93 protein-coding genes and 2 tRNA genes (1 of these 95 running past the window's edge) are annotated in these 115,343 nt (G+C 33.3%); 62 read left to right on the forward strand and 33 right to left on the reverse strand.

The window, feature by feature from the left end:
- The first annotated feature begins 355 nt into the window (after positions 1-355).
- The 23 genes from CHB81_RS15360 (at position 356) to CHB81_RS15470 (ending at position 15,979) form a co-directional block, all read left to right on the forward strand.
- Positions 356-1,261, forward strand: a complete 906-nt coding sequence (locus CHB81_RS15360; protein WP_254921120.1) for a pentapeptide repeat-containing protein — start codon at positions 356-358, stop codon at positions 1,259-1,261.
- A 385-nt stretch (positions 1,262-1,646) separates the two neighbouring features.
- Positions 1,647-2,096, forward strand: a complete 450-nt coding sequence (locus CHB81_RS15365; RefSeq protein WP_089352748.1) for a hypothetical protein — start codon at positions 1,647-1,649, stop codon at positions 2,094-2,096.
- Positions 2,097-2,120: 24 nt separating this feature from the next.
- Complete coding sequence (locus CHB81_RS15370; RefSeq protein WP_089352749.1) at positions 2,121-2,528, forward strand: hypothetical protein; 408 nt, start codon at positions 2,121-2,123, stop codon at positions 2,526-2,528.
- Between the two features lie 39 nt (positions 2,529-2,567).
- Complete coding sequence (locus tag CHB81_RS15375) at positions 2,568-3,041, forward strand: DinB family protein (protein ID WP_089352750.1); 474 nt, start codon at positions 2,568-2,570, stop codon at positions 3,039-3,041.
- Between the two features lie 44 nt (positions 3,042-3,085).
- On the forward strand, positions 3,086-4,021 hold the full coding sequence (locus CHB81_RS15380; RefSeq protein ID WP_089352751.1) for a hypothetical protein: 936 nt from the start codon (positions 3,086-3,088) through the stop codon (positions 4,019-4,021).
- A gap of 40 nt (positions 4,022-4,061) precedes the next feature.
- The gene (locus CHB81_RS15385) at positions 4,062-4,574 is read left to right on the forward strand and encodes an alpha-ketoglutarate-dependent dioxygenase AlkB (RefSeq protein WP_089352752.1); all 513 of its coding nucleotides are present in this window, start codon (positions 4,062-4,064) and stop codon (positions 4,572-4,574) included.
- A 176-nt stretch (positions 4,575-4,750) separates the two neighbouring features.
- Positions 4,751-5,851: a hypothetical protein gene (locus CHB81_RS15390; protein WP_089352753.1), complete on the forward strand. Its 1,101-nt coding sequence runs from the start codon at positions 4,751-4,753 to the stop codon at positions 5,849-5,851.
- 58 nt (positions 5,852-5,909) lie between these two features.
- Positions 5,910-6,269 carry a hypothetical protein gene (locus tag CHB81_RS15395; protein WP_089352754.1) on the forward strand — a complete coding sequence of 120 codons (360 nt, stop codon included), beginning with the start codon at positions 5,910-5,912 and terminating at the stop codon, positions 6,267-6,269.
- Positions 6,270-6,341: 72 nt separating this feature from the next.
- Positions 6,342-6,803, forward strand: a complete 462-nt coding sequence (locus CHB81_RS15400; RefSeq protein WP_141130408.1) for a hypothetical protein — start codon at positions 6,342-6,344, stop codon at positions 6,801-6,803.
- 47 nt (positions 6,804-6,850) lie between these two features.
- The gene (locus CHB81_RS15405) at positions 6,851-7,483 is read left to right on the forward strand and encodes a DUF2947 family protein (RefSeq protein WP_089352756.1); all 633 of its coding nucleotides are present in this window, start codon (positions 6,851-6,853) and stop codon (positions 7,481-7,483) included.
- A gap of 70 nt (positions 7,484-7,553) precedes the next feature.
- Positions 7,554-7,925 (forward strand): hypothetical protein, encoded by a 372-nt coding sequence (locus CHB81_RS15410; RefSeq protein ID WP_089352757.1) that lies wholly within the window; start codon positions 7,554-7,556, stop codon positions 7,923-7,925.
- Between the two features lie 10 nt (positions 7,926-7,935).
- Positions 7,936-8,424 (forward strand): YegJ family protein, encoded by a 489-nt coding sequence (locus CHB81_RS15415; protein ID WP_089352758.1) that lies wholly within the window; start codon positions 7,936-7,938, stop codon positions 8,422-8,424.
- Between the two features lie 12 nt (positions 8,425-8,436).
- Positions 8,437-8,847: a hypothetical protein gene (locus CHB81_RS15420; RefSeq protein WP_089352759.1), complete on the forward strand. Its 411-nt coding sequence runs from the start codon at positions 8,437-8,439 to the stop codon at positions 8,845-8,847.
- A gap of 56 nt (positions 8,848-8,903) precedes the next feature.
- Positions 8,904-9,806, forward strand: a complete 903-nt coding sequence (locus tag CHB81_RS15425; RefSeq protein WP_089352760.1) for a PhzF family isomerase — start codon at positions 8,904-8,906, stop codon at positions 9,804-9,806.
- Between the two features lie 153 nt (positions 9,807-9,959).
- Positions 9,960-10,355, forward strand: a complete 396-nt coding sequence (locus CHB81_RS15430; protein ID WP_089352761.1) for a VOC family protein — start codon at positions 9,960-9,962, stop codon at positions 10,353-10,355.
- Between the two features lie 195 nt (positions 10,356-10,550).
- Positions 10,551-11,738: a hypothetical protein gene (locus CHB81_RS15435; protein ID WP_089352762.1), complete on the forward strand. Its 1,188-nt coding sequence runs from the start codon at positions 10,551-10,553 to the stop codon at positions 11,736-11,738.
- A gap of 35 nt (positions 11,739-11,773) precedes the next feature.
- The gene (locus CHB81_RS15440; RefSeq protein ID WP_089352763.1) at positions 11,774-12,379 is read left to right on the forward strand and encodes a rhodanese-like domain-containing protein; all 606 of its coding nucleotides are present in this window, start codon (positions 11,774-11,776) and stop codon (positions 12,377-12,379) included.
- 174 nt (positions 12,380-12,553) lie between these two features.
- Positions 12,554-12,880 carry a helix-turn-helix transcriptional regulator gene (locus CHB81_RS15445; protein WP_089352764.1) on the forward strand — a complete coding sequence of 109 codons (327 nt, stop codon included), beginning with the start codon at positions 12,554-12,556 and terminating at the stop codon, positions 12,878-12,880.
- Positions 12,870-13,373: an SRPBCC domain-containing protein gene (locus CHB81_RS15450; RefSeq protein WP_089352765.1), complete on the forward strand. Its 504-nt coding sequence runs from the start codon at positions 12,870-12,872 to the stop codon at positions 13,371-13,373. The genes CHB81_RS15445 and CHB81_RS15450 overlap by 11 nt, the downstream gene beginning before the upstream one ends.
- Before the next feature lie 166 nt (positions 13,374-13,539).
- The gene (locus tag CHB81_RS15455; RefSeq protein ID WP_089352766.1) at positions 13,540-14,409 is read left to right on the forward strand and encodes an alpha/beta hydrolase; all 870 of its coding nucleotides are present in this window, start codon (positions 13,540-13,542) and stop codon (positions 14,407-14,409) included.
- A 46-nt stretch (positions 14,410-14,455) separates the two neighbouring features.
- A complete protein-coding gene (locus CHB81_RS15460) occupies positions 14,456-15,139 on the forward strand; it encodes a GNAT family N-acetyltransferase (protein WP_089352767.1) in 684 nt (227 codons plus the stop codon).
- Positions 15,140-15,191: 52 nt separating this feature from the next.
- Positions 15,192-15,560 (forward strand): hypothetical protein, encoded by a 369-nt coding sequence (locus tag CHB81_RS15465; RefSeq protein ID WP_089352768.1) that lies wholly within the window; start codon positions 15,192-15,194, stop codon positions 15,558-15,560.
- A 50-nt stretch (positions 15,561-15,610) separates the two neighbouring features.
- Positions 15,611-15,979: a nuclear transport factor 2 family protein gene (locus CHB81_RS15470; RefSeq protein ID WP_089352769.1), complete on the forward strand. Its 369-nt coding sequence runs from the start codon at positions 15,611-15,613 to the stop codon at positions 15,977-15,979.
- Between the two features lie 158 nt (positions 15,980-16,137).
- Here the strand turns inward: CHB81_RS15470 and CHB81_RS15475 are convergent, their stop codons facing one another.
- On the reverse strand, positions 16,138-17,673 hold the full coding sequence (locus tag CHB81_RS15475; RefSeq protein ID WP_089352770.1) for a YifB family Mg chelatase-like AAA ATPase: 1,536 nt from the start codon (positions 17,671-17,673) through the stop codon (positions 16,138-16,140).
- 297 nt (positions 17,674-17,970) lie between these two features.
- Between CHB81_RS15475 and CHB81_RS15480 the strand changes: the two genes are divergently transcribed.
- Complete coding sequence (locus CHB81_RS15480) at positions 17,971-18,405, forward strand: GNAT family N-acetyltransferase (RefSeq protein ID WP_089352771.1); 435 nt, start codon at positions 17,971-17,973, stop codon at positions 18,403-18,405.
- 410 nt (positions 18,406-18,815) lie between these two features.
- Positions 18,816-19,889 (forward strand): alanine/ornithine racemase family PLP-dependent enzyme, encoded by a 1,074-nt coding sequence (locus CHB81_RS15485; RefSeq protein ID WP_089352772.1) that lies wholly within the window; start codon positions 18,816-18,818, stop codon positions 19,887-19,889.
- 130 nt (positions 19,890-20,019) lie between these two features.
- Here the strand turns inward: CHB81_RS15485 and CHB81_RS15490 are convergent, their stop codons facing one another.
- From CHB81_RS15490 to CHB81_RS15505, 4 genes are all read right to left on the reverse strand, one after another.
- Entirely contained in the window at positions 20,020-20,421 is a 402-nt protein-coding gene (locus CHB81_RS15490; protein ID WP_089352773.1) for a hypothetical protein, read from the reverse strand.
- A 21-nt stretch (positions 20,422-20,442) separates the two neighbouring features.
- Positions 20,443-20,835 carry a hypothetical protein gene (locus CHB81_RS27060; protein WP_089352774.1) on the reverse strand — a complete coding sequence of 131 codons (393 nt, stop codon included), beginning with the start codon at positions 20,833-20,835 and terminating at the stop codon, positions 20,443-20,445.
- Positions 20,836-21,024: 189 nt separating this feature from the next.
- Positions 21,025-21,483: a hypothetical protein gene (locus tag CHB81_RS15500; protein ID WP_089352775.1), complete on the reverse strand. Its 459-nt coding sequence runs from the start codon at positions 21,481-21,483 to the stop codon at positions 21,025-21,027.
- A 65-nt stretch (positions 21,484-21,548) separates the two neighbouring features.
- Positions 21,549-22,523, reverse strand: coding sequence for a Gfo/Idh/MocA family protein (locus tag CHB81_RS15505; RefSeq protein ID WP_089352776.1), 975 nt, complete (start codon positions 22,521-22,523; stop codon positions 21,549-21,551).
- Positions 22,524-22,652: 129 nt separating this feature from the next.
- Here CHB81_RS15505 and CHB81_RS15510 point away from each other — a divergent pair, with 129 nt between their 5' ends.
- The 3 genes from CHB81_RS15510 to CHB81_RS15520 all read left to right on the forward strand — a co-directional run bounded on the left by CHB81_RS15510 (position 22,653) and on the right by CHB81_RS15520 (position 28,649).
- Positions 22,653-25,643, forward strand: a complete 2,991-nt coding sequence (locus CHB81_RS15510; protein WP_089352777.1) for an amidohydrolase family protein — start codon at positions 22,653-22,655, stop codon at positions 25,641-25,643.
- Positions 25,644-25,685: 42 nt separating this feature from the next.
- A complete protein-coding gene (locus tag CHB81_RS15515) occupies positions 25,686-26,993 on the forward strand; it encodes an amidohydrolase family protein (protein ID WP_089352778.1) in 1,308 nt (435 codons plus the stop codon).
- A 339-nt stretch (positions 26,994-27,332) separates the two neighbouring features.
- A complete protein-coding gene (locus CHB81_RS15520; protein ID WP_089352779.1) occupies positions 27,333-28,649 on the forward strand; it encodes an ammonium transporter in 1,317 nt (438 codons plus the stop codon).
- A 382-nt stretch (positions 28,650-29,031) separates the two neighbouring features.
- On the opposite strand, the gene CHB81_RS15525 is transcribed toward CHB81_RS15520, so the two are convergent.
- The 3 genes from CHB81_RS15525 to CHB81_RS15535 form a co-directional block, all read right to left on the reverse strand.
- Positions 29,032-31,131 (reverse strand): protein-disulfide reductase DsbD, encoded by a 2,100-nt coding sequence (locus CHB81_RS15525; RefSeq protein WP_089352780.1) that lies wholly within the window; start codon positions 31,129-31,131, stop codon positions 29,032-29,034.
- Positions 31,131-32,441: a tRNA lysidine(34) synthetase TilS gene (gene tilS, locus CHB81_RS15530; protein WP_089352781.1), complete on the reverse strand. Its 1,311-nt coding sequence runs from the start codon at positions 32,439-32,441 to the stop codon at positions 31,131-31,133. Before tilS ends, CHB81_RS15525 begins: the two co-directional genes overlap by 1 nt.
- A 349-nt stretch (positions 32,442-32,790) precedes the next feature.
- Positions 32,791-34,077, reverse strand: a complete 1,287-nt coding sequence (locus CHB81_RS15535) for an anthranilate synthase component I family protein (RefSeq protein ID WP_089352782.1) — start codon at positions 34,075-34,077, stop codon at positions 32,791-32,793.
- 186 nt (positions 34,078-34,263) lie between these two features.
- On the opposite strand from CHB81_RS15535, the gene CHB81_RS15540 reads away from it, so the two are divergent.
- Both CHB81_RS15540 and CHB81_RS15545 read left to right on the forward strand, forming a co-directional pair.
- The gene (locus CHB81_RS15540) at positions 34,264-35,163 is read left to right on the forward strand and encodes a DUF4349 domain-containing protein (RefSeq protein ID WP_089352783.1); all 900 of its coding nucleotides are present in this window, start codon (positions 34,264-34,266) and stop codon (positions 35,161-35,163) included.
- A gap of 206 nt (positions 35,164-35,369) precedes the next feature.
- A complete protein-coding gene (locus CHB81_RS15545) occupies positions 35,370-35,744 on the forward strand; it encodes a DoxX family membrane protein (protein WP_089352784.1) in 375 nt (124 codons plus the stop codon).
- A gap of 60 nt (positions 35,745-35,804) precedes the next feature.
- Here the strand turns inward: CHB81_RS15545 and CHB81_RS15550 are convergent, their stop codons facing one another.
- Positions 35,805-36,347: a lipocalin family protein gene (locus CHB81_RS15550; RefSeq protein ID WP_089352785.1), complete on the reverse strand. Its 543-nt coding sequence runs from the start codon at positions 36,345-36,347 to the stop codon at positions 35,805-35,807.
- 165 nt (positions 36,348-36,512) lie between these two features.
- Between CHB81_RS15550 and CHB81_RS15555 the strand changes: the two genes are divergently transcribed.
- Complete coding sequence (locus CHB81_RS15555; protein WP_132022429.1) at positions 36,513-37,169, forward strand: hypothetical protein; 657 nt, start codon at positions 36,513-36,515, stop codon at positions 37,167-37,169.
- A 53-nt stretch (positions 37,170-37,222) separates the two neighbouring features.
- Here CHB81_RS15555 and lpdA read toward each other — a convergent pair whose 3' ends face one another.
- The 3 genes from lpdA to CHB81_RS15570 all read right to left on the reverse strand — a co-directional run bounded on the left by lpdA (position 37,223) and on the right by CHB81_RS15570 (position 40,501).
- Entirely contained in the window at positions 37,223-38,626 is a 1,404-nt protein-coding gene (gene lpdA / locus CHB81_RS15560) for a dihydrolipoyl dehydrogenase (RefSeq protein WP_089352787.1), read from the reverse strand.
- A 596-nt stretch (positions 38,627-39,222) separates the two neighbouring features.
- Positions 39,223-39,594, reverse strand: a complete 372-nt coding sequence (locus tag CHB81_RS15565) for a hypothetical protein (RefSeq protein ID WP_089352788.1) — start codon at positions 39,592-39,594, stop codon at positions 39,223-39,225.
- Between the two features lie 451 nt (positions 39,595-40,045).
- Complete coding sequence (locus CHB81_RS15570; protein ID WP_089352789.1) at positions 40,046-40,501, reverse strand: Lrp/AsnC family transcriptional regulator; 456 nt, start codon at positions 40,499-40,501, stop codon at positions 40,046-40,048.
- 337 nt (positions 40,502-40,838) lie between these two features.
- Between CHB81_RS15570 and CHB81_RS15575 the strand changes: the two genes are divergently transcribed.
- Both CHB81_RS15575 and CHB81_RS15580 read left to right on the forward strand, forming a co-directional pair.
- Positions 40,839-42,041 carry an aminotransferase class I/II-fold pyridoxal phosphate-dependent enzyme gene (locus CHB81_RS15575; RefSeq protein WP_089352790.1) on the forward strand — a complete coding sequence of 401 codons (1,203 nt, stop codon included), beginning with the start codon at positions 40,839-40,841 and terminating at the stop codon, positions 42,039-42,041.
- A 554-nt stretch (positions 42,042-42,595) separates the two neighbouring features.
- Complete coding sequence (locus CHB81_RS15580) at positions 42,596-46,516, forward strand: starch-binding protein (protein WP_089352791.1); 3,921 nt, start codon at positions 42,596-42,598, stop codon at positions 46,514-46,516.
- A gap of 347 nt (positions 46,517-46,863) precedes the next feature.
- Here CHB81_RS15580 and CHB81_RS15585 read toward each other — a convergent pair whose 3' ends face one another.
- From CHB81_RS15585 to CHB81_RS15600, 4 genes are all read right to left on the reverse strand, one after another.
- Complete coding sequence (locus CHB81_RS15585; RefSeq protein WP_089352792.1) at positions 46,864-47,958, reverse strand: DUF695 domain-containing protein; 1,095 nt, start codon at positions 47,956-47,958, stop codon at positions 46,864-46,866.
- A gap of 161 nt (positions 47,959-48,119) precedes the next feature.
- Positions 48,120-50,054 (reverse strand): amino acid permease, encoded by a 1,935-nt coding sequence (locus tag CHB81_RS15590; RefSeq protein ID WP_089352793.1) that lies wholly within the window; start codon positions 50,052-50,054, stop codon positions 48,120-48,122.
- 398 nt (positions 50,055-50,452) lie between these two features.
- A complete protein-coding gene (locus CHB81_RS15595; RefSeq protein ID WP_089352794.1) occupies positions 50,453-53,359 on the reverse strand; it encodes an FAD-binding and (Fe-S)-binding domain-containing protein in 2,907 nt (968 codons plus the stop codon).
- 296 nt (positions 53,360-53,655) lie between these two features.
- Positions 53,656-54,024, reverse strand: a complete 369-nt coding sequence (locus tag CHB81_RS15600; protein ID WP_089352795.1) for a helix-turn-helix domain-containing protein — start codon at positions 54,022-54,024, stop codon at positions 53,656-53,658.
- Positions 54,025-54,147: 123 nt separating this feature from the next.
- Between CHB81_RS15600 and CHB81_RS15605 the strand changes: the two genes are divergently transcribed.
- From CHB81_RS15605 to CHB81_RS15620, 4 genes are all read left to right on the forward strand, one after another.
- Complete coding sequence (locus tag CHB81_RS15605) at positions 54,148-55,755, forward strand: hypothetical protein (protein WP_089352796.1); 1,608 nt, start codon at positions 54,148-54,150, stop codon at positions 55,753-55,755.
- On the forward strand, positions 55,703-56,299 hold the full coding sequence (locus CHB81_RS15610; RefSeq protein WP_141130409.1) for a hypothetical protein: 597 nt from the start codon (positions 55,703-55,705) through the stop codon (positions 56,297-56,299). Before CHB81_RS15605 ends, CHB81_RS15610 begins: the two co-directional genes overlap by 53 nt.
- Positions 56,300-56,310: 11 nt before the next feature.
- Positions 56,311-56,871, forward strand: coding sequence for a hypothetical protein (locus tag CHB81_RS15615; RefSeq protein WP_089352798.1), 561 nt, complete (start codon positions 56,311-56,313; stop codon positions 56,869-56,871).
- Between the two features lie 320 nt (positions 56,872-57,191).
- Positions 57,192-57,425, forward strand: coding sequence for a hypothetical protein (locus CHB81_RS15620; RefSeq protein WP_089352799.1), 234 nt, complete (start codon positions 57,192-57,194; stop codon positions 57,423-57,425).
- A gap of 86 nt (positions 57,426-57,511) precedes the next feature.
- On the opposite strand, the gene CHB81_RS15625 is transcribed toward CHB81_RS15620, so the two are convergent.
- From CHB81_RS15625 to CHB81_RS15635, 3 genes are all read right to left on the reverse strand, one after another.
- A complete protein-coding gene (locus tag CHB81_RS15625) occupies positions 57,512-58,075 on the reverse strand; it encodes a hypothetical protein (protein WP_089352800.1) in 564 nt (187 codons plus the stop codon).
- Between the two features lie 33 nt (positions 58,076-58,108).
- The gene (locus CHB81_RS15630) at positions 58,109-60,337 is read right to left on the reverse strand and encodes a P-loop NTPase fold protein (protein ID WP_089352801.1); all 2,229 of its coding nucleotides are present in this window, start codon (positions 60,335-60,337) and stop codon (positions 58,109-58,111) included.
- A 202-nt stretch (positions 60,338-60,539) separates the two neighbouring features.
- The gene (locus tag CHB81_RS15635; protein ID WP_089352802.1) at positions 60,540-61,289 is read right to left on the reverse strand and encodes a DeoR/GlpR family DNA-binding transcription regulator; all 750 of its coding nucleotides are present in this window, start codon (positions 61,287-61,289) and stop codon (positions 60,540-60,542) included.
- A gap of 221 nt (positions 61,290-61,510) precedes the next feature.
- Here CHB81_RS15635 and CHB81_RS15640 point away from each other — a divergent pair, with 221 nt between their 5' ends.
- The 23 genes from CHB81_RS15640 (at position 61,511) to CHB81_RS15755 (ending at position 86,682) form a co-directional block, all read left to right on the forward strand.
- Positions 61,511-64,573: a SusC/RagA family TonB-linked outer membrane protein gene (locus tag CHB81_RS15640; protein WP_089352803.1), complete on the forward strand. Its 3,063-nt coding sequence runs from the start codon at positions 61,511-61,513 to the stop codon at positions 64,571-64,573.
- 16 nt (positions 64,574-64,589) lie between these two features.
- Entirely contained in the window at positions 64,590-65,867 is a 1,278-nt protein-coding gene (locus CHB81_RS15645) for a RagB/SusD family nutrient uptake outer membrane protein (RefSeq protein ID WP_089352804.1), read from the forward strand.
- Between the two features lie 236 nt (positions 65,868-66,103).
- Positions 66,104-66,925, forward strand: a complete 822-nt coding sequence (gene murQ, locus CHB81_RS15650; RefSeq protein WP_089352805.1) for an N-acetylmuramic acid 6-phosphate etherase — start codon at positions 66,104-66,106, stop codon at positions 66,923-66,925.
- A gap of 273 nt (positions 66,926-67,198) precedes the next feature.
- Positions 67,199-68,704, forward strand: coding sequence for a sodium:solute symporter (locus CHB81_RS15660; RefSeq protein ID WP_089352807.1), 1,506 nt, complete (start codon positions 67,199-67,201; stop codon positions 68,702-68,704).
- Positions 68,705-68,773: 69 nt separating this feature from the next.
- Complete coding sequence (locus CHB81_RS15665) at positions 68,774-69,982, forward strand: anhydro-N-acetylmuramic acid kinase (RefSeq protein ID WP_089352808.1); 1,209 nt, start codon at positions 68,774-68,776, stop codon at positions 69,980-69,982.
- Between the two features lie 198 nt (positions 69,983-70,180).
- On the forward strand, positions 70,181-71,449 hold the full coding sequence (locus tag CHB81_RS15670) for an acyltransferase family protein (RefSeq protein ID WP_089352809.1): 1,269 nt from the start codon (positions 70,181-70,183) through the stop codon (positions 71,447-71,449).
- Between the two features lie 94 nt (positions 71,450-71,543).
- Complete coding sequence (locus CHB81_RS15675; RefSeq protein WP_089352810.1) at positions 71,544-73,115, forward strand: glycoside hydrolase family 10 protein; 1,572 nt, start codon at positions 71,544-71,546, stop codon at positions 73,113-73,115.
- Entirely contained in the window at positions 73,102-74,424 is a 1,323-nt protein-coding gene (locus tag CHB81_RS15680; RefSeq protein ID WP_089352811.1) for an MFS transporter, read from the forward strand. Before CHB81_RS15675 ends, CHB81_RS15680 begins: the two co-directional genes overlap by 14 nt.
- Before the next feature lie 21 nt (positions 74,425-74,445).
- A complete protein-coding gene (locus CHB81_RS15685) occupies positions 74,446-74,787 on the forward strand; it encodes a hypothetical protein (RefSeq protein ID WP_089352812.1) in 342 nt (113 codons plus the stop codon).
- A 193-nt stretch (positions 74,788-74,980) separates the two neighbouring features.
- The gene (locus CHB81_RS15690) at positions 74,981-75,430 is read left to right on the forward strand and encodes a GNAT family N-acetyltransferase (protein WP_089352813.1); all 450 of its coding nucleotides are present in this window, start codon (positions 74,981-74,983) and stop codon (positions 75,428-75,430) included.
- A gap of 2 nt (positions 75,431-75,432) precedes the next feature.
- Positions 75,433-77,046 carry a glycoside hydrolase family 3 protein gene (locus tag CHB81_RS15695; protein ID WP_089352814.1) on the forward strand — a complete coding sequence of 538 codons (1,614 nt, stop codon included), beginning with the start codon at positions 75,433-75,435 and terminating at the stop codon, positions 77,044-77,046.
- Between the two features lie 136 nt (positions 77,047-77,182).
- A complete protein-coding gene (locus CHB81_RS15700; RefSeq protein WP_089352815.1) occupies positions 77,183-77,821 on the forward strand; it encodes a peroxiredoxin in 639 nt (212 codons plus the stop codon).
- A 209-nt stretch (positions 77,822-78,030) separates the two neighbouring features.
- Positions 78,031-78,339, forward strand: a complete 309-nt coding sequence (locus CHB81_RS15705; protein ID WP_007805605.1) for a co-chaperone YbbN — start codon at positions 78,031-78,033, stop codon at positions 78,337-78,339.
- 105 nt (positions 78,340-78,444) lie between these two features.
- A complete protein-coding gene (locus tag CHB81_RS15710) occupies positions 78,445-78,702 on the forward strand; it encodes a hypothetical protein (protein ID WP_017495510.1) in 258 nt (85 codons plus the stop codon).
- A gap of 473 nt (positions 78,703-79,175) precedes the next feature.
- Positions 79,176-79,673, forward strand: a complete 498-nt coding sequence (gene tpx, locus CHB81_RS15715) for a thiol peroxidase (RefSeq protein WP_089352816.1) — start codon at positions 79,176-79,178, stop codon at positions 79,671-79,673.
- Between the two features lie 9 nt (positions 79,674-79,682).
- Positions 79,683-80,057: a diacylglycerol kinase gene (locus tag CHB81_RS15720; protein WP_089352817.1), complete on the forward strand. Its 375-nt coding sequence runs from the start codon at positions 79,683-79,685 to the stop codon at positions 80,055-80,057.
- A gap of 19 nt (positions 80,058-80,076) precedes the next feature.
- Positions 80,077-82,527 (forward strand): DNA translocase FtsK, encoded by a 2,451-nt coding sequence (locus CHB81_RS15725; RefSeq protein WP_089352818.1) that lies wholly within the window; start codon positions 80,077-80,079, stop codon positions 82,525-82,527.
- Between the two features lie 7 nt (positions 82,528-82,534).
- Positions 82,535-83,227, forward strand: coding sequence for an outer membrane lipoprotein carrier protein LolA (locus CHB81_RS15730; protein WP_089352862.1), 693 nt, complete (start codon positions 82,535-82,537; stop codon positions 83,225-83,227).
- Positions 83,228-83,234: 7 nt separating this feature from the next.
- Positions 83,235-84,695: an LptF/LptG family permease gene (locus CHB81_RS15735; RefSeq protein WP_089352819.1), complete on the forward strand. Its 1,461-nt coding sequence runs from the start codon at positions 83,235-83,237 to the stop codon at positions 84,693-84,695.
- Between the two features lie 2 nt (positions 84,696-84,697).
- Complete coding sequence (gene ribB, locus CHB81_RS15740; RefSeq protein WP_165902264.1) at positions 84,698-85,831, forward strand: 3,4-dihydroxy-2-butanone-4-phosphate synthase; 1,134 nt, start codon at positions 84,698-84,700, stop codon at positions 85,829-85,831.
- A 1-nt stretch (position 85,832) separates the two neighbouring features.
- Positions 85,833-86,231: an acyl-CoA thioesterase gene (locus tag CHB81_RS15745; RefSeq protein ID WP_089352821.1), complete on the forward strand. Its 399-nt coding sequence runs from the start codon at positions 85,833-85,835 to the stop codon at positions 86,229-86,231.
- A 139-nt stretch (positions 86,232-86,370) separates the two neighbouring features.
- Positions 86,371-86,455: transfer RNA gene (locus CHB81_RS15750), tRNA-Ser, on the forward strand.
- Between the two features lie 142 nt (positions 86,456-86,597).
- Positions 86,598-86,682 (forward strand) — tRNA-Ser (locus CHB81_RS15755).
- A gap of 1,452 nt (positions 86,683-88,134) precedes the next feature.
- Here the strand turns inward: CHB81_RS15755 and CHB81_RS15770 are convergent.
- The 4 genes from CHB81_RS15770 to CHB81_RS15785 all read right to left on the reverse strand — a co-directional run bounded on the left by CHB81_RS15770 (position 88,135) and on the right by CHB81_RS15785 (position 92,864).
- Positions 88,135-89,796, reverse strand: a complete 1,662-nt coding sequence (locus CHB81_RS15770) for a S41 family peptidase (RefSeq protein ID WP_089352823.1) — start codon at positions 89,794-89,796, stop codon at positions 88,135-88,137.
- Positions 89,797-90,206: 410 nt separating this feature from the next.
- Entirely contained in the window at positions 90,207-91,229 is a 1,023-nt protein-coding gene (locus CHB81_RS15775) for a serine hydrolase (protein WP_158283879.1), read from the reverse strand.
- 1 nt (position 91,230) lies between these two features.
- Complete coding sequence (locus tag CHB81_RS15780) at positions 91,231-92,070, reverse strand: alpha/beta fold hydrolase (protein ID WP_089352825.1); 840 nt, start codon at positions 92,068-92,070, stop codon at positions 91,231-91,233.
- A gap of 368 nt (positions 92,071-92,438) precedes the next feature.
- Positions 92,439-92,864, reverse strand: a complete 426-nt coding sequence (locus CHB81_RS15785) for a DDE-type integrase/transposase/recombinase (protein WP_217899731.1) — start codon at positions 92,862-92,864, stop codon at positions 92,439-92,441.
- Between the two features lie 303 nt (positions 92,865-93,167).
- Here CHB81_RS15785 and CHB81_RS15790 point away from each other — a divergent pair, with 303 nt between their 5' ends.
- Both CHB81_RS15790 and CHB81_RS15795 read left to right on the forward strand, forming a co-directional pair.
- Complete coding sequence (locus CHB81_RS15790; protein ID WP_089352826.1) at positions 93,168-94,172, forward strand: GlxA family transcriptional regulator; 1,005 nt, start codon at positions 93,168-93,170, stop codon at positions 94,170-94,172.
- A gap of 28 nt (positions 94,173-94,200) precedes the next feature.
- A complete protein-coding gene (locus CHB81_RS15795; RefSeq protein WP_089352827.1) occupies positions 94,201-94,848 on the forward strand; it encodes a DJ-1/PfpI family protein in 648 nt (215 codons plus the stop codon).
- Between the two features lie 824 nt (positions 94,849-95,672).
- Here CHB81_RS15795 and CHB81_RS15800 read toward each other — a convergent pair.
- The 10 genes from CHB81_RS15800 to CHB81_RS15845 all read right to left on the reverse strand — a co-directional run.
- A complete protein-coding gene (locus tag CHB81_RS15800; protein WP_089352828.1) occupies positions 95,673-98,021 on the reverse strand; it encodes a TIM-barrel domain-containing protein in 2,349 nt (782 codons plus the stop codon).
- An 86-nt stretch (positions 98,022-98,107) separates the two neighbouring features.
- Positions 98,108-100,696 carry a helix-turn-helix domain-containing protein gene (locus CHB81_RS15805; RefSeq protein WP_089352829.1) on the reverse strand — a complete coding sequence of 863 codons (2,589 nt, stop codon included), beginning with the start codon at positions 100,694-100,696 and terminating at the stop codon, positions 98,108-98,110.
- 348 nt (positions 100,697-101,044) lie between these two features.
- Positions 101,045-102,076, reverse strand: a complete 1,032-nt coding sequence (locus tag CHB81_RS15810; protein ID WP_089352830.1) for a LacI family DNA-binding transcriptional regulator — start codon at positions 102,074-102,076, stop codon at positions 101,045-101,047.
- 7 nt (positions 102,077-102,083) lie between these two features.
- Complete coding sequence (locus CHB81_RS15815; protein ID WP_089352831.1) at positions 102,084-103,520, reverse strand: glycoside hydrolase family 28 protein; 1,437 nt, start codon at positions 103,518-103,520, stop codon at positions 102,084-102,086.
- Positions 103,521-103,646: 126 nt separating this feature from the next.
- Positions 103,647-105,284 (reverse strand): sodium/sugar symporter, encoded by a 1,638-nt coding sequence (locus CHB81_RS15820; protein WP_089352832.1) that lies wholly within the window; start codon positions 105,282-105,284, stop codon positions 103,647-103,649.
- Between the two features lie 133 nt (positions 105,285-105,417).
- A complete protein-coding gene (locus CHB81_RS15825; RefSeq protein ID WP_089352833.1) occupies positions 105,418-106,563 on the reverse strand; it encodes an acyltransferase family protein in 1,146 nt (381 codons plus the stop codon).
- Between the two features lie 255 nt (positions 106,564-106,818).
- Positions 106,819-109,959, reverse strand: coding sequence for a glycoside hydrolase family 2 TIM barrel-domain containing protein (locus CHB81_RS15830; protein ID WP_089352834.1), 3,141 nt, complete (start codon positions 109,957-109,959; stop codon positions 106,819-106,821).
- 53 nt (positions 109,960-110,012) lie between these two features.
- Positions 110,013-110,885 carry an inositol oxygenase family protein gene (locus tag CHB81_RS15835; protein WP_089352835.1) on the reverse strand — a complete coding sequence of 291 codons (873 nt, stop codon included), beginning with the start codon at positions 110,883-110,885 and terminating at the stop codon, positions 110,013-110,015.
- 198 nt (positions 110,886-111,083) lie between these two features.
- Positions 111,084-115,121 (reverse strand): hybrid sensor histidine kinase/response regulator transcription factor, encoded by a 4,038-nt coding sequence (locus CHB81_RS15840; protein ID WP_089352836.1) that lies wholly within the window; start codon positions 115,119-115,121, stop codon positions 111,084-111,086.
- Positions 115,122-115,174: 53 nt separating this feature from the next.
- Positions 115,175-115,343, reverse strand: partial view of a metallophosphoesterase gene (locus tag CHB81_RS15845; RefSeq protein WP_089352837.1) — the end only. Its footprint extends 1,661 nt past the window's final position; 169 of the gene's 1,830 nt are visible here — the last part of the coding sequence; the start codon falls outside the window, past its right edge; its stop codon occupies positions 115,175-115,177.

Raw genomic sequence — 115,343 nt, forward strand, 5'->3', positions numbered from 1 at the left:
CACAGCATGGTTCTTAACTAGCGAAGTCTAAAGTTCACCTCTGCTTTCCTTTGAATAAAATTAAAGTTTTTTATCTAATCCAAAGTAAAGGCGAACGTCTCCCAACTTCGTAGCGACAATACTAGAACGTTGCATTAATTAAAAAAATATTGGAGCGGGTACGAAGTCGGGAGATTTCGCACAGCATAATTAAATCATAAAATGAAATCAAAGTTCAACCAAAACACCGAAAAACTACCCCAAGTTGTCAATAACAACTAAAAGTAGCGTAATAACAACTATTGGTAGCCGGATTTCTTTGTAAACAGGCTATGGAGCAATATAACTTTGCAGTATCAATTTAAAAAAAATAATTATGATGCTAAATTCAAAATCAGTAGGCGATAAAATTTCAGCTGCCAGAAAGAAAAATAATCTTTCACAAGCAGACCTTGCGCAACAAGTGTCTATTAGTTCTCAAGCAGTTGGTAAATGGGAAAGAGGCGAATCAATGCCTGATATTTCTACATTAAACCGACTTGCACAAATTCTGGGTGTGGACTTAAACTATTTTTCTGAAACATTTAAATCTAATGTTTCTGAAAACCAATTTGAAACGGACAAAAAGCAATCTGCAGAAATTTCAACAATCAAAAAACTTAAGACTAATTTGGGCTTAAACTGGAACATGTCATCAGGAAACTGGGTCGATGCAGACTTTTCAGGACTAAATAACCTTAAAGACAAATTCAGCACTTCGAATATGAAGAACTGTAAATTTATTGATTCCGATTTGTCGAATTTAATACTTCAATCCAACAATATTGTAGGTTGCGATTTTTCAAATTCAGATTTAAGAAACAGTAAAATTCGAACTTCTAACTTAGAGAATAATCAGTTTATTGAATGTTTACTCATAGACACCGAATTCACATCCAGTGAAATTAAAAACTGCAATTTTTCAAAAGCAAATTTTTCAGGAGTTGAATTAAAGACAACAGAACTTAAAAATTGCATTATAGAAAATGCGGTTTGGAATCTATCGTCATTTAAATTGTCACATATTTCTAATGCAGTTTTTAATGGTACAATAGAAGAATGTTCTTTTGAAAATTGCTCTTTTACAAAAGTGGCTTTTAAGAATGCAACATTAATAAATACTTTTTTTAAAGGCAAAAGGCTAAAAGGCATTCAGTTTATTGACTGTCAAGCGGATCGAATGACCTATGAATTTCTTAAAAACGGGAAAGCTGATTTAACGGGACTAACTTTATTAATATAGTGTCTATAAAAGATAGAAGAAATAAAAAAAGCTAGCAGGAGCGCAATGTCATTAAGTTAAACTTTTAGAAAATAAAATTATTGCAAATCAAATCCGTTTTTATCCGCGTTTTTACGAAGTAAATCTGTTTTATCCGCGTCAAAATTAGACGCTGATTTTACTGATTCGCTAAAGCGAAAACGCTGATAAAAACGGATTTTTCTAATTACTTTTTGATTAAACCGTTAAATAATTTTATAGTTTTTCCCTTAACTTAATCACATTGCGCTTGCACTAGCATGCTAATAAATATTTTTATTCTTCGATGAAAAATCAAACTCAATAAACTCAAATAAAAAAACTATTTTAGCTTAGTACAAATTCAATTACCACTAAACCCAAAACCATGAAAATTACGATTCCCCTGTCGGCATTATTCCTGTTACTTACTACAAATTTATTCAGCCAGACTATTGTCGATTTAAAACTAAAAGGCAAAGAAATTCCTAAAACCTACACTTATAGCGACGGTCACAACTGTATTACACCTCAGGCTTGTACGTTCTACAATGATATTGCGACTTACAGCAATATTGTAGGAGTTGTAAAAAGCAAAGAAATTCAGAGTTTCAAAAATAAAAAAGATAGCGGTTCTATTATGTATTTTGAATTTGAAAGCAGATTCAAAGGCGATCGTTTCCTTCAAGGATTACTTTGGGGAAAAGCCGGTGAACCAACAGACGAACATCCCGAAGAATATCTTGCAAAAGGAAAATTCCTGATCATCTGGAGTTTTCATCCTGATAGCGCAATCAAAGAAAAATCGGAAGCTAAAATAGAGGCGCTTTTGCAATAAGAATAAAAGGAATCGTAAAACTAAATGAAAAACATCTACAAAATAAGTTTCCAAATTTACAGAGCAATATTAATCTTAATTTTGCCGCTATTTCTATTTGCTAAATTTATGGTAGGTTCAGCAGGACATAATTCGCGAAGTAAAATTAGTGATTATGCTCTAATAGGATTTGTAATTCTTACTGCAGTTTTATTAACCATTTTAGATAAAAATTATCAATCAAAATCAAAGCTTAGAGATATTTTGCGTTTTACAATTATTGGTTTGGTTTTTATAAGTATCATTTTTCTGTTTTATGGATTATATGATTTTACATTACTATATCTAAACCATAATTTTGGATTTGAAGACAATATTCCTGTTGCTATTCTACTTGTATTAAACACATTAAGCATAACACTTTTAATTGGATTAGTAAAAAACAAAATATAAAACTAACAAGTTTTCTTTAACCAAACAACAATTCTAAAAATGAATAGACAAGGTGCCGTTGGAGCATTACTCTACATTTACGAGCAGGCAATTTTAGACCTTAAGAATGTCATTAAAGATATTCCAGATGATGCTTTGACCAAAATTATAGACGAAAAAACAACTAACGAAGATTGTAAATCCATACAAACAATTCTATCTCACGTTGTAAGTTCCGGTTATAGCTACGCTACGAGTATCCATAACCTAAAAGGACATAATGCTAAAAGACCAGACAAAGTTTATCATTTATCTATTGAAGAATATTTGAAAGATCTGACGAATGTTTTCATATTTAGCGAAAATGTTTTTAGCGAAATTAAAGACGACGAATTAGAACAATATGACGATTCACTTAAAATAAAAACAGGTTGGGGACAATTGTATGATATTGAACAGTTAACAGAGCATGCTATTGTACATATTTTGCGACACAAGCGACAAATAGAAAGAATAAAAAACAGTAAATTGTAGCAAAAAAACTGTCAATGATAACGCTAATTAATACGATGTAAAAAATGAATCTAAAAGTAATTTTATTTTTTCTGTTATCAACAACATTTACTTATTCTCAGGCAAATGGAATCCCCGTAAGCAATATAAATTGTTCTGATCTAAAATCTAAAGAGTATTATTATAATGATCCAAATACATTTAAAAATGGATCAATAAAATTGTTTTCAGATAAAAATGGGAAAAGTTTTGATGCACTAAATAAATTGATTTTAAAAAACAGTGAATATATTTTAGAGCTCGATCCTGAAAATACCGATCTAATGTTTCATAAGCCCGATACGGTTTTTGATCATTCTGAAGAAAATAAAAAATTTCAAAATGCAGTCGATCGCCTTGATCTCTCCAAAATTTTTACTTCAAATTCAAACTCAAAATCTTATCAAAAGCTGCGTGACGAAAGTAATGAATCCGAAAATATTACTACACACATTTATTGTTTAGATAAAATACTTGTTTACAATATTGAGCTAACTAATAATGCAGATAAAGGATCGCCTTATAATGAATTTCTGAATATCGATTTAAACAAAATGAAATTAGTCGATTTCACTTCATTAATAACAGATAATCAACTTAATGCATTTAATAAAGCTATTTTAAACTACGCCAATAATCACAAAAAAGAAATAGTAAATAATTACAAGCAAATATTGTCTAATGGATTTGGTGATTTACTAAACCAATATCAACTTGCTTTTGAACAATCGGATTATGATTATGATAAAGTAAAATGTAAAATTGATTCAAAAGACTTTAATTTTTTTAGTCCGGAAGGTGTTACTTTTAAAGTGAGAGTTTTGGATAAAAATTTAAACATGAATGAAGAAAAAGATCAAATTGGCGAATATATTTCAGAAATAATAATTCCGTACAAAGAGATTATGAATTATTTAGACACAAAAAACAGTTTATATTCCAGTATAAATAAGCATCGCTGATAAACCCAACCTGTAAACTCACAAAAACAAATATCCTAAAATGGACGGCATAACATACATTGAGAATTTTATTGATAACCCAAACGAGCTGTTTGATCTTTTAACATCAACCGTAAAATGGGATGAACGCATGACTGCGCGCAAAACTGCAAGCTTTGGTAAAGCTTATAATTATTCTCAAATAGATTATCCATTTCAGGAATTTCTGCCAGAACTCGATTCCATAATTAACCAATTAAAACCTGTAATTGGCTTTGAACCGAATAATTGCTTAATCAATTACTATTTAGACGGAAAATCTAAAATGGGTTATCACTCTGATCAAACGGATATTTTAGAAACCGATACAGGAATTGCAATTGTTTCAATTGGAGAAACAAGAACTTTGAAATTTAGAAATATCGAAAACACAGACCAGTATTTAACGTATGAATTGACGACAGGCAGTTTGGTTTACATGACACAAGAAGTGCAAGCAATCTGGCAACATTCAATTCCAAAATCTGATACAGAAAATGGCCGAATTAGTTTGACTTTTAGACAAATGTGTTAATAAAAATACTAAAAGCAATTTCGTCTCAAACTATACTATCCAAAAAATAAATACCCAAACCAGTTTGATACAATCTGGTTTGAATAGCATATTCGATAACTTATAAAATGCTAAAAGTTCTTATATTTATCATTTGAATCTATCCGTTTTCCAACATTTTAAAAGCTTTAGAATACATGCCAGAAATTACAACATTTGAAACATTAGACAATGAAATAAAGAAATTTGGCGGTAAACCCATTGTTTTAGAAGCTTTATGGGATGGAGATACAACCGGATGGTTTTTATGCTTATTTGTTTATACAAAAAGTGATTCGTTTTTTAATAAAAGTACTAACCGCTTTTCTTTGGGACATATTAGTTTGGGTGGAGATATCAGACTTTTCAAAAATGAACCTTTTACAGAAATTAGCCTAGCGAAAGAATTAGGAATATTAGCAGAAAAAAAATACAACTTAGAATTTTATTTCCCTTCACAAAACGAGCCTGATGATGATTGCCCTAAATGGTCAGACAGGCACTTGGCTATCAATTGTTCAAGCTGCAATAAACTAATAATTCCAACAACCAGCCCTCATCTGCCAAAAGATATTTGCTATAATTGTTATCTCGAAAAAGAACGAAATCAAGAACTAATCAATAATAAATTGGTTCAGGATGGTGTTGTCTTATATTTATCAAACGATGAGAAATCAGAGAAAATAGGATTTTATGGTTCTTACGACTATTTGATCCTTTCTAAATTCAATATTCCGAGTATATCAGATTTAGACAAAATCGAATCTATAAAAGTTTTTACTATTCCAATTGAAGAACTTCAAATACTGAAAAACGATATAGAAAAAGAATTAAATCTAAAATTACAAGATTATACTAAACCCGAAATTAATAAAGACCATTGGCGTTTTTCGCATTCAACTTTTGAAATTGAGTATCAAGGAATAAATTACACCTTAGAAACGCAGAGAAATCAAGATCATAGTTATATTTTAGAATGTATTAGAACTCTGGAATACTTAACAAGAGCAATTGTTGAAAAAATGAACTTGCAGATTTGCTTTGTTCGAGGACTCAAATATCAGGATGATTCGGCGTTGAGATATTTACACTATTTAAAGAATGATTTTTCAAATATTGATGAATTATTAGAACATTATAAAATACTTTTGTCAAAACAAGATATTCTACAAACAATTGAAAATTTAAGCAATTATGGTTGTTTAATTTTCGATGGTTTCAATATAAAAAGTACCGAACTTGGAAAAAACATTGTTTAAAACAATAATAAAAACATCTTTAAAACCCCATTTTAAACTTCACTAAAAAAATATCAAAATGAAACCACAAATTCGAATTCTGCTCTATTCAATACTATTCTTTTTATATCTTTCTTCGACTTCTCTTTTACTCTCGTTGGGAGAAATATTAAAAACGGACCCATATATAACTTTAGGTTTTGGTTTCGCAATCTTAAATCTCATTTATGCCTTCTTCGCACTAAAGTGGACGTTATTACTAAATATAATCTGTTCTGTTGTAATTGCGGCACTGGCATTGTTTTTAGCGGTCAATTTTGCAAATTTACACCTGCTTTCAAAGTATGATCCTTATTTGGTTAAGACAGCGATATTTACAAATGCACTTCTTTCGATTATCTTTTGGGAAATTGTTTATCAAGTGAAAAGCAGAAAATAATGAAAATAAATTGGAGAATATAATGATGTGGAAATCCCCGTAAAACATTGAATTAATTGAGAATAACTATTTATGTCAATTATTAAAAAGAACAAAATGCGGACAACATTTATAGCGTTTTTAGTATTTAGTTTATTTTCTCTTTCATTGTCTAGCATGAATAAATCGAAATCAATAAAAGACACTATTCAAAATGGAAGAAAATGTTCCGTTGAAAAACTAATAGTAAAAACAGAAAGATTTGAGAAGGATCGAAAGTTTCTATTTTGGAAGTTACCTCACAAAAAGATCACTCTCATTGATAGAATAATCAATACTGATGGAAAAGTAATTTTAAAGAAATCTTCAATACTAATTTGTTCATCCGATGCTTGTGATTACAGAAGATTTTGCAGAATAAAAATTGTTGGAAATGAAATATGGATTTTTCAATACAACAAAGACCCCGAAAAAGGAGTAATAAAACGATATGACTTTTGCAAAAAATATCTAAGTACAAAAATTTGGGACAAAGAATCCTTAATTGATGATTAAACAAGCTACCTTCCCTCCAACTTCATTTATTTTTTATAATCGACAAAATGAAAGATCCAGAAAAAATAAATTCTGTCAGAACAAAACTAAAAGTTGGTTTAAGCACCGCAAAATTTCTAATTGATAGATTTGATGATGTTGATTTGGCTATAGAATTTTGGAAAAAACAAATTGAAGAGGAACAAAAAAATCATTTAAATCAAAAATATGAAAATCTGGAAAAATTCTATTATTTCGAAAACGAATATTGCTTTCCAATTTTAAATGATTCGGATAAAACAGAAATAAAAGCATTAACCACTTATTACTGCTCGGAACTTTGGAATAAATATATTTCTGAAAGTAAAAAACACCTGATGCTCATAAATTATCCTGACGAGTGGAAAATAAAAAATGAGATTGGCAATCAATATAATTGGCAAAAAGATTGGAATGAGAATAATATTGAAGCTTTCAACAAAAATGTAAAACCTTTAATTAATTGGCAAGAAGATGACCTTGTTTTATTTTTTTGGAACAAACATACTGGAATAGAATCTAAATGGAGCGTAATTTGTAAATATTGGATTTCATTTCTGTATGATGATGAATCAAACGTTATTATAAATCCAAAAAGTACAAAAGTAATACTACTAACTACAAATGGAAATTTATCTATAGCCGAAAGAGATAAGAAGTAATAATCTCTTCTACTAAAGTTTTGCAATCTCTAATAATAAACCTAAATCTACAAGTAAATTTAAACCTGAAATGAAATTACAAAACCGCATTTTTATTTATATCATACTTCTGGTTGTCTATTATTTTTCAACTATACTTTTAATGACTATCGATGGAGCATTAAATACTAATAATCTACTCATTACTTTAGGTTGTGGATTTACTTTAATAAACATTGCATATTCTTTTTTAATTCTAAAATGGACAGCCGTTTTCAATATACTTTACGCTGTTATTATTGCCTGTATAAGTTTAGTTTTATCACTAAAATTTGGAGATTTACATTTGTTCTCCAACTACGATCCTTACGATATAGAAACGTCAGTAATAGCCAATGCCGTTTTTTCGGTTATATTTTGGGAGATCGCTTATCAAACAAAAAAAATCTACATAATTCCATAAAAACGATCAAATGAAAATAAAAGCCCTGGTTATCCTAATTATATTTTGTTGTGTGAGCTGCAAAAATTCAGATAAAGTTGAAAGAGAAAATCAACCCACAATTTATAATGTAGAAAGCGATGATAAAGAAATGTCTGAAGCAATTAAAAAAGCCAATCAAACATTAACTGATTTTAATTCAGCATTACAAAATCCAAAAATTGAAGTTAAATCATTGAAAGTTAAATTTGAAACTGCCAATGGAAACGAACATATTTGGCTAAGCAATATTGAATATAAAGATGGAAAATATTGGGGAATTTTAGACAATGAACCTGAGTATATTACCGAGTACAAAATAGGAGACAAAATAGAGATAGATAATTCAAAAATTAGTGATTGGATGTATCTTGAAAACGGAAAATTATTTGGCGGTTACACCATAAAATTGTTACGAAGCAGAATGACTGAAAACGAAAGAAATCAATTTGATGCTGAAAGCGGAATGCAAATCGATTAGAAAAATAATAAAATGAATATCTATATATTTGGAAACGGAAACATCAGTTTCACTCAATTTAAGGAACATTACGAAAGTGTAATTAATGAATATATTGACCTCAAAAACATAAACTTTTTACTTTGTGATTTTAGAGGCGTGGATGTTCTCGCTATGGAAGTCCTTAAATGCGATTCTGCAAATGTTTCAGTTTATCATATTGGCGAAAATCCAAGATATTTATCGGATAAGTTCAGGACTAAAGTAAGCAGTTGGAAACTGATTGGAGGTTTTGAAAATGATGAACATAGAGATTCTGAGGTTATAAAAAATTGCACCCATTTTATTGCGATCGATTTTAATTCTGATTCTAACCGAAAAAGTGGCACTCAGAAAAATATTGAACTCTGCGAAAAGTTAGGCAAAATCAAATTAACCAAATAATAGTGATAGTTATAACATAAGAAAGCAAAAACCTTCTGCACAGACATTTTAAAATCATGAAAAAACTTATTGTATATCAAATAGACTCTTTTACGAAAGAAAAATTTAAAGGAAACCCAGCGGGAGTTGTTGTAAATGCAGACGGATTAAAGGATTCTGAAATGCAACAAATCGCAAGAGAATTAAATAATTCCGAAACTGCTTTTCTTTTTTCGCCCGATAGTGATGATTGCGATGGCGTAATACGATATTTTTCTCCAACTATAGAAGTTCCAATTTGTGGTCATGCAACAATTGCAGCAATGTATGCTAAAGCTCTGGAAGATAATTTAGATTCTTGTGTGTTAAAGATGAAAACTAAGATTGGTATTCTTCCTTTTGAAATTATCAAAAAAGAGGACGATTATCAGATTTTAATGACACAAGGAAGTTTTGAACTTAGTACAACATTCGACCGTGATACCGAAAAAAGAATGGTTGAGGCACTAGGACTCGATTATGATGATATTGACACAAGATGTCCAATTCAAATTGCTTCTACAGGACATTCAAAAGTTATGATTGGAATTAAAAGCCGAGAAAAACTTAATGCTTTATCCCCAAAATATAATCATTTAACTGAATTAAGTGCTCAGATTAATTGCAATGGTTATTTTGTTTTTACATTCGATTCTGATAATGAAGATATCCTGACTTATGGAAGAATGTTTGCCCCTTCAATTGGTATAAATGAAGATCCTGTGACTGGTAATGCAAATGGACCATTGGGTGGTTACCTGATACAAAATAATATCGTTACGTATCAAAACAACCAGTTTGAATTCAATGGAAGACAAGGCGAAAAAATAAACCGACTTGGTACTATAACTGTTAAGGTTTTGATTGAAAATGATAAGCCGGCATTAATTCAAATAAAAGGAGAAGCTGTTGTAATTTTCAGAACCGAAATAGAAATTTAAAATTTCAATGTCTCTACAAATCTAAATCCGTAGAGACGCGTAGCAGTGCGTCTCCGTTTCAATAATTCTTTTAATTTAAAATTTCATAAATTTATAGTTCGATTATTTTTTAATAATCGGAATTTAAGTTCTAATTTTTTAAAAACGAATCTTATGAAAACGAAAAAAATATGGGCAAATTTAGGTGTCGAAGATTTAGACAGAACAACCAAGTTTTACAATGATTTAGGCTTTGAACCAAACGGCCACAATACCAATAAAGAACTGCGAAGTTTTCTTTTTGGCGATGATAATTTCATCATTCATTTTTTTGTAAAAGATCAGTTTAAGTGGGCCGTAAATGCTGAAATGGCTGACTTACAGCTAGGAAATGAAATTATATTTTCTCTGTCTGCCGAAAGCAAAGAGGAAGTTGACCAATGGCTAATTATTGTTGAAAAAGCCGGCGGAAAAATTTTTGCTGAACCACAAGAATACGGACAAGGCTATTTCTTTGGATTTTCTGATCCGGATGGTCATAAATTCAATTTTTTGTATTGGCCGAAATAAAGCTCTGATTTAGCCCCGCTAGAGCCAATATCCTCGTAATCCCGATAGCTATCGGGATGGAGAGATAAAGGCGAAAACGGGACTAAAGGTTATTGTGAAAACAAAAACTTCTGCTTCTGAAATTTAAAAATTACAATACCTGATTTCATCTAAAAACCGATATATTTACACCTTGAAAAATCAATGGTCTTTAGAATGAAAAAAATTACTTTACTGTTCTCAATATTATTTTTAACTCTTGCGTCATGCGGCGTAAAAACGACGCAATCCTTATTAAGTGACGGAAATTATGATGCCGCAATTGACCGCGCGGTTGATGCATTAAAAACCAAAAAAGATTCGAAAGGTAAACAGGATTATGTGTATTTGCTGGAAGAAGCTTTTGCAAAAGCCAAAGACAGAGATTTACGTAATCTTGATTTGATGACAAAAGAAGCAAATCCTGCAAATGCTGAACGAATTTATAATACGTATTTGCAACTGAATAACCGTCAGGAAAAAATTAGACCTTTATTGCCTTTGCAATTATTGAAACAAGGTAGAAATGCTTCTTTTCCGTTTGATAATTATTCGAATGAGATTGTGAGCAGCAAAAATGCATTATCTAAATATTTATATGAGCATGCTTCGGCTCTTTTAAAATCTAACAATAAATTGGATTTTAGAAAGGCGTATGATGATTTTTTCTACCTTGAAAGTATAAATCCGGGATACAAAAACACTAAAAAATTGATGGATGATGCGCAGTTTAAAGGAACTGATTTTGTGGATATTTATGCCACAAATGTGACCAATATGGTAATCCCAAAACAGCTTCAGGATGATTTACTGGATATTAAAACGTATGGATTAAACGATAAATGGACAGTATATCATAACGCAAGACAAAAAAATGTTACTTATGATTATAGTTTAATTGTGAATTTTGTTCAGATAAATATTTCGCCTGAACAAATTAAAGAGAAGCAATTCATTAAGGAAAGAGAAATAAAAGATGGTGTAAAAACACTTTTAGACGGTCGCGGAAGACCTGTTAAGGATAGTTTAGGCAAGGAAATAAAAGTTGATAATTATAGAATACTTCGTGCGAATATATATGAATTCAGACAATTTAAATCTTGTCAGGTAACGGCAAAAGTTGATTATATCGATTTGAAAACGAATCAATTAATGCAATCTTTTCCGCTTACGAGCGAATTTATTTTTGAGAATATTTACTCTACTTACAAAGGAGACCGAAATGCCTGTGAGGATAATTATATGAATTATTTCAATAAACGTTCAGTTCCTTTCCCAAATAATGAGCAAATGGTTTTTGATACGGGAGAAGATTTAAAAGCCCGACTTAAGGATATTATTGTTAGGAACAGATTTAGGGGATAAATTATAATTTAAATGAATAATAAAATTGATGTAAAATGAAAAATATAACAATTATAAATTTAGTATTCTTTTGTTTAACAAGTTGCATTGTTCATTCGCAAACTACTCCCAACATACTATCTACGACAGCGCAACAGCCTTATCCAAAAGCATTAGTTGATTATAGTGATTTTAAAAATCTTGTACTGGAAATCGAAAAACAAAGAGAAAATCGTTTAGTTAGTCTCGACGTTTTTCTTAAAATGAGCCAAGAAAAAAATACTGTTATTTTAGATTCCCGTTCAGATTTTCGTTATAACAGAAAACATTTAAAAGGTGCTATACATCTAGATTTTACTGACTTTACACAAGAAAATCTAAATAAATTGATTCCGGATCCCAACACCATAATATTGATTTATTGCAATAATAATTTTAATGGTGATCAAATAGATTTTACTTCTAAAGTAGTTTTACCGATAAAAACTTCTGAGACGCCGACCATAAAAAACAGTAAACCTGTTATGCTTGCATTGAATATTCCAACATATATAAATCTTTATGGATATGGCTACAAAAATGTTTATGAATTAGATGAACTAGTAAATGTAAACGATCCAAGAATAAAGTTTGAAGGAACAGAAATAAAAGTAAATCCTTAGTTGGAAACCAATACCAACTTTAAACATAATTCTTTTTAATTCGAAGAAGTACAAATTAGTACATCTTCTTCCCGCTTAATTAAAAAATTAAAAAAAAAATTAAAAAATAGCTTGCGCAACCAAAAAGTTGCTTATATTTGCAACTGATTAGTTGCGTATTTAAATAAATCCAAAATGAAACGAGATATTTTTCAAGCTATCGCCGACCCAACTCGCAGAGCAATTTTAGTATTAGTGGCTACAAATGCCTTAACACCAAATGCTATTGCAGAAAAATTTAATACGACAAGACAAGCCGTTTCTAAACACATCAAAATTCTCAATGAATGTGAATTATTGGATGAAAAGAAATCGGGACGTGAAATTTATTATCAACTCAGAATTGAGAAAATGAAAGAGGTTGACAAATGGCTGGAACAGTTTAAGGAAATCTGGGAAAACCGTTTTAGTCAATTGGATCAAGTATTAATGAATCTAAAATCTAAAGAAAATGAAATCTAATCTATTGATGAATTTTACCGTGGACAAAGAAACGAGCACGGTTAATGTAAAACGTGAATTTAATGCATCTCTTGCAAATGTATGGTCTGCCTGGACTGAGGCTGAAATATTGGACCAATGGTGGGCACCATCGCCTTGGAAAGCCAGAACAAAAAGTATGGATTTTAAAGAAGGTGGTCGCAGACTTTATGCTATGGTTGGACCTGAAGGAGAAGAACACTGGGCTATTGCCGATTTTACTTCGATAACTCCAAAATCTAATTTTAAATATCTGGATGCTTTTTGTGATAGTGAAGGTAATTTAAATACCGAATTTCCGCGATCTAATTGGAATGTCAATTTTTCTGAACAAGGCGATTTGACTATTGTTGACATTGCTATAAAACATGAAAAATTATCTGATTTGGAAATGATTATCCAAATGGGTTTCAAAGAAGGTTTTACCATTGCGATGGAAGGTTTGGACAAAATATTTGCTTCAAGAGCGAAATAAACTTTGTTTTTTATTCTTATAATCCCATTTGTTTTTTTAACGAATGGGATTTTTTTGCATTTACTACAATCAAAATTTGTATTTTAGCTTGATTAGAAACTCACTCTAAAAATCTCATAACTTATCAATACTACAATAACCTAAACAGGTTATCAAATACCACAAAATGAATAAAATTATTACCCTTACAATTTTACTTTTTACTTCAACATTAACTTTTAGCCAAGCCAAAAAAAGCAAAGAAACAGAAACCAGTAAACCTTTTGTATTGGGCGTTATTGACGAAATTCAATCGAAAGAATTAGGCGAAAAAAGAATTTTGAATATTTATCTTCCGGAAGGTTATAATGCAGACGACGCAACAAAATATCCTGTAATCTATTTACTGGATGGTTCTGCCGATGAAGATTTTATTCATATTTCGGGATTGGTTCAATTTAATAGTTTTGAATGGATTAATCAGATTCCCAAATCTATTGTTGTGGGAATTGCCACAGTCGATAGAAGAAGGGATTTTACGTTTCCGACGACTCTAGAAACCGACCAAAAAAGATTTGCGACTTCGGGACATTCTGATCAGTTTATCGCTTTTATAGAAAAGGAATTACAACCTTTTATAGATAAAAAATACAGAACCACCAATTCTAAAACTATTATTGGTCAATCGTTAGGCGGACTTTTAGAAACTGAAATCCTATTAAAGAAACCTACTCTTTTTAATAAATATATAATCGTAAGTCCAAGTATTTGGTGGAACAATGGTTCGATATTAAATCTGGACAGTCCTATTTTTCAGGAAAACTTTAATCAACAAACCGATATCTATATTGCAGTTGGCAAAGAAGGACTTACTCCAACGGAGATTCCGAGAGTTATGGAAGTTGATGCAAACTTATTAGCCGAAAAAATCAAGGCATCAAAAAGTAAAAACATAAAGGTATATTTTGATTATTTCCCACAGGAAAATCACGCTACTATTTTGCATCCGGCAGTTTCAAACTCTTTCCGTTTTTTTTATCCGATAAAACAGAACTAATAAAACGAACCGATTTTAAAAATATTAAACTTGATTTTTTAACGAAATGAAAAATAGCGACGAAAATAAATTAGACAACCCCGTTTGGAATTCACTCTCTGAAACTCATGCCGAATTTGCGATTGATTACAACGGAACTAAATTTTACAATCCGGATTATTGTCCGTTTGGAGGTTTTGTTAAACCCAATAGCGTTTTGGAGGCACAAAATCAATATAAATCCTTAACCGATAGCTTTTTTATTGTTGGTGAAAAACCTCTAATTGCAGATTCACTAGAAATTGTGAAAGAACTGGTTTGTCTTCAAATGATTGCACACAATCCAATAGAGTTTCAAACAGACATCGAAATTGTTACACTTACTGAAAAACACAATCAAGAACTTTTGCATTTGGTTAATTTAGTTCAGCCCGGATATTTTAAAACAAAAACACCATTATTAGGGAATTACTACGGAATTTTTAAAGAAAATCAATTGATTGCTGTTACAGGCGAACGAATGAAAATGAATAATTTTACCGAAGTTAGCGCTATTATCACGCATCCGGATCATACCGGAAAAGGTTACGCAAAACAGTTAATTAAACATGCTGTCAATATCATTTTAAGTCAAAACAAAACGCCTTATTTACATGTAGTTGAAAGTAATATTAGCGCCATTAAATTGTATGAAAAACTCGGTTTTGTGACAAGAAGAAAAATTAGTTTTTGGAATATTTCTAAAAAATAGTACCTTTACCATAACCCTAATCTACTATTAACAATCTTAATCTACTACGGTAATGAAAAAAGTAATTTTAATCTTCATTTGTTTAATTGGTTTATCAGTAAGCGCACAAACACAGAAAGAACTTGTTGGAAAATGGATGTTGGTAAAATGGACCAAAAACGGAAGAACTCAGAACATTAAAGAATATTTTAAAACGACTCAGGTTTTGCAGATTTTCGAAGAAAATGGAGATTTTGAAAATCGTATTGGTAGTGATAGTCAATATTCTAAATGGAAATTATCTAAAAACGATTCTGAACTTATAATTGCTGACGACAGAGTTTCAATCACATCTTCTATCGATTATTTTGATGCTAAAAAACGCGTAATCACATCAGAACTTGGAACTTTTGAATATAAAAAGATTCCTTACGCTGAATAAGACAACTATCTCATAACCAAAAATAGTAAAGCTATTTCATTCTCTTAATTATGACACCAAATAAACAAACCGTAAACGAATATATGGCGGCATTTAGAGTAAGTGATCATGCTAGAATTCTTGCTTGTCTTACTGACGATATTGTTTGGGAAATGCCCGGAATTTATCAGCATGTTGGCAAAGAAGCCTTTGATAAAGAAATTGAAAATGAGAATTTTATTGGAAGCCCAACCATTCAAATCATAAAACTGATTGAAGAGAACAACATTGTTATTGCAGAAGGCGCCGTACAGGGAAACATGAAAAATGGCAATATATTAGATGCTGTTTTCTGTGATGTTTTTGAAATGGAGAACAATAAAATAAAAAAGCTGACTTCGTATTTGATGTCAAGAAATGCAAGTTTAAAATTTGAATAATATTTAACCGCAAAGTACGCAAAGCTTTAATATATAAGTTTTATAAAACACAAAGTTCGCAAAGCTTTATCTAGATTCAGCTTTGCGAACTTTGTGTTTTCTATACATAATACAAATTAAATCTTTGCGTACTTTGCGGTCAATAATCTCCTAAAGCCCTACCCCAACCATCCATCACGATCCAAACTTCTGTATTGAATAGCTTCAGCAATATGTTGCGAAATTACGGTTGGTGATGCGTCCAGATCAGCTATAGTTCTGGAAACTTTCAGGATTCTATCATAAGCTCTTGCTGAAAGATTAAGGCGTTCCATCGCAGTTTTGAGCAATTGTTTGGATTGATCGTCTAGCGCACAATACTCGCGAATCAGTTTACTGCTCATTTGAGCATTGTAATGTATGTTTTCTATTTCTTCAAAACGTTTGGTTTGAATTTCTCGTGCTGCTGTGACACGTTTTCGGATTTCGACACTACTTTCTGCCTTTTGATCATCGGCTAGTTTTTCAAAAGGAACCGGAGTTACCTCAATATGAATATCAATTCTATCTAATAATGGCCCTGAAATTTTACTTAAATAACGCTGCATTTCGTGTGGAGACGAAGTATTGGGCTGACTTGGATCGTTAAAAAAACCACTCGGACTTGGGTTCATACTCGCCACCAACATAAATGAAGATGGATAAGTAACCGTAAATTTTGCACGAGAAATAGTGACTTCACGATCTTCCAGCGGCTGACGCATTACTTCGAGAACATCACGCTTAAATTCAGGTAATTCGTCCAGAAATAAAACACCATTATGCGCCATAGAAATCTCACCGGGTTGCGGATAACTACCTCCGCCAACAAGTGCGACATTCGAAATGGTGTGATGCGGACTTCGAAATGGACGCTGATTCATTAATCCTACTTCTTTTAATTTTCCGGCAACGCTATGAATTTTAGTTGTTTCTAATGCTTCTCTCAACGTCATTGGCGGTAAAATACTTGGTACTCTTTTGGCAAGCATAGTTTTTCCTGCTCCGGGCGGACCAATCAAAATTATATTATGTCCTCCGGCGGCAGCAATTTCCATACAGCGTTTTATACTTTCTTGTCCGCGAACATCTGAAAAATCATGTTCAGGAAAATCTAAATTTTTATAAAATTCTGCACGTGTATCAATAATTGTTGGTTCCAATGTTCCTTTTCCTGCAAAAAAGTCAATTACTTCTTGTAGTTTTTCAACTCCATAAACATTTAATCCGGTGACGATCGCCGCCTCTTTTACATTTTGAACTGGAAGAAAAAAACCTTTATAACCTTCTTCTTTTGCTTTTATCGCAATTGGCAAAGCGCCACGAATAGGCTGTAAACTTCCGTCAAGAGGAAGTTCACCCATAATAATATATTGCTCAATTTCTGGTGCTTTTATCTGATCAGAACCTACTAAAATTCCCATTGCTAAAGTCAAATCATAGGCTGAACCTTCTTTTCGCAAATCGGCAGGAGCCATATTAATAGTTATTCTTTTCCCTGGGAAATTTAATCCGTTATTTTTAAGAGCCGCCGCAATCCTGAAACTGCTTTCCTTAATGGCGCTATCAGGCAATCCAACTAAGTGTAAACCAATACCTTTATCCATATGAACTTCTACCGTAATTGTTGTTGCTTCAACTCCAAAAACAGCACTTCCGTAAACTTTTACTAACATAAATTCCTTTCATTAAATGTTTTTAAATCTAGTGAAATTAAATCTATTTAACAGTTAAAATATTACAAATAAATAACTTTTTCTTTCAAAAAACATATACTCTCAAAAGTATCAAAAAACCAGAAATCGCAATTAAATTGAAATAAAACCAGTATTTATGCTTAACTTGCGAAAATATCATCGATTATCTATCGAAAATTTCGATTTCTGATTCTGGAAATCTTTCTGCAATTAGTTTTGCATCTATACATCGGCTGAACATTTACTATCAGCTTAAATAATCTAAAAATTTAAAAGATGAACTTTAAATTAATAAATTCCATTTCGGGATACGACGAGACATGTACACCAACAATTATAGCTACATTTTTGCATACTCACTTAGAACAATATGGCGATAAAATAGAAGATATTCTTAAATGCATCAATTATGTAATGAATCCGGACAAAGGCGGCAATATTGTTATTGGCTTAGAAAATCAAAAAATTGTAGGAGCCGTAATTTTAAATAATACAGGAATGAAAGATTATATTCCTGAAAATATTCTGGTTTACATTGCGGTAGACAATTCTGAAAGAGGAAAAGGTTATGGCAAAAAATTAATAGAAAAGGCTATTTCGATTACCGAAGGAAATATTGCGCTGCATGTTGAACCTGATAATCCTGCCAAAATACTATACGAGAAACTTGGCTTTACGAATAAGTATCTGGAAATGCGTTTAATTAAATAAACGGAATTAATAAATTCAACAAATAAGTTAGCTGTAAAAAGTTTAATCCCTACGAGATATTTTAGATTGAGTTCCATTGGAACACCTCATCGGAAGAAAAAAATGCATCGTGAAAAACATCGTCCCATTGGGACGTTTGAGAAATTATATATGTAATCTGTATCTGTTTTTACCAATATTATTTATAAAATCAAACGTTCCTATGGAACGTGAAAAAACGCCACATTTATTGGCTACCGATGAAATGTTCCGATGGAACATAAAAACAAAGTGATGAGATATTCTCCAAATTGTTCCACTGGATTTTTCCTTAACATAATGACATTTCCCGTAGGGACTACACTTTATTAACCTGTAACTTGAATTAATTAAATAAACGGAATTAATAAATTCAACAAAAACAAAACTAAATGGCATTCATAAAATTATACCGAAATAAACTAAAAGAAAACTACACTTTTTTGAATTCTCTTTTCGAATCAAAAAACATTCAATGGGGAGTTGTATCTAAACTTTTATGCGGAAACAAACTGTATCTGAAAGAAATTATTTCGCTCGGAGTCAGAGAAATACACGATTCCAGGGTTAGTAATCTCAAAAAGATTAAATCGCTTGACGCTTCTATACAAACTGTTTACATAAAACCTCCCGCTAAACGAAGTATTACAAATATTGTAAAATACGCCGATGTAAGTTTTAATACTGAAATATATACCATACAAATGCTTTCGCAAGAGGCTAAAAAGCAAAATAAAATCCACAAGATTATTATTATGATCGAAATGGGGGATTTACGAGAAGGCGTTATGGGCGAAGATTTACTCGAATTTTACGGTACAATTATAAGTACGCCAAACATTGAAATTCTGGGAATTGGTACGAATTTAAATTGCCTTAGCGGAGTTATGCCAACTCAGGATAAACTGATACAATTGAGTTTGTATAAACAGCTTATTGAAGCTAAATTCAATATTAGTATTCCTTGGGTTTCCGGCGGAACATCGGTTGCGATTCCTCTTATTATCAAGAATGCCAGACCAATGGCTGTAAATCATTTTAGAATTGGTGAAGCCTTATTTTTTGGAAAAGATTTATTTACAGGCGAAACTATTAAAGGAATGCACAATGATGTCTTTAAACTTTTTGCAGAAATCATTGAAATCACCGAAAAACCAGATGTTCCAACAGGAGAACTGGGCGAAAATGTAGCAGGAAATACTTTTTCGATGCAAAGTACCGAAGATCTTGGCGGAACTTCTTTGAGAGCGATTCTGGATATTGGATTACTAGATATGCAACCTCAATATCTGGAAGCAGTCGACAAAGAAATTACAATTGTCGATGCGAGTTCTGATATGTTGGTGATTGATATTTCAAATTCAACTCAAAAATATAAAATTGGCGATCTGATCTCTTTCAATATTAAATATATGGGAGCTTTGTATCTGTTAAGTTCTAGTTACATCGAAAAAAACATCGAGTAAAAAGAATTGTTTTTAAGTATAATACAATTTGATTCTATAATTTCTTTGACAAATTAACTTAAATACAAACTATTTCTCCATTAACTCTATTATGCAAATCCTTTGTAGCAGTTGTTGATAACAGTTTTCCTTAATCCGATTTGAGTAAGATTCTGGCATTTTCTATGTTCGGCCAAATACCGTTTATCATTGATTGCCGAATTTGCTCAATCCAATACTCTTCATTTATACTATCAGCTAAATCACTAAATTCATTGAAGTTTTCAATTAAAATTTCCGTACGGATTAACGCCAAAACATTCTTTGTGATTTTTAAAGATTGTAAATCTTCAGGAAGAATATCTACCGTACAAAATAAAGAATAACATAAATTATTTAAATCCTCATAATTTATAGGTTTCTGTAATTTCAGATTCAGATAACTAGAAAGTTTCTCAAAACTATAAATTTCATATTCTGATAGATTTTTAGTTTTAAATTCTAATGAATTTTGCTCAATGATTTTCTTTTTAGCATTTTTTTTGTCTTTCACAAAAACATGTATTTGATATTTTTATTCTTTATCTAACCATTTTTCATCATCTAAATCTTCTTCATATTCAGATGTTCCTGCAAAACCATATTCCTCGAGTTTTTTTAAATATGGCGTGTAATCAAAAAAAGGTTCATTCCATCCTTCCAGATCCCAGATATTGTCAACTACTGCTGCTAACCATCTTGGCGGTGGAGTATGTTTCTTATAATAATCAATTCTTTCTTCGGCTGTTTTTAAATTTTCTTCAAACCAAATATAAAAACAGTCACCAAATTCGTCACCACTTCCTTGTCTCCAAAAAATACTATATGGATGCGAGTCTGGTTTGAAAATCCAGTGTGGAGGCACTTCTCCATATTTCTCAATAAACTCATTTATTTTATTTGCAAGAAATTCTGTTTTCTCAATCATATAATTACACTATTGTTAGGATGTGATCTCATAAGGCTTCAGCTAATTTTTTATTTAGAAATATATTATTTTCTAAAACTTTAACCCAATCTGATTCTTTATCTTCTAGATAAATAACTTAGATCAAATTATTTCTTCATTAAGGCTATTGTCTAAATCCGCAGTTAATAGCTGCTCTGCCGAATATTTTTATTGTGCTTTTATATAATTTCTAAATTTTCTAAAAAGAATTTTTTCTTGAAATCTGTAAATAGACCAAAACCATAAAATAATAAAAGGAAATAAAAAAATACTCCATGAAGGTATCTCTTTACCTCTCAAAAATGTAATAAAAATTGCTAATATTGGTATAATTCCCATAAAATAAAGTTCAATTCGTAGCTTCGTATTCAAATCAATTTGGGTTTTTCCATTTTTTAACTCGATTAACTTTCCAAAACCTTTTATTCCGTCAAAATATTCAGGATATGAACTAATAATAAATGTGCCCAAAGAGATTTTCGAATGAATAGTAAATTCATTTCCAGAAATCCATTCAAGTTTAAATTTTTTCTCCGTTGTAATTTGAATTTTTTCTTTTAATTCATTAATAGAACCATTAAATTCTATTGATTCTCTTAAAAGTGTTTTTTCAGTCAACTCTTTCATTCTTCTTTTGCGAATAGATTGTTTAAAATGTGGTTCAACTTATTTATTTTCAAATATATTATTTTCTAAAACTCTAACCCAATTTGAATCCTAACTTCCTCTACAATCTTACTCAAATCCAAACTATTCTGATGTGACCAAAGCGAACTTTCAATTTGATTGTTTCTGATGCAATTATTACATTCAGTTACTTCGTATGTATAACCTTTTCCATGATTTGGTAAACTAAAATTGGTTTCCTTTTCCTCTTTTATAACAGAATATCCATTAGCGGCAAACCACGGAGAATTAAGCTGAATATGGCCTTTTGTTCCGCTTATTGTTGCTTTCATATCAGATTCTGAAACTATAGAAGCATGCAAAATCGATTGTGCATTTTCATATTGCAAAATCATGGAAGTCTGCAAATCGATTCCGTTTGCATTATAGATTGATTTTGCAATAATTTCTTTCGGAATACCTAATAATAGATAAGACAGGAATAACGGATATACGCCAATATCAAATAAAGCTCCTCCGCCAAGATTTTTATCAAAAAGTCTACCTCCCTTTTTTTCATCTGCATAAAAAGCAAAATCGGCTTTAATGTATTTTACATCACCAATTATTCCCTGGTTTACTTTTTCTAAAGCCTCTTTAATCGACGGAATAAATCGCGTCCAGAATGCTTCCATAAAAAACTTATTGTGTTTTCTTGAAGCTTCAATCATTCGTAACGCATCTTTATAGGATAGCGCGATTGGCTTTTCGCATAAAACATGTTTTCCATGTTCTAATGCTTTGATCGCTAATTCGGCATGCGAATCGTGCGGAGTTGCGATGTAGACAATATCAACCTCAGGGTCTTTAAAAAGTGCCTCATAAGAACCATAAGATTTACTGCAATTATACCTTACTGCAAATTCCAATGCTTCATGCTTATTTCTCGAAGCAACAGCATTTAACTCGGCATCTTTTACGCGTAATAAATCGGGAACAAATTGATTTGCCATATTTCCCAAGCCAATAATTCCCCATTTTATTCTATTATTATTTTCCATAATATTCTCTAAGTACTACTTATCAGTGGGTTAATTTAAAAATCATCTAAATAAAGAAAAATCATTCAAAAAAATGGATTTTAGATAACATATATTTCATATTTTTAGCAACAAATTTGCAAATAACTTATGAAAAAAGCCCTACTCCTACTCTTTTTGAGTGTTTTTTTAACAAAAACGTACGCTCAGGAATATTTCCCTGTTAATGAAAGTGTGCAAAACAAAAACAAGAATTATACTGTTTTTACCAATGCCACGATTTATGTGACCCCAACACAAAAAATCGAAAAAGGAACATTATTGATTCAAGACGGCAAAGTTGTCGCTGTTGGAAATAATATTGCAATCCCAAAAAACAGTATAGCAATTGATCTTGCAGGAAAAACAATTTATCCTTCATTTATAGATATCTATACTAGTTTTGGGGTCGAAAAACCAAAAAACAATAATAGACCTGATCAGGATCCATCGTATGATACTAAAAGAGTTGGTTATTACTGGAACGAAAGTATTCGTCCGGAAATAAATACTTTCGAGACTTTTAAATACGATCAATCAAAGGCCGAAGAATTATTAAAAGCCGGTTTTGGAGTTGTTGGAACGCATATTCCAGACGGGGTTGCGCAAGGAACGGGAATTTTAGTTGCCTTAAACAATGCCGAAAACAACAAACGAATTATCGCCAATAAAGTTACCAATCACTTTGCTTTTACAAGAAGTGCGTTAACAAACCAAGCTTATCCAAGTTCTTTAATGGGAATGATGGCTTTGCTGCGCCAAATGTATTTAGACCTGGATTGGTACAAAAAAGGAAATTCTGATACTAAAGATTTATCACTTGAAGCTTTGGCAAATAATGAAAAACTGGTTCAGATTTTTGCTTCAGAAGACAAACTAAATAGTTTAAGAGCTTCAAAAATTGCGAAAGAATTTGGCTTAACCTATGTTTTAAAAGGAAGCGGAAATGAATTTGAAAGAATCGAAGAAATCAAAAACACGAACGCTAAATATATTATTCCGATAAGTTTTCCCGAAGCTTATGATGTTTCAAATCCATATTTGTCAAACCAAATAGAATTGGCAGATATGCGTTTCTGGAATCAGGCTCCTACAAATCTAAAAGTACTTACGGACAACGGAATTGTTTTTGCCTTAACGACTGATAAATTAAAAAAGACAGAAGATTTTAGACTTAATTTATTGAAAGCCATTAAATATGGTTTTGATAAAACAAAAGCTTTAGAAGCTTTGACTACAATTCCTGCAGCTATTCTTGGAAAAAATAACGAAGTTGGAAGTTTAAAAACAGGAAGTTACGCGAATTTCATAATTACATCTGGTGAAATTTTTGACGAGAAAACGATTTTATATGAAAACTGGGTACAAGGAACCAAATATGTTGTAAACGATGTTAATGCAAAAGATATTCGCGGAAACTACGACTTAACAGTTGGAAAAGATACTTATAAATGGAAAATTGACGGAACCGTTGACGCTCAAAAATCTGAAATTACTACGGTTGATACTAAAAAAGTAAACAGCACTTTTGCCGTTTCTAAAAATTGGATTTCGCTATTGATAAAACCTGCAGATACAATCAAAGGTAATTTTGCACGCTTAACAGGATTTATCGAAAACCCGGAAAAATTATCCGGAAAAGCGGTATTAGCAAACGGAGATGAATTAGTCTGGACGGCTCTAAAAACAAGTGCGTTTGTTGCTGTAAAAGATACTTCTAAAGTAGAAAAACCAAATCCTATTGTACCAACTACTTTCCCGAACATCGCTTTTGGTGATTCTAAAAAACTAACGGCTCAGACTTTATTATTCAAAAATGCTACAGTTTGGACAAACGAGAAAGAAGGCGTTTTGACCGAAACTGATGTTTTAATTAAAAACGGGAAAATTGCTGCTGTTGGTAAAAACCTTTCAGATGCAGCTGCAACTATTATTGATGCAAAAGGAAAACATATCACAAGCGGAATTATCGACGAACACTCGCACATTGCAATTTCTAAAGGTGTAAATGAAAGCGGACACAACTCTACTGCCGAAGTGACGATTCAGGATGTTGTAAACTCTGAAGACATTAATATATACCGAGATCTTGCCGGAGGTGTAACAATCTCGCAATTGCTTCACGGATCTGCCAACCCAATTGGTGGTCGTTCTGCAATTGTAAAATGGAAATGGGGTTCTTCGCCAGATGAAATGTTATACAAAAATCAACCTAAATTTATCAAGTTTGCCTTGGGAGAAAATGTAAAACAAGCCAATTGGGGTATTACTAATCCAACTCGTTTTCCGCAAACGAGAATGGGTGTTGAACAAGTTTTTACTGATTATTTTCAGCGTGCTAAAGAATACGACGAAAGTTGGAAAAAATTCAACTCAGGTTCTAAAAAAGGAAAAGCTCCAAGAGTAGATTTAGAACTTCAAACTCTTGCCGAAATTATCAATAAAGAACGTTTTATCACTTGCCACTCTTATGTAGAATCTGAGATTTTGATGTTGATGAATGTTACCGAGAAATTCAATTTCAAAGTCAACACTTTCACCCATATTCTTGAAGGTTATAAGGTTGCAGATAAAATGAAAGAACACGGAGTTGGAGCTTCGACTTTCTCAGATTGGTGGGCTTATAAATTTGAGGTAAACGACGCAATTCCGTTCAACGGGCCTATTATGCATAACGAAGGATTGGTTGTTGCTTATAATTCTGATGATGCCGAAATGTCAAGAAGACTAAATCAGGAAGCTGCAAAAGCGGTTAAATACGGGAATATTTCTGAAGAAGAAGCATGGAAATTTGTAACCCTGAATCCTGCTAAATTATTACATATCGATGATAAAGTAGGAAGCCTTAAAGTGGGCAAAGATGCCGATGTTGTTTTATGGAGCGATAATCCCTTGTCTATTTATGCTCAAGCCGAGAAAACAATTATTGATGGTGTTGTATATTTTGATATCGAAAAAGATGCCGAAAAACAAGTGGCGATTACTAAAGAAAGAAGCTTGTTGATTGGACAGATGTTACAAGAGAAAAACAAAGGAATGAGTACACAGCCACCAACAAAAAAGGAGAAAAAAGAATATCACTGTGATACTTTAGAGCAATAATTAAGGCATTAGAAAATCATAAAAGATAAAAAACCAGATAAAATGAAACATAAAAACATATATATAATGCTGCTCGTATTTTGTGCCTCGGTACACATAAAAGCGCAGCAAATACCAGCACCAAAACAAAGCAAATCGGTTTTGATATTGAATGCGACCGCACATTTAGGCGACGGAACTGTTATTCAAAATAGTGCTATTGGTTTTAAAGACGGAAAAATTACTTTAGTTGCAGATGCAACAACTATCAGACTTGCTGCAAATGCCTATGATACTACTATTGATGCTGCCGGAAAACATGTTTATCCCGGGTTTATTGTTCCCAACGCAACATTAGGTTTGGTAGAAATTGATGCCGTAAAATCATCTGACGATCAGGAAGAGATTGGAAGTTTTAATCCAAATGTAAGAAGTATTATTGCTTATAATTCTGAGTCAAAAGTGGTAGAAACAGTTCGTCCAAATGGTGTTTTAATCGCTCAGGTAACACCACGCGGAGGTCGAATTTCAGGAACATCATCTGTAGTACAACTAGATGCCTGGAGCTGGAAGGATGCCATTCTAAAAGAAAATGACGGAATTCATTTAAACTTTCCATCAGGTTTTAGAAGAACCGGATCATGGTATGAGCCGGGAATTATTGAAGCCAATAAAGATTATCCTAAACAAGTAGAAGAAATTACTGCTTTTCTAGGCAATGCAAAAGCGTATAACCAAGAAACTCCAAAAGAAAGAAACATTGTATTGGAAGCTACAAAAGGGCTTTTTGACGGAACTCAAACACTTTATATCCACGCAGATGAAGAAAAACAAATTGTAGATGCAATACAATTAGCGGTTGACAATCAAATTAAAAAAATTGTTATCGTTGGCGGATTTGAAGCTTATAAATCTGCTGATGTTTTACAAAAATATAATGTTGGCGTTTTTCTAAGACGTGTTCATGAATTGCCAACAAGCGATGATCAGGATGTGAACTTACCTTATAAAATGGCAAAAATATTAACAGATAAAGGCATTGTTGTAGGTCTTGAAAACAGTGGAGATCATGAACGTATGAGCGTTAGAAACCTTCCGTTTTTAGCCGGAACATGTGCTGCTTTTGGTTTAGACAAAGAAAAAGCATTACAGCTTATTACTTCAAATACAGCCAAGTTATTGGGTATAGATGCTACTTGCGGCACATTAGAAACCGGAAAAGATGCTACCCTTTTTATCTCTGATGGTGATGCTCTTGATATGAGAACAAATAAATTAACGAGCGCTTTTATACAAGGAAGAACCATTAATCTGGAAACTTTCCAAACCAAACTGAATGATAAGTTCAAAGCAAAGTACAATCAGAAATAACTAAAACTTTTTTATTAAAAAGGCATCATTTGAAAATTCATCTGATGCCTTTTTTTATTTTCAAATTATAACTATTTCAATTAATTCTTTGAATATTCACGTATATTTATTTTAAAATTAAGATTATTCTGTCGCTTTTCTGTTAACAAAGGCTCTACAAGCCTGCATTTTTTAAATTCTAGATTAATAAATTGCAAAATTTAAGTTCATTTTAACAAATACACTCAAAATATAGGGGGTTAAATTCAAAAATTAACAAAAATCAAACATTGAACTCTATTTTTTATAGGGTTGTCGAATGATTTTATACTTTTATCAAAAATTTAAAACTAAATAACTATGCGAAAAATTATTTTAAGTGTGATTCTTATCACTATTTTGGTACTAACCTTTGTATCAAACTTCATTTTATCAGACAGTCCAATTCCAGCAGAAGCTGTAAAGTTTGATACAGGAGACACCGCTTGGATGATCGTAGCAACTGCATTTGTATTGCTTATGACACCAGGTTTAGGATTTTTCTACGGAGGAATGGTTGGTAAGAAAAACGTTATCAGTACAATGCTACAAAGTTTTATGGCAATGGTAATTGTTACTATTTTATGGGTTATTGTTGCATTTGGATTAGCATTTGGTCCTACTATTGGCGGAATCATTGGAAATCCACTTCCAAATTTATTCTTTCAAGGTGTTGGTACAAGTACTGCGTGGAGTCTTGCCCCTACAATTCCTTTTATGTTATTCGCATTATTTCAAGCAAAATTTGCCATCATTACTCCTGCATTAATCACAGGTGCTTTTGCAGAACGTGTACGTTTCTGGGCTTATTTATTATTCATGGTCTTATTCATTATCTTTATATACGCACCATTATGTCACATGACTTGGCATCCTGATGGACGTTTCTTCAAAATGGGAGTTTTAGACTTCGCCGGAGGAACAGTAGTACACATGAGTGCTGGTTGGGCTGCATTGGCCGGAGCGATCTTCTTAGGAAAAAGAAAAGTTCAAAAAGTGAATCCTGCGAGAATTACTTATGTATTATTAGGAACAGGTTTATTATGGTTTGGATGGTTTGGTTTCAACGCAGGTTCTGCATTAGGATCAAACGGATTAGCCGTACAAGCTTTAGGAACTACAACTGTTGCTGCTGCTGCCGCTGCTATGGCTTGGGTTTTCCTTGACAAAATCATCGGACACAAATTATCTGCACTTGGAGCTTGTATTGGAGCTGTTGTAGGACTTGTTGCTATTACTCCTGCTGCAGGTTTCGTAAGTATTCCTCATGCAATTTTCATCGGAGCTTTTGCTGCAATTGTTAGTAATCTTGTAGTAAGCAAATTCCCTAAAGGAAAAATCGATGATGCATTAGATGTTTTTGCTTGTCACGGTGTTGGAGGTATGGTTGGTATGTTATTGACAGGAGTTTTTGCTTCAAAAGCAATCAACCCTGCAGTTGGAGATAATCAAGGTTTGATTTTCGGAACTCCAACTTTATTCATCAACCAATTAATTGCTTTAGTAGCGGTTTCAATCTTTGCTTTTGTAGGTTCATATATTTTATTCTTTGTTGTAAATAAAATTACTCCACTAAGAGTTACTGAAGAAAAAGAAGAATTAGGATTAGACATTTCTCAACACGGAGAGTTCTTATAAGAAATTAATTTCCCCCTTTTGCCTAAATAAAAAATCCCTCTGAGTTTTAGCTTAGAGGGATTTTTGTTTTTTTTTAGAGAATAGATGTTAGATTATAGAAGTTAGAAATAGATGCAAGAAGCTAGAAACAAGACTTATATGTAAGAACTTAGAGAGAAGAAAATAGATTTTAGAAAATGACTAAACAAAAAAAGCACTCTGAGTTTATCACTTAGAGTGCTTTTTACTTGAATTAATTTCAACCCCTTATTATATTTTAGATTTCAGATTGTAGATCTTATATTCTAGATTTCTATTACAGCATAAACTATTGTCTATTTTCTATACTCTATATTCTCTCCAATCTTTCCTCTTGCTTCTAACATCTTGCTTCTCAAAGAGACTATTTAAAATTTCCAATCCCTTCTTTCAGCCAATGCAAATATTCATCAGCACTAACATAACTAATAGTAGGTTTAGAACTGTTTAGATTCTTTCCTTCCAAGTCTGTTATAACGTACAAAGGCTGTGTATTTGTTTTATATTTTGAGATCATAAAGTCAGTCCATTTATCACCAACAGTAATGATCTTATCTCCGGATTTAGTCACAAATTGCTCCTCTTTTGGCAACTCACGTTTATCATCAACATAAAGAGAAATCAAAACAACCTCATTCTTTAAGATTGGCAAAATCGTAGGTTCAGACCAAACATTGTTTTCCATTTTTCTACAATTCACACAAGCATAACCAGTAAAATCAAGCATAATTGGTTTATTGATAGACTTTGCATACGCTAATCCATCTTCGTAATCATGGAAAACCATAATACCATGTGGACCTAATTCTGCACCATCCGGCAAACCTTTTATAGATTCGGCACTAACATTTGAATTTGCAGAACCTCCTACTCCAAACGGACTTTCGCTATATTGCGGCGGTGGCGGGAAAGCGCTGATTAATTTCAATGGTGCTCCCCAAAGTCCTGGAATTAAATATACCGTAAACACAAGTGTAAGCAATCCTAAGTACAATCTACCTACAGAAATATGCTGTAACGGACTATCGTGTGGCAATGTAATTTTTCCGAATAAATATAAAGTCAAAGCTGCGAAAATTGCGATCCAAATTGCGATGAAAACTTCTCTTTCTAAAAAGTGCAATTGAAGCACTAAATCTGCATTTGATAAAAATTTGAATGCTAAAGCTAATTCCAAAAATCCTAAAACAACTTTTACCGTATTCAACCATCCGCCAGATTTTGGTAATGAATTTAACCATCCCGGGAACATTGCGAACAACATAAATGGTAATGCTAATGCCAAAGAGAATCCTAGCATCCCAACAATTGGAGCAATACCTCCGTTTGAAGCTGCTTCAACTAATAGAGTTCCAACGATTGGTCCTGTACAAGAAAATGAAACAATTGCCAAAGCCAAAGCCATAAACAATATCCCAATTAATCCACCTCTGTCTGCTTGTTGATCTGCTTTATTTGCCCATGAATTTGGCAGCATAATTTCGAAAGCTCCCAAAAATGACGTGGCAAAAATGATCAATATAATAAAGAAAATCAAGTTAAACCAAACATCTGTAGACAAAGCGTTAAGCGCATCAGCACCAAATATTTTAGTTACAATCAAACCTAAAATAACATAAATTGCAATAATAGAGAAACCATAAATAATAGCATTTCGAATACCTTTTGCTCTGCTTTTGCTTTGTTTGGTAAAGAAACTTACCGTCATTGGGATCATCGGAAAAACGCATGGTGTTAGCAAAGCAGCAAATCCCGAAATAAAAGCAATAAAAAAGATCGACCATAAACTTCTTGTTGGAGCTGGTGCAGGAACTTCTTCCTGAGCCGAAATTCCTGCCGGGGCTGTATGTACCTCAGCTTTAGTAGTATCTACCGCAGCTGGTTTTACGGTATCAACCGCCAAACCTTCTACCTTTGTTTCATCTTTTTTTGATTCTGTAACACTTGCAATCGCATCCATTTTAAATGTTGATGGAATTGCTATTGAGAATTTTTTATTCGAATTGATACAAACTTCTTTACAAACCTGAAAATCAAAATCAACGTCAACCGATTTTAAATTTGGGTTTATAATCTTGATTTCCTGTTCGATATGTGCTTTACCTTCAAAGAAAGTTTCGTTTACACCAAAAACATCATTAAAAGCCGTTTTCGTTTTACCTTCTTTGGCTTTGCCTACAAGTTCATAATTTCCCTTTTGATTTTTAAAAGCAATTTCTAATGCAAGCGGTCCGCCATCTGGCGTAAACTGCGAATACATATGCCAGTCTTTTTCAATTGTTCCATCAAAAATTAAAACAGCATTGTTTCCTGATTTCTTTTCTATTTTAGAAGTCCATTTTACCGGTTCAAGAATTTGCGCATTCCCTTTTGCAAAAGCAAACATGAAAAACAGCAAAAACACGATGGTTTTATTCCAGACACTTTTATACATTATCGATTGATGGTATTGATTAAAGTTCATTATTGTAATTCTATTTTAAGTATTTTATTTGTGGTATTCTCAATTTTAAAACGTTCGTCCTGTCTGATTCCAATAACCCAGACAATCTGATTATCGGAACACAAAATCCATGTTTTTTCTTTCTCAATCAGGGATAATTTCTCGTCTTTAAAAAGCTTACTTACCTTTTTTGACTTTCCCTCCATTCCAAAAGGATGAAAAACATCACCTTCATTCCATTTACGTAAAACCAACGGAAACTGGATTTTTTCAGCGTCCACAAATATAGCTTTATTTGAATCTATTGTAATGTGACTTACGTTACAAAGCTTCAATTTTAAGGGAAAATTAACGTCTGTATCATTTTCATTAATCTCAAATTCTCCTGTTTCCAAAATATCAGAAATAGGGCTCAAAATTAAGCTATCTCTGTTTTTCAATAATCTAAATTCAGCCGAAAGTACTTGCTTTCCGGATTGACTATCTACCAAATCATAGATATCATTCCACGCCAGAAATCCAAATTCATTCAGCCATTGATACAAATATGATTTATAATTAGGTAGTTTTTTAAGTTGATTTAAATCGAAATAGATATCATCACCAATTTCTTTAGCAACTTGCTGGTAAATCATAATCGACGCATCTTCGACCATTATCTGAGATTCCTGCAAATAAGATTGTGTTTTCTGAAAAGCATTCAAAAACTGTGGATTGATCTCTTTTAAGATCGGAACCAAATCATGACGGATTTTATTCCGAAGGTATTTATTAGAAGCATTGCTGCTGTCTTCTCGCCAATCGATGTTATTTTCCTTTGCATATTTCAGAATTTCATCTCTCGAAAATGGCAAAAGCGGACGAATAATTCGGTCATTTTCTTCCGGAATTCCAATTAATCCGTCTAATCCTGTTCCTCGGGTTAAGTTGATAATAAAGGTCTCCAGATTATCATCGGCATGATGTGCCGTTAGAATATAATCGAAATTCTGAGTTTCCAAAAGTTCATAAAACCAACTGTAGCGCAGTTCGCGAGCTGCAACTTGTGTAGATAACTTATAATCTTTTGCAAAAGCTTCGGTATCAAATTGCGTAACAAAAACAGGAATTTCATTTTGGTCACAATAGTTCTGAATAAAATTCTGATCACCAAAACTTTCTAATCCTCGAAGTTGAAAATTGCAATGCAAAACTGCAATTTCATAGGGTAATTGCTGCAACAAATGCAATAAAACCATACTATCCAAACCTCCGCTTACGGCAAGAAATAGTTTCTTATCTTCCAAAAATGGAAACCTCGAAGTGATGTGATTTTGAAAATTTTTAAACATTTGATAAAAGTAGAAAATTAAATTCGATCTATTTTTAAATGAAATGTTAAGCGTGTGTTTTTTTCGCCACGAATTCACGAACTATTTTTCACGCAGATCCTGCAGATTGAGCAGATTTATTTTTTTTGCCACGAATTACGCGAATTAGCACGAATTGTTTTTCACACAGATTTAAAAAGATTTAAGCAGATTCACGCAAATTATTTTTAAATAAAAATCCTTTAAAATCTGCTTAAATCTGCGTGAAACAAAATTATTTTAATCCTTTATAATCTGTGGCTAATTTTTTTTTTTGACAAACATTAGAAACAAAAAATTCGTGAATTCGTGGCTAACTTTTTTAAACTTTTTACTGTAAAACTTCATGCATTGCCTTAGCCTTCAACAAACATTCTTCGTATTCATTTTCAGGGATCGATAAGGATGTAATGGCGCTTCCAACAGAAAAAGAAACGTATTTATTTTCCTGATTATACAATATACTTCTGATCACGACATTAAAATCAAAATCGCCTTCGGGCGTAAAATAACCAACTGATCCACTATACAAACCGCGTTTTGTTTCTTCGAGATTTTCGATAATATTCATTACCGAAATCTTTGGTGCGCCCGTCATACTTCCCATTGGGAAAGTCGTTCTCAAAACATCGATTGGCGAATATTGGGGATCTATTTTGGATGTTATGGTCGAAATCATTTGATGCACCTGCAAGAACGAATAGATTTTACAAAGCTCCTTAACTTCAACAGAACCTTTTTGTGCAGTGTGCGATAAATCATTTCTCACTAAATCTGTAATCATGATATTTTCTGCACGTTCCTTGGCATCTGTTTCCAGAAATTGCTTTGATTTTTCGTCTTCAATAGGATCTGATGATCTTTTTGAAGTTCCTTTTATAGGCTGCGAAATCAAAGTTTCTCCAACTTTTTTCAGATATCGTTCCGGAGAAGCAGAAAGTAGATATTGCTTATGATTTTTAAAGAAAACCGAAAATGGCGCTTGCGAAATGGCGTTCAGTTTCTGAAATTTCTCTAACGGATTTATAATGACATCTTCGGCAAAAAACTCCATACAAAAATTAGCTTCATACATATCTCCTTTGTGAATATGATCGAGCATTTTTGTTACTTTTTCGACATATAAATCTTTAGAGATTCGTTGCTGTACTTTAACCTTATTCAATGTAACAAAAGAATCATTCTCGCTTTGAATTATTTCTTCAAAATCATCTTCAACCTCATCATCGCACAAGAATAAATACCGCATTTCAAGCTGATTTTCTTTCAATAAAAATATTTTTTTTGGTTGAAAGAAAAATAGATCCGGAAAATCTAAACCGTCAAAATTTGATGATTTTAAATCTTCGACATCATTTTTTAAATCATACGAAAGATAACCAAAAAGCCAATCTTTAGTCGTTTGCTGATATTGTTTTAAATCGTCGAAAGCGTTGTGAAAATCCGTTTTTAAAGAAGTAAAAGCATCTACGGCCAACACACAATCAAAACTGGAATATTCTTGTGGATACGAATTACTGTCCAAAAAAACTACCTCGCGAAATTGCTGCGACCAGGTTAGAAGTTGCTGTTTAAACTGCTCTGGATTTGAAATATGTTTATGAATTGAAACTCTCAAAAATGGGTGAATTTTAGATTTCAAAATTACGACAAAAAAAATCCTTCAATAAAATAATCCTCATAAATTATTGGCACACTTTTTAGTATATCGAATTAACACATATAACTAAAACACTTTTTTTAACACAAAAACACCATTAATGAGAATCAAAACTTCATTTATCAATAAAATTTTAAAAACTTTATGAAAACAATTGCAAAATTAGGCGCATCAACCTTGGTAATCATTGTATTACTATTTTCTTGTAAAAAAGCAGACTCTACTTCTACAGCAGACATCGCAGATTACAAAACCACAGCAGACAGTACTGCAATTTCTTCATCGGCTGCGGTAGTCGATAAAAACAGTAAACAGAAATTTATTCGAACTGCTGATATTAAATTTAAGGTTAAAAATGTCGTCAAATCTACTTATGCAATTGAAAATGCCACTCAAAAATTTGGAGGTTTTGTAACTTATACCAATTTACAAAGCACTATTCACGATCAGCTTAAAACTAAAATAAGCCAGGACAGTACACTTGAAACTACTAAATATACGGTCGAAAATAACATTACAATTCGTGTTCCTAACACGCAGCTCGACACGGTAATAAAAACGATTGCCAAACAAATTGACTTTCTGGATTTTAGAGTTATCAAAGCTGATGATGTTTCGTTGAAGTTATTAGCCAATCAGCTTTCGCAAAAAAGAAGCGCTTCAACCGAAAAAAGAGTCGAAAAAGCAATTGATGCTAAAGGCAAGAAAATAAATGATATTATAGAGGCCGAAAACACTTTGGCAAACCAGAAAGAATCCAATGACAATAATACAATTGAGAACTTGTCCTTGCAAGATCAGGTTAACTTTAGCACGATTACTTTGCAGCTTTATCAAAATGAAACTATCCGACAAGAAATAATGGAAAGCAAAAAAGACAGCGCCGCTTACAAACCAAATTTAGGCATTCAGATTATTGATTCATTAAAAACGGGCTGGTACATTCTTGAGGCAATCTTTGTATTTCTGGTTAATCTTTGGCCTTTTATTTTGATTGGTTTTGGTGGTTTCCTTATTTATAAAAAATACATCAAAAAACAGTAAAACTGTTAATAAGATAGCAATTTGATAAGAAAAAATTCGTTATATTTGATATAGCATTATCGAAATCTTAAAATAAGATTATAAAGATGGTAAAATTCTCAATAGAATAGCTTTAAAATTGGACTTTCATTTTATTCGAGAATTTAGATTGTAACGTTTTCCAAAAATAAATTATACATTTTTAACCTATCAAAAATCCTAGTATTATGAAAATTGCTACCATTGTTGTCCGAGTTTTAATTGGCTTGTTGTTATTGTTTGCCTCTATTAGTTTTTTCTTTCATTTAATGCCCGAGCCGGAAACAACAGGAGATTTTAAAGCCTTTAATGTTGGTCTGATGGCCTCAACTTATTTAATGCCTTTAGCAAAATCAATAGAATTACTTTGCGGAATTGCGTTTGTAACGGGACGTTATGTAACATTAGCTAATATTTTGATTTTACCAATTACGGTAAATATCTTATTCATCAATTATTTCCTTACGCCGGACGGATTACCAATTGCAGCGTTACTGTTCCTGGCTAACTTATTTTTGATTTACAGATATTGGGATAATTACAAAAGTGTTTTTACTGTATAAATTCATTCTCGAATTAAAATAAAAGAAACCCGACAGCATATAACTGTCGGGTTTCTTTTTTCAACCTTTTTTGTCATGTTTTACCCAGACCAGGTCCAAAACGTTATAACCTATTTCCTGAGCTTTGATAAGAAAATCAGCTTTTATACTCTCCGGAATAGTTGCTTCTCTGGAAAGTATCCACATGTATTTTAGACTTTCACCAGCGATAAGCACATATTTATAATCTGCATCAACCGCAATTATATTATAACCGGAATAAAAAGGACCAAAAAATGAAACCTTAAGCATACCAATATTGTCCTTTTTGACAAGCTTGGCTTTCCCGATGCTTTCCTCCCATTTGTCTTTTGTGACATTATAGCCCCTGTTATCAACTTTGATGGTGCCGTTATCATTTATAGAATATTCGGCAGTTACGTTGTTTAAGTCTTTTTCCCATTTGTAATCTAACCTGGCAATTTCAAACCATTTTCCTAAATATTTAGCTTTGTCAAAATTAGTAATTGCGACAGTTTTTTTCGGAATGCTTGAACGGCGGGAATAGAGTATAAATGCTATTCCTACTCCGAGTAGAACCGGAGTTATATATCTATTTTTCATAACATTATCTTTTTATAGAGGTAAAGATAACATCAGAATTCCACATCTAATTTACAAAATTTTTCTCGAATTTTACATTTTTGAGCGCTAAGATTTAAAAGAATAAATCAAAAGTTTTAAATACTTTTACTAAACTGCTATATTTGATTAAAACTTTGCCGCTAAATGAAAAAACACCTACTTATAGTCCTATTACTACTTTGTATTAACGTTTCGAGATCACAATCTATAAAATCAGTGGATTCTCTAAATACTGAAATCTGTAAATCGTTAGCCCAAAATAAAGCTTTGAACAATGAAATCAGGATTAATACAATCAATAATTCTCATATAGCGCCTTATTTGGCAAAGTTCAAAGACAGTATTGTTCAAAGAAAAGCGTTTGAACAGATCTTTTTCAGATTACAAAAAAATTGCAATGAGTTTGTAGCACTTTTTCCAAATAAGGCTCCGGAAAGCAGTTGGTCAATGCAAACCGAGAAACCTCTCGATAAAATATCTAAAGAAGAATGCAATCATTTTGATAAAATCTCAAAGTACTACTATATCGAAAATGATGGAAACAAAGTAGAAGTAACTTTAAATGACAATCTATGGATTGAAAAATTCTCTGACGATACATTTTCAAAATTACATTATAAAAGAAAAGGCAATTGCGAATTTGAGCTTGAATTTATTGAAAGCAACAATCTATCAAGAAAAAATTTAAGTATTAAAGGCGATAAATATTTGTATAAATTATACGATGAAGAGAATGAAACTTATAGCGTCTATACAAAAAATGAAGAAACCTATTATATTTTTAAAATAGCTAAGCAATAAAAAACCCGTCAGAATTAGTTCTGACGGGTTTTAAAATATGATTTATACGTAGCTTATACGTGCAATGCTCTATTATCAGTTGCAGCCAATGCAGCTTCTTTTACCGCTTCTGCGAAAGTTGGATGCGCGTGGCTCATTCTTGAAATATCTTCAGCAGAAGCTTTGAATTCCATTGCAGTAACTGCCTCAGCAATTAAATCGGCAGTACGCGCTCCAATCATGTGAACTCCTAAAACCTCATCTGTTTTAGCATCAGCAATGATTTTTACGAATCCGTCTAAATCTCCACTTGCTCTTGCACGACCTAAAGCTTTGAAAGGGAAACTTCCAACTTTGTACTCCGTTCCTGAAGCTTTAACCTGCTCTTCAGTTTGTCCAACTGCAGCAACTTCCGGCCAAGTGTAAACAACACCAGGAATTAAGTTATAATCGATATGTGGTTTTTGACCCGCTAAGATTTCTGCAACCATAGTTCCTTCTTCTTCTGCTTTGTGTGCCAACATTGCTCCACGAACAACATCTCCAATTGCATAAATATTAGAAACATTAGTTTGTAAATGATCGTTTACCTCTACTTGTCCTCTGTCTGAAATTTTAACTCCGGCTTTGTCAGCGTTTAATCCGTCTGTGTATGGACGACGACCTACAGAAACTAATGAATAATCTCCTTCAAGAGTAATTGTTTCTCCTTTTGCATTTTCAGCCTGAACTACAACAGCATCGCCGTTTCTTTCTACTGATTTTACTTTGTGAGAAACGTAGAATTTCATTCCTTGTTTTTTCAATACTTTAGTCAATTCTTTAGACAAAGAACTATCCATTCCTGGAATGATTCTGTCCATGAATTCCACTACAGAAACCTGAGCTCCTAAACGCAAGTAAACTTGTCCAAGCTCGATTCCGATAACGCCACCACCAATAATTACCAAGTGTTTTGGAACTTCTTTTAAAGCTAATGCTTCAGTAGAAGTGATGATTCTTTCTTTGTCAATTTTGATAAAAGGCAAAGATGATGGTTTTGAACCTGTAGCGATTACAGCATATTTTGTTTCGATAGTTTCTGATGTTCCGTCAGCTTTAGCAACTGCAATGTGCGTTGCGTCAACAAAAGAACCTAAACCATTGAAAACAGTGATTTTATTTTTATCCATTAAGTAGTTGATTCCACCTACGGTTTGATCTACAACTGCTTGCTTGCGAGCAATCATTTTCTCTAAATTGATTTTTACATCTCCGGAAACTTCGATTCCGTGATCTGCAAAATGTGCAATTTCTGCATAATGATGAGAAGAAGATAATAATGCTTTTGAAGGAATACAACCTACGTTAAGGCAAGTTCCGCCCAAAGAGCTATACTTTTCTACAATTGCTGTTTTGAAACCTAATTGTGCGCAACGAATTGCTGATACATATCCGCCAGGACCTGAACCTATAATGACTACGTCAAATGAACTCATAGTTTGTCTATTTTAATTTTAGCGATACAAAATTAAGGAATAAAGTTTTGTTTAAAGTTTAAATCTCAATGTTTTTTGTGTGAAATTTAAGTGAAGGTTTTTCTGCCACAAAGGCTTGAAGGCACAAAGTTTTTTTGGATTGTGGATTTAGTTGGAAGGTTTGATAAGTTTTGTTTTTTAGCCTCGCAAAGGCGCGGAGTCGCAAAGTTTTTCTTTAAAACAATGATTTTATTGTACAGTTTGTCATTTCGACGAAGGAGAAATCCTCGCCAGAAGCTCGACAAAGATTGGCGATTTTGATTGCGAAGGACGGATTAAAATCCATCCCTACAATATAATTTGTTCCTTCGGAACTTCTTGAGAAAAATTCCGTAGTAATTCGCGATAACATGGTTCTTTTTTTATTTCGAATAATTCCGGATGTGTATTTAAAACCTTTAAGTATGATTTTAGATAAGTTAGAAATCTTTTATCAATTTTCGTCTCAATTCTTTCGTTTCCATTTTAAATCAAATTTAAATCTTTTTACTTTTGAATTGTGTTTAAATTTTGGATTTTGAGTCTAACCACAAGGTTACCTAAGTCTTTTTTATCTTTTATTCAATCAAATTCGGAGAAGGACCTTCTCTTCTAGTGAGTTCTCCTCCAAATTTTATTAATTCAAACAATCTGTATATTACATGAACAAGTTCGTCTTGATTACACCAATAATCTTCAATTTCTCCAAATGTTTTGTAGTCAGAAATATTAAATCCTTCTTCGATATCATTATACCAAATTACCTGATGACCAAAAATACCAACAACCCAAAATCCGCCTCCTAATTCTCCGTACTTTTCTTCACTCCATTTCACAGGATCGATTTTAATCAAATTCCAAAAGTTCTTTAATTCTTCATCTAAATCCTTTTCTGTTTTTAGAATTTCATTATTAAGTTCTTTTAATGATATTGGTTCCCATTCTTCCATTGCTACAGGTGCTTTTTATTAGTTTCAAATTTAAAAAAATCATTTCGCGAATTATAAAAAGTTTTTCTCGCAGATTTAGCAGATAATGCAAAATTTTTTAATTCTTATAAAATCGCGAAAATGTAAAGATTCAACTTTGAATTGCCTCCAGTTTTAACTGGAGATATTAATAGGAGAACAAAAAAGAAGGCTTTAGCCAAAATACTAAAGTTTGGCTAAAGCCATTCAATTGGAATTTATATAAACTCCAGCTAAAGCTGGAGGCTATTCAAAAATAAAAACTGGCTCATCCAATTTTAGACGCACTGCTATGCGCCTCTACGAAGAACCTTTGTTCCTCTGAACCTTTGCAACTTTGAACCTTTAAAAATTCATCCAATTTTAGACGCACTGCTGTGCGTCTCTACGAAAATCCCTTGTCCCTTTGTTACTCTGAACCTTTGAACCTTCCTCAAAAAATCACCGTTGAATTCTTCACCTCACTAATCATAAACATACTTTGCGTACTGCCTATATGTTGCAACGTTGTGAGTTTGGTTACTAGAAATTCTCTGTAGGCTTCCATATCTTTTACCAGAACTTTTAAGATATAATCGTAATCGCCGCTTACGTGATGACATTCCAGAACTTCGTTGAGTTTGATGACTTCACTTTCGAATTTGGTTAAGAATTCTTTGGTATGCTGAATGAGTTTTAAATGGCAGAAAACCACAAATCCTTTTTCCATTTTTGACTTGTTGACTAAGGCTACATAGTTTTTGATTATTCCTTCGCGCTCTAACTTTTTGATTCTCTCGTAAACGGCGGTTACCGAAAGATTGAGTTTTAAGGACAATTCTTTGGTTGTTTTTTTACTGTCGGTTTGTAGTAGAACCAAGAGTTTTTTGTCGGTGGCGTCTAAAGTCATTTTTGGTTGTTTTATGAAATGAAAGAAAATCTAGCGATTTGGTTTTTCTGAATCAAATTTAGAATAATAATCTTTATAAATTAATTTTTATAGTTTTAAAATCTAATTATAAAACACATCATTGATTAATTTTCTGATAAGATGTTATTTTGAATAGAATTTATTTTGAAAACGAATGCCCTAGCCCTGATAGAAGTGGAAATCCTTTTTCTTTTTTCTTTAAAAAGCAAAAGATTGGAACGGATAGCAGGAAATAGCTCCTAATCCTTTGACTTCGCTCAGGATGACAAATAAATAAACATCAAAAAATAATAAAATATCAATTCAAAAACTAATTATGAAAGACTTTAATCCAGCTGATAAAATTCAGGATTTGCAATACTTTGGGGAATTTGGTGGTGTGAATCCGTCGATTTCTGATTCTTCGACTTATACATTTCTTTCGGCTAAAACGATGTTTGACACTTTTGAGGGAAATATGGAAGGCTGTTATTTGTACTCGCGTCATTCGTCGCCAAGTAATTTGTATCTGGATCAGGCTTTGGCAGCGATGGAAGGAACGGAAACTGCCAATGTTTCGGCTTCGGGAATGGGAGCGATCACGCCTACTCTATTACAGCTTTGCGGTGCGGGCGATCATATTGTTTCAAGCCGAACGATTTATGGAGGAACTTATGCGTTTTTGAAGAATTTTACGCCTCGTTTTAACATTGAAACTAGTTTTGTAGACATTACTAAACTTGATATTGTGGAAGCTGCGATTACGCCAAAAACGAAAGTTTTGTATTGTGAAACGGTAAGTAATCCGTTGTTGGAAGTTGCTGATATTGCAGGTTTGGCTAAAATTGCGAAAAAGCATAATTTGAAATTAGTTGTTGATAATACCTTTTCACCATTATCCGTTTCTCCTGCAAAATTAGGCGCTGATATCGTGATTCATAGTTTGACAAAATACATTAACGGAAGCAGCGATACGGTTGGTGGTGTAACTTGTGCGTCGAAAGAATTTATCAATTCCTTGAAAAATGTAAACTCAGGCGCAAGTATGCTTTTGGGACCCACGATGGATAGTTTGCGATCTGCATCGGTGATGAAAAATCTTCGAACGCTACATATCAGAATTAAACAACACAGTCATAATGCGCATGTTCTGGCTGATAAATTTGAAGCTGACGGTTTGAAAACGGTTTATCCGGGATTGAAAAGTCATCCAAGTCATGAATTGTACAAAACGATGATTAATCCGGAATATGGTTTTGGCGGAATGATGACGATTGATGTTGGAACTTTGGCTAAAGCCAATGAATTAATGGAGTTGATGCAGGCGAGAAACTTAGGCTATCTGGCGGTAAGTTTAGGCTTTTACAAAACGTTGTTTAGCGCACCTGGAACTTCGACTTCAAGTGAAATTCCGTTAGAGGAACAACACGAAATGGGATTGACGGATGGTTTGATTCGTTTCTCGATTGGTTTGGATAATGATATTGAGCGCACTTATACAATGATGAAGGAATGTATGGTAGAACTTGGAATTCTATAAGCTTTCTTTCACAGAGATTCACTAAAGATTTTTTTCACGCAGATTTGGCGGACTATGCTGATCTTTTATAGAAATCTATAAAAAGTATCTGCTGCATCAGCAAGATCTGCGCGAGAAAAAGTTTTTGCCACGAATTTCACGAATTAGCACTAATTAAAAATCTTCAAAAGAAAAAATTAGCGAAAATTCGTGAAATTCGTAGCGAAAACTCTATAATGCTTCTTACAAAAATGAAAACACTTCTTTATAAATAAATTTGCACAATTTTTTATTAGTTTGTTTAAATCCGCTGGAGATTTTTCTCTAAGCGGATTTTTTATTTCCTCTAAAAAAACTTTACTTACTCATTTCCAAATAATTAAAATTTCAATAAATCAATTCTTCAAAATAAACCAACAAATTCTGCGGATAAAGTTTTTTTTCTTCGCTTTTTTAGAAAAGTTGTAAACACTAAAACGTTGTAGTTCTTCAATCTTATATTATTAAATAATTTTAATGTTAATAAAATATACTTTTAACAAAAAAATAACCACTTAACTAACCAAAATTGAATTATGAAGAAAAACCTACTTTTGTATTGTACGCTACTAATTCCCTTTGCTTTTTTGCAGGCACAGGTGAATACTTCTTACTTGTGGCACCTGCATCAGCCCACGTATTGGGGAGATGTGAGTAAAAAAAATCCGAACAGATATCAAATCGTAAAAGAGTCTCAGGACTTGAAGGTTTCGGGTGGTAATAATGATAAAAACGGACTGGCACATCCTACAAATAATCTTGAAGAAATTTTTGGTACCGGAGATCGTGTTGCGGCTTACCAATTTGCTCCGAAAAATGCTATTAATTCTATCCGTGATTTGGCAAAAGCCGGAGCGCAAATTACTTACGGAGGTTCATTAATGGAAAACGTCAATGAACTTGCCCAAGCCAATCAATGGGGATATTCTAATTCCTGGACTCAAAATATTAAAGATGCTAAAGCATGGAAAACTTCGGGCGGATTCTCGCGTATGGAAGTGGTTTCGTTTACGATGCATCATGCACTTTCTCCACTTTTGAGTGACGAGGCTTTGAAAAAAGAAATCAAAGCACATCAATATTACAGCGCACAATTGTTTGGCTCGCATGATTCTAAAGGATATTGGCCTGCCGAATGTGCTTTTTCTGAAAGGATTATAAAAACCCTGACGGAATGTGGCATCGAATGGTCTGTAATTGCCAACAGCCATTTGTCCAGAACTCTTGCTGATTATCCTGTAAAATATGGCTCCGGCGGAACTATGTGTGATGTTCCTAATAAAGCCGATCAGGTAGAAACTACCGGAAACAATTGGTTTTCGGCTCAAAAAGATGCTCGTGGCGGTCAGTTTGCAGTGCCATATTCTTATCTGCCTTATAAAGCAAAATATGTCGATCCGGAAACAGCCCAGGAATACAAAATAACGGTTGTTCCTATGGCGGATTATGAAAGTTACGAGGATGGATATGCCACAATTGGCACTTCGCTAATTGCGCCAATTGTTGCAAAAGCTTCGACTTCGCCAAGACCTCCTTTGGTATTATTTGCTCACGATGGCGATAATGCCTGGGGCGGTGGTTCGTCGTATTACAACGAATCGGTTACGGGGTTTTCTCACGCTTCGGCGGCTAACGGAAATATTCCGACTACAATTCCGCAGTATTTACAGGACAATCCTGTTCCGGAATCGGCAGTTGTGCATGTCGAAGATGGCGCTTGGGTAAATGCCGATGGCGACTTTGGACATCCACAATTTACAAACTGGTTGTGGCCATTTTTTGATCCGGTTACAAAAAAATTCAATCCAAATGGCTGGACTGAAGATATGATGAATCAGGCGATTACAACTGCCGGAGAAAATCACGCTATTATGGCGGAACAGCTGGAAGGAAATAATCTTAGAATGAGCGAAATTGTAAATCCAACTTCTGCCGTAAGTCCTGCCGAAAAAGCATGGCATTTTTTAATGGCGGGTTACGATAGTGGAAATGCTTATTACGGTCTTGCCGAAGATTTAGAAATAAAAACTACGCTTGCCGTAAACCGATGTGTACAATTTGCAAAACCTACTCTGGATGCTCATCCTGGTGTTGACGCTACAAAACCTTCTGTATTTATTCCACAGCGCTGGCCTTACAATCCCGGAGAAAAAGGATATGGAGCGCCTTATGCCTATAAAGATTTTCTGAATTCGGCAGATTTTACAGTATATACTTTTGCTTATGATGTAAGCGGAATCGAAAGATCGGAACTAAAATACAGAGTTGACGTTGATGGAAAAAATAACCTTACCTCAAATCAAAATGAAACATACGCTGGCGGTACCGAAGTTGGAAACTGGGTAACTTTGCCAATGACGGAAAGAGTTTTTCCTAAAGGGAATTTTACCAATAGTCCGCAAGCCGATTTATACATGCTTCCTGATGTAATTGCTAATCAATATTCGGCTGAAATTACAGGGATATCTGAGAAATTATTGGATTACTATGTTGAAGTAACGGATAAAAAAGGGAATATAACCAAATCGAAAATTCAGCATGTTTGGGTTGGAAAAAATCTTGATGTTGCGCCAAAAATTGCCTTCACGCCTGACACGAGCAATTCTATAACGGCAATAGATGTAACGATTAATGCTACGGACAGCACAGATCCTAAACCAAAATTATACTACACAATTGATGGTTCTACGCCTACTCTTTCGTCTCCGTTTGTTGAGTCTGTTAAAACAATGAATATTACACAAACTACAACAGTTAAAGCATTTGCGGTTGACAAAGACGGAAATCAATCTGATATTGTTACTAAGACCTATACGATTGGAGCGATTCCGGAATTCACGGTTTATTTTAAAAAACCTGCAAATTGGAATGCTGCTGTAAAAGTATATTACTGGTTACCAACGGGAACTGCTCCTGCGGTAACTTATCCCGGAGTTGCAATGACACAGGATTGTGGAGATTGGTATAAATATACTTTTCCGTCGACTGTAACGGCTTCGAATTTATTATTTAACGACGGAACTTTAAAAACTGCCGACTTAAATGCAACTGCCGGAATTAAGTTTTATGACGGCGCGTGGTTAGCTTCAGAACCTGCAAACCGATGTCCATCAGTTGCGCCAGATTTCACAATCTCGCAAGCAGGCGGAACTTTTACAACGGGAACAACTGTAAACCTGACTTTAACAGCAAACGAAAGTACGGCAACCATTTATTACACCTTAGACGGAACGGTTCCAACAACGGCTTCGGCTTCTTCTGTGGGTTCTAAAACATTAGCCATAAACAGCACGACTACACTTAAGGCTTTTGTGAAAAATGTGGCAGGAATAAGTTCAGCTGTTAAAACTGAAACGTATACTTTTAGTACGCCAACTACTTTTACAGTTTACTTTAAAAAACCAACGAACTGGAATTCTGCTGTAAAAGTGTATTACTGGTCACCAACCGGAACTGCTCCTGCCGTAACATATCCGGGAGTTGCAATGACACAAGATTGTGGAGATTGGTATAAATATACTTTTCCATCAACAGTGAGCGCAACGAATTTATTATTCAATGACGGAAGTCTTAAAACTGCCGATTTAAGCACAACTGCGGGAATCAAATTTTATGATTCGGCTTGGTTAGGTTCAGAACCTGCCAATAGATGTCCGGTTATTGCTCCTGATTTTACAAATTCAAAACCAGGCGGAACCTTTACAACGGGAACGACTGTAAATGTAGTTTTGACTGCAAACGAAACAACTTCTACTATTTATTATACTTTAGACGGAACAACGCCTACTTCAGGTTCTGCATCTGCAATTGGGTCTAAATCTTTTGCTTTTACTGCAAACACAACTTTAAAAGCTTTTGTGATTAATGCAGCCGGAGTTTCATCGGCAGTAAAAACTGAGGTTTATACTTTTAATGCCGTTGCAACGCTTACCGTTTATTTTAAACCGCCAACGAGCTGGACAGGGATTCCAAAAGTACATTATTGGAATGCTGTTCCTTCAGGAAGTGCCGCCAACACAACCTGGCCGGGAGTTGCAATGGTAGCGGACACAAATGGTTTTTATAAATACACGATTACTGGACCAACATCTGTAAATGTGATTTTTAACAATGGTTCGAGCGGTTCAGCAAATCAAACAGCCGATCTATTGAACAAAACTAATGGTTACTCTTATACATGGGGAACAACTACTTCTAAAATGACTACAAGTCCAACAATAGAAGAAGAAAGTTATGCTGTTCGTTTATTCCCAAATCCTGTAGATCATACCTTGCAAGTAAACTCTACTATCCCGATAACTGATTATAGCATTATTTCGGCACAAGGAAGTGTAGTTCAGGAAGGAAAATCGAATACAAACACCATCGATGTAAGTCGCTTGAGTACGGGACTTTACTTTATCACAATCCGATTGGAAAACGGAAAAGAAACTATGCAGAAGATTATCAAAAAATAGATTCTTTAGCGCTTACTTTAATTAAACCTAGATTACGCATTAGAGATTTTACTGTTTTTTTTGTTCCATCGGAACATTTCATTGGTTGAAAAAAAAGCAATTTGATATCATCCCTTAGGGATGTTTGGCAAATTGTATCTACATATATTGGTTATGAAGCAAACGTTCCTACGGAACGTAAAAAATGCATTATTATTGATCTACTACCTATGAGATGTTCCGATGGAACAGAAAAACATCAAATATTAAAAAATCAATTATTTATGATTTAATACTTTTCTAATGCATAAACTGGATTAAATAAATAAGCCGTTCTGAGATTAATTTTCAGAACGGCTTTTCAATATTTATCTTTGTTCAAAATGTCTAAAAGACTGCCAATACTTATCTTTATAAATTTCGTATTTTAGATCATTTTTTTGACTTTGTTTTTTTATTATCTGATCTAAAACTTTTGGAGGTTTTCTAAATTCTTTACAAGCAAAAAAGATTTCTCTTTTACCATCTCCTGTTTCTCTTCCTACGTTTAAATACCCATCTGAATCTGACAGACTAAACATTATTTCTTCCTCTATTTCATCCAATAATTTATAGGTTTCATCATCAGGCAAACCAGTTTCATCAGTAATTTTAAATGGAACAGATATAATAAAAATCCAAGGATGTGATGCTTTTTTATCCCATTCTAATAGTGTTGTATTAATAAGAGCTAATACAATTTTCCCGTTTTTACTTTTCCCTTCAAAATTTGCATAACCATCATTTTCTGTATTATGCCTTATTCCTTCGTATTTTTCAACAAATTCTTTTTCTCTCCAAATTAAATAATCATTTAATTTTTCTATCGGAATTAACTCCTCAGAAACTCCTTCTTTTCCAACAACTTTCATATTATCGATTAAAGTAAGAGAATGCAATTCACCTAAATAATTGTCCAAAAAAAGATAAACACCAGTTGCAATAAATCCTTTTTTTTCTTCTGTAAAATCATCAAATACAATAGTTAAATCAATTTCATCCGGATAACCGTTATGCATGTTGGGGTAAAATTTTAAACTATCTGAATCAAAATTAAAATCTTTATAATTAATACTAACATCTTTAATATCTGTTGCTGGTTTTAAAGCGCCAAATTTCCAACCCTCAATTTTTGGAGCGGCATTAACCAACTCTTCTACCACATAAATATTTCTAACAACTCCATCAGGCGTAAATATTAAGTCGACAGTTTGATCATTAAGCATTCCCGCGAGAAAATAAATCCCCTCATGAATTTCGTTTAATTTTGGTGAAAGTTTATCAAAGAAACCTTGATGTATATTTTCTTCTTTTTGAACAATTTTGAAAAACTCTTTTTCATGTTTTAAAAACCAATTCCAAAAATCATTATAAGATTCTATTGAAGCTTCTTTTTTACCCAATATTTTATCAAAAAAATTCATGTATTAAAAAAATTAAATTTAGATTTTACTGAAGACAAACCTAAGAAAAAGATTTCAAAAATATAGGTTTATTTTTACAAAAAATCCGCTCTAAAATTACTTTCAGAACGGATTTTCACAAATAACGTTTTACCTATAACTTTTTACATTTTACAAGTAACTTATATCTTCTCTACAAAATTTAGTTTGCTATTTTTTCGACTATAAGTAAAGTAAATAACCAATCCTAATAATAACCAGATTGTGAAGTAAATCCAATTCCAAACGCTTAATTCTGCCATCATATACAGACAGCAAATAAGTCCTAATAATGGAATTAAAGACAAGTTTTGTCTGAATGACCAAACGGCTAATCCAACCAAAACAAATATGAAGATCCACATTGGAATTTTGTGTTTGAATAAACTAAAACCTGATTCGTATTTCAAGGAATCATTAATTGGCAATCCTTTTACAACCTCGGCATATTTTGCTTCGTCGTCTTGATATTGACTCAATAAATGCTCTAAATCTGATGTTTCGGCAGTTTTATTGTGAACATCGATACTTTCTAAATAATTGAAAACTTTCGTTGATTCTTCTTTATCCAAAGAAGTAATAATCGTCGTAGCATCATTTGTTTGCGCTTCATTATTAATAAAAGCCATTGTCGCTTTATTATTAAAAGCAAAAGCATAATAGATTCCTGCAATCATTAAAACAGGCAAAATATACTTCGAATTTACATAAGGAGTTTTGAATTTCCCTCTTGGGATATCCGTTTTGTTTTGCAATACCAAAACTCCTGCACAAACCAATACAAAAGCAAATAAAGTTCCGATACTACATAAATCTGTCACCATTGTTAAGTTCAAAAACAACGCCGGAACCGCTACCACAAAACCGGTCACAATTGTAGCAAATGATGGTGTTTTGAATTTTGGATGCACCGTAGAAAATTTCTTTGGCAATAAACCATCACGGCTCATACTCATCCAGATACGAGGCTGTCCCATCTGGAAAACCAATAAAACACTTGCCATAGCCACTACCGCACTTACGGCGATAATTCCTGACATCCATTTTAAGTTTAATTTATCGAAAACAAACGCTAGAGGATCTCCAACATTCAATTCGTTATAACGCACCATTCCGGTTAAAACCAAGGCAATGGCAATATATAAAATAGTACAAATAATAATTGCCCACATCATTCCGCGTGGTAAATCACGTTGCGGATTTTTACATTCCTCGGCAGTTGTCGAGATCGCATCAAAACCAATATAGGCAAAGAAAACGGCCGAAACTCCTTTTAAAACCCCACTTACACCATTTGGCGCAAACGGATCCCAATTGGCAGTATCCACATAAAAAATACCTACCGCAATAACCAAAAGTACAATACAAAGTTTTACAACTACCATTGCATTACTGGCGTTACGAGATTCTTTCATCCCTCTGTAAACCAAAGCTGTAATTAAGATAATGATGAATAAAGCCGGTAAATCAGCCACAAAATGGAAAGAACCAATTGTTGGCGCCGTTGTCCAGGCAGTATAAGAAGCTTGCAAAGCAGTACTTAAATTTTCGTATGATTTTCCGCCTTGCATTAAAGCAGTGGCATCTTTAAATCCATTTGAAGCAGTTAGATAATCCATCTGAATCCATTGCGGCAAATGAATCCCGCCACTCTGGAGCAGTCCCGTAAAATAATCACTCCACGAAATGGCAACCGTTATATTCCCTACAGCATATTCCATGATTAAAGCCCAACCGATAATCCAGGCGATAATTTCTCCAAAAGCAACATACGAATACGTGTAAGCACTTCCTGAAACCGGAACCATCGAAGCAAATTCGGCGTAAGCAAAAGCAGCAAAACTACAGGCAAGAGCCGTAAACAAAAACAAGAAAATAACAGCCGGACCACCATCTGCACTGGCTTTTCCGATAGTACTAAAAATACCTGCTCCAACAATCGCTGCGATTCCAAATGCAGTTAAATCCCTAGTCGTCAAGTGTTTTCCTAGTGCATTATGACCATCTGCTTCATTTTTTGCAACTTGTTTCAGAATATCTTGTACCGTTTTTTTACGGAATAAACCTGATAATGCCATATGTGATTTTGCTTTTAAAATTAATATATTTCGGTCTTTATGGTTTTATTTTGCAAATAATGCAAAAATTATCCTGATTTCAAATATATAAAACGATTTTGTTTTCAAACGAATTATTTTTTTGACGCAAAGGCGCAAAGACGCAAAGTTTTTTTGCCACGAATTGCACAAATTTTACGAATTATTTTCTCACGCAGATTTTTTTTGCCACTGATTAAAATAATTAACTCAGATTATTTCACGTAGATTTAAAAAGATTTAAGCAGATGCGCGCAGATTTTATTTAAAGCTAAATCCAAATTAAATCTGCTAAAATCTGCCAAATCTGCGTGAAATAAAAAAATCCGTGCTTATCTGCGTTTTCACGAAGTGAATCCGTGTCATCCGCGTGCCATCTCTCAACGCAAACAGCTTTTTAAAATACTTACCGGATGTTGCGCTTCTCTACTCGTTCCGTCAAAAATTTGATGGCGACAGCTTGTTCCGGCTGCGGCAATTTTTACGTTTTGGGCAGTAGCACGTACTTTTGGGAATAAAGTATCTTCTCCCATTTGCATACTTACCTGATAATGTTCTTTCTCGTAACCAAACGATCCCGCCATTCCGCAACAACCCGAATTGTAAATCGTAACCGTATTATTCGTTGGAAGATTCAGCATTGCAAAAGTCGCTTCTACAGAACTCAATGATTTCTGATGGCAATGTCCGTGAATTTTGATTTCTTTCTTTTCTTCCGAAAATGGATCCGGTTTTATTTTTCCGTCGACAATCTCTTTTTTAAAGAATTCTTCGATCGTGAAGGCACTTTGCGACACTTTTTCGGCTGCTTCTTTATCATCTGCCAAACGTAAATATTCATCTCTAAAAGTCAAAATTGCCGAAGGTTCTATCCCTATTAATGGTGCTTTCGCAGAAATTAAATCCTTAAAGATATTCACGTTGATATTGGCTATTTTCTTCGCTTCTTCCAGAAATCCTTTTGATAAATACGTTCTTCCGCTTTCTTCATGATCGACAACCAGAACTTCATAACCTAATTTTGTCAATAATTCGAAAGCGTCGATTCCGATATTTACATCATAATAATTCGTGAATTCGTCATTAAACAAATACACTTGTCCGTTCGGGAAATTATTATTTTGCGGTTTCTGATTCTCGTACCATTTCCTGAAAGTCTTTTTCGCCAAAAGCGGAACTTGTCTTTCAGGTGCAATTCCCATGCTTTTTTTAACGAGCGATTGATTCGAAATAAAGTTAGTTATGGACGGAAACAAACTTCCCATTTTATTCAATTTTGCGTTGTGAGCAAAAATCTTATTTCGGGTCGAGAATCCGTTTGCTTTTTGATATTGGTATAAAAACTCTGCTTTCAAGGTTGCAACGTCCACATTACTCGGACATTCGCTGGCGCAGGCTTTACAGCTCACACACAACTCAAACACTTCGTATAATTCTTTCTGGTCGAATTTATTTTCTTTCTCAGAATACGTCAAATATTCACGCAACGCATTGGCTCTCGCACGCGTTGTTTCTTTCTCGTTTTTGGTCGCACGATAACTCGGACACATTGCTCCTCCTGCCGATGGCAATTTTCTACAATCTCCCGATCCGTTGCATTTTTCGGCAGCACGCAAAATCCCTAAACTGTCTGAGAAATCCTGAAACGTTTTAATATCTGGTTCTACCCTGCCCGAAACCACACGATGGTTTTCGTCCATCTTTAAGGCGTTGACAATCTTCCCGATATTCAAAACCGAATTAGGGTCAAACGCCAATTTGATTCTTTTCAGCAATTCATAATTTATTTCGCCAATCATGTACGGAATAAACTCTCCACGCACAATTCCGTCACCGTGTTCACCGCTTAATGAACCTCTGTATTTTTTAACCAAAATCGCCACATCAGTCGCGATAGTTCTAAACAATTTTAAGTCAGATGTTTTCTTCAAATTCAAAACCGGACGCAAATGCAGCTCGCCCGCACCCGCATGCGCATAATAAATCGCACCTTGTCCGTGACGCAGCATCATTGCCGAAAATTCTTCAATATAAGCCGGTAAATCACTCAATTCAACCGCTGTATCTTCAATAGAATCGGCTGCTTTGTTGTCTCCAACGATACTTCCTAAAAGTCCTAATCCGGCTTTTCTAAGTTCGTTTACTTTTTCAATATCGGCTCCGTAAATTTTTACGAGTGCATAACCAAAGTTGTTTTTTTCTAAATCGGCAATCAAAGCATTTGCCTGATTTTCGGCATCTTGAGGATCGTGCGAAGCCACTTCAAACATCATAATCGCTTTTGGTTCACCAACCAAAAAGAACCTGTTTTTTGACTGCTCGCGATTCGTTTTAGTACAATCCAAAATCGTATCGTCGATCATTTCTGCTGTGTACAAATGATGTTTCATTGCCACTACAACAGATTCCAGCGATTCCTGAATGCTATGATAATGCGCCACAACCATAATATTATTGGCAGGCGGTAAATCGTCTACTTTTAAGGTAATTTCGTAGGTAAAAGCCAAAGTTCCTTCGCTTCCGCAAAGTAATTTTCCGAGATTTATCGTTGGTTCCGTTCCGCCAAACAAATCCGATTTTAATAGAATATCAACCGCATAACCCGTATTTCGTCTGTGAATTTCGGGTTTCGGAAACTCCTTTATAATTTCGTCCTGTGTTGCTTTTACTGAAAGTTCGTCGTAAACGCTTTTATATATTTTATTTTCTAAAGTATCACCTTTGGTTTTCTCGATAAATTCAGCCGAAGTCAGTTCCTTAAAAACCACTTCAGATCCATCGCTTAAAAGTCCTTTGATTTCAACAATTTTATCGCGCGTTACACCATAACGAATCGAAGTTGTTCCCGAAGAATTATTCCCCACCATTCCCCCAATCATACAGCGGTTTGAAGTCGAAGTATTCGGTCCAAAAAATACACCGTGAGGTTTCAGAAATAGATTCAGTTCGTCACGAATCACGCCAGGCTCGACCGTAACCGTTTTTTTGATTGGGTCAAAATTCAGAATCTTAGTAAAATTCTTCGAAACATCCACCACAATTCCGTCACCAACCGTTTGTCCCGCCAATGAAGTTCCGGCAGTTCTTGGCGTAATCGAAATATGGTGTTTCCCCGCAAACTTAATTAGTTTACTAATGTCGGCTATCGTTTTAGGCACGGCAACCGCTTTTGGTCGAATTCGATACACCGAAGCATCGGTCGAATAAAGCGTTTTATGAAGATCGTCGTATAAAAGTGTTCCTTCTAACGATTCTGATAATTGTTCTAACTCTTTAACTATTGACATTTTTACTGAATATGATTTCACAAAAATAGTTTTTTTTTAGGTTCAGAAGTACAAAGCGACAAAGGTTCAGAGGTTTTCTTTGATTGTATGTTTTTAAATTAGAATTTGGATTTTTTGAATTGGAATTTTAATTTGAAGCTATTTCCCGCTGTCCTTCCAATCTTTTATGTCCGCTGCGGCGGACACAAAAGGATTTTCCCTCCCATCAGGGCTAGGGCTTTTGGTTTTATAAGAAACTTTACTGAAAATTGATTTAACACAAACATAGCACATCTGATTTCCTATCTCAAAATAAACTATGACTTATTTTCATCTAGTTTTCTTCTCAAATAAACAATCTCATTTTTTAGATTGATTATCTGTTCTTTATATAATTCCCGTTCCTTATTAAAAAGTTCTGCAATTATTTCTTTTTCATTATTATCGATCTCTTTTAAACTAGTTTGAATTGGTTTTGTTAAGAATTGTTTTTCATGAAAATCCAAAATATAATTCACATCAATTTCAAAAATTAGAGCCACTTTCTTCAGCCTTTCTAAATTAATTTTCGTTTTCCCTCTTTCAATATCAGAGTACGCAGATTGCGATATTTGTAACAAATCAGCAATGTATTCCTGAGAAAATCCTTTAATAATCCTGATTTTCCTGATTTTTTCTCCGATCATTTTTTCTTACAAAAATAAGAAATAACTTATACATTAAAACTATTATTATCAGGTGAAACCTATAAATTATAGGTAGACATAATTATACTTTTGAAAGTATTAACAACCAAAAAATATATAATTATGAAAAACAGAAAATTATTTCCCGTATTATTTCTGATTCTAACTTGCTGTTTATCTTGCGAAAAAGATCAGATTAGTGAGTCAAATGACCAAATAGTTTCAATGGATAAAATAGTAATTGACAACGGAAGGCTTTCTTTTCCAAATAAAACTACTTTTTCTGAATTTTATAACACATCTAAAGACGAAAGTAATGATAAAATTGCTTCTGTTTTAAATGAAAAATTTTATCAAAAAGACTTTTACTCTTTAAAACCTATCGTTAATGATGAGACGGAAATTAAAGAAATTCAAAAACACTTTGCGAGAATTAAGCAACAACAGACTAATAAATCAATAAATGCTAAAAGCTCTTCACAAATACCAGACAAAGCAATAATAGACGAAGCAATTATTGAACATTATGATGAATTAGATGATATACTAGGTGATGAATTATTTCTAAGTCTTCTAAATGAAAATGCAGAAATACAAGTTGAAGATATTATATATAAATATACAGATAACGGAATCTTATTTTGTAATAAAGAATACATCTATGAACTTTATAATTTCATGAATCTATATGGAGTTAACTCCCTAAGTGATATTGGAGAATTAAACATGAATCAAAAATATCCTAAGTTTAATTATGATGGTGGTTTAAAACAGGTTACAAATCATATAAGTTCTTTTGTAGATAAAAAGGAAATCGAAAACTCTTATAATCCTATAAAAAGTTTATCTGCAAAATCAATGTCGTCAGAAATTTTTGGAGCTTCAATTGCTCCCACTTTGACGAATGTTGTAGATAATCTTCAAGTATGTAATCCAAGTAGTCCCTGGCTGGCGAATCTTTTCGGGCAAACTAAAATCTGTACCACAAATTACGAAAGTAAACGTCGCGTAAAATTAAAATATTATAACGTAAACTTATTTTTAGCATTTTCAATTGGTGTTAATGTAAAACATCAATTTAGAGGATGGACTGGAATTTGGAGAGAAGAAAACACAAATGAAGTTGCTCTGGGAGTAAATAGTGTAACATGGTTTTTTGATAATTCAAAGGTTTTTAGTAATACCACAAACAGCATGATAACCAACTATTATGTAACGGATACCGGAAAGCTTTATACAAGTTTAAATAGTTACAATGATGCAAAATATGCAGGAACAGACAAGCCAATGCCAAACTTACCAATTAAAAAACTTGACATGATAATTGAAGTTGCTGCTGATTTTATAGGTAAAGATCTAACGGAATATCAAATTCGAAAATTATTCTATGGATCAATATATCCACAAGCTGAAAAAATCATGAAATCATTAGGAAAACCAATGAACGAAATTGGAGTAATCCTTAATCAAAGAGGTCAGACTATTGTGCAATATTATAATTTAGGAACAAGTTGTACAAATTGTTCAGATAAACAAAAGACATTCGATTGGGGAATCGTCAGTCCAAAAATAACATACACTTTTGGAGCGGGAAATGGCGGTGATTTTAATGTTAAAACTGGTTTTAATGACTTAAAATTTGATTTTAAAAATCCCAAAGTTACAGGATTAAACATATATGGAATGGCAAACAAACACGGAACATGGTATGGGTTTAAAATGGTTTTTTAGTCTTATATTCTTAATCCCGATAATGGTTTATTGTCAGGATGAAGAATTTAAAAAGAAAGGATTTAGCGTTGATGCATCAGCGCTAATCCTATTTCCTTATGATTTTAGAATACCATCAGAACATGATGAAATATCTGAGACTAGTACAAAGTCAAAAATATTAGGTACAAGTATGCACTTAAACTATTACGTCTCTAAATGTTTTGCTTTTACAGCAAGTAGTGGTTATGAATCTATCAATCAGCCAAAAATTGATTACATCCCAATTACTGGCGGAATTAAATGGGTTTTGAACGACACAAAAGAAAGCCTGTTAACTTCTTTTGATTTGGGAGGACATTTGGGGCAAGTAGAAAAATTTGGCGTTTTAATGAGAATTGGCGTTGGATATAGATTTGTGCTTACAAAAAAAATACTTGGCAATTTTGAATTATGCTACTCTCATCAAAATTTATATAAAACATTTACCAATCAGGATAATCGAAAAATAGATTATCACAATATTGAAAGTGCCGGATTTAAAATAGGAATCGAAATATATTAATAACTTAAACCATGAAATTATCAAAAATAATAACTCTTTTATTAGTCCTAACATTTGGAACAAAGAGTATATCGCAAAATAAAGGAACATTAGAAAAATCGATTTTTGGAGCAGAAACCGGTTTTTTAGGCTTTTGGGTAAATAACGAAACCAGATTAATTTCTAATTTATCATTAAAAAGCGAATTAGGTCTTGATGCAGGCTTTTTTGGAGGAGCATCAGATACCAAAATTGGTACCGTACTTGTTCCGGTTATTACGTTAGAACCCAGATATTATTATAATATCGAAAAAAGAGCACGAAATAACAAAACAACCTCAAATAACAGTGCTAATTTCATTGCATTAAATCTAAAATATCAACCAGATTTATTTGTTGTTTCAAATAGTGATGTAGATGCAATAACTAATATTTCTATTATTCCTAAATGGGGTATCCGCAGAAACCTGGGAAATCATTTTCATTATGAAACAGGTTTTGGTTTTGGCTACAGATATTTTTTAGAAAAAATAAATAATGAAAAGGGAGAAATTGCTGTTGATTTACACTTAAGAATTGGATATAATTTATAAAAGCAAAACTATTAAAATGACTATAAAAAAACTCTGTACTCAAAGTGCAGAGTTTTTTTATGCCTATACCTCAAAACTTCTTTCTACGCCTTGTAATCTATGCTTTCTATCATAAAACAATTACTTTTTTAATTAGCGAGAAAACTCCTAGTGTTTGCTAGGCTTTTACTATATTTGCCGTTCCTAATTTACAGAATCATGACATCTAAAAAACTTTTGCCCATGTGGTATGGTGGCGGTATTGGAAACAACCGTAACACTTCTGTAAGTGTAGGACACCTTAGCCTCATGGGTTTTATATTTCCTAAAATTACAGAGTTATGAGTACAAACACCCTTTCAAAAGAAGCCGAAAAAAGGCTGACAGATTTTTTCAACAATACAATAGAGCCAGAAGAAATGTCCAAGGCAATAAGAAAACTAAATTACATACTCGCTTTGGGACTTATGAGAGAAGATAAAACTCTCAAAAACCAAATAGAAGATGTAGAAAATAGCTTTTATTGGCTCAATGAATTAGCCGAAGTTTTAAATCCTTATTTGAGTTTGGAATAAGGTTTTATTGAAATTTATAATAAAAGAAAAACCTCGATTTTTAAGATCGAGGTTTTCTTTATTTAGCTTTAATTCTAATATTATTTTCAGTTTTTAGAATACTTTGAAGAAATAATATACTCAGGCGTTAAATTCGGATAGTTTTTTGAATCATTAATTTTTATATACATTTTCTCTGGTTTTTCCACTAAAGGACCAACAATAACTTCATCAATATTACCATTTCTTGTAATTTCAATTATTCGATGACCTTCAAATTTTTCTGTTTCGAATATCGTATCGTTTTTATTATCAATAAATCCCCAACGATTATGATATTTTCCATATAAATAAGTATTCCCATTATTTAACAATTCTGTTTTGGAAAATGTATTTGATTCTGTCAAAGTTGCCAAAAGATTATTGTCTATTTTGGCTTTTACAAAATATGCATTTTCTTTTTCAAAACTAATGCCATCATGCCAATTACTTGGGTAATAAGAGCAACAATATTCTAATTCTTTTTTTTGTTGATTGCCTAAATTCTTAAAAGTTAAAATTTCTACACTTATTATAACATCATTAATTTTTAATTTAGCTTTTTCTGCTTTATTACAACCAATTGAAAATATAAAAAATAAAAATATTGTTTTTGAAATCGCATTTTTCATTTCAAATCTAGCTTTAAATAATTATAATACTTTTCATATTTCAACTTCAACAACAGGAGAAATCAAATTCTCTTTTTTATTATGCCAATAAGCAAATTGTTTCATCATATTCTCGTCCGTTTGCATATGTTTCAATTCATTGTATTCATTAATTATAAATAAATCTATCTTTAAAACTTCTCCAATTTTCTTATAGATAAAATTTGTATCTAAAATTCTTTCAACCCAATCATATGTATTTTTTTTTAGGTCCCCAAAATAGGGCAACGGCCATGCTGAACTATAAGTATAGCCGACAAATCCTTTTAATAAAGAAGCTATTGATTCAGGAAAAATATTTAATTGTTCTTCAACATAGTCTTTTAAATCTTGTTTATCAAAATTATTAGCCCAAATATTCATTATGCTATATGATTCCAATATGTAACTTTCCCAGATTGGTTTATTCAATGATAGAGATTTAGCTCGTGATATTAAATTAGAAGATAATTCCGCATATTGCTCTTTTGTAAACAAGTCATTTCTTTCTTCGTTAACTACCTGACAGTTAGAAAAAATTTCAGTGGCAAATTGAAATGGTGCAGCATTAGTAATTATCCATTTAACCAATCCAAACTTTTCATCCTCTATAACTTGATTTCTTATAAGTTGAGAAATAAAAATTGATGCTTGTGAACGTGGATTTGTCCACCCTCCAAAAGCCCCTTTTCCTTCAGGAAATTGATCTCCAAGTTGAGTAATTACGCGTATTAGAGAAATTGAAATATCACTTTCTAATATTTTTTCTTTAAAACGAAATTTTTGAACAAAATTTGCAGGAGTGGATGATTTTATCAAGCAAATTGCTTCTTTTATATTCTCTTGGAAATCCCTTTCTGTTATATTAGCTAAAAAATCAGAAAAAGCTACATCAGAAATATCTCCATCAATCACGACATAAGAAAAATATCTATTAAAATATTGATTTGTAGAAATTCTTTTATCATTATAACGTCTTTCTTCGTTTCCCACGCCAAACCTCCTGACATTCAAAACTGTCTGAACATTAGGAAATAAGTCTACCATTGCATCTTGTACATTTTTTATTTCATCTGAGTTGTACAACTTACTACAATCATCAAACATTTTTTTAAATTTGTCGTTTTTTGTTAAATTTAGTGTAGAAGTCGAAGATTGCTCGGTTGGGTATGTTCCAATAAAATAATCAGGCTTATCTCTAATAAAATCATAAAATTCTGGATAGAAAACTCTAAATGCTTCTATTAGAAGTAAGTCTACATAATTAACTTCCCCTTTTAGAAGTGGCAGAGAAAATGAGATTGAATTACCATATCTTACTGCTAATCGAGGGGTATTTAATCGCAATAAAAAATTTGATGAAAATTTTTTCGAAAATTCCATTTCCTCTTCACTTGTTAAAATTATTTCACTTGATTCTAAAGATTGGTTAACAAGTTCAAAACAATAATTTATTAAAGCAGTTTTTTGAGCTAGTGGCAATTTTAGAGGTATCTGAATAATTTTTTCCAGAAAATTCAAACCTGCTTTTTGATCTCCAGTCCCAAATCTTTCAGCAATTGCGGAAGCAACCATATTCTCGTCAAATGATAAAACATAAGTTGTATAAGCAAAATCTCCTGTAAGTTTAACTAATCTAAATATTGACTGAATTTCATTTTTTTCTAATCGATCTATATCGTCAATGAAAATTACTACTTTCTTTTGATGATCCTTTAATAGTTTTTCAATTCTAGCTTTTAGTTTTTCAATATTACCATCAGAAATTGCTTTACCAACCGTTTCTACAACATCGCTTGCTCCTAATATAGAAGCAACTTTCGCATATTCTTGGATTAAGTCTCCAATGGCTTCTCTATCTGTTTTTAAATCTCCTTTTTTATTATTATACCATTTAGAGAAAATGTTTTTCCCTTTTGCTGGATTTTCATCTACAAAACTTTCCTTCAATTCAGTGGCTAGCATATTAAAAAATGATGTGAGCAAGGTTGTTTCGTCAGTAAATCTCCAAGGATTAAATGTAAAATGAATTATATTTGTTTGATGTGAATCAAGCTCTTTTTTAATAAAATTTAGAACTGAAGTTTTACCTTCTCCCCAAGCTCCGTAAAGTCCTATTACTATACTATCAATACTTATTCTATTAACAATTGTCTCTGCAATTCTTTTTGAAAATCTATAACGTTGAAATTTATCCTCTTTTTCTTCACTAATCGGTTTGTCTGCTAAAAAATTTTCTCTCATTGTGATCAAAGTAATTGTTTTTATTAGTTTTATTAAGGTATCAGCTAATATATAATTATTTACTAAGAACCATTATACATGTTTTACAGAAAATATAAATATTAAATAATTAAACTATATCACTTTGGAAAACACAGAGAAATAATAATAATATAGAATGAAGTCAAACAAACAAAAAAAACTGCATAAAAACGCAATCCAATCAATACACTCTCGCCCCAGCCTCTACAAAACTTTTGATTCGGGAACTTTTTGGGTTCAGCTCCGTTACTATTGCATCGATTTTGTCAAGACCACAAACCTGATGTGGCATTTTGCCATTTATTTTATCTGAAGTTGCCAGAACAATAACTTTGTCTGAGGCGTTGATCATTTCTTTTTTGATGATGGAGACTTCATATCCCATTTCGGTAAGTCCTTGATTGACATCTAAACTGCTTACGCCCAGAAAGCAAACATCGGCTCTGATTTTAGACAAAACCTGAACTACGTCGATGCCAACAGTTACCATGGCTTTTTTCTGTAGTTTGCCTCCAATAAAAATCAATTCAATGTTAGGATGCTGCGACAACTGCATTGCTATAGGCAAACTATAGGTATATATAGTAGCTGAAAAATCTATTGGAATAAGTTTGCAAAAAGACAAATTGGTAGTTCCTCCGGTCATTATAATCACTTGCCCTTCACTTAAAAACGACAATGCTTTTTGTCCTACTATTATCTTTTTGTCTTCGTTAATAATCGTGATATCAAATACATTATTTGATTTCTCTTTTACAAGAAAGGCCGCTCCATATACTTTATTGATGAGTCCTTTGTTGTGTAATTCATTAAAATCCCTACGTATCGTATCCTCAGAGATGTTCAACTCTAAGGCAAGATCAATCGTATTTATTTTTTTGACATCCTTAAATTTATCCATGATAAATTGATGTCTTTCTTTTTTAAGCATTTTAATTTTTTAACAAATATAAAAATATAATGCATTATCATGCATTATTTAAACATTAATAATTTCAAAACACTTCTATAAAGCTCAAAACAACATTACAAAACAACAATTAATGCGTTTTTATGCATTTTATTACATTCTATATAAAAATATTGCAAAAAATCGCAATTATTAGAATTAATGCCTATATTTAGGTTTTCTAACCAAACAAATATTTTAAAATGAAAAAACTATTATTTATTTTATTTGGAATCATTTTGTTTGCGCAACCCGTTCTTGCGCAAACAAAAACCGTAACCGGTACAATTACGAATAGTACTGACGGACTTTCTCTACCAGGAGTATCCGTTTTAATTGAAGGAACCTCTAAAAGTACTGTAACAGATCTAGACGGAAAGTTTAGCATATCCGTAAACGAAGGTGAAACACTCACTTTTACTTTTGTTGGATTTGCTCCTAAAAAAGTCAAAATTACGTCTGGCACTACTTCCGTTAATCTTAAAATGACCGAAGAACTCAACACACTTTCTGAAGTTGTTGTCCTGGGTTCGACGGTACGAGCAACACGTAAAGAACTCGGAAATGCCGTAACAAGTATAAAAGGCGAAGATTTGGTTAAAGCACAACCCGGAGGTCTTTCGACAGCTTTGCAAGGGAAAATTGCCGGAGCACAGGTTTCTCAAAACTCGGGAGATCCTGCAGGAGGTTTCAGCATTAAACTTAGAGGAACTTCTTCTATTTTAGGTTCTTCTGATCCATTATATGTTATTGACGGAGTGGTTTTAAACAATGCCACAACCAATGTAACCAACCTGAATGTTACGAGCGGAAACTCTAATATGCAAATTGGTCAAAACAGATCGGCAGATATTAACCCAAACGACATTCAAAGTGTAGAAGTTTTAAACGGAGGTGCTGCAGCAGCAATCTACGGATCAAGAGCTGCAAATGGTGTGGTTTTGATTACAACTAAAAAAGGAGTTGCGGGTGAAACGAGATATACTTTTTCAACCAGTGTAACTTCAAACCAAATCCGCAAAAAACTGGATATGAATATGTCTGACAAACAGTTTGTGAGTACTTCTCCGGCATTATTCCCAATTCAGGGAAATCCAGCAAGTCCAACTACTGTAACGGTTTTAGGCCGAAATCTTGAAACCAGAACTACAGATGTACAACGCTACGATTATCAGGATGATATTTTTGGAACGGGCGTTGGAACTGATACCTACTTCTCGATGCAAGGCGGAGACGAGAAAACCAAATATTTTGCTTCTCTTGGTTATTTGGTAAACGAAGGAATCGTAAAAAATACCGATTTTAAAAGAGCCGGGGCAAAAGTAAGATTGAAACATGATTTCAATTCGAAATTATCCGGTACGGTAGGATTAAACTACATAAATTCGAGTTCTAATGAAAAACCGGACGGAAATGTTTTCTGGAGTCCAATTAACGCCATAAACATTACCAATAATATTTATGACATTCATCGAAGAGATGCCAACGGTAATTTATTGGCTGTTGATCCAAACAGGGTAAATCCGCTTTCGATTATAGACGATTTCAAAATCACGCAAAATACAGATCGTATTATTGCAGATTTACAATTGAATTACAATCCTTTTAAAAATTTCAATGCCGATTTGATTTTTGGTATCGACAATTACAATCAAAGAGGAAATGTATTTATTCCGAGATATCCTTATGTGGTGAATCCTGCGTATTATAATGATGGTTATGTTTCTGAAGCGACGAACAGAGTCGTTCAATTTAATAACGATTTGAACTTAAGATATCTTTGGAACATCAACGATAAATGGAAAGCAACAACTTATGGAGGTTACAACGTGCAAACCTATCGTGATAATTTTGTGGCCATCGAAGGCCGTAACTTAAAACCGTTTATTGAAACCATAAATGCGTTTAATACTTTGATTCCGGGTTCTCCAAGTTCTAGCCAGTCCAGATACAATTTATGGGGTTATTATCTTCAGGAAACCGTTGGTTACAAAGACAAACTTTATCTAACAATTGCCGGAAGACAAGATGCATCAACTATTTTCTCAAGCGATAACCGATCTCAGTTTTATCCAAAAGCAAGTGCGAGTTATGTACTTTCTGACGAAAAATTTATGGAAGGCATTCATGATGCTGTAAGTTCGGTTCGTTTTAGAGCTTCCTGGGGAAAATCAGGAAGTTTAACAGCGATTAAACCTTATGCCCGTTTTACCAATTATTCGACCGGAACCCTTTTGGGAAACAGTACTTTTACTATTGAAGGTTTCAAACAAGGAAATTTAGACCTAAAACCGGAACAAAGTGTTACATATGAAGTTGGTGGTGATTTTGGCTTTCTAAAAGATCGCCTGAATTTATCTTTCAGTTATTACAATGCCGATATTGACGATTTGTTATTGCCGGTTCAATTAGCGGCTTCTGAAGGTGCTACAAATACCATTAAAAACATTGGACAAATGAACAATAAAGGGTATGAAATTAATCTGAAATATGATCTTATCAAAAAAGAAAACCTGCATCTTGATGTGTTTGTAAACTATAGCAGCAACAGAAACAAAGTAACAGGATTACCACAAACACGTTTTAAACTGGACAGCAACTTGGCCGGAGCTCCAGTTTTTGTAGAAATGAACAAACCAATCGGAATTTTCTACGGTACTTATTTTGCCCGTAATCCAGATGGAAGTTTATTGTTAACGCCAGACGGATATCCTCAAACTGAAAAAGGTGATGTTAATACCGGAGCACCACGAAGAGATGCTTCGGGACAACCAACAGGAACTATTTTGAACAAACAAATTGGTAATCCAAATCCGGATTATGTGATTGCGTTTGGAGCCAATCTGAATTACAAAAAATTCGGATTATCAATATTATTTGACGGCGTTCAGGGCGTAGATGTTTTTGATGCCGATTACAGAACCAGACAAGGTGTAGGATCTGGAACATTAGTAACTAAAGAGCTTAACGGAGAATTACCTCGTGGATATATCTGGTCTATTTATAATGTTGAAGAATTTAGAGTGGTTGACGGAAGTTATCTGAAATTAAGAGAAGTTTCTTTAAACTATTCTTTCGGAAAATTAACCAGCTTCTTCGACGATTTAACCGTTACTGCCAGTGGAAGAAACCTGATTTCATGGGATAATTTCACCAGTTTTGATCCGGAAACCAATTCGGGCGGACAATCTTCGGTTGCGAGATACAATTTCGGAACAGTGCCAATTCCTAGTTCCTATTCATTGGCGGTAAAAGTTCAATTTTAATCAAACAAAAAACATCATGAAAAAAATATTCATCCCTATAGTAGCTTTTACATTGCTTTTTGCAAGTTGTAATGAAGATTATGTAGATCCTACAAAACCATCGTTAGAATTGGTTTTTGGAACCCGAGAAGGAGTTATTGGTGCTGCCAACGGATTACAACAGCTTTGGAGTATTGACCGTACAAGCCCTGTTTACAACACGATTACCGGAAACGGATTCACTACAAAAGAACTTAGATTAATAAATGCCGGAAATGTCGACGAAGGTGAACTTTCTGTTGGAGGCGGTGTACTTTCGACCAAAAATCAAGTCGTAAATAATCTATGGTCACAATGTCTTGTGATTAAATCGGAGTCACAAAAAGTAATCGATCACGTTGATGTATTAACTTCCGAAAACGAAAAAGCGAGTGTTCTGGTTCATGCCACTATTTTTAAAGCAATGGCGATTACAACTCTTGTACAATATTTTCAAAGTGTTCCGCTGCAAACAGGAAAAAATGCCACTTTTAATTCCAGAGCAGAAGTATTAGCCGAAGCCATTAAAATTCTAAAACTTACAGAACCTCTTCTTGACAAAGCAACAGGATTCTCTGGTTTGGTGGCTGGTATTAACTACAAAAATACCGTTTATGCGCTTTTGGCAAGAACATATTTAATGGCGGGAGATTACGATAATGCCATTGCTTATTCTAACTTGGTAGATCTTTCGGCAAAATCTGTCTTTGCTTTTGATCAGATTAGTGCGAACCCAATTGCTTATATTTCTATTACAACAAACAATGTCTTTCAACCCGTGGATTTAACCTTGGGACTACCAACAGATTTAGCGCCTGCAAGTTCTGACGGAAGATTGAATTTCTACATTAAACCGGGTTCAAATCCTACGACCGCAACCGGATTTTTTGATTCGAATACCAAATCAATTCCGCTTTATTTACCTGGCGAAATGATGTTAATCAAAGCCGAAGGATATGCTCGTAAAGATAATTTACCGCAAGCTATCATCGAGTTAAATAAGGTTTTGACCAAAACTGCCGCAGCAGATACCTACGGAATTGGAGCGAATCTAGCCCCATACACCGGAGCCGTAACCAAACCTGCTATTTTAACGGAGATTTACAGAAACCGTTGTATCGAAATGTATATGTCAAGTCTAAAACTGGAAGACAGTAGAAGATTTGAACGTCCGGGAGCAGGAACAGCCGGAGCCGAGAGAAACCGTAACTGGTATCCTTATCCGGATTCCGAAAGAAATAATAATACTAATACTCCTCCCGATCCTGCTATCTAAAAATTGCAAAATTGGGGTATCATACTACCGTTCGGACATAAATACTACAAATCAATTTTGAACACGAATTTCACAAATTAACACTAATTAGGTTTGTGAAATTAATTTCACAAACTAAGCTAGCCCATTAAAATTTGTACAAATTAGTGAAATTCGTGTTTATAATATTTATGTCCACACGGTAAAAGCATTATAGTATGCCCCAATTTTTATAAAATAACCACAATTTATTTGTAATGAAAAACAAAATACCAGAAACCGAACAAGAATCTTTATACAAAAATTTAGACCAAATGAGCACCAAAGAATTGCTCATCAACATCAATACAGAAGATCAAAAAGTACCTCAAATTGTTGAAAAACAAATTCCGAAGATTGAAAAACTGGTCAAAGCAATTGTAAAAAAAATGCAGCTTGGCGGACGTCTATTTTATATTGGAGCCGGAACTTCAGGACGTATCGGGATTTTGGACGCATCTGAATGTCCTCCTACTTTTGGTGTACCTCACGATATGATTATCGGAATTATCGCCGGTGGGGATACAGCCATCAGAAAAGCGGTCGAAAATGCCGAAGATGATACGGAACAAGCCTGGAAAGATTTGGCTAAACACCAAATCTCGAGTTTAGATTTTATTATTGGAATCGCTGCTTCGGGAAATACGCCGTATGTATTGGGCGGACTTAAAAAAGCAAAAGAAAACAACATTAAAACGGGAAGCATTTCCTGCATTAGCAAAGGATTAATTGCTGAAGTTGCCGATTATCCGATAGAAGTCGTTGTAGGTCCGGAATTTTTAACCGGAAGTACACGTATGAAAGCCGGAACTGCTCAAAAATTAACCTTAAATATGATTTCTACCTCAGTTATGATTAAATTAGGCAGAATTAAAGGCAACAAAATGGTAGACATGCAATTGTCTAACGAAAAATTAGTAAAAAGAGCCATCAAAATGATCATGGAAGAACTCAATATCGAGCAAGATCTCGCTGCTGAATTGCTACAAAAACACAAAAGCGTCAGAGCTGTTTTACAAGAAAATAATGCTAAAAGTTAAGAAAAAAACAATGATATTGTGGCGAATAAATTTCTCGCAAAGTCGCAAAGTTTTTGTCATTTCGAGGCACGAGAAATCTCCGCAAGAAGCTCGACAAAGATTGGATTTTCGTTGCGGAGTTGCTTGCGAAGATTTCTCCTTCGTCGAAATGACAATATTATGTTTAAGTTTTGATCTAGAAGCTTCAGTACTATGTGTTTAATTAAATTTCGCAGACAAAGTAATTACACCACAAAAATAAAAAAACAATTTCACAACTAATCCGAAACCAAAATGTCTTCAAGCACTATCTTAATTTTTATCATCGTATATTTTGGAATATTAATCCTCATTTCCCAGATCATTAGTAAAAAAGGTCAGGACAATGATTCGTTTTTTAAAGCCAATAAAAACTCTAAGTGGTATTTAGTTGCTTTTGGTATGATTGGAACCGCACTTTCCGGAGTCACTTTTATTTCGGTTCCGGGCGAAGTAGGATCACCAAACGGAGAACAGTTCAAGTATTTTCAGTTTATATTAGGGAATGCAATTGGGTTTATTATTATCGCCAAAGTGTTGCTTCCACTTTATTACAGAATGAATTTAACGTCTATTTACAGCTATATCGAGCAAAGAATGGGCTTTAATAGTTACAAAACTGCCGCTTCAATTTTTCTGGTAAGTAGAACTATAAGTTCAGCTTTTCGATTGTATTTAGTTGTGATTGTGTTGCAGCGTTATGTTTTTGATTTTTATGGAATTCCGTTTCCGATGACGGTGTTTTTAGCTTTAACTTTAATCTTTTTATACACTTATAAAAGCGGTTTAAAAACAATCATTATCACCGATACTTTACAGACATTTTTCTTAGTTACTTCTGTTTTTATCACAATTTATTTTGTGTGCGATAGTTTAAATCTGAGTGTAATTGAATCCGTTTCAACCATTCGAAAAAGTAATTATTCGCAGGTATTTTTCTTTGATAATTTTTTAACCAGCAAATATCATTTTGTAAAACAAATTCTTGGCGGAATCTTTGTAACCATAGCAATGGTAGGACTCGATCAGGATTTAATGCAAAAAAACCTAAGCTGCAAGAATATCGGCGAAGCACAAAAAAACATGTTTACGTTTACGGGCGTTTTTGTACTTATCAATATTATTTTTCTAAGTTTGGGAGCTTTATTATACATCTATGCAAACAAAAATGGTATTTCGACTCCGCTTGATTTAGTAACCGGCAAACCAAGAACAGATTTACTTTTTCCGGAAATCGCACTGAATCATTTGTCAATTGTTCCGGCTTTTGTTTTTCTTTTGGGAATTATCGCCGCCACTTTTGCCACTACAGATTCGGCGTTGACGGCTTTGACCACTTCTTTTTGTGTTGATTTTATGGGAATGGACAAAACCGAAAACCTCTCAAATACCAACAATATCAAAAGAAGACATTTAATACATTTAGGATTTTCGATATTACTTTTTCTGGTAATTATTGTCTTAAATTCTTTTAATGATAGTTCTGTAGTTGCCTTGATTTTCAAAGCTGCATCTTATACTTACGGACCATTATTAGGCTTATATGCTTTTGGATTATTGCAAAAATCAAGACGTGTAAACGATAAAATAGTGCCTGTAATTTGTATTATTGCGCCTATTTTGACTTATTTTGTGAGTGAACATTCGGCTTCCCTTATAGGATATACCTTTGATAATGAACTTATAATCATAAACGGATTATTCACCTACATCGGACTTTATTTTACCAGTAAAACTTCTGAAGAAAAAATCTCTTTTTAAATGAATTTCTATGTAAAATAATCTGATTTTAGCATTTCAATTCAACAGACTTCATAAAATTTAATTTTCATGAACAAAAACATAAGCACACTTTATCAAATTGCACAAAAAGAAACCCGAAAAATCATCGGATTAATGTCAGGAACTTCGCTTGACGGACTCGATATTGCATTATGCGAAATTTCAGGCTCGGGCCAAAATACCGCTGTTAAAGTAACTCAATTTGAAACCATCGATTACTCGGAAGACATTAAAATCGAGATCCGTAAAGTTTTTGCAAAGAAAGAAATTGATTTTCAGCATTTAGTGATGCTCAACGAATGGATTGGCATTTTGCACGCCGAAATGATAAACAGTTTTCTTAAAAAACGTACTATTTCTGCTGACGAAATTGATTTAATTGCTTCGCACGGTCAAACAGTTTTGCACGCTCCAAAGTTTTTACACCAACAGGAAAAATTTCCAAATGCTACTTTACAAATTGGCGATGGCGATCATATTGCTGTAAAAACAGGCATTATTACATTGTCTGATTTTAGACAAAAACATATTGCAGCAAGTGGCGAAGGCGCACCATTAGCGGTTTATGGTGATTATTTTTTATTTGGAAAAAAGGGAGAAAACCGCATTATGCTTAATATGGGCGGAATTGCTAATTTTACTTTTTTGCCCGCGTCCTCAAATGCCGCAGAAACTTTTGTAACCGATACCGGAACCGGAAATACTTTAATTGACCTTTTCACCAAACAATATTATCCTGAAAAAAGTTACGACAAAGACGCTGAAATAGCCCAACAAGGAACCGTAAATCAAGTATTATTAGACAATCTGAAAGACGATGCATTTTTCAGTCAGGAATTTCCAAAAACAATTGGTCCGGAACTTTTCAGCGAAGCTTATGTAAAAGAAGCTTTGGCAAAAAGTAATATCGATAATATTTCTGCTCCGGATTTATTGGCAACTTTAACCCGTTTTAGTGCCGAAACAATTGCCGAAGCTATTCATTATTCTGTAAAAAATTCAGCTTCCAAACTAGAAGATTTTAAAATTTATATGTCCGGTGGAGGAACACATAATCCATTATTGGTAAAATGGCTAAAAGAATTATTGCCTTGTACTTTTCACAAAACTGATGAACTGGGAATTTCAGGCGATGCCAAAGAAGCCGTTTTGTTTGCCATTCTCGCCAATGAAACTGTAGCAGGAGAAGATTTTAATTTTGGTTCGCATAAAGGAATTCCATCGGTAACAATGGGGAAAATTTCATTACCTAATTAAATAAAATTATTGTGACTAATATTTAAACATATAGAAACATAGATTTATTTCTGTAAAAAAGAAACTCGTTTCTTCACACATAGCTGTTGCATTAATGCTAAGTGAAACGCCTATTATGTGCAAAACAAATCTATCCCGAAGCTTCGGGGCTATGTGTTAAAAATAATTCCAAAAAAACGGATTAAATAAAATAAGAAAATGAAAGATCGGATCATTTCAGTAGATGTTTTAAGAGGACTCACAGTCTTATTAATGACGGTTGTAAATAATCCGGGAAGTTGGGATTATGTTTATCCTATTCTCGATCACGCAAAATGGAATGGCTGCACGCTGGCAGATCTCGTATTTCCTTTTTTTATTCTTGTCGTAGGAATTGCAGTTCCTTTGGCAATGCCAATAAAACAAGACAAATCAGAAAATATCTTAAAAATAATAACACGTTCGCTTCGGATTATTTGCCTCGGATTCTTTTTGTACTTTTTCAACAGCATTTATTTTTTAGGACTGAACGGATTCCCGCTTTTACTTGTACGTTTAGGAATCACATTCGTAGTTGGATACGCTTTAATTGGAGATTTCAATCTGAAAACCAAAACTATTCTAGCCATTAGTCTTTTTATAATTTTTCTGGCGCTGGCTTATGGCGGACATGAAAATTTTAAAGAAGTGAGACTTCCGGGCGTTTTACAGCGTATTGGGATTGTTTATTTCTTTGTTTCGATTATTTATTTAAAAACAACTGTAAAAACTCAAATTATTCTGAGTTCTCTTATTTTGTTAGGATATTGGGCAATAATGGCATTGATTCCTGTTCCCGGAATTGGTTCTTCAAACCTTGAACCAATTACCAATTTAGCTTCGTGGTTAGACAGCATTCTATTAAAAGATCACATGTATATTGCTACCAAAACATGGGACCCTGAAGGCGTTTTGAGTACTTTACCTACTATCGCAAACGGATTAATTGGTTTATTAATTGGACAATTACTTCTGAAACCTTTACCAAAAATAGAAATCGCAAAAAAAATAGGAATCATCAGTATATTATTGATTATCTCAGGATTATTATGGTCAATCTTTTTCCCAATAAACAAAGCACTTTGGACAAGTTCTTACGTTTTATTTACTGCCGGAATTGCACTTTTCCTTTTAACCCTGATTTATTATATTGTAGACGTATTGGAACATAAAAAATGGACAAAATTCTTATTGACTTGGGGCGTAAATCCAATGATCGTATTCTTTGTTTCCGGAATATTGCCTCGTGCACTCGCATTAATTAAAATTCAGAACCCGGAAAATATTTCAGATCAAATAAACGTTAGAGATTATGCTTACCAATACTGGATTAGTCCGCTTTTTGAAAATCAAATGATATCGTCCCTTACTTATTCAATATTATATATACTTTTATGGAGTTGTGTATTATGGTATTTTTATAAAAAAGGCATGATTTTTAAGGTATAATATCGACGACAAAACAAAGGGAACTATTCTAAAATTATAATTTCTTATACTCATCTAAAAAAACTATTTTTGGTTTCTGTTAAAAAAGATTGAAATGCATAAAAATCAGCAACTATTATTCTCTATCATATTTTTAATTTTCTTTGGATGGAAATCCAATGCACAGGAAAGAATAATACACCCTAAAAACGAATTTAGAGGTGTATGGATTGCGACCGTCGTAAATATCGACTGGCCCAAAACAGCCATCGATGGTGTTGAGAAAGAAAAAGCAGATTATCTGGAGATTTTAGAAGCTTATAAAAAACTAAATTATAACGCAGTAATTGTTCAGGTTAGAAGTGTTGGAGATGCGCTATATCCTTCAGAACTAGCTCCGTGGTCCCGATTTCTGACTGGAAAAGAAGGTCAGGCGCCAAATCCATATTACGATGTATTGGCATGGATGATTGAGGAAGCACATAAACGAGGTTTTGAATTTCATGCGTGGTTAAACCCGTATCGCGCCACTTTTGATCTAAACAAACAACAATTGAGTCCAAATCACGACGTTTTTAAACATCCGGAATGGATGATCGAATATGGCGGAAAAATATATTATGACCCTGCTTTACCCGAAGTTCAGGAACATTTGACAAAAGTTGTAAAAGAAGTAGTCGACAAATACGATATCGATGCGATTCATTTTGATGATTATTTTTATCCTTATACCGTTCCCGGAAAAACATTTAACGATACAGCATCTTATAAAAAATATGGTGCAGGTTTAAGTCTTGGTGATTGGCGTCGTGCGAATGTGAGCAACTTTGTTCACACGATTTCAACAACCATCAAAACAAGCAAACCTTGGGTACAATTTGGGATTAGTCCGTTTGGAGTTTGGCGTAATAAATCAGTGGATCCTAAAGGTTCTGACACGCAATCAACAGCAAATTACGACGATTTGTATGCCGATCCGGTTTTATGGATGGATCAAAAATGGATTGATTATATTCTGCCTCAATTGTATTGGAGCATGAATAATCCGAGAGCTTCTTATTCGAAATTAGTAAAATGGTGGTCAGAAAACTCTAACAATACAGCGGTTTACATTGGACACGCTTCCTACAAAATCAGAGGTGATGGTGACAAAAGCTGGAACTTTGCGACTGAAATTCCAAATCAGGTTGATTTTGCCAGAAGTTTTAAAAACGTTAGCGGAAGCGCTTATTTCAGTTCTAAATGGTTCATGGATAAAAACTTTGATGTTGTACGCTTGTTAGCAGAAAACCAATATAAATATCCGGCACTTCCGGCTGCGGTTCCTAATTTGAAACACATCATAATTGACACACCAACTGTTAATGAATTTCAAAAAGACAGCACTAAATATTCGTTCAATATTAAATCCCCACTAAATACAATAGTGCGCTATATGGTTGTTTATGGAGGCGACAGTATTTCAAAAGTAGATATCAATGACCCTTCTAAAATAATTGAGAAAGTAAACGTTTCTCAAAGCACGGGAACAATTTTATTTTCTATCCCAGCTGAAAAAATGAATAAGTATAAAGCCTGCGCTGTAACATTTATTGATTATTATGCAAACGAAAGTACTCCAACTGCTATCGACCTAAAAAAGAATTATAAAATCTATTCACCTGCACAACCTAATGAAAACAGATAATAAACCCTGGTATTGGATTCCGCTTCTCAATTTTGCATCTGGTTTGCCATATGCCGTAATTATCTCAGTTTCGGTAATTATGTACAAAAATCTGGGTATTTCGAATGAAGCTATTGGCGTTTATACCAGTATATTATATCTACCTTGGGTCGTTAAACCTTTATGGAGTCCAATAATTGAATTAATTGCAACAAAAAGAAAATGGTTTTTAGCAATGCAATTAATCATTTCTATTGCATTTGTAATTATAGGCTTTGTAATTCCTCTCACCTATTTCTTCCATTTAAGTTTGGCCATTTTTTGTGTCGCAGCTTTGGCTTCAGCCACAAACGATATTGCAACTGATGGTTTTTATTTATTGGTTTTACCAAAAGAACAGCAATCTTTTTTCTTAGGAATTAGAAGTACATTTTACAGACTTTCGATGCTTGCCGGAAACGGATTAATTGTTTTGCTTGCCGGTTATTTAGAACATAAATATGGTGACAATACAAAAGCCTGGTCTTATACCATGATTTTTGTTGGTTTATTAATGACATTTATTACAATCTATAATTTCATTTTTACTCCAAAAGACGAAATAAACACATCAGAAAGCACTGATAAAGCACATCGTCAAAACTTTGCAACTATATTTATAACTTTCTTTCAAAAAAAACAAATTGGAATAACTCTGGCTTTTATCCTTGTTTTCAGACTTGGTGAATCTCAATTACTTAAAATGTTAAGTCCTTTTTTACTTGACGGAAAAGAATTGGGTGGAATGGGACTAGACACCGAAGCTGTTGGAATAATTTACGGAACTTTAGGAATTTTCGCTTTGACTGTTGGTGGTATTTTAGGAGGAATTGCAATCTCTAAACATGGTCTTACCAAATGGATGTTTCCAATGTTTCTTGCCATGCATTTACCTATTCTTGGCTTTATTGGATTGGCTCATTTTCAGCCGCAAGATCTTTTTCATCTTCATTTAAATTTTTATTTTTTTGAAATCAACTCTCCTTTAAATCTTTACACCTGCATAACTGTTATTCTGGAACAATTTGGATACGGTTTTGGTTTCACAGGTTTTATGATGTATTTAATACATGTTGCCGAAGGAGAATCAAAAACAGCACATTATGCACTTGCAACAGGTTTTATGGCATTGGGAATGATGCTTCCGGGAATGTTAAGTGGTTTTATCCAAAAATATTTAGGTTATGAACACTTCTTTATTTGGGTAATAATCGCTACAATTCCAGGTCTTATTTTATCACGTTTTTTAATTTTCCCGAAAGACTTTGGGAAAAAATCTGAAGAAGTTTAACCCCAAATCAAACATCTTAATATGGAAATCAATGAAAATTTGCAGGCCGAACGAAACCTGAAAGCAATTGAATTTGAAAAAGCAGGAGAGATTGAGAAAGCAATTGCGTTATACGAAGAAAATATTACCGAAGGTTTTAAAGGAAATCACCCTTATGATCGATTGGCAACAATCTACAAAAACCAAATCGATCTCGACAATGAGATTCGGGTATTAGAAAAAGCCATTATCGTTTACGAAGAAATCACTCTCGAAGACCGACTTGAAGGTTTGCCAAAACTTTTCCGTTTTAAAAACCGACTCGAAAAAGCCTTACATACCAAAACTCAACTTGCCAAACAAAAGAAAAGCAAGTTGAAATAAGTAAATTTATCAAAATAATATCCTTTATTATTTAGTGAAAGCAGTAACTGATTTTTTTTAAATTAAACTTAATTTTCTTTCTACCATTAAGAAATTAAGTAATTTAAGCCAAGCTTTATGAACTTAATAGTTGTAATGGTAAAAAATAATGGAACTTGTTTTGACATAATTACTAAACTTTTTTTATTTAATCATGGTTACCTTAAAAAGAACAAACTCTGACGATACTGATTTTATAAAACTGGTAGTTTTACTGGATCAGGATTTAGCGATTAGAGACGGAGAAGATCACGCCTTTTACAATCAGTTTAATAAAACCGATAAAATAAAACACGTTGTTGTTTTTTACGAAAATGATATTCCCGTAGGTTGTGGCGCTTTTAGAGAAAAAGAAAGTGACAAAGCCGAAATTAAAAGAATGTTTGTACATCATGATTTTCGAAAAAAAGGAATTGCCTCTCAGGTTTTGGCTGAATTAGAAATTTGGGCAAAAGAAGTAGGTTATAATTATACTATTCTTGAAACCGGCAAAAATCAGCCGGAAGCGATTAATTTATATCAAAAACTCGGTTATACCATAACTCCAAATTATCCGCCTTACGAGAAAATGGATAATAGTGTTTGCATGAAAAAGACTTTATAACAATGAAAATAACAGCTGAAGCATTAAGACAAAAAGTGGGACAATTCTTTTTTCCTGCAGTTTTTATAAACGATACCGAAGAAAACATTCAGGAAACAGAACGTTTAATAAAAGAACACAACATTGGCGGATTGACTTTTTTTCATAGTCGTGCCAGTGCTGCAACGAATTATGAAAGCAAGAAAAAAGTTGTTTTTAATGACGACAGCTATCAAAGAATTAAAGACTTAATTGTTCGTTACCAAAAAGCCGCTTCTACTCCACTTTTAATCAGTATTGATGCAGAATGGGGTTTGGCGATGCGTATCGAAAAAACACCACAATATCCGTATGCAATCACACTTGGTGCTTTGCCGGAAAACAAATCGGCTTTAGTTTATGAAGTTGGAAAACAAATTGGTTTAGATTTAAAAGCTGCCGGAATTCATTATAATTTATCGCCTTTGGCAGACATTAATAACAACCCGAATAATCCCGTTATTGGTTATCGTTCTTTTGGTGAAAACAAAGAAAAAGTTGCCAATTTTGCTGTTGAATATTTAAAAGGAATGTCTGAAGTTGGAATTTTAGGCTGTCTGAAACACTTTCCCGGACACGGAAACACAAACGTTGATTCGCATTTAGGATTACCGGTTTTAAAAGAAACTCTCGAAGAATTATTAGACAATGAATTATATCCTTTCATTAAAGGAATAGAAAATAATGTAGATTCTATTATGATCGGGCATTTGGCGGTTCCGAGTTTGAACGACGGAAAAGATACATCGGCTACTTTATCAAAACCTATTATCGAAAACCTTTTACGCAAGCAATTGGGTTATGACGGTTTGGTTATTTCTGATGCATTGAATATGCACAGCGTTTCAAAATTGTACGAAACAAAAGGTGAATTGGAATGGGAAGCTTTCAACGCCGGAAATGATGTTTTATGTTTTGCCGAAAATGTTCCGGAAGGAATTGAAGCGATTCTAAAAAATGCTTCGCCCGAAAGAATCGAAGAAAGTTTCAACAGAATCATGAAAGCCAAAGAAAAAGTTGGAATTATTTCTAATCTCAATTTTACTTCCGGAGAATTAAATTTCGAAAAAACAGCAACATTGAATCTTGAAATTGCTCAAAATGCAATAACAAAAATCATTGATAATTCAAATACAAAATTAGCTTTTGATGCTCAAAAAAATAATCAATTAGCTAAATTGAGTTTATACAAAAATATCGAAAACACATTCTTCAAAACTTTAAATTCAGAATTAAAATCTCCCGAATTTGCTTTTGAAAATTTAGAAGTTTCCGATATTTCTTCAATCGAAGGAGAACTTCAAAATTTCGAAACCATAATCATTTCGTTGTTTGTTCCGAAAGCAAAACCAATGAACAATTTCGAAATTAATAATGAAGTTTTAGATTTACTTTCTGAGTTGCTTCAAACCAAAAAATGCATCGTTTATGTTTTCGGAAATCCGTACGTTTTACCAATAATTCCGAATCTTTCAAAGGCTTCAGGACTAATTCAAGTATATCAGGATTTTGAAGAATTTCAAAAAGTTGCAGGAATTCAATTTTTAGAAAACAACAATTGCAACGGAAGCCTACCTGTAAATATTGAAATTCAATAAGTTACAAAAACATTATCGCAACTCATAACTAAATACTATTACTTAATAAGTTTTTATAATTACATCTTATTGTAAGTAAGTCTACTTATGCCCTACTTTTGCACCAGAAATAAATTTTTAACTTAAAACGAAAAATATGTCTTTAGTAGGAAAAAAATTCCCAAGTATTGCAGTAGATGCTATCTCAGAAATGGGTGATAATTTAAAAATCAACATCCTTGAGGAAGCAGTAAACAACAACAAAAAAGTATTATTGTTTTGGTATCCAAAAGATTTCACTTTTGTATGTCCAACTGAACTACACGCCTTTCAAGCTGCATTACCAGAATTTGAAAAAAGAAATACTATCGTAATTGGTGCTTCATGTGATACAAACGAAGTTCACTTTGCTTGGTTAAACACTCCAAAAAACAATGGTGGAATCGAAGGTGTAACTTACCCAATCTTAGCGGATACAAACCGTAACTTAGCTAACATTTTAGGTATCCTTGATATCGAATCTACAGAATACAGCGAAGAAACTGATTCAGTTATCATCGAAGGTTCAAACGTAACTTACAGAGCTACTTACCTTATTGACGAAACTGGAAAAATCTTCCACGAAAGTGTTAACGATATGCCATTAGGCCGTAACGTAAACGAATATTTACGTATGGTTGATGCTTATACTCACATTCAAACTAAAGGTGAAGTTTGTCCTGCAAACTGGGAAGCTGGTAAAGAAGCCATGTCTGCTGACAGATTAAGTACTGCTGAGTATTTGAGCGCAAACTAATTTTTTATAAAGATACAAAGGTTCATAGGTACAGAGTTGCAAAGGTTTTTGCTGCTCTATAACAAAGTTCAACAACTTTGTTCTTTGAACCTTTGCTACTTTAAAATTTTTCAAAAACATACAAAGCTACAGAGCAACAAAGATAAATGAAGTTTCAAAAACTTTGTCCCTTTGAACCTTTGCCACTTTGAACCTTAAAAAACAAAAACATGTTAATCGACTTAAACGAAGATACGTTAGCAGATTTAGTTGCTAAAAACGAAAAAGTAGTAGTACAATATTCAGCTTCATGGTGTGGAAATTGCCGTATTATGAAACCAAAATTCAAAAAATTAGCAACAGAAAACGAAGCTATCACTTTTGTTTTGGTTGATGCTGAAAATTCTCCGGAATCAAGAAAATTAGCCAACGTAAGCAACTTGCCTACTTTTGCAACTTTCGTAAACGGACAATTGGTTGGTGAAACTCAAACCAACAAACAAGAAGTTTTAATCGACTTGGTAAACGCAATTGCATAATGAGATTAGTTAGACTGGCTTAGATTTTTAGACTTCTTAGATGTTGTCTAAATTTAAAAAAATCTAAGAAGTCTGAGAATGTCTAAAAATCTAAGAAATCTAAATATGAAATTACCTGTAATAAAGCAATTAACCCAATTTATCGAAGAAAACGATCAGGATTACATCATTGAAACGATTGAAGTTCTGGAAGCGATGACTGAAATTCCGTCTCTAAAAGATGAAGAATTAGATGTAATTGGCGAATTAATTTCAAATATGTACGGTGCGCTTGAAGTACACAAAATGGTAGTTCAGGGCACAGACAAAAAAGAAGCTTTAAATGCGTTCATGAAACGTGTTTTAGGTTCTATCGATAAATAAATCGATCTCTTTTTCAGAGAAAAAACAAAAAAACATGACTTAAAAACGCTTTCATTCCAAGAGAGCGTTTTTTTTATGCACAATAATTATACTTTGGGCGAGCCACCATTAGAAAAAGAGGCTAACATACTTTGCGCTTATTCGCCCCTTTCCCTAATGCTGTCGGGCTATCCGCGCTACTTCGGTAGCTTTCTCCTATCCCTCTCGCGAGCGGTTTTTAGAATTCAGTCTCGGTTTTCAACAAGAAACCAGCGAAAACCCATTCAATCCGTGTCATCCGCGCGCCATTTCTACACAAACCTTAAGAAAATTACTAAGTTTCTAGCAAAGATAAATCACAACATTAATAACATAAATTCTCTAATTATTCGTTATCTTAAAACTAGCCTAATTCTGATCATAACCCATAACAAATACTTTTAGATTCAAATATTAATCCTTACTTTTGAACCTCATTAATTTAAACAAAAATCATGGCTTCAATAACATTAGGAGGAAATCCAATTCATACTTCAGGCGAACTACCAACAGTTGGATCGCAACTTGCTGATTTCAAATTAGTACAAAACGATTTATCAATTGCTTCATTAAGCGATTTCGCTGGAAAAAAATTAGTTTTAAACATTTTCCCAAGTATCGATACAGGAACTTGTGCAACTTCTGTTAGAAAATTCAACGAAAGTGCAAGCAACTTAGAGAACACTACAGTTTTATGTATTTCAAGAGATTTACCTTTTGCTCAAAAACGCTTTTGTGGTGCCGAAGGATTAGCAAATGTTGTAAACTTATCTGATTTTCAAGAAGGTACATTTGGTAAAACAAATGGTTTAGAAATCACTGACGGACCTTTAGCCGGTTTACATTCAAGAGCAATCATTGTAGTTGACGCTAATGGAAAAATCACACATACAGAACAAGTTGCTGAAATTGCAAACGAACCAAATTACGAAGCAGCTTTAGCAGCACTATAATACCAATAAATGGAATTTCAAAAAGATAACACCTTTGTTACAGGCCGATTAAAAAGCATGACTTATGCTTTTAACGGCGCTGTAAAACTTATTAAAACAGAGCACAGCATTATGGTTCAATTCTCATTGGGAATTGCAATGACCATTGCTGGTTTTTATTTTCATATTACTCAAATCGAATGGCTTTGTCAAACCTTAGCAATCGGTTTAGTTTTAAGTGTTGAAGGACTGAATACAGCTGTAGAAAAAATAGCTGATTTTATTCATCCTGATTACAGCAAACGAATCGGATTTATAAAAGATATTGCGGCTGGAGCAGTATTTTTTGCTGCAATGACAGCAATAGCAATAGGCTTGATTATTTATATACCAAAATTTATATAGGCAATAGGAAACCCCAATAATGGCAAAAACAACCAAAAAAGAAACTTTAGACAAAAAAAACGAACCAAAAGCTGAGACGATAAAGTCCTGGAAATTAACCAAACAACAAAAGTTTGTTTTGGGATGCCTTTTGATACTCTTTTCAGTTGCATTATTAGTAGCATTCATTTCTTTTTACGTCAACGGACAATGGCAATCTGACCAAAGTGCGGTTACCCAGCTTGGTGATCGTTCAGAAGTCGTAGAAAACTGGCTCGGAAAATTCGGAGCTTTTCTTGCTGATTTGATCGTGTACAGAGGATTCGGAATCGCTTCTTTTGTATTGGTGCGCCTATTTTTCCTTACTGGAATGTTTTTAGCATTAGAATTATCTCTAAAAAAGCTGAAAAACATCTGGTTTTGGGACTTATTTGCTATTATTATTGTTTCTGTTCTATTTGGATTTTTCGCCACTTCAGCTCCTGAACTTGGCGGAACAATTGGTTATGAACTGAATTTATTTCTTCAGGATTACATCGGAAAAACAGGAACTTTATTGACCTTACTTTTCGGATTAATTGTTTATCTGATTTTCAAAATCAAATTATCTCCGGAAAAAATTCAATCTTACTTTGATTCTACTAAAAAAGAATTCAACTCTGAATTAAATTCTATCAAAACACCTCAGCAACCTGAAAGTGCTTACAATCTGGAAGAATTTGCAATTGAGGAAGATCCTGAATTAGACAACATTCATTTAAAATCTGATGTTAGTCAATTCGAAATCAACAAAGAGGCTTTAAAACCAACTATTTCTAATTCATCAGAAATCGATTTGAATCCGGTTATAAAACCAGTTCAAATGGATATCAATCCGGTAATAACGACAGCTCCGGTTCACAGCGAAGAATTGGTTATCGAAAAACCGGAAGAAGAAGATATTATCGAAGAAAACCTGGCTTCTCGCCTTGTTGCTGATTTTGGATTGTTTGATCCAACTTTAGATTTATCCAATTATAAATTCCCTACAATCGATTTATTAAAAGAATATTCCACTGGCGGAATTACGATTAATCAGGAAGAATTAGAAGAAAATAAAAATAAGATTGTAGACACACTTCGTAACTACAAAATTGAAATTGCACAAATTAAAGCAACCGTTGGTCCATCGGTAACTTTATACGAAATTGTACCGGAAGCGGGGATCAGAATTTCTAAAATTAAAAGCTTAGAAGATGATATCGCTTTGTCACTTTCAGCATTAGGAATTCGTATTATTGCACCAATTCCAGGAAAGGGAACTATTGGTATCGAGGTTCCGAACAAGAATCCAACTATGGTTTCTATGAAAAGTGTTATTGGATCTGCGAAATTCCAGGAAGCTGAAATGGAATTACCAATTGCTTTAGGAAAAACAATTTCGAACGAGACTTTTGTTGTTGATTTAGCCAAAATGCCTCACTTATTGATGGCGGGAGCTACAGGACAAGGAAAATCTGTTGGTTTGAATGCTGTTTTGACCTCTCTTTTATACAAAAAACATCCTGCCGAAGTGAAATTCGTTTTGGTGGATCCGAAAAAAGTAGAGCTTACTCTTTTTAATAAAATAGAAAGACATTATTTAGCCAAACTTCCAGATACTGAAGATGCTATTATTACAGACAATGCAAAAGTAGTTAACACATTAAACTCACTTTGTGTTGAAATGGACAACCGTTATTCTTTACTAAAAGATGCGATGGTTCGTAATATAAAAGAATACAATGATAAATTTAAAGCGCGAAAATTAAATCCGGAAGCCGGACATAGATTCTTACCTTATATTATATTAGTTGTCGATGAGTTCGCCGATTTGATTATGACTGCCGGTAAAGAAGTCGAAATTCCTATTGCGCGTTTAGCGCAGTTGGCGCGTGCGATTGGTATTCACTTGATTATCGCAACACAAAGACCATCTGTAAATGTTATTACAGGTTTGATTAAAGCGAATTTCCCTGCAAGAATTGCTTTTAGAGTAACGTCAAAAATTGACTCGAGAACTATTCTTGACACACAAGGTGCCGATCAGTTAATTGGTCGTGGAGATTTATTATATACCAACGGAAATGATGTTGTACGTGTACAATGTGCATTTATTGACACTCCTGAGGTCGAAAAAATTACGGATTTTATTGGTTCGCAAAAAGCTTATGCCACAGCTTATTTGCTTCCAGAGTTTGTTGGAGAAGAAACTGGCATTAATCTTGATATGGATATTTCCGACAGAGATACCTTATTTAGAGAAGCTGCTGAGATTATTGTCAACGCACAACAAGGTTCAGCTTCATTATTGCAAAGAAAATTAAAATTAGGATACAACAGAGCCGGTCGTTTGATCGATCAGCTGGAAGCAGCTGGAATTGTTGGCCCATTTGAAGGCAGTAAAGCACGAAGCGTGAACATATCTGATTTAAGTGCTCTTGATCAATTTTTTAATAATGAACAAAATTAATCCAATCATGAAAACAAAAATTCAAGAAATCAACCACAATTCTATCGCAAACATGACTAAAAAGTGTCTTCAAATGGCAATTATTTTGCTTTTGAGCTTCACTTCTATTCAAGCTCAGGATAAAAAAGCGAAAGATTTATTGAACGAAGTGACTTCTAAAATAAAAAGCTACGACAACATTGTTATCGATTTTAAATATTCTTTGAATAATGCCAAAGAAAACATTAATCAAGACAGCAAAGGAAATGTAACCATGAAAGGCAATCAATATGTATTGAATTTTATGGGCGTAACTAAAATATTTGACGGGCAAAAAACATACACTATAAATCCTGAAGACGAAGAAGTTACTGTTTCTAAAGTAAACGAAAAAGATGATAGCGCTATTACGCCTTCAAAGATGCTTACTTTCTTCAATTCCGGATACAAATACAACATGGACATTGTTCAAAATGTTAAAGGAAGAAAAATTCAATATATCAAATTAGCCCCTACAAGTACAAAAGATCAAAGAAAAGAGATTCTTTTAGGCATTGATGTACAAACAAAACACATCTATAATTTGATTGAAACTGGAAAAAACGGAACAAAAACAACTTTAACCGTTAATTCTTTTAAAACCAATCAGCCTTTATCAAAAAATCAATTTACATTTGTAGCGAGCAAATATCCAAAGTACTACATCAATAAATTAGATTAATTCAAGGTTGAAAATTTTAGACAAATACTTACTAAAAACATTCTTACTTACATTTACTACGGTATTTGTAATCCTTTTTTTCATATTCATACTTCAAACCGTATGGCTTTTTATCGCAGAACTTGCGGGTAAAGACCTCGATTTGATATTGGTTTTAAAATTCCTTTTATTCTCAATGCCGAGAATTATTCCGCTTGTTTTACCACTATCGGTTTTATTGGCATCGATTATGACTTTTGGAAATTTAGCCGAGAATTACGAATTCGCCGCAATGAAATCTTCCGGGATTTCATTGCAGAGAGCGATGCGGGTTTTAATTATTTTCATCTTCTTTTTGAGTATCGTAGCGTTTTGGTTCGCCAATAACGTAATTCCGTATGCTGAATACAAATTTACAAACTTCAGAAAAAACATAGCTCAGGCAAAACCTGCTATGGCAATTGCCGAAGGTCAGTTTAATGATGTCGGCTTTTATAACATTAAGGTTAACAAAAAATCCGGCGAAAACGGAAATGTTTTAACCGGAGTTACCATTCACGAGAAGCCCAATAATATGGGGGAAAACAAAACCGTTATCAAAGCCAAAAATGGTAAACTAATTAGTAACGAAAAATCCAGTATCTTAAAACTAGTCTTAAATGACGGATATTACTACCAAGATGTTACTCCAAAAAAATATGAAGATCGTTCTAAACTCCCTTTTATAAAAGGCAAGTTTAAAAAGCAGATAATCAACATCGATTTATCTGAATTAAACAAAGTCGATGACGACAAAGAAAGCATAAGTGGTACAAACGCAATGTTAAACGTTAACGAATTGCGCTATACTCTGGACTCTTTGAATAAAAACCTGAATAATGAAATTCTGTCGTTTTCAGAAAACATCAATCAACGTGTTGGTATTAGAAAATCTGCAATACCCGTAAAAGCAGATACAGCTAAAAAGAAAAAACCGCTTCCAAATGATCTTTTGTCTCTGTACAAAAACAAACAAAAGGCAGAAATCTTAAGAATGGCCAGCAGCAATGTGACCAGCAATATTTATTCTATTGAATCAACTCAAAAAGATTTAAAAGATAAACAACGAGAAATCAACAAACATTTAACTGCTCTTTACGAGAAGTTCGTAATTGCTTTTGCGTGCTTTTTAATGTTTTTTATTGGTGCTCCATTAGGTGCTATTATTCGCAAAGGAGGACTTGGTTTACCAATTGTTTTTGCCGTTTTAATCTTTATTACGTTTCATTTCATTAATACTTTTGGAAAAAGACTTTCACAAGAAGGTGGTATGACTCCATTTATGGGCTCATGGATGTCGTCTTTTGTACTATTACCATTAGCTGTATTATTAACTTATCGCGCGACAAACGATAACGGATTAATCAATTTTGATGCAATTATAACCCCAATATCGCAACTAATTCAAAAAATTTCCGAGCGATTTTTTCCCGCTCAAAATCAACAATAATTATGTCAACAACAAAAATACAACTGAATACCATTGAAGAAGCTATAGAAGATATTCGTCAAGGTAAAGTAATCATTGTAGTCGATGATGAAGATCGTGAAAACGAAGGTGATTTTTTGGCTGCAGCCGAAAAAGTAACTCCGGAAATGATCAATTTTATGGCTACTCACGGACGCGGTTTAATTTGTGCTCCTCTAACAGAAAGTCGTTGTAAGGAATTGGATTTAAGACCGATGGTCTCAAATAATACAGATCATATGGAAACTGCTTTTACAGTATCTGTAGATTTAAAAGGCCATGGAGTAACTACCGGAATTTCGGCAGCTGACAGATCTAAAACTGTATTAGCGTTGACAGATCCAAATATTAAGCCACATGAATTAGCAAGACCCGGACATATCTTTCCTTTGGTAGCTAAGCAAGGTGGTGTTTTAAGACGAACTGGTCACACAGAAGCTGCAATTGATTTTGCAAGATTAGCAGGGTTTAAATCTGCGGGGGTAATCTGCGAAATCCTAAATGAAGACGGAACTATGTCTCGTTTACCTGAATTGGTAAAAGTGGCAAAGAAATTCAATCTTAAATTAGTTTCTATCGAAGACCTGGTTGCTTACAGAATGCAACACGATAGTTTGATTGTTAAAAAAGAAGATTTTGATATCGAGACTCGTTTTGGAACTTTTAGACTAAGAGCTTACGAGCAAACTACCAATAAACAAATTCATATTGCTTTAACTAAAGGAACATGGAATCTTGGAGACCCAATCTTAACCAGAATCCACTCTTCTCAGGTAAATAATGACTTATTAGGTACTTTAACCAACAATGCTGAACAACAATTAGACGGCATGTTTAAAGTTATTAATGAAAACGGAAAAGGTGCCGTAATTTTCATCAATCAGGATATGCAGGCAGTAAACTTACTAAGTCGTATTTCTGAACTGAAAGCTTTACAGGCTGAAGGAACAATGAAAGCTCCAAAAGTAATCATTGACAGTAAAGATTACGGGATTGGTGCTCAAATTTTGCACGATATCGACATTTCTAAAATTAGATTGGTATCAAATACGGAACAAACAAAACGTGTTGGGATGATTGGATACGGACTTGAAATAACTGAATACGTAAGCTATTAATATGGGAACATTAGAAGAGAGAATTGTAAAATCTGAGACGCATATATTCAAAGCGGTTTTTCCGAGTACTACGAATCATTATGATACTTTATTTGGAGGAACTGCACTTCATTTGATGGACGAAGTAGCTTTTATTTGTGCTACAAGATTCAGCAGAAAAAAAGTAGTGACTATTTCTACAGGTCAAATTGATTTTAAAAAAGCAATTCCAGCCGGAACTTTAATCGAGTTAGTAGCTAAAGTTATGAGTGTGGGAAGAACAAGTTGCAAAATTCACGTGGATATTTTCATGGAACAAATGTATACAGAGCTTCGCGAAACGGTAGTTTCAGGAACTTTTTCGTTTGTTGCGGTTGACGAAAACAAAAAACCAGTGCCAATTTTAGATCCTTTGGAGTGATTTTTTCAAAATCTATTTTTCGGAAATACTGATAATTAGACACTTAAAAATTAACTTAAAAAAAGCGTTGAAAAAGTTTTTATAATCGAAAAAGCACACTATATTTGCACTCGCAATCAGCAAATGATCGCAACATACTGGAGAAATGGCAGAGCGGTCGAATGCGGCAGTCTTGAAAACTGTTGACTGTAACAGGTCCGGGGGTTCGAATCCCTCTTTCTCCGCTGAACCTGAAACCCGTAACTTTGTTAAGGGTTTCTTTTTTTTATTATACAATTTTCTTTGTAAATAGTTCCAAAAAAATTTTTACAATCAAAAAAACACCTTATATTTGCACTCGCAATCAGCAAATGATTGCAACATACTGGAGAAATGGCAGAGCGGTCGAATGCGGCAGTCTTGAAAACTGTTGACTGTAACAGGTCCGGGGGTTCGAATCCCTCTTTCTCCGCTGAAGGCTAAAAAAGAGACTTCTCAAAGTTTTCAAAAAAGGCCAAAAAGAGCGGTAAACCGTGCAAATCAAACGATTTGCACGGTTTTTTCTTTAATACCGCTTTTCAATATTTATAAAAACAATCAAAATCTTTGTGGCACATTCGTGGCACAAGATAACTTACCAAACCTAAAGCTCATAAAAACTAGGGACTCACAAGTTTAGGTTCGAAACTTTATAATCTGGCAGAATCAAAACATTATCGCCATATTTATCCTTAAAATCTGAAATGCTATCAATATCCCTTGCAGCAGTGACTACTACTCTATCTCCTCGCTGGAGTACAGCTTCGGCCCGTACTCTTCCAAACTCTCTGGAAGCACCTGTTATAAGTCATATTTTTCCGTCGTTTGTGTTCACATTTGTCATAATAAATTATTATTAAATTAATTATGACAAAATTGCCAAATCCCAGCTTCAAAATTTTAGTCATAATGGGGAATTTTGTAACCTGAATGAGGTTGGGGATAAAATCTTTTTAACAGAAAAATGGAACGCAATAGACCCCGGCCTTGCTTTTGGGTCAGGACACAGAGTTACCTTTGCTCTTTGAAATAAGACAAAAGCATACTGGATCTTTGATAAAAAGTAAAAGGGAAGCAATTGCATACTGGGGACTAAAAAACAGGCAGAAAAAAAACAAGCAGCATCAAAGGTGAATTATTAAAATGGTTCCCCAGAATTTATCTGTGGGCACCACAACAGATGTAAAAAAATTAAAGTATATTGGGCACTAGCAATGCTGTGATTCACAGAGAGGTTGATGAAATTGGCGGCAGTATATATGAAATACATAGGGCAGTAAGATAGCTCAGCCCATGATGGGTCTATAGTTTTTGCCTAATTTTGTCCTATGACCCACGAAGAAATAAAACGCTATTTTGAACACGCATCCCCGCCTGAAGAAATGAACTGGAAACCCTAGGCTAAAATCAGTGATACGCAGCTTTTCCTGCGCAGCTGTTATTTAGGGATACAAAATTTTATTGCCCCCCTTGAGATGTGCCCTGTCTGGTGGTACCTTAAGAATTTTTATCTTCTAATGAAACGCTCTTCCCATGAAAAGAGCAGTAAGGATCAGCCTGAATAAAGTAAGATCAATGGCCAGTTCTCAAGGCTGCGAGGAACTCATACCCCATAAAAAAACGCCCATTATTTACCTGAAACTAATCGGCGTATAAAGTAAGAGGCTTAAAATTAACAATAACCTAAATTTTGTTTTAGTACTATTCTTTATTTGGCTTATATGGCATTATAACGTTGAAATCTTTAAGTTAGAGTACTTTTTCAGCTGTCGGACTTGTCCATTCTGCCAAAAAAGCTACTTGCTTCTTTTTTAGTGGATTTCAATTTGGTCTGTCAAAAAATAATTCCTTCAGAATTATACTTAAGGATTAATGTTAATTCATTTTATTTCTTTACAAACTCTAGCGCTTTTTCAAGAATTTCATCCCTTCCTTCCTGAATGCCTTTAATAGAGGGACGAACAACAAGGTCAATTTTCACTCCTACTCTTTGGGTTTGGGTTCTATTTGGATAAAACACTCCTATACCGGTAATGACTGATTTATAACCTAAAAATTCATTATACGATACGTTACCATCCGCTCCGGAAGTCTGACTCCCTATTGTGGTTACATTGTCACCTGTCTGTAGTAACATCGTGGCATATTCAGATGCGCTTTGTGTATTTTCATTAACTAAAACAACGACTCTACCGGTATAATACTGATTTTTTAGCGGTGAAATCGTTTCGCTTTGTTCCCAAGTAAACCTTCCTGGATAAGAAAGATCTGGTTTTATAAATTTTGCAAACTCTTTTTTACTTTGAATCAATCTTCTTGCTATCATATAGGGAGTAAAATTCATATACTCTCTATAATCAAAAATAATAGCCTTAGTAGATTTAAGATCTGACATCATCTTATCCACATCCTTCATTTCTAAAAAACTCATATCAACATATGCGATATTATCATCTAAAACTTTATATTTTTCTTTACTTTTAAAAAATTGCTTTCTTAAATATTTCATATCAAAACGCCCGAAATTTTTAAAAATTTCTTTATTTTCACGCTTAATGGTTAATTTTATAGAATCTGTTGCTCCACTCAGTACAAAAAAACCATTATGAGAAGCTTTTACATTATTATTTGATCCTCTATTATACTTCTTACTACCTGCTATTATTTTCTTTACATCTACTCCTTCTGCCTTTTCTATAACATCTCCAATTTTTATATCATTTAACCTTGCCAGTGAATCATTATAAAAACCAGTAACTGTCAATTTATCTTCCACCATATTAAAATATGCCGGGGTAAATTTTCTTCCAAAAAAATCATCAATAGGATCTGTGTACAAAGTTGCATGTGAGTCATCAAGTTTGACAACCACTTCCAGCATTGCCAAATGATATTCCGTTTTGTTTTTTGAATGCAAGAACTTAGGAATCATATTTTTTAAAACTTCATTCCAATTTTCATCAGTCTGATATTTATATGGGTAAAAATATTCAACAACATTCCAGTATCTAAACAAACTTAATAATCTATAATTTTGATCAGGATATTCAAAATTATCATGTATTGTTTCATTTCTTAGCTCAACATTCCCTCCTTTTTTTGTTGTCACATAATAATTCTCTCCCTGGAATCTATTATTTTCAATATATTTTAGCTTCTTTATTAAACTATCACTAAACAGATCTTGATTTTCTAACCAGGATAAGTTGATATTTTTGTCAAAGTATTCTTTTTTGCCATTATTACTGCATGAATTACAAACCTTAATTGTTCCTAAACTTTCAATCCATCCCAGATAAATCTCAGAAAGTTCATCCTTATCCTTAGCCTTTCTTACTTTAGGAAGTACAGCTAACAACTGTTCATCCCAATTATAGCTTCCTTTTGCTACATTAGGATGGTAATATTTTAAGAAGCCCCATATCTTACACAAAGAAGATATATTTTTAATTTCATTGGTATTTAATTCGGGATCTGTACCAACCTGAGTATAACCAGCCTGTAGACCTGAAAACAATACTAAGAATACAATAATTTTTAATTTCATATTTTTTTTCAAATTAATAGAAATAGATTGGTCTGGTAGCAATTTATTTATTTATTTGTTTCTTCGTTTGATATACTATTTTTTTAAAATTAGTACAAAATTGTCCAGTACATCTTGAAAATCCATAATTTTTTTTTAGTTTAAGACTACTACAAAAATTTCAACCTTAAACAATTTATAAAACAAACAGCAAAGTGCTAAAACACAATCATTTAAACACAAATAACTCGAAATATAAAGAGGAAATACTGGAAAAACCAGTCCTAATTGACCATATCTTAATTTGATTTAAATTTACCGTATAATTGGTCCACATGGTGTTTTTTGTAAATGGTCTGCCAATGAGCATATATTTCAAAGTTGCTACTAATTTAATCGAGTTTTACTGAGGAATACGTGTTTGCAATAGTTTATTTCTTATTTTTAATTAATTCCATCAAATCTGTATGAACTTTAAAAGTTTGTTTGAAATCATTTAAATGAACTGCAATATTTTCTAAGACTATTAAATTCATATTTGTTTGGGGATAATAATACTCTGCTGAAGGAAAACCAGGTGAGTATCCAAATGCGCCAATTTCTAAATTTTGCTGCTTATCTTTAAATAATAATCCATAACCATATTCAATTTTATCAAATATTGGATGAATTCTCGTTGCATATCTTGTTCTCATTAAATCTAAAGTTGACGGCTTTACAAGTTTTCCAGAATATAGTAGTTTGTTCCATTTCAATATATCTTCTACGTTAGAAATAAATCCACCTGCTGCAATATATTTTACAGGATTTCCTTCTGCATATATCAGTTTTCCATTTTTATCTTCCTCATATCCTTTTACAAGGTGTTTATAATTTTTAGTATTTGGATGAAAGGTATTTTTCAATCTATATTCATTAAATAAATTAGTCGATATTTCTTCAAAAGATTTGTGGTTTATTTTTTCAAGTATTTGAGAAAGTAATCCAAATCCTATCTGAGAATAATGGAATTTAGTTCCTACTTCAAATTCAAGAGGTTGATCAATTTCTACAATTCCATGAGTATGAGTTAGTAAATGGTGAATAGTGACTTGATTTGCCCAAGGTTGGTTAATCTCAGGTAGATATTTATTTATTTTATCTGTCAATTGTAAGTTACCCTTTTCATATTCCTTAAGAATTAATACAGCAGTAATTTGCTTACTGATAGACCCTATAACAAATAAATCACTTGTTTTTAATTTTGTTTTCTTGTCAATATCGGAATAACCAAATGCTTTTTGATATTCAATTGTATAATCTTTTGCTACTAAAATTACGCCATTGAAATTATTATTTAAAGCTATATTATCTATTGTAGATGATAAAGTAGAGTGTTGTTTATTATTAATTTTATCAGTCTTGCATGATGACGTAAATAAAAGTATAGAAAATAGTAGCGTATTAAATTTCATATTATTTTTTTTGTTTGAATAGCCAATTTGGAATTTCATCACTTAATAATAACGGAATGGCAATATTATTATGATTTAGGTTACTAAAAGTTGTAAAAATCAAATTTCCGTTTGAAGACAATCTATTAAACAATTCAAGACTTCCTATATAAGGATTCTCATCATCTTTTTGCCCATGAATAAGCCATATATTTTTCTTGCTTAATTTTTTAAGATTTGAAAAATCAGGAACGGCTGCAACAGAAATAATAGCCGCAAATTTGTTTGGTGCAATACTCAGTAAATTTTGTGCAGTTGAACCACCCATAGAATAGCCAATTAAGTAAATCCTGTTTTTATCAATGTTTGGATATTCTTTTTCAATATTTTTAATTAATTCCAATAAGGCAAACACATCTCTTGAAGGTTTTGAAATTTGAATGCCGTCACTATTTTTTTCATAATTTGAAGAACGCTTGTTGAATTGCGGTGCAATCACATAACATTGATATTCATTATAAATTTCAGGTCTCAACCAAATTTTTGCAAATGGCTCAAGTTGATTTTCATTATCATTTCCAATTCGTGTAGAGTTGTGGAAAGTAATTATTAAAGGATATTTTTGGTCATTAATATTATTTTTTGGTGTTAAAAATCTATAAGGAATTTGTACATTTTCTTTAGTGAATTTTTTTTTCAGAAAGCCATCAGTAATTAAACTGTTTAATATTTTTCTATTATTTACGAATGTTAAACTATCAACAGTCGTTTCTCGAAACTCTTTTTTTTGCGAACAAGCTAAATTTGCAGTTAAAGTCAGAAAAAGTAGGGCTAGAATTTTTTTTAAATTTCTTTTACACATAGGTTTTTTATAAAATTATAGTTAACCTTCCATCAATATTTAGTGTGTTTTTATCCTGTTATAATTGCCAGATGCTAAGTTGCCCGACTCTCATTTATTTATCATAGAATATCTTCAAACATTGCCATTTTTGTCTAAGTTTAAGACTTTAATTTCGAATTCTAATTTTCACCGAATATAATAATTATCGTCAGTATAAAACAATTTTATATGAAGTAAATACATTTTAAAAAGAAACAAAGAAAAAGTAATTTAACCAATGATATTCTACATCAAAATGTAATTTATATATATAGATAATTTTTATATTTTGACTAAAAGTTTCTTCAATTTTTGCGAAAAATGGTTTATAAACAGGTTCATAAAGATTATGGAATAATAAATTCTTGTTTTAAAATTCCATTAATTCTTTCTGCTACGGCATTTTCATACGGGTCTGAGTTTTGGGTCATACTGCATAAGACTTTATTTTTGATTAGTTCTCTTTGATATTCGTTAGCGCAATATTGCAAACCTCTGTCGGAATGATGGATTAAGGTCAGTATATTGGATTTTCTGTATTTAAGAGCCATTTTCAATGCCTTTAAACTGCTTTGTGTATTAAGGTTTTCTGCAACATAATATCCCATTATCTTCTTTGAATAAGCATCAGTGATTAAACTTAGATAACACGGATTACCCCTTTTTCCGATATAGGTAATATCGGAGACCCAAACTTGTTCAGGACGATTTATTTCTAGATCTAAAATTCGATTTTCATGCTTTCTAAAACGGTGATGTGAGTTTGTGGTTATATGATAACTCGTTTAGGTTGTACCAATAAATAATTGGCTCTAAGTATATAAAAGAATTTATCTCTTCCAATCTTCATCAAGTGGAGTTTATCCAATAAAAGATAATATAACTTTCTAGTGTCTATTCTAGCATTAATCTTCTAAGATCATTAACCATTAAAACAACTTTTTTAGCCTTGTTTTGTTTGATTATTGTTCTTTTAATTTTTCAAATACATACCTAATATCTTTAAAATTAAAAAAGGCACGAATTAAAGTAAAATTGTCATTTATGCCAAGTACAAAGGTTCCTATCTTTGTTTTATGAAAAACAAGTTGATAGTTATCGTTGCGATACCCGATATGCTTATTTTAGATATTGCAGGACCATTGGATGCCTTTCGTCTTGCAAAAGACCTAATTAAGGAACATTATAATCAAATCGAACTCTTTAATTATGATATTCTAATTGCATCACCTACTGATGAATTATGTTTAGGCGATTTTAATGGTTTAAAATTTAGTTGTAATAAACGAGCCATTGATATTACTGAACCTATTGACACGCTTATCATTAGTGGGTTTTCTTTCAAAACACCACTGCAGGATTATCGAATCTTTATAGAATGGTTACAACAAAATACATTTAAAATCCGTCGTCTATGTTCGGTTTGCGTAGGTGCATTTTTATTAGCAGAATCAGGGTTACTGGATGGTAAACTGGCTACTACACATTGGATGTATTGCGACTCATTAAAAAAGAAGTATCCATTGATTCAAGTGGAGTCAAAACCTATTTACATAAAACAGGATTTCATATATACCTCGGCGGGTGCATCAGCCGGTATTGATTTGTGTCTGGCTCTAATTGAAGAGGATTTAGGAAAAGAAATAAGTCTTTCTATAGCCAAAATATTAGTAATGTATTTACAACGACATGGCAATCAGAGTCAGTATAGTAATTTTCTTTCACAACCCGTTACAAGTAATGCTACAATAAAAAAGATTCATATCTGGATATTAGAAAATTTAAACAAATCACTAACCGTCCAAAATCTTGCTGAAATTGCCGCTATGAGTCTACGTAATTTCAATAGGGTTTTTACAGCTGAGACAGGAATTACTCCAGCAAAGTATGTTGAAAAGATAAGGTTGGAAACAGCTAAAAAGTATTTAGAAGAAACAGATTATGAACTAAAAAATATTGCACTTCTTACAGGATTTGTATCAATAGATACTATGCGGGCGGTATTTATGAAACATCATCACATATCTCCTTCAATTTATCGGGTACAGTTTAAAAAACCAACTTTTAATCTCCCATTATAAAAATAATAACAATTAAAATCACTTAAAAATGGAATCAAAAAAATTCCCAGAATTCAATAAAAAAGAAATTATAAAAGTTGCATTTCTACTATTTGACCATGTCGAAGCACTTGACTTAAATGGTCCAATAGATATATTTGTCAAGGCTAATTTTTTTGATAAAAGATTTGAACTTTTTACAGTTTCAACAAATGAAGATCCAGTGTATTCTGAAGGCAAAGTACTTCAAATGAAAGCCACTTATAACTTTTTAAATGCCCCGCAGGCGGACATTATTGTCATTCCTGGGGCAGAACCGTCACTTGTGAAAAAAATTGCCAATAACAATACTGAGATCTCTCAATGGATCAAAAAACAGCACCAAAAAGCTACATTGACATTTTCGGTTTGTACCGGCTCTGTGATTCTTGCTGCAACAGGTATACTTGAGAATAAAATGGCAACAACTCATTTTGGAGTAATGGAGTACTTAAAGCAATATAAAAGCATTCATACTATTGAAAATGTACGTTATGTATTAGATGGAAAAGTACTCACAACAGCAGGAATAACTTCCGGTTTAGACGGAGCATTATATGTCATTGAAGAAATATTGGGCAAAGAAATTGCCGATAATATTTCAAATATATTAGTTTACAATCGTGATGCGGATTTGAGTTTTATGAATAATAAATAAAAAAATAGTATTTCTTTAATTCTGGTACACCTGTGGGTATTATACACTAACGTTATTAATCAAAATAGTTAGTTAATAACTTCAAATACTCTAATAACAGAGTTCGAATTTTGTACTATTAGGTCACTATAAAAATAAAAAACCTGAGAAGACTCATTCTCGGGCTTGCTATAGAGTTCACAAATCGTATCAGTTTTTTTATGTTTGTAATAAAGTTAGTATTTGCTGGGAATCTGGATTCGAATCCCATTATAATAGCAAAGTAAAAAGTTAAAAATCAAGTAAAAAAGGCAATAAAGTTGTTAGACGTAGACATTGATTTGCGCATAATGTTAAGTCTTATTCCTCGACCTTCTATCTTTCGCAACTTATAGCATATCTTTTGCCTATATATCCAATGCCTGACTGATTTCTTTTTTCTTTTGAAATGCATTTAAGCTTAATCTTGATAAGTAAAATATACTTATGATAGTCAAAATATTTTTTCTTGATCAGCTCTGTTTTAACTTAATTGCAAATCACTAGAATACAATCCCAAAATAATAACAAACAAAAACTATCATGTTCAAATATAGCCCTGATATAATAACATTATTATATTTCTTAAACTTGTAGTTAACATAAATCAGTTTATAGATTAAAACACAAATTTCTTAAACCTCAAAAAACACTTGAAGAAAAGCAATGCTCCTCTTAAAACGCGATCCCCAATAAACATTGAGGATCGCAGTGTTTTTAAAGGAAACAAAAAAACTCCTGAACCTTCAATTTTAAAGAAAATTGAATTCTTCAAAAGCCCATTTAATACTGATATCTCTGGATTTCTAAAGTTTCAATACAGTTTTTTTTCCGTTATAAGAAATGTTCTTACTCGCCTCGCCTGGACTATCACCAACTGCCGTATCTGGACCCGCAACAATAATTTTGAAAATACGGGATTTTAACATTCCTGGAAAAGTACCTTCTCTGTCTTCTATAGTAAGCATTCGTGTTTTATCTTCCCATTTGAATTTGATAATTGAATACATTTTTTTCTCATAATTATAATTGTCATTTTCATCTTCATATAGCACAAATTCACCATCGGCACCAGGATAGATACGTATTTCAAGCTGATCCCATTTTTTTTCAGTGGCATATTGAACCTTAGGGCCAAAAGGAAGAATTGAACCTGCTTTGATATAAAGCGGAATTTGATCAACCGCCGATTCAGATACAATTGTTTGTCCTCCCTTGATGTATGCATTAGTCCAGAAATTGTACCAGTCAATTCCATTAGGCAAGTATACAGACCATTCTTTTGATTTATATTTAGTTACCGGAGCCACTAGAATCGAACGTCCGAATAAATACTCACTGCCAATATTGTGTGTGTTTTTATCAGATACAAAATCCATAATGAGCGGACGCATAAATGTTCCGTTGTTATTGCTGACATCCCAGGATGTACTGTAAATGTAGGGCAGCAAGCTGTATCGCAGCTTAATTGATTTTTCCTGCGCATCAAAACACCATGTTCCCCGTTCACCAAAATTCCAAATTTCACGTGGAAGATCAGTCCCATGAGAACGCATCATAGGACAAAAAGCCCCAAACTGCATCCAGCGAACATACAATTCCTGAAATTCAGGATTTTTATTTCCTCCATCCTTCTTCCATCTATCCGCAAAGAAACCACCAATATCACTGTTCCAATTAGGGATTCCCATTAAAGTATAATTCAATGCTGCGGGAATTTGCTTCTCCAGCATCTCCCAGGAAGAAACCACATCACCACTCCATGTATTTGAACCGTAAAGCTGTTGCCCTATAAATCCTGAACGCGTTAGAATTACAGCTCTCTTGTTGTCGTTGGCTTTACGCTGATTGACCGCAATTCCTTTATTATGCATAAGGCTGTATGCATTTTTTACACTGCGATAACTGCCCAAGTGGGTTGGAAGGTCATAATCTGAGTCTTTTCGATTGATATGGTCAGGTTCAGTTGAATCCAGCCACCAGCCATCGTTTCCAATATAACTGAATATTCCTTTGTTAAGATAGCGCCAGTAAATATCCAAGGCTTCCGGATTATATACATCATACGGTCTCGCACCGCTGTTTGGCGGCCAGGTATCAAAATTAATGATCATTTTTTTACTGTCAAATTCCTTACGCTGCTCTGTTTTGGGGCCAAATCCGGGCCAGGTTACAATTAATAATTTTGCATTTAGCTTGTGAATTTCGTCAGCCCATTTCTTCGGATTTGGAAATCTCTGTCTGTCAAAACTTTGCGAATTCCATAAACTGTCACTCTTGTTGAATTCAGGCCAGTATCTCCAATCCTGGATAACCACATCTATGGGTATTTTGAGATTTCGGTATTTTTTTAAAACATCCAGACTTTCATCTTCTGTGTGATAACGTTCCTTACTTTGAAAAAAACCATAAGCCCATAAAGGAAGCATAGGTGCTTTACCTGTAAGATCACGGACTTGCGCTACAACACCGTCTGCATTTTTACCATACATGAAATAATAATCGGCACAATGACCCAAACCTTCGAAAGAAAGTTCCTGCGCATTATCGTTGAACTTAGAAATAGAATAATTATCCCAGAAAACAGCATATCCTTTCACTGACATAAAATAAGGTGAATAAGTCGACATGTTTTCGTTCTGCATATGATGGGACGAATTACGGCGGCTGAATTTATTATCCATAATTTGTCCTACTCCGTAAATAGCTTCATCGCTGTCAAGCAAAAAACCTTCCCGTACGGTGTAAGAAGGTGTTCCTGCATCGTCTGTAGCTGAAAACTGCGTGCCGAAATCCTTATCTTTAAGAAGTAGTTTTCCGTTAGAGTCGTAGAAGCTTATACCGCCAGTTTCAGGGTTGACTTCAACTTGTATGGAACTGCTTTCTAATAAAGTTTTATTTCCTTTTTGTGTGGTTTTAATCGATATCGTTTCGGGCGATTTAACTACAGAGAGACTTTTTTTATTGTATGGAACCCCTTGTGGGATTTTAAACACACGTACAATATTGTTCGAATAGAATTCGATTTGAATATCCATATTCTGTGTTGCAAATTTTAGCCCCTGTCTTGTTCCCTCAATAGATTGAGCATTTAAATTTAGTGTTATGAAGACTGCAAGAGTCAGCATAAAACTGGTTGTTTTAGAAAATTTCATGGTTGTTTATATTTCGGTATCTAGAACATCAAAAGTATCCCAGAACCACCATATCTAGGCAGCAGTCATGTTGAAATAAATAACAATCATGTTGATTTTTTGATTATTTCTGCATATTCAGAAGGCCGGCAACCATACATCTCCTGAAAGCATTTACTAAGATAGCTGGAGCTGCTGAAACCAACTCTTTCTGTTATTTCTGAAATACTGAGTTCGCCTTCAAGAATCAATCCTGCCGCTTTCTGCAGGCGAATATTTCGGATAAACAAAGATGGTGGCTTCTCCAGCAATGCTATCAATTTACGATAAAGCCCCGTACGGTCCATACAAAGATCACGGCTTAGATGTTCAACAGAATAGTCCGGTACATTCAGGTTTTTTTCTACCAGTTCTAAAGCTTTCGCTAAAAACATTTCATCAGCCCTGTTTTCATTCCTGCTTTCTGCAGATTGTACAGTTTGTACGTTTGTTTGCGCAAGATAATTCTCCTTTTCTGTCTCCAGATATTTACATTGCTCTATTAGGTTCCGTACGCGGACTAACAGTATATCCTCTCTGTGATTTTGTTCGAGTTTTTTACGGCTGTAATAGAGATAGAAATAAATTCCTGCACCAATTAATGCTGTAAAAAGCAGTATAAATAGTACATATGCCGTAGTAGTTTTCCACCATGGCGGCTTTATGTTAATCCTTAACTCAGAAACCAAACCATTCCATTTTCGATTATTGCCGGACGACATCACCAGAAATGTATATGTGCCGTGAGGAAGATTTGTGTATGAAGTTGTCAGAATACCATCATTTCCGTTTTCACTTCGTCCTCCCGTTGAAGTTTCCCGCCAGTCATTGTCTATGCCCTTGAGCTGATACCTATAATAAGTTTGAGACGGGTTTTGATAATTTAATGCTGAGAACTCGAAGGTCAGGAAATTCTGATCATATGAAAGTTGTATTTCTTTTGTGTATGGCGCAGCTACGGGCATAATAATTCTCCCATCATATCGGGTACCTGGTTCTATTTTTTCTCCTTTTAAGAATAAATTTGTAAAAACAGGTTTAAAAGGTAGTTTTTCCGATGATACATGGTTTGTTTTTAATGTATTAAAACCGTTAATGCCTCCAAAATATAATGTTCCGTCCACAGCCTCAAATGCTGCTCCATTAGAATACTCTCCCTGTAACGTTCCTTCATCTGAACCGAAAGTAGTGAAACTAATTTTTCTGTTTACAGCATCTATTTGCAATTTTGTTATTCCATAACTTGTTGTTATCCAAATATTATGATGTCGATCTTCTAATATAGAATGTACAAAATTATTGGACAACCCGTCTTTTGTATAAAAAATCCTTTCTTTCTTCTTTTTTGGGTCAAAAAGTTTTAATCCATCCTGTGTTCCTGTCCATTCCCAGCCGCGTACATCCTTAAGAAATGTAGTCTCATTATTGATTCCGGTAAAAGTGCTTGCTTTATGGAACTTTTTTAATATTTCTAATGGTAATAACGAAGGTTGTATGACGGTCAATGTATTATCATTTTGACGCAATGGAGAATAATAATAAATAACTGCTCCTGCTTTAATGTAAATATTTCCATTTTTGTCTTCTGCAAATGACTGCACCGTAACATCTCCTCTTTCGGCTGACTGGAAACTAGATCGCCCAATATATTTAAACTTGTATCGGGAAGGATGATAATACAAGAGTCCCTGATTTAAAGTGCCCAGCCACAAGCCTCCTTGTTTATCATAAAAAAGTGTGCTTACCTCAGTCTTCAAAATACTTCCATCTACTTTTTTAAGCGTTGGAAAATATTGTTTTTGTCCGCTATGGCAGTTAATTATCCAGATCCCGTTGGTACAGCTGATATACGCAATATCATCTTTAGTAACTGCCAGAGTATTTAAAGTATAGGAAGTCTCAAGTATTTTTTTCCAGTCTTTTTTCTGAATATCAAAATAAAAAAAACCGCCTTTAGATCCGTTTCGCAATTGAAAAAAGCCATTCTTTCCTTTGACCACCATCGACGTAAAATTGAAAAAATCATACTCCGAGGCAGGATAAGCGGCACTGCTGAATAATTTTCTTCCTGTTTTTAAATCATAACAAACTACCTCACCAGTGCTGAAAAACAGATATAAGATATTGTTTTGACAATCTAGATCCTGCAATTGTCCATTATTCGCTTTTATATCTATAAAATCAGAAGAATTATATTTCCATAATCTGCCGGAAGACAGAAACCATAGTTGTTTACCTGAATCCAGAAAAAGATCTTCAACAGATTTTTTAAATCCTTTTTTCTTAAAATAAATATCAAGGTCTGGTAAATATTTTTCTGTACGAAGATCAACACACATCAATTTGTGTGCATCTTTTATCCATAGAAGAGAATCTTTTCCCTGATAAATCCGATAGAATCCATTATAACCTTTAAGAGGATAAATATGACGTCTATTATGATGGATATACTTAAAATGTTCTCCATCATAAAGATTTATATTACCGCTGGTTTTAAAAATCATCCTTCCATCTGAAAGCTGTAGAATAAAACGTATTTGATTGTCACTTAGTCCATCTGAAACGTTAATAGGAGAAAAAACCACATCGCTGGTCTGACCAACAGCAGTACTTAAAAAAATGAAGAAGATTATTATAATCTTAACTATATGATTCATTCTATTTATTCATTTGAGTACCGAAAAGAAATCATTGTCCAATAAAATCTAATTGGATTTTGTTATTTCATAGGATAATTGACAGGCTGACTATCGACAAACTGTTCAAAACTCAGAATTTTTCCATTTATTAGTTTCTAAACATGTGCCCCACTCTTGCCTCCATAGGTTTTCCCCTTAATTTTATTGACACCAGTATATATTTCCTTAAGCAACCACTTTATCCTCGCTTGCAACATAATCCTCAGGAGTAAATTTATAATAAATCCATTCACTTCCTAATCTGCTAAAGACATTTTTAGTGATATTTTTCCAAACTGGAATAGATACCTTTTTTACTACAAAAAGTTAGGACTGCCTCCTTAATGAAGACTCCCGAATAATAAGCTCTGTTTTTAGCACTATTTTTTGAATATTTTCTCCAATCTCATTTTTCTTCAAAAGCAAAAACATCAATTCCATTAGTTTAGAACTAATTTCGAATAGCGGCTGGGCAACACAACTAATTGAAGTTGAACATAGCTTAAACATATCATTATCATCGAATGCAACAATGCCAAATTCATTTAATAAATTACGACTACTCTCTTTAAAAACTTCTAATCCGTTTTGTGCAAGATAATTGGTTCCAAAAAAAATAGCATCCAAATGATTATGATCAGTCAGGAATTTTTCAATATGTTTTTTTCCTTTTCCTTTAAAAGTCTCATTGTAAGGAATTTGCAAAACGTTTGATTTCAAACCTTTATCATCAATTGCTTTATAATATCCTGACAATCGATCTCTCATTTGCGTTTGATTGGAATCTGTGGTCACAAAACCAATGTTCTTAAATTGATTATTTACCAAATGTAAGGTTGCATCATAAGAAGCCTGTTGATTATCTATACTAACACTGTTACAATCTAAACCTTCAAAAAAACGATCTAATAAAATAACTGGTTTATTATCTTTTATTAGGCTTTCTATAGTATCTTTTATTCCCGAGGAAGGAACAATAATAAAACCATCAACTTGACAAAAATTAAATATTTCAATCAACTCTTTGGATCTTTCATCGTTATTTTCGTTGCTGCAAAAAATGACTTTATATCCTTTGTCAAATGAAATATCTTCAAAAATTCGAGCTAATTTAGAAAAGAAACTATTTGAAATATCTTCTACCATAAAAACCAAAATTTTTGATTTCCCTGTTCTAAGGCTCTGTGCAATTTGATTAGGTCTGTAGTTTATTAGTTTTGCATAATCTAAAACCTTTTGCGTTAGCTCTTTAGAAATGTGTTTTTCTGTTGCTTTTCCATTCAATACAAAAGAAACCGTTGTTATGGAAATCTTTAGTTCATCAGCAATATCCTTAATAGAAACCGGTTTGTTTTTCATATCAATATTATTTTTTTACCGCTTCTAATTTATCCGGAAAAGCCGATTGCCCTTCTAAATTACTTATTATCAATGCATCTACATTTTTACTTTCTATGGCGTAGGCAAAATAATCTGGTTTGTTTTTTCCCCATAACACTGAACAGTTTTGTACTTTTATTCGTTGTGCATTATCAAAATAAAAGCCCGAAGTACTTCCCTTTACGAAACCTTCTAATTTAGACGGACGTCGATCATAAACACCTCCCTGATTGCTGGTTGTTTTATCAATAAAAAGACTAACATTATCAAAGACAACGTTGTTTATTTTGTCTTTTGATTCTGCACTAACATATACTCCGTTTTCACTCGTACATTGAATATTAGAAAAATAAATATTACTTATTGCGCCCACTTTCCCTTCGGTTGCTCCTTTTGGAAAACGCCAGTTTGCATCTTTATGGTTTCCGCTTGCACGACTATAAGCCGTTACATAAATAGGTTCAGCTTTTCCCCACCAGGTATCAGTAGTCAAACGTCCTTCGATAATCATGTTAGAAAAAATAACGTCGCTCACCGTTCCTTCATCTCTATTTTGAATTCCCACGCCACGATTACTATTTTTAATAATACAGTTATTAAAAACCACTTGTCTGATCGCATCCATGTTTTCTGAACCAATCTTAATGGCACAACTGCTGCTGGTCATGGTGCAATTTGTAACGGTTATGTTTTCGCAGGCACCAAATTCTTCAAATTCCCGTCTGTTTTTTAAACAAATGCAATCGTCTCCACTTTCGATATAACAATCGCTAATACGAACATTTTTTGAATGATCCAGGTCAATACCATCGCTGTTACGAACTTTTAAGCTGTTCAGCAATGTAATTCCGCTAATGACAACATCATTACAGCCCACAAGATGAATGGTCCAATAGGCAGAATTTCCGATATGAACATCTTTTATTCGGATATTTTTTCCTCCTATAATCGTTAAAACATGTGGACGCGGATCTAATACATTAAAGGGTTTTAATACATAAGCATCTTCCTCTTCGGCTCCCATAAACGAAATACCGTTTCCGTCAATTTTACCGTTTCCACTTATAGTAAAATTCTCAATGTTTTTACCTCCTATCCAGATTGTTCCTTCGCCTTTGTTTTCGCGAAAAGCACTTTCTGTGTATAATTTTTCATCTGGACTTGCTAAAATTTTAGCGCCTCCTTCAATATGTAAATCCACATTCGATTTGACATTAAAAGGTCCTGTGAGAAATGTAAACGGGGCTGGTATTAGTACTTGTCCGCCCGTTATACTACATGCATCAATTGCTTTTTGAATCGCAATAGCGTCGTTGGTTTTTCCGTCTCCCTTAGCGCCATATTTTTTAACGTCATATATTTTTTGCGCTACAGCACTAAGTGACAGGCAAAAAACAATTAAAGTAATTATATGTTTCTTCATTGATTTTATTTTTTTCGTTTAATCTTTTATTTAACCCCTTTATACCTGTAGCATCACTTAATAATTACACTAAAAAACCGATAAGCTCACCCGGATTTCCAAAACGATTGAAAGACGTATTTTGTATTACCAAAAAACAGTATATAATGCTACTAATATGCCACAGATAATGAATGAGCCAATAACAAACTCTGAGGATACTTTGAACATTGATTTATCAACTTCGATTTTTAATGTTTCCTGTTGTTGTTTAGACTCCGGATTTAAGAGACTAATGGCGATCATCATAAATACAATTATAAAAAAAGCGATGGTCATTCTGTCTAAAAAGGGATAATCAGGAAAAGCGCCATTTGTCCAGACGGGCAGGAATTTTAATACTGCTGCAATAGGCACTGTTAGCAATGCACCCGCAAGTCCGGCTGAGGGAGTTGTCTTTTTCCAAAACATTCCCAATAAAAAAATAGCCAAAACTCCTGGCGAAAAGAAACCAACATATTCTTGTATGAACTGATATGCCTGATCTAATGATTTTAATGCCGGTGCTACAAGAGCGGCAATAAACATTGCAACTATGACGCACCATCTTCCGGTAAGGACCAATTTTCTTTCTGTTGCCTTTTTGTTGAAATATTTTTTATAAATGTCTAAAGAAAAAATTGTAGAGATACTATTGGCTTTACCTGCCAATGAAGCTACAATTGCTGCTGTTAAAGCCGCTAATGCAACTCCTTTTAATCCTGCAGGCAACAAATTCATCAAGGTTGGATAAGCATGATCCGGTTTTAAAACTCCGGTTGCATCGACCATTTCCTGCTGAAACATTCCGTTTTGATGCATGACGTACATCGCAATACCCGGTAAAACTGCAATTATAGGAACTAATAATTTTAAAAAAGCCGCAAACAAAATTCCTTTACGGGCTGTTTTCAAATCAGCTCCTAAAGCTCTTTGAACAATGTACTGATTGCAGCCCCAATATGCCAGATTATTAATCAGCATACCTCCTATTATTACAGACATTCCCGGTAGTTCAGCATAATGCGGGTTCGATTTATCAAGGATCATTTTCAGATGACCGGGCGCTTCATCTTTTAAAACGGAAAGGCCTTTAAGGATATCTTTTCCAAACCCAAACTGTTCTGACAATAAGGTCAAGGACAAGTAAGTTGTAACCAAACCTCCAAGAATCAATACTATAACCTGAAACATATCTGTATATCCTATTACTTTCATGCCGCCTAAAGTGACAATAATAGAAAACAAACTTAGTCCTATGACACAAAATTGAAAGCTAATGGGCGCGATCGAAGAAATAGCCAAAGCGCCCAAATAAATAATAGAAGTAAGATTTACAAATACATATATCAGCAGCCAAATTATTGCCATTATAGTACTTACAGTATCATTATATCTTTTTGCCAAAAATTGTGGCATCGTAAATATCTTGTTTTTAAGATAAACAGGTAAAATAAACATGGCCACAATAATTAAGGTGGCGGCAGACATCCATTCATAAGAAGCAATAGCAAGTCCGATAGCAAAACCTGAACCACTCATGCCAATGAAATGTTCTGCTGAAATATTAGAGGCGATCAATGATGCTCCAATAGCCCACCAGGTAAGCGAACCTTCGGCTAAAAAATATTCGTTAGAACTAGTCGTTGCATTTTTTTTACTTCTGTAAATATACATTCCGTAGGATGTAACAATAACAAAGTAAATAAGAAAAACAATGTAATCTGCCGCTTGTAATGTGTTCATAATATGTGGTTATTTTGGTTAGTCAGTAAATGCATTTTTAAGATATTTGGGGTAAACTAAATACCTTTTTTAAGCTTAAAATCGATTAGTTTTTCTTCATAATCCGGCTTTCTTATATCGTATATATTTCTTTTTAAATTTTTAAAAACCATTTTCTTTTGTAGAGAAAATAAAGCAAAAGCAATTGTATGAGCGTTATTGATAAAGCGGTAAATACGGGCTGCCAAATGAGGGGTAAAAATGTAATGATGCCTCCAAATACAAATGCTGCGGTATGTCCGAAATTTACCAAACCCTCAGACGCCATATAAATCAAAATAGAATTTGAACCAATTATGATTAAAGGAAATGCCCACGTGCGAAAACCCCATACATCGATTATTAAATAGAAAAATGTGAAAAACAAAATACTGAATCCTCCCACATAACATACAAAAGAGCTTGACCACAGGCGTTTATTGATGGGAAAATCATAATTCCAAATCATTCCTATGCCTATCAAAACAATTGCCGATGTGATCATGATTATTGTTTTCCTGCTTACCGAATCATTTATACTGTGTTTCAAAAAAGTTCCCAGAAACACACCCAGCAAAGCTGTGGCAATAGCCGGTATAGTCGAAAATAAACCTTCGGGATCATAAACTTTACTGTGCAATCTTCCTGGTAAAAACTGCTGGTCAATATAACTCGTAAAGGATCCTTCTTTAGTTAAAATACCAGCTCCAAAATTAGGAACTGGCACTAACTTCAAAACTAAGTAATAACCAAACAAAATACCTGCAAACCAAAGCAGCTGTTTTTTTAAATCAAAATTTAAATAGATCATACCTGCAAAAAACCAGGCAAGTCCTATACGTCCCAATACACTGGCAAAACGAGTTTGATTATAGCCATCAAACCGTAATAATCCATTTACAACAAGTCCCAGAAATAATAAAATACACGTTCTTTTTAGCATCGAGAGGTATATTTTTTGTTTTTCTTTGGATGGTAATTCCATTGGAGTTTTTACACCGGCATTAATCATTTTTTTATCAAAAGAATAAGGCATCGAAACCCCTGCAACAAATAGAAATACAGGAAATATCATATCATAAAACGTAATGCCATTCCAGTCTGTATGATGCAATTGTGATGACATCCATATAAAAACAGGAATTGGTGCAGCTTTAGCCAATGCGTGTATGATATGTTCGCCGCTCATAATCCAAAACATAACAAACCCTCTTAGCACATCCAAAGAAATTAATCTTCCACTTTCAGTCGTATTACTCATAATTGCACTTATTTAAAAGCATATTCAGTTATTGATTTCTCCAGAAGAGTATCAATAATTATAAATGATATTTTTTATTTGAAACTTTTAGATTGTATAATTTCCTAACACATAGAAACATAGATTTTATTTTTCCTAAAAGAGAATAAAAAAGAAATTCGTTTCTTCACACATAGTTGCTATGTGAATTTTAATGGGTGAAACGTCTTTTTTAAGTTTACTAAAACTATGTTTCTATGTGTTAAATTTTTAAGGCTATTCGATTGGTTTTATGACAAATCCGTAGCTGTATTCGTTTTGTTTCAATAGATATTGCTCATGCGGCGGTAATCCCCAACTGTTATCGCCGCCAAGTCCTCGTTGGGTTAAATCAACACAAACAACAACTTCTTTTCTGGGTGTAATATCGCTCAGGTGCATATTCTTTTTTGATAATCCGGGATCAAAATCACTTGGATAATTGTTCAACGCACTTATTCCTAAAGGCTGTAATCCTTTTATTTCAAGTCCTTTACCACTACTATCTGAAAGTTTAAACCAACGAACTTCTGTTTTATACCCATTTTCCTGCGGGCGTGTATAGGGAACATATTGGTCTGCTACTGTACTTTTATAAATTCCTTTTAAAGCAGCTGTATTTCTATCCGGATAATTTTCTAATGGTCCTCTTCCGTAATAGTCTAGATTCTCCAGCGTATTTTTAAGGACGAAAATCATTCCAAAACGAGGCATTTCCGGCACTGGATTATTTCCTTTTTTATAGGATGGAATAATCTCTAAAGCTCCGTCATTGCTCAAAGAATATTTAATGGTATAATCCGAGAAAACATCATTAAGTTTCAGTTTGGCAACAATATATTTCTTGCCATTTTCATCCATTTCCTGAATATTTTCTAAAGTGCTGTTTTTACCTGCCGTTCTCCAAACATTAGACTTTATCTGCATTTTATTACCAATATCATTATCTGTTGGCGCTCTCCAAAAATTAGGCTCCGGATATTGTTTGAAACATTCTTCTCCGTTTAAACTATAATAAGTAATTAGTCCGGTTGTCTTACTAATCTTAACCGTTACTTTGGGAGAACTCCAAACAAATTGGTCTTTTTCATCCTGAATATTGGATGAAGAAGATGCTGTTTTCTCAAAATAGTTGTCGCTCTCTAAAACAAACTGTTCTTTGGCAATTTCAAAATTCTGCGGTAGTAATTCTGATCCCGTTTTAGTATAGGCAAAAACATTCAATAAATATTCTACTCCTGGTTTTGACTGTAATTTTGGCAAATCAAGTTTGAATTGTTTTTTTGATTTCGGATTTAAATTAACCTCAATTGTTCCTTCTTTTATACTTTTTCCGTTTTCTAAAACCTGATATTTAAAGTTGTATTGATTTAAATTTGTAAACCCAAAATCGTTTATGATTTCGATAATTCCATTTTTAACATCGATAGCTTCAAATAAAATATCCTGATATACTTTTTTTACTTCAAAAGCACCCGGATGTGGCGTTCTGTCTGGCCAAACCAATCCGTTATGGCAAAAATTTTCATCATTTGTATAATTCTGACTTCCCATGTCGCCTCCATAAGACCAATATTTACGGCCTGCTTCATCTTTCATTTCGAATCCCTGATCTACCCAATCCCAAATAAAACCGCCCTGCATATTTTTGCTGCCGCGAATAATATCCCAATATTCCTGAAAGTTACCGCTGCTGTTTCCCATTGCATGCGAGTACTCACACATTATATACGGACGAGCCACTTCTTTACGTGCCGCATATTCTTTCATGTAAGCAATAGTTGGATACATAGGGCAAACGATATCTGTGTTTTCGTTTTCTTTTGCCTGCTCAAACTGCACCAATCGGGTATTGTCTCTCTTTTTGATCCATTTGTAAGCTTCATGAAAAACAGGTCCGTTGGCACTTTCATTACCTAATGACCAAAGAATTACTGATGGAGCATTTTTATCTCTTTCAACAAGACTATAAATTCTATCCAGATGTGCTTCTCTCCATTCCGGAAGATGACCCGGATTAGTTTTTGGATTCATATAAATAAGAGGCTGTCCCTCTACGCCCATTCCATGACTTTCTATATTGGCTTCGTCTACTAGAAACAAACCATATTTATTACATAATTTTACCCATAAAATATTATTAGGATAATGACTGCAACGCACTGAATTGATATTCAGTTGTTTCATCATCCTGATGTCTTTCATCATGGTGGCTTCATCCTGATAATGTCCCGTTACCGGATTATGCTCATGAATATTTACACCATGAACTATTAATCGTACTCCGTTTACCAATAATTGTCCGCCTTTTAACTCTACTTTTCTGAACCCAATTTGAGTAGAAACGGTTTCTATTATATTGCCTTTTTCGTTTTTTAAAGTTAGAAGCAAAGTATAGAGATTAGGAGTTTCGCTGCTCCATAATTTTTGACTGGAAACATTTTGGGTAAAATTGATGGTTTGAATTTTATTGGCTTCAAAATTTACTTTTAAGTCTTTAGTAAAAACATTTTTCCCAAAAGAATCTACCAGTTTTGCTTCTACTGTTTGATTGTTTATAGCAACTGAAGTCAGGTTTTTTAAATTAACGTCTACATTCAGACTTCCGTTTTTGTATTTTGAATCTAAATCAGGTTTTGCAAAAAAATCTGCAATACGAATATCATTAGTGCTATATAAATAAACATTTCTGTCAATTCCGGAAAGTCTCCACATATCCTGATCTTCAAGATAAGAACCATCACTCCATCTGTAAACCTCTACAGCAACATCATTTTTTCCCGGTTTTACATATTTTGTAATATCAAATTCTGCCGGACTTTTCGTGTTTTCAGTGTAGCCTACTTTTACTCCGTTTACCCAGATATACATCGCTGATGTTCCTGCTTCAAAATGAAGATAGACATGACGATTATTCCAATTTTCCGGTAAAACAAAATCTCTTTTATAAGATCCCACGGGATTATCTGAATGATTGATGAAAGGCGGATTTCTTTCGAAAGGATAGGTAATGTTCGTATAAATTGGAATACCGTAACCGTTCAATTCCCAGTTTGATGGCACTTGTAATTCTTTCCAATTCAAAGTGCTGTAATCTTCTTTATAAAAATCCTTTGGTCGCTGGTCCGGTGTTGGTGACCACGAAAATTTCCATTTTCCATTCAGGGAAAAATACCAGGGTGAGTTTGCATAATTATCACTTATTGCAGATTTTTCATCTGCATAAGGAAGAAATGCTGCTCGTGCAGGTTCTCGATTAATCTGGAAAACCTGTGGATTTTCCCAATCATTTTTATCTGTTTTTTCTTGTCCTAAAACAGTTATACCACAGATTAGGAAGAGGAACAATAAAAATTTTCTGGTTTTGTTTTTTTGCATTTTAGTATAGTTAGATATCTTCAAATTGAAGTGAGTACAAAAATTGAAATTTACTAAAACTTCAATTTTTCCGGTAAATATTTAGCGACTAATTCTTTATAATACGGCAGTAACGCTTTGACATCTGGCTTAACAGGTGCTTTTGTATATAAATCATAAGGATTAAATTTTCTTACCCAGTCAAACATTTCTATGTCTTTTTCATTCATTAAATGTGCGTAGGCATTCTCTTTATGTTGGGAGTAAAACGAGTGATATCTGATCATATACAAAGCCGGATCCGGTAAGTAGTCTTTCATGATCTGATACAGATATTCGTCATGTCCCCAACTCATTTTTACGTTATCGAGCCCGCAATTTTGAGTATAAACGCCTAGCTTCGTATTGAATCTCTGATCTGTATAATCCGGATTCTCTTTAAAAAATTCTGAATATACTATTTGATCTGAGTACGAACAGCCAACAGGAAAAGTATCGCCGACAACTGCCCATTGCGGTTCTCCAAACAAACATAAAATTTTTCCCAGATCGTGTATAAAACCCGTTAACACAAACCAATCCGGATGACCATCTGCTCTAATTGCTTCAGAAGTTTGCAAAAGATGCTGCGTTTGGTCTAAATCAATATCTGGATCACTATCATCAACAAGTGTATTTAAAAAGTCAACGGCTTCCCAAATTGACATTTCTTTTTTATTAAACTGTAGAAATTCTTCTTCTTTACTGCATACAAAATCATAGGTTTGATAGGTATGATTGATTCTATAAAACTCTTTAACGGTTTCTACTCTTTCTGAATCGACATAATTTCTAAACTCTTCTTTTTCCTTTACAGGTTCAGATGGATCTGGATATCGCAGTAATAAATCATCTTCCCATTCATCCAAATTATGCAATGGATTATCAGTGTCTATTGGCTTTTTCATTAGATTTAAAATTAAAAGTTATAAGACAAAAATAGAATTACAAATAGAATCCAAAATGGACTAATAAATCAAAAACATGGATAAATCTTAATTTAATATGATTTTTTCAATAAATAATCGTAAAGTATAAATTCCAATAAAAAAATCCCAAATCCTAATTGTTCAAAGAGTTGGGATTTAGGATTTTTTTATTGGAATTTAATTAATGAGTTTACTTGGAGGGAATCCAAATTGCTTTTTAAAACATCTGCTAAAATATAAGGGATCATTAAAACCTACCAGATTAGTAACTTCAGAAACATTATATTTTTTGGTTTTTAAGAGTTCTGCCGATTTTTTTAGACGTATGGTTCTAATAAATTCATTAGGAGCTAAATCTGTTAGTTCTTTAATTTTTCTGTATAATTTAGAGGAACTCACACCTAGTTTATCACATAAAAATTCTGTTGACAAATCTAACTCGCCCAGATTATCATTTATTAAACCGGTTATTTTTTCCATGAATTCCTCATCAATTGGAGAATGAGTAAGTAGACTTATTTTACTTTCTACTTCTCCGGAGAATTTTAATTTTAACTCTGATCTTGATTTAATAATATTTTCAATTACCGTTTTTAATAACGAGGGTTCAAAGGGTTTTACTAAATAACCATCAGCTCCTGTTTCATATCCTTTAACCTTATCTACGTTTTCTGCAAGTGCCGTTAATAAAACGACTGGTATATGACTAATAAACTCATCGCTTTTTAGTTCTTTACAAAATTCGAGTCCATCCATAACTGGCATCATAACATCTGCAATACATAAGATTGGTTTAATTTGTCGGCAAATTTTCAGGCCTTCTTCTCCATTTTCGGCATCATAAACTTTGTAGTAATCGGATAGATAATCGACCAAATATTTTCTAAGTTCAATATTATCTTCGATAACCAATACTTTCTCTTTTAAATCTACGCTCTGAATTATTTTTTTTACCGATTTTTCAGGAATTAGCATGCTTAAATTGTCATTTTTTAAAGCATATTCAAATACTTCTTTATCATCGTAAGAAATGCGGTCTATGGGAATTTCAACCTTAAATGTACTTCCTTTACCCAAGGTACTTTCTACGGTTATAGATCCTTTGTGAAGCGCCACTAACGATTTTACTAAAGACAGACCAATACCCGATCCTGTGTTATTTGCTTTACTATTGGTAGCCTGATAAAAGCGTTTGAAGATTTTTTCCTGACTTTTTAATGGAATTCCAATTCCGTCATCGATAACTTCCAGAATTAAAATTTCTTCAGTACTATTTTTTAGCCTGATAAATAAATCTACATTACCGTATTTGTTGGTAAACTTCAACGCATTAGACAAGAGATTGTAAAGAATTTTATCATATTTATCATTATCTACCCAACCCTTAATATCTTCGGCCTCAGCAATAAAATTTAATTTAATTTTCTTGTTGTATGCCATTTCCTTAAAGGAATCAAAAATATTTTTAGAATAGGCCAGAATATCTGTTTTTGAAACTTTAAGTTTTAATTCCCCTGACTGTGCTTTTCTAAAATCGAGTACCTGATTTACCAGATTTAACAGCCTGCTGGCATTTTGATAGATTAGATTGTATCTGCTTTTTTCATAATCGGTTGCATTATTATTTTCATCCAATAATTGCTTGGCGGGACCTAAAATAAGTGTTAACGGAGTCCTTAATTCATGCGAAATATTCGTAAAAAATCGTAGTTTTTCGTTATTCAGCTTAATATCATGTTCCCTGTTTACTTTTTCGGTAAGCAATTCCTGTTTTAGGCGGATACGGTTTTTAATTTCTCTTCTGATAAAATAAAAAATGGAAACCAGCAGTGCAAAGAATAGTAAAAATGATATTGGCGTTAACCAAAAAGGCGGAAGAATTTTTATCTGATAAGAAACCACCTTGCTCCAATGACCGTCGCTATTACTGGATTTTATTTTGAATACATAATTACCCGGAAAAAGATTGGTATACTGAACAGTTCTTGAGTTACTATTGGCTGTAATCCAATTTTTATCAAAGCCTTCCAGCATATACTGAAACTTATTCAGTTTTTCGTTAGCAAATGACGGAGTCGAAAACTGTAGTGAAAAATTTCGGTTTTTGTAGTTGAGTTCTACCTTTTTTCCATAGTTCAGGTCCTTTGAAAGCGGAACATCTCCGTTAATTTCCATTTCAGGAAATACTTCTTCATTCTGAATTTTAAATTCGGAAATGACTGGTTCAGGTGACCAATTATTTCTTTTCATTGTTTGTGGAGAAAAAGAAATAATACCATTTTTACCTCCAAGAAAAATAGTAGAATTATTAAAATTAAAAAAACCGCTTGAACTAAAAACATCCAGTCTATTACCACTGTTTACATGGTAAATATTAATATCTTTTAAATCTGATTTTACCCAGGCAATACTATTATTATTGATGTTTAGCCATAAATTTCCGTTTGCGTCTGTTAACATATCGGTAATCCATGTACCGGAGATTTCTTTAAAGTTTTTTATAGTTGAAAAAGTGTTTTTTTTAGAATCGAACAAACATAGTCCAAAACGCGTAGATGCCCATATTTTACCTTTTTTGTCGATCATGATATCACTAACATTGTCTTCATTAGGTATGCCATTTTCTTTTTTAGAAAGTGATTTGTACGTTTCTATTTTACCTGATGCCACATTATATTTCACAACACCTGTTTCTGTAGCAAACCACACATTGTTTTGAGTATCTTTTTCTATAGCATTTATCTGAAAGCCCGGTAATAATTTTCCTTTCGAAGCCTGTACTTCTAAAGTTTTTGTATTTAATATAACGGCTCCTTCTCCAAATGAACCTATCATCATCGATTGATCTCCAATTTTATTAAAAGCAAATATTGGCGATGTATCAAAACCCAGATTAATTTCTTTTGATGAATTAGCGCTGTAGTTATACACCATCATTTTACCATCCCAAAGTCCACAATAAAAAATTTTGCCATCTTCAGAATAGATACTCGATATATCAATCGATTTATTGTACAGCGGCACAAAACCTTTTGCACTTGAAATAAAAAGTCCGTTATGACTAGTAGCTACAATTACTTTTCCGTCGTATGTTTTAGAAAACCCCCTTATGCGTGGTGCCTGATTGCCTATGTAACGTGAGATGTCTTTATTGAGTACGAATTGGTTTTCGTACGGATCAAACTTGTCAAGGCCGTCCTCTGTCCCAATCCATAAAACTCCTGAACGATCAAAGTATAAAGCCGAAATTAAATTATCAACGATCGAAGTATCATCTGATAGCACTGAATAATACCATTTGTAATCTCCTTTTTGAATGTCCTCTAATTGCCTGCAAACCAGTAATCCTCCAAGAGTTCCAACCCAGTATTTACCATCCGGAGCCTGGGCAACTGATAAAAAGTACGGCCCCAAATTGCCTCTAATTTCTTTGTTTTCAATATATAAATTTACAAATTCATCCTTTTTTTCATCTAATTTGTAGAGTCCTTTACGTGTTCCTACAAAAATATCGGCTTTAGCATCTTCATAAATAAAATTGATATACGGGTTTTTTTCATTAGAATAAGGAACAGAGAGTGTGTAATTATTCATTTTTACAATTGTTCCTTTACTGTCTAAGGTTATTTTGGCAACAGATCCTTTATCATAACTGCCTACCCAAATATTTCCTTTTCTGTCTTCAAAAATTTCTTTTACATAATCAAAACCTTTAATCGGAATTTTTTCGAATCTGTTTTCTTTCAAAAAAAACATATAAAGTCCCTGATTTTTTGTACCTACCCAAACTCTCTTGAATTTATCAACATATACCGATCTGATTTCTCCTTCGGGCAAACTGTTTGGGTCATTTTTTTTAGGCAAGAAAGTGACAAAAACATGTGTATCCATTTTAAAAAGTGTCAAACCTTTTCTGGTTCCTATCCATAAATGATTTGATGATTCATCTAATTCTAATGCCGTAATATCATCATTGTACAATTTATTATTACCGGGAGACGAACTCATGTAGTTTTTAAACTGATACCCATCAAAACGATTCAATCCAAAAAAAGTACCAAACCATAAAAATCCTTTTTTATCCTGTACAATATGCCTCACCGAGTTATGTGACAAACCGTTGTTGTCATTATAATGCGTAAATTTTATATTCTGTGAATGCGAATAATAAAATGTGGCTAAACAAAGGAATAATATAAAAGGATTTCGTTTCATAAAATGAATTATAACTGCAATGTACTATTTTTGATTAAATAATTGTTATATTTTTAAGGTTCTATTCGATCAATCTTATTGGTATTTAAGTTAATTTTAAAATGATCTGCCGGTTGCCCATTCATCGTTTTCAATACTATTTTTGACCAAAGGACTAAATTCTTATTACTCGATTTTTCTAATTGTTTACAGACCATTTCATATTGTTTTAATCTGTTTTTA

The sequence above is a fragment of the Flavobacterium sp. ov086 genome (genome assembly GCF_900187965.1).
Lineage (GTDB): Bacteria > Bacteroidota > Bacteroidia > Flavobacteriales > Flavobacteriaceae > Flavobacterium.

What these genes read in the sequence shown, in the direction of transcription:
- CHB81_RS15360 (WP_254921120.1), top strand. Translation starts at nt 356, where the DNA reads ATGATGCTAAATTCAAAATCAGTAGGCGATAAAATTTCAGCTGCCAGA.
- CHB81_RS15365 (WP_089352748.1), top strand. Translation starts at nt 1,647, where the DNA reads ATGAAAATTACGATTCCCCTGTCGGCATTATTCCTGTTACTTACTACA.
- CHB81_RS15370 (WP_089352749.1), top strand. Translation starts at nt 2,121, where the DNA reads ATGAAAAACATCTACAAAATAAGTTTCCAAATTTACAGAGCAATATTA.
- CHB81_RS15375 (WP_089352750.1), top strand. Translation starts at nt 2,568, where the DNA reads ATGAATAGACAAGGTGCCGTTGGAGCATTACTCTACATTTACGAGCAG.
- CHB81_RS15380 (WP_089352751.1), top strand. Translation starts at nt 3,086, where the DNA reads ATGAATCTAAAAGTAATTTTATTTTTTCTGTTATCAACAACATTTACT.
- CHB81_RS15385 (WP_089352752.1), top strand. Translation starts at nt 4,062, where the DNA reads ATGGACGGCATAACATACATTGAGAATTTTATTGATAACCCAAACGAG.
- CHB81_RS15390 (WP_089352753.1), top strand. Translation starts at nt 4,751, where the DNA reads ATGCCAGAAATTACAACATTTGAAACATTAGACAATGAAATAAAGAAA.
- CHB81_RS15395 (WP_089352754.1), top strand. Translation starts at nt 5,910, where the DNA reads ATGAAACCACAAATTCGAATTCTGCTCTATTCAATACTATTCTTTTTA.
- CHB81_RS15400 (WP_141130408.1), top strand. Translation starts at nt 6,342, where the DNA reads ATGTCAATTATTAAAAAGAACAAAATGCGGACAACATTTATAGCGTTT.
- CHB81_RS15405 (WP_089352756.1), top strand. Translation starts at nt 6,851, where the DNA reads ATGAAAGATCCAGAAAAAATAAATTCTGTCAGAACAAAACTAAAAGTT.
- CHB81_RS15410 (WP_089352757.1), top strand. Translation starts at nt 7,554, where the DNA reads ATGAAATTACAAAACCGCATTTTTATTTATATCATACTTCTGGTTGTC.
- CHB81_RS15415 (WP_089352758.1), top strand. Translation starts at nt 7,936, where the DNA reads ATGAAAATAAAAGCCCTGGTTATCCTAATTATATTTTGTTGTGTGAGC.
- CHB81_RS15420 (WP_089352759.1), top strand. Translation starts at nt 8,437, where the DNA reads ATGAATATCTATATATTTGGAAACGGAAACATCAGTTTCACTCAATTT.
- CHB81_RS15425 (WP_089352760.1), top strand. Translation starts at nt 8,904, where the DNA reads ATGAAAAAACTTATTGTATATCAAATAGACTCTTTTACGAAAGAAAAA.
- CHB81_RS15430 (WP_089352761.1), top strand. Translation starts at nt 9,960, where the DNA reads ATGAAAACGAAAAAAATATGGGCAAATTTAGGTGTCGAAGATTTAGAC.
- CHB81_RS15435 (WP_089352762.1), top strand. Translation starts at nt 10,551, where the DNA reads ATGAAAAAAATTACTTTACTGTTCTCAATATTATTTTTAACTCTTGCG.
- CHB81_RS15440 (WP_089352763.1), top strand. Translation starts at nt 11,774, where the DNA reads ATGAAAAATATAACAATTATAAATTTAGTATTCTTTTGTTTAACAAGT.
- CHB81_RS15445 (WP_089352764.1), top strand. Translation starts at nt 12,554, where the DNA reads ATGAAACGAGATATTTTTCAAGCTATCGCCGACCCAACTCGCAGAGCA.
- CHB81_RS15450 (WP_089352765.1), top strand. Translation starts at nt 12,870, where the DNA reads ATGAAATCTAATCTATTGATGAATTTTACCGTGGACAAAGAAACGAGC.
- CHB81_RS15455 (WP_089352766.1), top strand. Translation starts at nt 13,540, where the DNA reads ATGAATAAAATTATTACCCTTACAATTTTACTTTTTACTTCAACATTA.
- CHB81_RS15460 (WP_089352767.1), top strand. Translation starts at nt 14,456, where the DNA reads ATGAAAAATAGCGACGAAAATAAATTAGACAACCCCGTTTGGAATTCA.
- CHB81_RS15465 (WP_089352768.1), top strand. Translation starts at nt 15,192, where the DNA reads ATGAAAAAAGTAATTTTAATCTTCATTTGTTTAATTGGTTTATCAGTA.
- CHB81_RS15470 (WP_089352769.1), top strand. Translation starts at nt 15,611, where the DNA reads ATGACACCAAATAAACAAACCGTAAACGAATATATGGCGGCATTTAGA.
- CHB81_RS15475 (WP_089352770.1), bottom strand. Translation starts at nt 17,673, where the DNA reads ATGTTAGTAAAAGTTTACGGAAGTGCTGTTTTTGGAGTTGAAGCAACA.
- CHB81_RS15480 (WP_089352771.1), top strand. Translation starts at nt 17,971, where the DNA reads ATGAACTTTAAATTAATAAATTCCATTTCGGGATACGACGAGACATGT.
- CHB81_RS15485 (WP_089352772.1), top strand. Translation starts at nt 18,816, where the DNA reads ATGGCATTCATAAAATTATACCGAAATAAACTAAAAGAAAACTACACT.
- CHB81_RS27060 (WP_089352774.1), bottom strand. Translation starts at nt 20,835, where the DNA reads ATGATTGAGAAAACAGAATTTCTTGCAAATAAAATAAATGAGTTTATT.
- CHB81_RS15500 (WP_089352775.1), bottom strand. Translation starts at nt 21,483, where the DNA reads ATGAAAGAGTTGACTGAAAAAACACTTTTAAGAGAATCAATAGAATTT.
- CHB81_RS15505 (WP_089352776.1), bottom strand. Translation starts at nt 22,523, where the DNA reads ATGGAAAATAATAATAGAATAAAATGGGGAATTATTGGCTTGGGAAAT.
- CHB81_RS15510 (WP_089352777.1), top strand. Translation starts at nt 22,653, where the DNA reads ATGAAAAAAGCCCTACTCCTACTCTTTTTGAGTGTTTTTTTAACAAAA.
- CHB81_RS15515 (WP_089352778.1), top strand. Translation starts at nt 25,686, where the DNA reads ATGAAACATAAAAACATATATATAATGCTGCTCGTATTTTGTGCCTCG.
- CHB81_RS15520 (WP_089352779.1), top strand. Translation starts at nt 27,333, where the DNA reads ATGCGAAAAATTATTTTAAGTGTGATTCTTATCACTATTTTGGTACTA.
- CHB81_RS15525 (WP_089352780.1), bottom strand. Translation starts at nt 31,131, where the DNA reads ATGAACTTTAATCAATACCATCAATCGATAATGTATAAAAGTGTCTGG.
- tilS (WP_089352781.1), bottom strand. Translation starts at nt 32,441, where the DNA reads ATGTTTAAAAATTTTCAAAATCACATCACTTCGAGGTTTCCATTTTTG.
- CHB81_RS15540 (WP_089352783.1), top strand. Translation starts at nt 34,264, where the DNA reads ATGAAAACAATTGCAAAATTAGGCGCATCAACCTTGGTAATCATTGTA.
- CHB81_RS15545 (WP_089352784.1), top strand. Translation starts at nt 35,370, where the DNA reads ATGAAAATTGCTACCATTGTTGTCCGAGTTTTAATTGGCTTGTTGTTA.
- CHB81_RS15550 (WP_089352785.1), bottom strand. Translation starts at nt 36,347, where the DNA reads ATGAAAAATAGATATATAACTCCGGTTCTACTCGGAGTAGGAATAGCA.
- CHB81_RS15555 (WP_132022429.1), top strand. Translation starts at nt 36,513, where the DNA reads ATGAAAAAACACCTACTTATAGTCCTATTACTACTTTGTATTAACGTT.
- lpdA (WP_089352787.1), bottom strand. Translation starts at nt 38,626, where the DNA reads ATGAGTTCATTTGACGTAGTCATTATAGGTTCAGGTCCTGGCGGATAT.
- CHB81_RS15565 (WP_089352788.1), bottom strand. Translation starts at nt 39,594, where the DNA reads ATGGAAGAATGGGAACCAATATCATTAAAAGAACTTAATAATGAAATT.
- CHB81_RS15570 (WP_089352789.1), bottom strand. Translation starts at nt 40,501, where the DNA reads ATGACTTTAGACGCCACCGACAAAAAACTCTTGGTTCTACTACAAACC.
- CHB81_RS15575 (WP_089352790.1), top strand. Translation starts at nt 40,839, where the DNA reads ATGAAAGACTTTAATCCAGCTGATAAAATTCAGGATTTGCAATACTTT.
- CHB81_RS15580 (WP_089352791.1), top strand. Translation starts at nt 42,596, where the DNA reads ATGAAGAAAAACCTACTTTTGTATTGTACGCTACTAATTCCCTTTGCT.
- CHB81_RS15585 (WP_089352792.1), bottom strand. Translation starts at nt 47,958, where the DNA reads ATGAATTTTTTTGATAAAATATTGGGTAAAAAAGAAGCTTCAATAGAA.
- CHB81_RS15590 (WP_089352793.1), bottom strand. Translation starts at nt 50,054, where the DNA reads ATGGCATTATCAGGTTTATTCCGTAAAAAAACGGTACAAGATATTCTG.
- CHB81_RS15595 (WP_089352794.1), bottom strand. Translation starts at nt 53,359, where the DNA reads ATGTCAATAGTTAAAGAGTTAGAACAATTATCAGAATCGTTAGAAGGA.
- CHB81_RS15600 (WP_089352795.1), bottom strand. Translation starts at nt 54,024, where the DNA reads ATGATCGGAGAAAAAATCAGGAAAATCAGGATTATTAAAGGATTTTCT.
- CHB81_RS15605 (WP_089352796.1), top strand. Translation starts at nt 54,148, where the DNA reads ATGAAAAACAGAAAATTATTTCCCGTATTATTTCTGATTCTAACTTGC.
- CHB81_RS15610 (WP_141130409.1), top strand. Translation starts at nt 55,703, where the DNA reads ATGGAATGGCAAACAAACACGGAACATGGTATGGGTTTAAAATGGTTT.
- CHB81_RS15615 (WP_089352798.1), top strand. Translation starts at nt 56,311, where the DNA reads ATGAAATTATCAAAAATAATAACTCTTTTATTAGTCCTAACATTTGGA.
- CHB81_RS15620 (WP_089352799.1), top strand. Translation starts at nt 57,192, where the DNA reads ATGAGTACAAACACCCTTTCAAAAGAAGCCGAAAAAAGGCTGACAGAT.
- CHB81_RS15625 (WP_089352800.1), bottom strand. Translation starts at nt 58,075, where the DNA reads ATGAAAAATGCGATTTCAAAAACAATATTTTTATTTTTTATATTTTCA.
- CHB81_RS15630 (WP_089352801.1), bottom strand. Translation starts at nt 60,337, where the DNA reads ATGAGAGAAAATTTTTTAGCAGACAAACCGATTAGTGAAGAAAAAGAG.
- CHB81_RS15635 (WP_089352802.1), bottom strand. Translation starts at nt 61,289, where the DNA reads ATGCTTAAAAAAGAAAGACATCAATTTATCATGGATAAATTTAAGGAT.
- CHB81_RS15640 (WP_089352803.1), top strand. Translation starts at nt 61,511, where the DNA reads ATGAAAAAACTATTATTTATTTTATTTGGAATCATTTTGTTTGCGCAA.
- CHB81_RS15645 (WP_089352804.1), top strand. Translation starts at nt 64,590, where the DNA reads ATGAAAAAAATATTCATCCCTATAGTAGCTTTTACATTGCTTTTTGCA.
- murQ (WP_089352805.1), top strand. Translation starts at nt 66,104, where the DNA reads ATGAAAAACAAAATACCAGAAACCGAACAAGAATCTTTATACAAAAAT.
- CHB81_RS15660 (WP_089352807.1), top strand. Translation starts at nt 67,199, where the DNA reads ATGTCTTCAAGCACTATCTTAATTTTTATCATCGTATATTTTGGAATA.
- CHB81_RS15665 (WP_089352808.1), top strand. Translation starts at nt 68,774, where the DNA reads ATGAACAAAAACATAAGCACACTTTATCAAATTGCACAAAAAGAAACC.
- CHB81_RS15670 (WP_089352809.1), top strand. Translation starts at nt 70,181, where the DNA reads ATGAAAGATCGGATCATTTCAGTAGATGTTTTAAGAGGACTCACAGTC.
- CHB81_RS15675 (WP_089352810.1), top strand. Translation starts at nt 71,544, where the DNA reads ATGCATAAAAATCAGCAACTATTATTCTCTATCATATTTTTAATTTTC.
- CHB81_RS15680 (WP_089352811.1), top strand. Translation starts at nt 73,102, where the DNA reads ATGAAAACAGATAATAAACCCTGGTATTGGATTCCGCTTCTCAATTTT.
- CHB81_RS15685 (WP_089352812.1), top strand. Translation starts at nt 74,446, where the DNA reads ATGGAAATCAATGAAAATTTGCAGGCCGAACGAAACCTGAAAGCAATT.
- CHB81_RS15690 (WP_089352813.1), top strand. Translation starts at nt 74,981, where the DNA reads ATGGTTACCTTAAAAAGAACAAACTCTGACGATACTGATTTTATAAAA.
- CHB81_RS15695 (WP_089352814.1), top strand. Translation starts at nt 75,433, where the DNA reads ATGAAAATAACAGCTGAAGCATTAAGACAAAAAGTGGGACAATTCTTT.
- CHB81_RS15700 (WP_089352815.1), top strand. Translation starts at nt 77,183, where the DNA reads ATGTCTTTAGTAGGAAAAAAATTCCCAAGTATTGCAGTAGATGCTATC.
- CHB81_RS15705 (WP_007805605.1), top strand. Translation starts at nt 78,031, where the DNA reads ATGTTAATCGACTTAAACGAAGATACGTTAGCAGATTTAGTTGCTAAA.
- CHB81_RS15710 (WP_017495510.1), top strand. Translation starts at nt 78,445, where the DNA reads ATGAAATTACCTGTAATAAAGCAATTAACCCAATTTATCGAAGAAAAC.
- tpx (WP_089352816.1), top strand. Translation starts at nt 79,176, where the DNA reads ATGGCTTCAATAACATTAGGAGGAAATCCAATTCATACTTCAGGCGAA.
- CHB81_RS15720 (WP_089352817.1), top strand. Translation starts at nt 79,683, where the DNA reads ATGGAATTTCAAAAAGATAACACCTTTGTTACAGGCCGATTAAAAAGC.
- CHB81_RS15725 (WP_089352818.1), top strand. Translation starts at nt 80,077, where the DNA reads ATGGCAAAAACAACCAAAAAAGAAACTTTAGACAAAAAAAACGAACCA.
- CHB81_RS15730 (WP_089352862.1), top strand. Translation starts at nt 82,535, where the DNA reads ATGAAAACAAAAATTCAAGAAATCAACCACAATTCTATCGCAAACATG.
- ribB (WP_165902264.1), top strand. Translation starts at nt 84,698, where the DNA reads ATGTCAACAACAAAAATACAACTGAATACCATTGAAGAAGCTATAGAA.
- CHB81_RS15745 (WP_089352821.1), top strand. Translation starts at nt 85,833, where the DNA reads ATGGGAACATTAGAAGAGAGAATTGTAAAATCTGAGACGCATATATTC.
- CHB81_RS15770 (WP_089352823.1), bottom strand. Translation starts at nt 89,796, where the DNA reads ATGAAATTAAAAATTATTGTATTCTTAGTATTGTTTTCAGGTCTACAG.
- CHB81_RS15775 (WP_158283879.1), bottom strand. Translation starts at nt 91,229, where the DNA reads ATGAAATTTAATACGCTACTATTTTCTATACTTTTATTTACGTCATCA.
- CHB81_RS15780 (WP_089352825.1), bottom strand. Translation starts at nt 92,070, where the DNA reads ATGTGTAAAAGAAATTTAAAAAAAATTCTAGCCCTACTTTTTCTGACT.
- CHB81_RS15790 (WP_089352826.1), top strand. Translation starts at nt 93,168, where the DNA reads ATGAAAAACAAGTTGATAGTTATCGTTGCGATACCCGATATGCTTATT.
- CHB81_RS15795 (WP_089352827.1), top strand. Translation starts at nt 94,201, where the DNA reads ATGGAATCAAAAAAATTCCCAGAATTCAATAAAAAAGAAATTATAAAA.
- CHB81_RS15800 (WP_089352828.1), bottom strand. Translation starts at nt 98,021, where the DNA reads ATGAAATTTTCTAAAACAACCAGTTTTATGCTGACTCTTGCAGTCTTC.
- CHB81_RS15805 (WP_089352829.1), bottom strand. Translation starts at nt 100,696, where the DNA reads ATGAATCATATAGTTAAGATTATAATAATCTTCTTCATTTTTTTAAGT.
- CHB81_RS15810 (WP_089352830.1), bottom strand. Translation starts at nt 102,076, where the DNA reads ATGAAAAACAAACCGGTTTCTATTAAGGATATTGCTGATGAACTAAAG.
- CHB81_RS15815 (WP_089352831.1), bottom strand. Translation starts at nt 103,520, where the DNA reads ATGAAGAAACATATAATTACTTTAATTGTTTTTTGCCTGTCACTTAGT.
- CHB81_RS15820 (WP_089352832.1), bottom strand. Translation starts at nt 105,284, where the DNA reads ATGAACACATTACAAGCGGCAGATTACATTGTTTTTCTTATTTACTTT.
- CHB81_RS15825 (WP_089352833.1), bottom strand. Translation starts at nt 106,563, where the DNA reads ATGAGTAATACGACTGAAAGTGGAAGATTAATTTCTTTGGATGTGCTA.
- CHB81_RS15830 (WP_089352834.1), bottom strand. Translation starts at nt 109,959, where the DNA reads ATGCAAAAAAACAAAACCAGAAAATTTTTATTGTTCCTCTTCCTAATC.
- CHB81_RS15835 (WP_089352835.1), bottom strand. Translation starts at nt 110,885, where the DNA reads ATGAAAAAGCCAATAGACACTGATAATCCATTGCATAATTTGGATGAA.
- CHB81_RS15840 (WP_089352836.1), bottom strand. Translation starts at nt 115,121, where the DNA reads ATGAAACGAAATCCTTTTATATTATTCCTTTGTTTAGCCACATTTTAT.